This window comes from Kitasatospora sp. NPDC001540 (genome assembly GCF_042894345.1).
GTDB classification, from domain to species: domain Bacteria; phylum Actinomycetota; class Actinomycetes; order Streptomycetales; family Streptomycetaceae; genus Kitasatospora; species Kitasatospora phosalacinea_C.
Window position 1 is genome coordinate 1 of record NZ_JBIAVO010000032.1, and the last position, 91,525, is coordinate 91,525.

Consider the following 91,525-nt stretch of genomic DNA (forward strand, 5'->3'; position numbering starts at 1 on the left):
TGGCACCACCCCCGATCCGGCAGCCGCCCCGGAACTGCAGCCGACCCCACGATCGAGCGATGCCGAACCATTAAAAACAGGACTTAACGCCCTCTTACGGCCGATTCCGCCGATGCGGGGGCTGCGCCGTCCGCGGCGCCGTCTCATCGCGGTCGACCCCGGTGCGTCATCGGCGCAGGACGAGGTAGCGGGCGCTGAGCCAGAGGCTGACGAATCCGATGACGTTGCCCACCGCCATCAGCTTCGCCAGGTCTCGGGCGTCCACGGGCCCGGGTATGAGGAAGGCGACGGCCAGCATCACCGCGAAGTACACGAGGTTCAGCAGGAAGGCCACTCCCGCGCGGCCGATCTGTTCCAGGTAGCTGAGCAGCGCGAGGGAGCCACCGAAGAGCACGAGGGTGGGACCGACCCAGGTGAAGTACCCGGCTGCGACGGAAGCCGCGGCCCGGTCCGTGGTCAGGGCCTCGGTGACCGGCTCGCGCAGGAGGAAAGCCGCCGCACCGAGCAGGAGGTACGGGGGTAGCGAGAGCCGCAGGGCGATGATCAAACCGGTGTGGTTGAGGGCTCGCCGACTCTCGCCCGGTTGGAGGGTGACAGCGATCGCGGCGCCGGAGCCGACGGCCACCGCGACGACCGTCAGCAGGCCGACGACCATCTGTCCGAGGGAGAATCCCGCGATCTCGGTAGGGCCGGACCCGTGCAGTACCCGCAAGTAGCCGAAGGTCACTGTGGACAGCAACAGGAAGGTGCCCGCCACCGGCGCTCCGAGGCTCAGGAGTTCGCGTGCCGCCGCCCGGTCACCGGCCAGCGCGGGCCGGGCGACCTGCTTCCTCCTGAGGACGATCGCAGCAACTGCACCGGCGATCGCGGTGGCGGGCAGTCCTCCGATCGGCACCGCCAGCACACCGAGCCGTGTGACTGCGTGGAGCACGATCGTTCCGGCGATGGACAGCGCGGTGAACAGCACTCCGAGCCAGGCGGCCGGACCGGTGTGGCCCAAGCCGCGCAGAACTCCCGTACAGAGGTAGGGGAACAGCCCGAGCGCGCTGGTCAGAGCGAGAGCCACGATGAAGACCAGCACCGTCCGCCGGGCACCGGGGGCGACCCCGAGCGCGGTCAGGATCGGGCCGGAAGCCGCCAGCGCGACCACCGCTTGCAGGACCAGCAACCCCGCTCCGATGGCGAAGAAGGTCGGTACGGACCTGAGTGCGTCCCGGCTCCGACCACTGCGGGCGGCGATCCCGGCGGAGACCTGAGTGGCCACCACCAGTCCCTCTGTCACTGCCAGCACGAGATAGCCGACGGGTGCGTACACCGAGCGGACGTAGAGCGCCTCCGGACCGAGCCGACCCAGAAATGCCACCGTCCACGCTTGCAGCACCAATCCGGCCACCAGCCCGAGCAGAATGGAGGCGGCGAACCGCCCGGCCGAAATTTCCAGCGAGGCGAGCGCGGGCTCCCGCCGCTCTGCTGCCGCCAAAGATTCCCCCGCCATGGTTCCCCCTCCTGTTGCCCCGATGGCCGCCCGCCGACCACCGGAGATATCGAGGCGGCCGACCGTAGCGGGAAATTTTCAAGATTTCAACAAATGAAATTTCCCCCCCTTGTCGAGATTTGATCCACAATCTTGGCGACCACCGGGCGATGGGAGCAGCCGCTCAGCCGCCCGCCGGGCAGTGCCCCTCGGCCTGCCCCGCCCCGTCCACCACCAACACCCCAACCGCGGCGAACTCCCTTTCAGGGCACCACTCGTTGGGGGCATCCACCGGCGTGTCCCGGTGTCGCTCCCCGATCGGGTGCGTTGTGCTGGACGGCGTCCCACGCCCCTGCGCGGTCACCCGACCGGTCCCGCCCGTTCAACGGAGGTATCCATGTCCACCACTGCTGTCTTCACTGTCGAGGGAATGAGCTGCGGCCACTGCGAGCGGACCGTCACCGCCGGATTGACCGCACTGAGCGGAGTCACCCACGTCACCGCCGATGCGAAGGCCGGTCGGGTGACCGTCGAATCCACCGAGCCCCTGCAGGACGACCAGATCCGCTCGGCCGTCACCGACGCCGGTTTCGCACTGGTCGGCCGGGCCTGAGCCATTGACGGGCCACCAGTTGTCGGAACCAGTGCTGCGGCCACCGACTGCGGGAACTCACCGATCCCCCTCCTCCTTCGCACCACGGCCCGCCCCTTCCCTCCCACGTCCCCTCTCCGCACTCTTCATCGCCGCCACGCGATTCGATTAATCGCCCCTGGATCAAAAATCCAAGCATTCGCTCTATCGGGCGATTTTGCGTAACCCGCGCCCGGGTGGTCTCCGCGCTTCAGCCGACCGCCCGGGCGCAGGCCTGCCACGGCAGCTCCTCACGTGTTCGCGAAGCCTTTGCCCGGAGCGGAACTTCAGGGACCGCGAGGCCTCGAACACCTGCCGACGCGCGAACAAGACAGCTGACGGCACCCTGTCCGCCCGGCCGGAGAACCACTTTCCCAAATAATAATTTGCAGGCGATCCGGTGGCCCTCCTACTCTTTGGCCATCGACGGCGGCCGACGGGTCCCGTTGCGGTCCCGCCGGGTGCTCCCGGCAGGTTTCCGAGGTCTCGTAGTGCCTTGTTCCGAGAGGAGTTCCGCGGTGGTTCCGATAATCCACAGCCGTTCCGTGGCGCTCCCGATCACCGGTCTTTGTTGCAGGTCCCTTCCCGCGCAGTAGCTGCGGCGGACCGCCACGATCGGGTTCGGCGCCTCCCGCTCCCTTTCCCGGAGGCACTGTGATCTTCCGTCCGATCGTCCTGCAGGAACTCAACTCCGTGCTGGCCCAGGTTCAGCCAGACCCGTCCACCGCGGTCTCGGCAGACACGGTCCGCGCCCGCCTGGCCGACGGCGAGTACCGCCCCGGCTGGATCTGGGTGGCGGAACCCGGCCCTGGCCAGGCACCTCTGGCCGTCGCCATCTGGTGGGGCAGCCCCGCCGACGCCCATCCGAGCCATCTGGACGCCCTGTTCGCCCGGTCCGATCCGCTGTGGGCCCTCAGCGGCCCCCGTCGGAGAGCGTCTTCGTCGTCCCGGCCGCTCACCGATCCGCGCTGTGCAGTCGCGGCCGCACTGCTCACGGCCGCACACCAGGTGTTCGCCGCCAACGGGCTGGTACCGGCGCCCGATTACCACCTCTTCCTGCCGTCCGACTGGCGTGACCGCCCGGAGGTCGCCGCTTCGGTCGCCTGGCGCCGCAGGGCGGCCGAAGCCGCCGGCCTGCGGCTCACCGCCGAACGGCTCCGCTTCGAGCGCACGACGGACCGGCCCGTTCCCACCCTGTCGGACCGGCTGTCCTTCGCTCCGGAACCGGATGACGAAGTCTTCGTCGACCTCTTCCGCCGTTCCCTGCCGAAGAGCCTGGATGTGATGTCCATTCGCGAAGCACTGCTCGTCGGCGCGGAGACTCACGCCCGGAGCGAGGTCGCGTTCCACCACTGGGAGATGCGCGGCCGACGCTCCTGGTGGCGGATAGCGCGAACCGCAGCGGGGCAGGTGGTCGGTTTCGCCATCCCCTCGCACAACTCCGTCGTTCCGGTGGTCGGGTACCTCGGGGTCCTGCCCGAGTTCCGGGGCCGGGGTTTCGCAGCGGAGATCCTCGCCGAGAGCACTCGGATCCTGGCCGCCGAGACCCGAGCCGGTGTGATCCGGGCCGAAACCGATCTCTCGAACCATCCAGCGGTCGCCGCCCTCGAGCTGGTCGGCTACCGCGACGGCACCCGCCGGTTGGTCTTCTCCGCCACCTGACCCGTCCCCTCGAGAGGAGAACCTCCCATCAGGTACGACTTCCAGCACAGCACCCAACCTGCCGCCCGAACCGCCTCAGCCCACCGAGAAGGCTCCACTCGGAGGCGGTGGCGAGTCCTGGGCCGTCGCATCCGTGATCGGTTCCGCCGCCCGCTCCGGCGTTTCCGTCAGCCTGGCGGGGAACGGATCGGAGGCGAGCAGTCGGGTCAGCTCACCGGTGGGGAGTGGCACGTCGGACCCGATCAGCAGCACGTTCCCGTAACGCCGTCCCCGCAGCACCGCGGGCTCGGCCACCAGGCAGACGTGGGCGAACACGGCGGCGACCGTGGCGGTCTGGGCCTTGGCGAAGGCGAGCGGCGGGCCGTCCGCCAGGTTCGCCGCGTAGCAACCCCCGGGACGGAGCACGGCGGCTGCCAGCCGCACGAACTCGACGCTGGTGAGGTGCGCCGGTGTCCGCGAGCCCCGGAACACGTCAGCCACCACCACGTCAACACTGGCGGGCGCCACGGCTGCGAGCGCGGCGCGGGCGTCCCCCACCGTCACGTCGATGCCGGACGGCCAGGGGAGGTGCTCGGCGACGAACTCGGTCAGCGGGCCGTCCAGTTCGACCACCTGCTGCTGCGAGCCCGGCCGGGTCTCCGCCAGGTAGCGGGGCAGGGTGAGCCCACCGCCGCCCAGGTGCAAAACCTCCAACGGCTCGCCGGGGTCCGCGACCACGTCCAGCAGGTGCGCGATCCGTTGCACGTACTCGAACTCGAGGTGCGTCGGGTCCTGAAGGTCGACGTACGACTGCGGAGTCCCGTCGAGGGTGAGCAGCCAGCCGCCGTCGAGGTCGATGTCGGGCATCAACTTGGCGGTTCCCAGCGCCACCCGGCGCTCCACCGGTCGCGGTTCCGCCCCGTCGGCAGCGATGCCGCTCATCGGGCCGGCCTCCGCGGGGTGACGGGGCGAAGAACGATCGACGAAGGGGCAGCCATGCGGGCAGCTTAGGCCCCACCAGGGCAGTCTTCCCAAACGGAGGCGACTACCGACCGGTATGGTCGCTGGGTGTACCGCCCGGGGTGGGCCCGGGCGGCGCGGCGGAACGGGAAATGGGTGTGGCTGGCGTGGAATTCCGTGAAGACATCCTCGGCGCCCCGTACGAGGCGGCGGAGCTTCCGCTGCTCCCGGACGAGGAGGGGGAGGTCAGCGCGACCCTGGTCCGCCGGCTGGTCGAAGGGTCCCGTCAGGCCGTGCTGTACCTGCACGGCTACAACGACTACTTCTTCCAGACCCATCTGGCGGACCACTTCACGGCCGCGGGTTTCTCCTTCTACGCGTTGGACCTCCGCAAGTACGGCAGGTCGCTCCGTCCGCACCACTCCCCCAACTTCGTCAAGGACCTCGTCGCGTACGACGAGGAGTTGGACGAGGCGGTCCGCGTCATCCGGGAGCTCGACGGCCACACCCGGCTCCTGGTGAACGGACACTCGACGGGCGGGCTGGTGGCTGCCCTGTGGGCCGCCCGTCGGGCCGGACACGGGGTGGTGGACGGCCTGTTCCTCAACAGTCCCTTCCTCTCGATGCCCGCGGCCCTGGCTGTGCGGACCCTCGGCGCTCCCGCTCTCGACGCCATCGGGCGGGCCGCACCCACGCGAAGGCTGCCCGCACCGCTCAACCCGCACTACGTCCACAGTCTCCACCGGAGCCATCGCGGCAGTTGGGAGTTCGACCTGGCTCTGAAACCGGCCGAGGGTTTCCCGTTGTTCGCGGGATGGCTGGCGGCGATCCAGCGCGGTCACCGGCAGGTGCGCCGCGGGCTCCCGATCGACTGCCCGGTCCTGCTGATGGCTTCGACCGCCTCCACCGTCACCAACCGGTGGGACCCGGCCCTGACGCGCACCGACGCGGTGCTGCGCGCCGACGACATCGCCGCGCTCGCGCCGCGCCTGGGGCGCCATGTCACCACCGTCCGGATCGAGGGCGGCTTGCACGACCTGGTGCTGTCGGCCGACCCGGTTCGGGCCGAGGTGTTCGCCGAGCTGGATCGCTGGACGGCTGCGTACTTCCCCGCTCCCTGACCCCGTCCGAAGGCCCCGGCGCGGGCGGAGGGAACGAAGCCCGGCACTCCGGGCCCGCGATTGCTCAGGACTCGAGCCGGTGGCGCTTTCGACGGCTGCCCGGCAGGTCGGGGCTCCCCTCAGTGCCCCGGAGAACGGACACCACGCCGAGCCCGGCAGCGCTGACGGGCACGGCGAGCAGGGCACCGATGATTCCGGCGATCCCTGCCCCGGCCACCACCGCGATCATGATGGTGGCCGGGTGGAGCTCGACGGTCCGACTCTGGATGAGGGGTTGCAGGATGTTCCCCTCGATCGCCTGCACCGCCAACACCACTCCGAGGGCCCACAAGGCAGTACCCAATCCGCCGTTCGCGAGGGCCACCAGGACGGCCACCGTTCCCGAGAGAAAGGCACCGACGAAAGGGATGTAAGCACCCATGAAGACGAGCGCGCCGAGCCCGGCCGCACCGGGGACGCCCAGGACCAGCAGCCCGATGGAGATGAACGTGGCATCGATCAGTGCGATCAGGGTGGTGCCCCGCATGAAGCCCGCCATCGCGGTGAACGCCTGCTGACCGCACGCGATCACCGTCTCGGAGTGCCGACCGGGGATCAGCTCGCGCATCGCGTCGCCGAAGCGGTGCCCGTCCCGGAGGAAGAAGAAGACCAGCGCAAGGGAGAGCACCCCTCCGGTCAGCAGTTGGGTGACCAGTCCCAGGCCGGACAGGACGCCGTTGGCGAGCGAGTCCACCAGGGTGCTCCCGGAGCCGGAACTCTCCTTCAGCGCGTACTGGATCTTGTCTCCGACCGGGCCCAGCCAGGAGGCGATGCGGTCGCCCGCCTGCTGGAGTCCTGAAGCGATCTGCGGTGCGCTGTTCACCAGGGAATTGACCAGCAGCGCGATCCCGCCGGTGACCGCCAGCACCAGGATCGCGCAGGTCAGCCCGGCTGCAGCACCTCGTTTGACACCACGGCGCACCAGCCAGGGCATCACCGGGTAGAGCAGGGCCGTGGCCAGCAGCGCGATCACCATCGGGATCGTCGCGGCCCGCAGTTCCACCACCACGAAGACGGCGAACGCGGCCACGGTGATGAAGAGGATCACCGCGGCCGACCAGGCCGCGGCCGACCGGACCGACACCGGGAGCAGTTGGGACGGCCGCCGGTCGTCCAGGTCCGCGCCGGTCGCGCTCGTCACGGCAACAGCTCCTGACGCAGCACCGCCTCCCGAGGAGGGATCCCCACTTGATGTTCCCTGCAGCCCTGCTCCGGTTCCTTCTCCGGCTCCGCCCCTCGAAGGTGTGGCCGGGACCGGACGGTCGCCCCGGTCCTGCGGATCCGGGGAGTCCTCTGCCGTCACCGCCACCTCCGCAGCCGACACACCGTCATGATCGACTCATTCCAACAGATGACGGCCCGGCCGACGGGGAAAGGCGGCAGGCGTGGCGTGGCGCCCGGGTCGACCGTCCCGCCCCCGGCGGGTCAGGCCCGGTGCCGGTCGATCGTCCGGCGCAGCAGTGCGATGCGGTTGGAGGTCAACGAGTCCACCCCGAGGTCGAGCATCCGCCGCATGGTACGGCGCAGGTCCACGGTCCAGGTCGCCAGGCCCATCCCGGCGTCGTGGGCGGAGGCCACCAGTCGTTCGTCGACCAGGCCGAAGGGCGGGTTGAGGTAGCTGGGGCGCAGTTCGGCGAGCAACCGCTGCTTGGGCAGTTGGAGGCGGTTCCAGGTCAGGGAGATCTCCGCCTCGGGAGCCAGTTCGCGCACCGCGAGCATGGCGGCGACCGATCCGCAGAAGGCGACCCGGTCCACCGCCCCGAGGTCGCTGACGACCTGCCAGGTAGCGGCGGCGGGACGGGCCTCGTCCAGGTCGATCATCAGTTGCGCGCCGTCCGTGGCGGCAACGGCCTGCAGGGCCTCGGCAAGGGTGGGGATCCGGAGTCCGGGGGTGGCCACTTCCGCCAACTGGTCGAGCGTCACACGGTCGATCCGGCGCTGGTCGTTCCACAGGCGCTCGAGGGTGTGGTCGTGCAGCAGCACGGGCACCCCGTCCCGGGTGAGCTGGACGTCGACCTCGACGGCGTCGGCTCCTGCGGCGAGAGCCGCGCTGACCGCCGGAAGGGTGTTCTCGCGGTGCAGGTACGGGTCACCACGGTGGGCAACGGCGCGCACGCGGCTCTTCAACGGGATCGTCCTCTCGCACGGTCGGGATACTCACAGCACCGGCCGCCTCACCACCGCTCGGCCGCAGACCTCCGCATCCTAAGCGGCGTCAGTTCGCCTCCCGCTCCCGGCTGCCGGTGCCGTCCGAGCGGCCGGGCAGCGGAGCCGGTCCGGGACGGTCCGGGACCGGAGAGAGGGCGAGGAGGGTACGGTCGGGCCCGGCCTCAGCGCCGCTCGATCACGACGTTGGTCGACTTGATCACTGCGGTGGCGGGCGCTCCGGGGACGAGGCCGAGTTCTTCCGCCGAGTCACGGCTGATCAGGGAGACCACTCGGAACGGACCGGCCTGGATCTCCACCTGCGCAGCGACGTCCCCCAGGACGACTGCGGTCACGATCCCGGGGAACCTGTTCCGGGCCGACGAGCGCCCCTCCACCTCGCCGTTCTCCGGACGGGCCAGCTCCCGGGCGAACGCCGCGAGTTCCGCCCCGGCGATGATCCGGTGGCCGTGCTCGTCCCGCGTCGCCGGCAGTCGGCCCGCGTCCACCCACCGCCGCATGGTGTCGGCGCTCACCCCGAGCATCGAGGCAGCCTCGCCGATGCGGTACGGGTGGACGGGCCGGTCGGACATGACCATCGATGCGGCTCCCGGGCGATTCAAGAACGAACTGGCGGACCCCGCCATCCTGCCGTACCGGCACCCGTCCCCGTGCACGCCCCACCACCACCCACCCGGCGGCCGTCCGCTCGGGAACCCCGGGCGCGGGGAACCGACCGCCACTGCGCCGGGACGCACCGCTCGACGACGGAACGGACGCGGCACGGTGGCCTGGCGCCGGAGGGCGGGGCGGCGGTTCGGCCCGGCTGTCGGGGCGTCGACGGCGGCACTCGGCACGGTGCGCCGCAGGCCGTACTGTCAGTCCCCGCCGAACAGTTCCCGCCGCGCGGCGTCCCCAGCGGTCAGAACCGCGCCGGCCAGAACGGCGCCGCCGCCCGCGGTACCAGCCCGCACTTCGGTGGCGAGCGGGGAGATCCGGGAGAGGTGCCGCTCGACCCGGTCCGCCAGTTCCGGTCCTCCGGCCTGCCCGATCTCCCCGCCCAGCACCACGCAGCCCGGGTCGAGCACCACGCAGATCGCGGAGGCTCCGACGGCGATGCGTTGCGCCAGTTCGTCCAGGAAGTCGTCGGCGCCGGTCTCGACGGCCCGGCGGACCACGGCCGCGGCCGCGGGTTCCTGCTCCTCGGCCGCACCGGCGTCCCCGTCCGTGGTCTCGGACCCGGCTGCGAGCCCGTGGCGGGCAGCGAGTTCGCAGATCGCGGCGCTCGACACCATGGAGTGGAAGCCCCCGTCGCACTTCTTGGAGTCGGGGAGTCCGACGGTCCCCGGCACCGGCAGGAAGCCGATCTCGCCGGTGCCGCCGGAGGCGCCGCGACGCAGGCGTCCGTCGAGCACCACGGAGGCGCCCACGCCGTGCCCGAGCCAGATCAGCGCGAAGTCCCGCCGCCCCCGGGCCGCCCCGATGCGGTGCTCGGCGATCCCGGCCAGGTTCACCTCGTTCTCCAGGATCACCTCCGTTCCGGGGCGCGACCGCAGGGCAGCGAGCAGCTTGGCGTGCCACTCGGGCAGCTTGCCGGAGTTGTTGAGCGTGCCCGTCACCGGGTCGACCAGACCGGGCGCGCCGACGGCCACGGTGTGCAGCTCCTTCGCCCCGACCTCGGCCGCGGTGGCGAGCAGCGCCTCGACGGTCTGCTCCACCAGCAGGTCGCCGTCCACCGCCCCGGCCCCGGTCCCGGCCCCCGCCTCGGTGCTCGTCTCGACGCCCGCTTCGGTCCCCGTCCCCACGCCCGTCCCCACGCCCGTTCCGGCGCCCGTCCCCGTACCGGGGGCGAGGGCGGCGATGGTGGCCGTGCCGAGGGTCCGGCCGGTCAGGTCCGCGACCACCAGGCTGACGCCGGTGGCCCTGATGTCGATCCCGGCGAGGTGGGCGCGGTCGGCGACCAGTCCGTACAGGCGGGCGTTGGGGCCGCGGCGCAGTGCGGCGCTCTCGCCCGCGTGGGCGACCAGGCCGCTGCGCTGGAGCCGCTCCAGCAGGTCGGCGACGGTGGGCCGGGACAGTCCGGTCAGTGTGCGCAGGTCGGACGCGGTGAGCGGGCCCCGTTCGAGCAGCAGGTCGAGGGCAAGCCGGTCGTTGATGGCCCGGGCGGTGCTCGGCGTGGCGGTGCGCGCGGTCGTCATGGGCCTGCATCCTTCCAGAGGTTTCTAACAGGCAGGGTCCCTGATAGTTTATTGCCATCCGACCGACCCAAGGGGGAGCCCGGCATGGGCGAGACTCTCAAGGACGTCCAGCGCGCGAGGATGAGCGTGGCGCTGGTCTTCGCCGTCCACGGCGCCGTCACCGGCACCTTCGTCAGCCGCATCCCGTGGATCAAGGAGCACCTGGATCTGAGCCCGGGCCAACTCGGTCTCGCCCTGGTGTTCCCTGCCATCGGTGCGTCGGTGGCGATGCCGCTGGCCGGCCGGATCGTGCACCGCCTGGGCGCCCGGTCGGCGTTGCAGGGCCTGCTGACGCTGTGGTGCCTGTCGCTGGCGTTGCCCGCGCTCTCCCCCCACCTGGTGGTGTTCTGCCTGGCACTGTTCCTCTACGGCGCCACGGCGGGCATGTCGGACGTCGCGATGAACGCGCAGGGCGTCGAGGTGGAGGAGCGGCTCGGCCGGTCGATCATGTCCGGTCTGCACGGCATGTGGAGCGCCGGCGGTCTGGTGGCCTCCGCCTTCGGCGTCCTGGCGGCCCATCAGCACGTGGACGCCCGCGTCCAGTACGCGGTGACCGCCGCGATCCTGGTGGCGCTCGCCCAGGTGGTCTCCCGCGGGGTGCTGGACGTCCGGCCGACCGCCGGTGAGGAGGCCCCGCCGCGGTTCGCCCTGCCGCCGAAGGAAGCGCTGGTCATCGGTCTGGTCGGGTTCTGCGCAGTGTTCGCCGAGGGCGCCTCGATGGACTGGAGCGGCGTCTACCTCCACGACATCACCGGCGCCTCCTCCTCCGTCGCCGCCGCCTGCTTCACCGCCTTCGCCGCGACCATGGCCGCGGCCCGCCTGGCCGGTGACGCGGTCGTCCGCCGGCTCGGCCCGGTGCGCGCCGTCCGGCTGAGCGGCGTGGTCGCCACCGCCGGCGGCCTGCTGGTGGTGTCCGCGAGCAGCCCGTACGTGGCCATCCCGGGCTTCGCCCTGATCGGCATCGGCATCGCCGTGGTCGTTCCGCTCGCGTTCGCCGCCGCGGGTCGGGCGGGCAGCAACCCGAGCCAGTCCATCGCCGGTGTCGCCACCATCACCTACACCTCCGGGCTGGTGGCCCCGGCCGTGGTCGGTGGCATCGCCCAGGCCAGTTCGCTGACCGTCTCCTTCCTCGCGGTCACCCTGCTGGCCGCCGCCCTGATCCCCTCCGCCACGGCGATGCGGCACCGCAGGTCGGTCGACGTCCCCGTGGCGGCCTCCTCCGGCTCCCTGGAGGCAACCCACTGACGGACGGCCGGACAATGGGCGGACGGACGTCCGTCGAGGGGCGCGGGAGGTCAATTCCCGCGCCCCTCGACATGTCCCGCATCTCGGTGCGTCCCGACGCCCCGCCCCACCGCCCCACCGGCTCCCCGCCCCGGCCCCGCCGCACCCGCGTCCACCCACCGCGCCGTCGCCCCGTGTACCGCACCGCCCCGAGGCGTCAGCAGCACAGCGCTCCGGGACGGAAGCGCCGACCCCGGTGGTCTGCGCTTCCGTCCCGCCGTGCGATGCTCCTGGGCATGGCTTCCGTCCCGCGCAACCCGATCGGCGCCCACGTTCCCGTCGCCGGGAAAGGACTGGTGGGTACGGGGCTGGCCTACGCCGAGAAGGTCGGGGCGGAGGCGGTGCAGGTGTTCGTCGCCAATCCGCGCGGGTGGGCCACTCCGGCCGGGAACCCCGCGCACGACCTGGCCTTCCGGACGGCCTGCGCCGAGCGCGGCGTCCCGGCGTACGTGCACGCGCCGTACCTGATCAACTTCGGCTCGGACTCGGCCGCGACCCGGGAGCGCTCCGCCGAGTCGCTGACGCACTCGCTGCACCGCTCGGCCGCGATCGGCGCCCTGGGGACGGTCGTGCACACCGGGTCCGCGCTCTGCGGCACCCGCGCGGAGGCGCTCGCCCAGGTCCGCGAGCAGGTGCTGCCGATCCTGGACGGCCTCGACCGGTACGGCGCCGACGCCCCGTGGCTGCTGCTGGAGCCGACCGCGGGCCAGGGCAGTTCGCTCTGCTCCCGGATGGACGACCTCGCCGCCTACCTGGAGGCCCTCGACCACCACCCGCTGGTCGGCGTCTGCCTGGACACCTGCCACGCCTTCGCCGCCGGGCACGACCTGGCCGCACCGGGCGGGGTCGAGGAACTCTTCGACGCCCTGCACCGGGCGGTCGGCCCCGGCCGACTGCGGCTGATCCACGCCAACGACTCGCAGGACGTCGCGGGTGCCCGCAAGGACCGCCACGAGAACATCGGCGCGGGCCACATCGGCGCAGCCGCGTTCGAGGCGCTGCTCGCGCACCCGGCCACCGAGGGCGTCCCGCTGATCATCGAGACCCCGGACGGCCGCCACGACCCCGACCGGGTCGAGGGCGCCCGCCAATCCGCCGACATCGCCCTGCTCAAGCGGCTGCGCCGCCCCGCCTCCTGAACCGCCCTCCCGCAGCCGCCCCGCGCCGGTTAAGCTCCCCGGGTGTCTGCCCCACAGCCGATAGGCGCGTCCACCTCCGCCTCCGACGCCTCCGACGCCACTGACGCCACCGACCCCGCCGTGGAGCCGATCCCGATCCCGCCCTTGCACCGCCCGCACCGCCGGGCGCTGCTGCGCCTCGGCGCGCTGCTCGTGCTGCTCGCCGCAGCCGCGGCCTCGCTACTGCTGTGGGACCCGTCCGCCGTCCTGTCGGCCGCCTCGGGCCCGTGGCGGATACCGGTCGCGCTCTCGGTGTACGCCTTCGGTTCGGTGGCCTTCCTGCCCCGTCCGGCGCTGAACGCGGGCATGGGGGTGCTCTTCGGTTCGCTGTGGGGCGTGCCGCTGGCGGTCGCCGGATCGGCGGTCGGCGCGGCGGCGGCGTTCGCGCTCGGGCGCTGGCTGGGGCGCGAGGCGCTGCGGCCGCTGGTGCGCGGCAAGGTGCTGACGGAGATCGACCGGCGGCTGTCCGAGCAGGGCTTCCGCAGCGTGCTGCTGGTGCGGCTGTTCCCGGGCGCGCCGTTCCAGGCCGGCAACCTGGCGTGCGCGTTCTCGGGCGTGCGGTTCTGGCCGTACCTGGCGGGCACCGTCCTCGGCGTGGTGCCGACCACCACCGCGTACGTGGTCGCGGGGGCGAGCGCGAGTTCGCCCACCTCACCGGCCTTCCTGGTCTCCGCCGCGGTGATCGCCGCGATGTGCGTGTTCAGCGCCGTCTCGCTGTGGCGCGCCCGTCCGCGCCGCTCCGGCTGACGCTCCGCCGCAGCGGCCCGGCCGTACCGACCGGGTCGGGACGGCGGGTCCCCCGTCGGCCGGTGCCCCACGCAGGTGGGAGCGACGAGCCGACGCGGGTGGAGCGCGGCCTAGCGTTCCACGGCGGGCGACCACTCGCCGAGCGACCACAGCACCGCCGTGTTGGCGACCATCACGGCACCGAGTCCGAGCGCCCACTCGGGGTGTCCGCCGAGCGCCAGCAGGGCGACCGAGCCGCCCCAGATCAGCAGTTGCACCCCGTACCAGAGCGCCGACGAGTTCCGGACCGGCCGTCGGGGGGCCGCGTAGCGTCCCCAGAGCACGACCGCGAGCGCGACCAGCGCCAGGGCGATCAGCGCCCGCAGCACGACCGGGCCGTCCGGCCACGCCCCGTACCCACCGACCGCCAGGGCCACCAGCGAGGCCAGTTCCAGCAGCAGCCGCAGCATCAACTGGGTCCCCGTCATCACCTTGCGCACGCCCGCCCCTGCCCGTTCCCCCGCCGCACCATCCGATGATCCGCCCTTCCTACCACGCCGACGGTCGCACCCGAACCCCCTGCGCCCGCCCGGCCACCGGGCGAACCGCCGGACCGGCGGGCCGGAAAAGGGCTCGCCCGCCACGACCGGCCTGCCCCACCATGTCCGCATGACGAACACGCGTCCGGCCACCGTCCGCACCAGCCCGCCCTTCGCCGCCGACGAGGCGACCATGCTCGGCGCCTGGCTGGACTTCCACCGCGCCACGCTCGCCCTCAAGTGCGAGGGCCTGAGCGCCGAGCAACTCCGGGAGCGGGCCTGTCCGCCGTCCTCGCTCTCCCTGCTCGGGCTGGTGCGGCACATGGCGGAGGTGGAGCGCCACTGGTTCCGCCAGGTGCTGTCCGGTCAGGTCCTGGACCCGTCCGGCCGCTACTGGACGGAGGAGTTCCCGGACGGCGACTTCGACCTGGTGGACGGGGCCGACCCGGTCGCCGACACGGCGGCCTGGCAGGAGGAGGTGGCGTTCGCCCGCTCCGTCGTCCAGGGCGTGTCGCTGGACACGGTCAGCGCGGGCCGCTGGCACGACAGCGAGGTGACGCTCCGTTGGATCCTGGTGCACATGATCGAGGAGTACGCCCGCCACAACGGCCACGCCGACCTGCTCCGGGAGCGGATCGACGGCTCCACCGGCGAGTGACCCCGGCGCCCCTCTAAACCGGGCGCCCCTCGGACGCGGACGCGCCCGACCGTAGACACCGGGCCCGCAGGCGCCCGCCCCCGGGTGCGCGCCCCGCGGCGGAGACCCGCCACCCCGGAGCGAAGCCGTTACATGATTGTTGACAGTGAGTCAACTAGCGTCCGGGTAGCACCGATAGGGTCGTCGCACGCAACCGTTCGCGGTGCGGTCACGTCATTGCGGGTATGCGGACAACCACGGTTGTCCTCCCGCGCCACAACCCGTGCGGTGGGTACAAGCGGGCACATCTGCGGTGATCAGTGCGATACTCGGACAGTTCCAACAAGTGGATGACGTGTCAAAACGACCCGTCGTCCCCCGGGGGACGAGTACGGAACGAGACAGGGAGGCGCGGCTAATGGGAGCACTTCGCGACGAGCACCACAACGGGTGGCTGATGCCTTCCGGCAGCTACCCGGCCGCGATGTACGAGGAACCCTGGGAGGGCGAGGAGACACTGCCGAGCGTCCAGACCGGCCCCTCCAAGATCGTCTCGCTCCGTCCGACCGGCTTCGAGGCCGCCCGCACCGTCGGCGAGCACATCCGCGCCTCCGTCCCGGTGGTCATGGACCTCACGGAGATGGACGACGCCGAGGCCAAGCGGATGGTCGACTTCGCCTCCGGCCTGATCTTCGGCACCCGCGGCGGCATCGAGCGGATCGCCCGCCGGGTCTTCCTGCTCACCCCGGCCGACGTCGAGGTGACGGTCATCGACCGTCCGCTCGACGACTCGGGCTTCTACAACCAGAGCTGACGCCCCGCCCACCGGGACCACCCCCGCCCACCCCCGCACGCCCACGGACCCCGCGCCCCGCGCGGGGTCCTTCGGCATGCCCGGAGCCAACCGGTGCGCCACCCGGCGACGCCCGCCCCACCCACCCCACCAGCTGAGACGCTCAGCGAAATTTTGAGACATCCATGTCTCATTTGCGCTATCCTCATCTCATGGCAACCGACCGCGACTCCGTCCTGGAGGCGGCCGTGGGCATCCTGTCCCGGCGCCCCACGGCCCATCTCGACGAGATCGCCCGCGCCGCCGGCATCAGCCGCGCCACGCTGCACCGGATCTTCCCGGGCCGCGAGGCGCTGATCCTGGAGGTGGGCGCCCTCGGCCTGCGCCGCTTCTCCGCCGCGCTCGACACAGCGCGGGTGGAGGAGGGCAACGCCGAGGCCGCACTGCGCCGTCTGGTGGACGCGGTGGTGCCGGATGCCGCGCTGTGCGCCTTCCTCGCCGGGGAGAACCAGCTGTACGACCACGAGGAGATCAACGACCTCTGGGAGCTCCAGGACGCCCGGGTCCGCGCGCTGTTCCTGCGCGGGCAGCAGGAGGGGGTGTTCCGGATCGAGCTCTCGGCCGCCTGGCTGAGCGAGGCGTTCTTCGACCTGGTGGCCGGCATCGGCTGGGCCGTGCAGGAGGGCCGACTCGCACCCCGCGAAAGCGCGTTCTCGCTCGCCGAGCTGTTCCTCGGCGGTGCTCTACGGAGAGCTGATACCCCATGAGTTCCACCCCCGTCGCCGTCCGGTCCGTTCACCGCTGGGCCGGTCTCGGCGTCCTCGTGCTCGCCGTCACCCTGGTGGCGGTGGACGCGACGGTGCTCTCCCTCGCCATCCCCTCGATCACCGAGACCCTCCGTCCGTCCGGCGCCCAGTTGCTCTGGATCGGCGACGTCTACTCCTTCGTGCTGGCCGGCCTGCTGGTGTCGATGGGCGCGCTCAGCGACCGGCTGGGCCGCAAGCGGGTGCTGCTGGCGGGCTCGACCGCGTTCGGCGCTGCCTCGCTGCTGGCGGCGTACGCGCCGGGCCCGGGGTGGCTGGTGGTGGCCCGGGCGCTGCTGGGCGTGGCGGGCGCGACGATCATGCCGTCCACGCTGTCGCTGATCCGCACGCTGTTCCCGGACGCGAAGGAGCGGGCCACCGCGATCGGCGTCTGGGGCGCGGGCGCGGCGGCCGGTGCGGCGCTGGGCCCGCTGGTGGGCGGCGTGCTGCTGGAGCACTTCTGGTGGGGGTCGGTGTTCCTGCTGAACCTGCCGGTGATGGTGCTGCTGCTGGTGCTCGGGGCCTGGCTGCTGCCGGAGTCCCGCGATCCGCGCCCGGGCCGGTGGGACGTGCTGAGCGTGCTGCTGTCGATGGCCGGCGTGATCGGCCTGGTGTACGGCGTCAAGGAGTTCGCCGTGCACGGCCCGGAGCGGTGGACGACCCCGCTGGTGTTCGCGCTGGGCGCGGCCGCGCTGGCGGTGTTCGTGCGGCGCCAGTTGCGCCTGGAGACGCCGCTGCTGGACGTCCGGCTGTTCCGGGACGCGCGCTTCACCGCGGCGGTGCTGTCCTCGCTGATCTGCCTGATCGGCCTGTCCGGCGTGATCTTCTTCATGTCGCAGTACCTGCAGCTGGTCCGCGGCTACTCCCCGCTGCACGCGGGCTTCGCCGAGATGCCGGCCTTCGTCGGCTCGGTGGCGGGCGGTCTGCTGACGGCCCGGCTGGTGCGGCGCGCGGGGGCCCGCCGGGTGCTGACGGCGGGCCTGTTCGTGATGGGCCTGGGCATCGGCGTGCTGGGTTTCGTCCGGGTGGACAGCGCCTACCTGTTGCTCGGCTCGTCCTTCCTGGCGCTGGGCACCGCCGAGGGCGTGGTGTACACGCTCTCCTCGGACCTGGTACTGGGTGCCGCCCCGGCCGCCAAGGCGGGTGCCGCCTCGGCGGTGTCGGAGACGGCGTACGAGTTGGGCGCGGCGCTGGGCATCGCGCTGGTCGGCTCGGTCGTGACGGCCCTGTACGCGGGGTCGCTGTCCGTCCCGGCGGGCGTCGACCCGGCGCTCGCCGAACAGGCGGCCCAGTCGCTGGGCGGCGCCCGGGAGTCCGCGGCCGCCCTCCCGGCGGGCCCGGCCGGGGAGTTGCTCGCCGGTGCGAACGACGCCTTCGTGCACGGCGTCACGGTCGCGGCCTGGGGCTCGGCGGCCCTGCTGCTGGCGGCCGCCGCCCTGGCCCACCGCCTGCTGCGCCACCGACCCGCCCCCACCGATGCCAACGCCACCAGCACCGAGGCACCGGTCAAGGAGCCCGCCCACCACTGATGATCCCCCGCCAGGTACGCCACCAGCCGGTCGGTGTCCTGCCGCGCCCGCGCCCCCGGCGACCACCGCAGCGGTGCACCCCTGCCGTACGGATCACGCCGTACGGATCCTGCCGTCCGCCCCGCCGGTCCGATGAACCGTCCCGCTCCCCCAATGGCGCAGCGCCGCTGGCCCCGGGTGGCGCGGCGCTCCGACGATGGGGGCGTACGACGGAGGCGGACGTCCGGTGCCGCATGTCCGGGGGCGGGCCGTGGGCCCGCCGGAACGACCGCGGCGTGCACGGGCCCGGCGCGGTTCTGAGCGAAAGGGTGCATCGCGATGCGAGACGCGGAGCGGAACGGTTCGGGCCGGGGGCTGGTCCGGCAGGGTCCGGTGGGGCCGCCGCGGCGCCCGGAGCGGCGCCCGGTGCGGCGCGGCCTGCGGGTGTCGCTGGCGGTGGCCGGTGCGGTCGCCGGGATCGCGGTGGTCGCGGCCTGCGGCGGCAGTTCGGGCGAGAACGCGGTGCAGGCGGCGCTGTCCACCTTCACGGTGGGCCCGCCGGAGACGGCGAGCTTCTCCGGCGAGCCGCCGTCCGCCTTCGCGTCCGCGCACGAGTCGGCGCTGGCCTCGGTGTCGGCCGCGCAGGCGTCCGCCTCGGAGCGCGCCGCCTCCTTCGAGGCCTCGGTGAACGCCCAGCTGGGGGCCGCCCGGGCGAAGGCCGCGGAGGTGCTGGCGAACGTCCCGGACTCGGGCAACGCCTCGTCGGACGTGACGCTGACCGGGGTGCCGAACGCGACCGCGGGCGACCTGAACGCGGCGATCGTCACGATCACCAACAGCACGCTGGACACCCGCTCCTACGCGATCCAGGTCGACTTCACCGACCACAGCGGCAAGAGCGTGGACAGCCAGGCGGTCGGCGTGGAGAACCTGGCGGCGGGCGCGACCGCCAACCCGGTGGTGTTCAGCAAGGTGCGGGACCAGAACCTGATTCCGGTGGTGGTGCGGGCCTACCGCTACTGACCCGCCCCGCGCCGAGGCGCCCGCCCGCTCAGCAGGTACCGAGCGTGCGGGCGCCTCCGTGTCGCGGTCCTTCCGCCGCGGGGCGGGCGTTCAGTTGACGGACCGGAGGATGACGTCCTCGTAGTCCCAGGCCGGGTCCTCCGCGTCCTGCGGCCACTCCCCCGCGGCCACCGCTCCCTCCGCCACGCCGACGGCGTCAGCGGCGTCGGCTGCGTCGACGGCGTCAACGGCGTCAACGGCGGCGGGCTCGGCGAACACGTCCGCGAGGTCGGTGCGGCCGGTGCCGGTGAGGCGCAGGTCGGTCGTCCGGAGTTCGGTCTGCTCGGCGATTCGTCCACTCTGCATGTCCATGGGTCCATAGTGGTTCGGCTCGCGGGCGGCGGCCCGGTACCCGGCCGCACAGCCCCCCGATCGGGTGTACGGGTGGTACCTGCCTCCCCGTTCCGGCGGGTCGCCACCCGGTCGGCGGTGCGGACAACCCGTGCGCGCGACCCGGCTGGCCGGGACCGGGGCGCGACCTTAGCTTCGAGGCGGCGGGCGTGCCGCATGCCGTCCGCGACCGCGACTTCCGGAAGCCGGCTGCTCTTCGATGACTGTTCTCCTCGCTCCGACGCGCCCGCTGGTCCGGGCCGCCGTCGCCCTGCTGTCCTGCACCGTCTCGGTGCCCCTCGCGCTGACCGCCGCCCCGGCGGCCGCCGCCCCCACCGGTCCGACCGTCTACCGGGTCGCGCCGGGCGCTTCCGTGCAGGCCGCCCTGGACGCGGCCGCCCCGGGCGACGTGGTGGAGCTCGCCGCGGGCCGCTACCCGGGCAGCGTGACGCTCGCCACCGACGGCGTGACCCTGCGCGGCCAGGGCGCCGGCACCGTCCTGGTGCCCGACCCGGCCGACCGGAGCGCCTGCGCGCGGGCCGGCAACGGCGTGTGCGTGACCGGCAGTTCGGACGACCAGGGGGTGCCGGTGCGGACGCTGTCGGGGGCGGTGGTGGAGTCGCTGACGGTGGCGGGCTTCCCCCGCAACGGGATCGGCGCGGCCGTCACCGACCGGCTGACGGTGCGTCGGGTCGCCGTGCACGACAACGGCATGCAGGGCATCAGCGTCGAGATGTCGACCCGTACGGTGCTGACCGACAACGAGGCCCGGGACAACGGCCAGGCGGGGATCTTCGTCGCCAACTGGTACGACCGCAAGGGCGGCGCGCTGGAGACCCGGGGCACCGAGGTGTCCGAGAACCGGCTGTCCGGCAACCGGATCGGGCTGCAGCTGCGCCGGGTCCGCGGCCTGACGGTGGAGGCCAACCTGGCGTACGGGAACTGCGGCGGCGTGTTCGTGGTCGGTGACGACGGGGTGCCGCGGGCCGGGGCGCTGACCGTACGGGACAACGTGGTGCGGGCGAACAACCGGTACTGCCCGCCGATCCCGCGGCTGGACTCCGTCCAGGGCACCGGCATCCTGCTGACCGGCACCGAGGACGTCACCGTCTCCGGCAACCAGGTCAGCGACCACTCCGGGACGTCGCCGATGTCCGGCGGCGTCGTGCTGTACCCGAGCGTGGTCGGCGCGCCCAACGCGCGGGCCACCGTCACCGGCAACGCGCTGCGCGACAACCTGCCCGCCGACCTCGCCGACCGGGACCCGCGCGGCACCGGCAACGCGTTCACCGGCAACGCCTGCCGCACCTCCGAGCCGACCGGCCCGTGCTGACGCCCCGTTCCCCCGGGCACTCCTGACCGACCTCCGACCGACCTCCGACGAAAGGGCACGCCCATGACCTCCGCCCCGACCAGCACCGCCCTCCGACCCGACCCGACCGCCCCCGCCGACCCGACCGCCCCCGCCGTCCCGCCCGCGATGCTGCTGCGCGAGCTGGTGTTCGGCGCCGCCTGCGCGGGCGCCGTCCGCGCCGCCGCCAGCCTGGGGCTGCCGGACGCGCTGCGGGACGAGCCCGCCACGGCCGAGCAGTTGGCCGAGCGGCTGGACGTGGAGCCGGGGCCGCTGCGGCGCCTGCTGCGCGCGCTGGCCTGCTACGAGGTGTTCGCCGAGGAGCCGGACGGCCGCTACCGGCACACCCCGCTGTCGCGCCTGCTGCGCAGCGACGAGCCGGGCAGCCTGCGCGACATCGCGCTGTGGTGCACCGAGCCGTGGACGTGGCAGTCCTGGTCCCGGCTGGACGACGCGGTGCGCACCGGGCGCAGCGTGTTCGGCGACGCCTTCGGCAAGGAGTTCTTCCAGTACCTGCACGACGACGCGCCGGAGTCCGCGGCCCTGTTCAACCGGGCGATGACCCAGTCCAGCCGCCAGTCGGCGCAGGACCTGGCGGACTTCCTGGACCTGTCGGGCGTCGCCTCGGTGGCCGACATCGGCGGCGGCCAGGGCCAGGTGGTGGCCGAGCTGCTGGAGCGCCACCCGGAGCTGCACGGCACCCTGCTGGACCTGCCGAAGGTGGTGGAGCACGCGGACCCGCGGCTGCTGCCGGGCGGTTCGCTGGCCGACCGCGCCCGGCTGGTGCCGGGTGACTGCCGCACCGCGGTGCCGGTGCAGGCGGACCTGTACCTGGTGAAGAACATCCTGGAGTGGGACGACGACTCCACCCGCCGGACGCTGCGCAACCTGCGCCAGGTGGCGCGTCCGGGTGCCCGGGTGGTGATCGTGGAGAACCTGGTGGACGACTCCCCCTCGATGCGGTTCACCACCGCGATGGACCTGCTGCTGCTGTTGAACGTGGGCGGCGCCAAGCACACCCAGGGCAGCCTGACCGCGCTGATCGCGGAGTCCGGCCTGCGGCTGGACGCGGTCGCCCCGGTCAACCCGTACCTGCACGCCTTCTCCTGCACGGTGCCGTAACCGCGACGGGACGCGACGCGAAGGGGCCGCCCGGAGGCTGGGACCTCCGGGTTCCGTCGCGTCCCGTTACGGCGAGGCCGACGGGGGTGCGGAACGGCCGAGGACCGGGGTGCTGCAGCATGCGCAGCACACCCGGTCCGTCGGTTCGTTCAGCGGTCCCAGCGGTAGAACTCGTGCGCCATGGCGTCCTTGGGACTGCGCCAGGTCGCCGGGTCGTAGGCGTCGACGTAGACGGCGAGGCGTTCGCTGACGTCGCGGAACTCGGGGTGCTGGGCGTACCGGGCGACTTCCGGTCCGGCGGGGCGCTCGGACTCGATGAGGTGCAGGTAGACGTCGCCGAACTGGAACAGGCTGCGGCCGGTGACGCCGATCAGGCCGGGCAGGGCGCCGCGGTCGGAGTCGGCGAAGACGCCGGCGATGTGGTCGGCGGTGCCGGGCTTCATCCGGGCGACGATCAGGGCGCGGTGCACGTCGTTCACCGGGCCGCTCCGGCGCGGTGCTCGACCTTGGCGCGGATCAGCTCCATCTGGACCTTGGAGTTCTGGTTGATCCGGTCGGTCATGCCCTGGTCGTCGACGGGGGCGGTGGGCTTCATCGCGAAGTCCTGGATCCAGCGCATGCTGGTGCCCTGCGGGTGCTCCTCGTACTCCCAGCGGATCTCCATGAACTCGAACGGCCCGGGCTCGACCCGGCGGGCCCGGACGGTGAGCTTGTCGCGGTCGGCCTCGCGCTCGGAGACCCAGCTCCAGACCTGGCCGTTCTCGTCGGGGTGCATGGTGAGCCGGAAGCGGACCAGCTGGTCCTGCCGGTCGAGGATCTCGACGGAGGCGTACTCGCTGAACAGCTGGGGCCAGTTCTCGAGGTCGTTGGTGACGTCCCAGACCAGGTCGACGGGCGCGTTGATGACGATCGTGTTGTCGGTGTGTCCGGGCATCTCAGGCACCAGCCTTCACGGAGGAGTTGACGGTCTGCAGGAACTCGGCGACGGGGCGGCCGAGCAGGTCGGAGGAGTCGATGGAGACGCCGTAGCGGTTCTCCACGTCGGCGAGGACGCCGAGGACGCCGAGCGAGTCGACGCCGAGGTCGAGGAACACGCAGCCGGGGTCGGCGAGTTGGTCGACGGTGACCGCGACGCCGGCCCGGGTCTTGATCAGGGTGGCGAGTTCCTCGTAGGTGATCTCGGAGGGCATGTCGTGCTCCTTCAGGGGTTGGGGCGGCGCAGCACCAGGGCGGAGTTGGAGCCCATCAGGCCGCGGCTGAGCACCAGGGCGGTGCGCAGTTCGGCGGCGCGCGGGTGGCCGGTGACCAGGTCGAGGTCGTACGGGCAGTCCGTGGTGTGCGGGGTGGGCGGGACGAGGCCGTGTTCGAGGGCGAGCACGGCGGCGGCGACGTCCAGGGCGGGGGCGCCGCAGTGGGCGCGGCCGAGTCCGGCCTTGGGGGCGGTGACGGGGACGCGTCCGGCGTGCTCGCCGAGGGCGTCGGCGAGGGCGAGGGCCTCGGCCCGGTCGGCCTCGGGCACGCCGAGGGCGTCGGCGAGGACCACGTCGACGTCGTCGGGGGCGCAGCGCGCCTCGGCGAGGGCGCCGCGGATCGCGTGGGCGAGCCCCTCGCGGCTCTCGGCCCAGCGGGCGGCGCCGGTGAAGGTCGCGCCGTGCCCGGCGATCTCGGCCCGGGGGCGGGCGCCGCGCCGGCGGGCGGTGTGCTCGTCCTCGACGACGAACATCGCGCCGCCCTCGGCGGGCACGAACCCGGCCGCGTCGCTGCCGAACGGGCGGTAGGCGCGTTCGGGGTCCTCGGCGGTGGAGAGCCCGGGGTAGCCGAGCTGGCAGACCATCGAGTACGGGGCGACGGGGGCTTCGGCGGCTCCGGCCAGGACGGCGTCGGTGCCGCGGGCGACGGCCCGGGCGGCGTGGGCGAGCGCGTCGAGGCCGCCGGCCTCGTCGGAGGCGACCACGCCGCAGGGGCCCTTGAAGCCGCCGCGGATGGAGATCTGGCCGGTGGAGGCGGCGTAGAACCAGGCGATCGACTGGTAGGGGCCGACGTGGTGCGGCCCCTCGGCCCACAGGTGCTGCAGTTCGCGCTGGCCGAACTCGCCGCCGCCCGAGCCGGCCGCGGTGACCACGGCGACGCCGTACGGGTCGTCGGGGTGGTCGGCCAGGTCGGCGTCGGCCATGGCGAGTTCGGCGGCGGCCATCGCGAAGTGGGTGAACCGGTCGGTCTGGACGAGGTAGCGGGGTTCGACGTACTGCTCGGCGTCGAAGCCGCGCACCAGGCCGGCGGTCCGGAGCGGGAGGTGCTCGCAGCCCTCCCGGTCGATCGGCCCCAGGGCCGAGCGTCCCTCGCTCAGGGCCTTCCAGTAGTCGTCGGCGCCGACGGCGGTGGGCGCGACCACGCCGATGCCGGTGATCACGGCGCAGCGTCGGTTCATGCGGCTGCCTCCACCTTGCTCAGCACCACGGCGGACTGGAAGCCGCCGAACCCGCTGCCGACCGACAGCACGTGGCGCAGCGACAGTTCGCGGGCGGTGCGGGGGACGTAGTCGAGGTCGCACTCGGGGTCGCGTTCGGTGTAGTTGGCGGTGGGCGGGACGACGCCGTGGTGCAGGGCGAGGGTGCAGGCGACGAGTTCGATGGCGCCGATCGCGCCGAGCGAGTGCCCGACCATCGACTTGATGGAGCTCATCGGGGTGCGCCGGGCGTGCTCGCCGAGGGAGAGCTTGACGGCGGCGGTCTCGTGCCGGTCGTTCTGCTTGGTGCCGGAGCCGTGCGCGTTGACGTAGTCGACCGCGTCGCCGGGGAGTCCGGCGTGGGCCAGGGCCCGGTCGATGGCCCGGGACATCTCCAGGCCCTCCTGGGTGAGGCCGGTCATGTGGTACGCGTTGCCGAAGGTGGCGAAGCCGCCGAGTTCGGCGTAGATCCGGGCGCCGCGCCGCTTGGCGTGCTCCCACTCCTCCAGCACCAGGACGGCGCCGCCCTCGCCCAGGACGAAGCCGTCGCGGCCCGCGTCGAAGGGGCGGGAGGCGTGTTCGGGGTCCTCGTTGCGGGCCGAGGTGGCCTTGATGGCGTCGAAGCAGGCGACGGTGATCGGGGAGATCGGCGAGTCGCAGGCTCCGGCGACGATCACGTCGGCGCGGCCCTCCTCGATGGCGAGGGCGGCGTAGCCGACGGCGTCCAGGCCGGAGGTGCAGCCGGTGGAGACGGTCTGCACCGGGCCGTGGGCGCCGATCCGCTCGGCGACGGCGGAGGCCAGGGTGGAGGGGGAGAACGCCCGTTCCAGGTGCGGCTGGGCGGGCCGGTGGTCGACGTCCCAGTGTTCGCCGCGGCCGCTGACCAGCACGTAGTCGCGCTCCAGCCGGGTGGTGCCGCCGACGGCGGTGCCGAGCGAGACGCCGACCCGCCAGGGGTCCTCGCGCTCCGGGTCGAGCCCGGCGTCGGCGACCGCCTCGTCGGTGGCGACCAGCGCGAACTGCACGTACCGGTCGTTGCGGTCCACCTGTTCGGGGGTGAGGCCGTGCACGGCGGGGTCGAAGTCGCACTCGGCGGCGATCCGGGAGCGGAAGCCCTCCGGGTCGAACAGGGTGATGCCGCGGGTGGCGGTGCGGCCCTCGGTGAGCAGTGACCAGAACCGGGGGACGCCGATGCCGCCGGGGGCGACCACGCCGATCCCGGTCACCGCGACCCGGCGCGTCACGAGGCCGCCCCGGCCGGTTCCGGCGGTCCGGCTTCCGCGGTCTCCTCGGTGTCGACGTGGCCGAGTTCGGGCCGCGGGGCGAGCGGTCCGAGGTGGAAGACCATCCGGGCCTCGGTGCTGCCGACGTTGCGGAAGCGGTGCCGCATCCCGATCGGGATCATCAGTCCCTCGTCGGGCCGCAGGCGCTGCGGCACGCCGTCCAGGTCGACCTCCAGCTCGCCGGAGATCACGAACACGAACTCCTCGGAGTACGGGTGGTAGTGCTCGCCGATCCGGTCGCCCGGTTCGACGATCGCCACTCCCATGAATCCGCTGGTCGCGCCGACCGCCGGCGGGGTGAGCATGGCCCGCAGGTCTCCGCCGCGCTTGCGGTTGGGGGGCGCGTCGTCGACGTGGACGATGCGTGGCATCTCGGTGGTCACGGTGGTCTTCCTCTCGTGGCGGGGTGTGCTGGGGGGGGTTGGGGTGGTCAGTCCTCGGCCGAGCTGCGGTCGGTGACGGAGGTCATCGCGCACTCGGCGAGCAGGCGGCGCAGGCCCTCGTGGGTGCGCTCGGCGGGTTCGGTGAGCTTGCCGAGGACGGCGGCGGCGCGCGGTCCGGCCAGGCCGAGGGCGGTGGCGGGGTCGTCGGCGGGGTCGCCGAGCAGGTCGACCAGCCGGACCACCAGGTCCTCGCGCCGGTGGACGGTGGCGCGCACCAGCGGGCCGCCGGGGTCGGCGGCGGCGTGCTCGTCCTCCTCGGACAGCAGCTCGGCGAGGGCGCCGCCGGCGCCGGGGCGGACGGGGTAGAGGTAGGCGTGCCGCTGCACCGGGCCGGACTTCAGGGCGGCGTGGTGGTGGACGGCGGGCAGCGCGGCGCGCTGGAAGAAGTCGCGGGCGGACAGCGGGTCGTCCAGGTCGCGGTCCTCCTCCAGGTACGGGTTGATCGCCTCCTCGACGGCCCGCACCTCGGGCTGCCGGGCGACGTGCCGCAGCGCGGCGGTCAGGTCGCCGGCCACCTCGACGCAGCGCACGATCCGGTTGCCGCGCATGAACAGCGAGGTGCGCAGCAGGCGGGTGGTGTCGTCGACCCGGGCCTGCGGGGAGCGGTAGTCGGCCAGCAGTTCGGCCGCCCCGGCCTCGGTGCCGGGCTTCACGGTGAAGCTGAGCGCGTGCCGCACCACCCCGTCCGGGCCGGGGCGGGGGGTGCCGGGGACGGCGGGGTGGTGCTCGCCGGGACGCAGCGGCGGGGCGGTGGTGTCGGTGGCGGTGGTGCCGCGGGTCTCGCGCAGCACGGTGTAGCGCAACGAGCGGTTGTCGCGGACGCAGCCGTGCATCGGCTTGACCATCTCGCGGTGGGCGGGGCTGTCGACCCAGGCCAGGAACGGCTCCGCGCTCTCCCACTCGCTGGTGATCAGCCAGCGGGACGGGTCGTCGATGGACTGGCAGAGCTGGTCGCTGACGTGTCCGGGGACGGACGAGACCTGGTAGCGGAGCAGCTCGTAGGCGTCCAGGAAGCGGTCCTGGGCGCCTTCGTAGACCTCCAGCATCAGGATGACGCGGAGCCGGCCCGGGGTGGGCCGGTCCGTGCCGGTGGTGGTCTCCTCGGTGGCGGAGAGCAGGGTCATGGTGGTGGGTTCCTGTCGTCGGTTCGCGGTTCGTCTGCGGAGAGACCCTCGCCGGTGGCGGACCCCGGCCGGTGCCGGCCGGTGCGCCCGGCGGACGGGCGATGGTTCGCCCTCGATCGTCAGACGCCGACGGGGGCCGCGCGAGACTTCGGGGCCATCCGGGCGAAGCACCCTGAGTGCCCGTCAGCGACGGGGGATGGATGTCCGGTCTGGCGCGCCCCGCGCCCTGCACGGATGGAGCAGAGTCGATGAACACACAGATGGCGGACCGGGTTCCGGTCCTGATCACGGGCGGATCGCTGGTGGGGCTCTCGGCCTCGCTCTTCCTCGGTCGGCTCGGCGTGCCGCACCTGCTGGTGGAGCGGCACGCCGAGACCTCCCGGCACCCGCGCGGCCGCGGCAACAACCTCCGCACCATGGAGCTGTTCCGGGTCGCCGGGGTGGAGGAGGACATCCGGACGGCCGCTTCGGTGCTGGCCGACAACCACGGCATCCTGCAGGCCGAGACGCTCTCCGGCGGCGAGCAGGAGTGGCTGTTCCGGGAGATCGACCCGGGTGGCGGGCTGGCCAGGTTCAGCCCGTCCGGGTGGTGCCTGTGCAGCCAGAACGACCTCGAACCGGTACTGCTGCGGCACGCCGCCCGGCGGGGGGACATCCGGTTCAACACCGAGCTGGTCTCCTTCGAGCAGGACGCCGACGGGGTGACGGCGCTGCTGCGCGACCGGGCCACCGGCGAGGAGCGCACCGTCCGGGCCGACTACCTGCTCGCCGCGGACGGGCCGCGCAGCCCCGTCCGCGAGCGGCTGGGCATCGGGCAGTCCGGGCGCGGCGACCTGTTCCACAACGTCTCCGTCACCTTCCGCGCCAAGCGGCTCGCCGAGGTGGTCGGCGACCGGCTGTTCATCGCCTGCTACCTGACCGACCCGGCCGGGGCGGGCGCGCTGCTGCCCGTCGACAACCGCGAGGAGTGGGTCTTCCACCTGCCCTGGCACCCCGAGCGCGGCGAACGGGTCGAGGACTTCACCGACGCCCGCTGCACGGCGCACATCCGGGCCGCGGCCGGCGTCCCCGACCTCGACGTGGAGATCACCGGCCGCGCCCCCTGGCACGCCGCCGAACGGGTCGCCGACCGGTACGGCGCCGAACGGGTCTTCCTGTGCGGCGACTCCGCCCACGAGATGCCGCCCACCGGGGCGTTCGGCTCCAACACCGGCATCCAGGACGCGCACAACCTGGCCTGGAAGCTCGCCGCGGTGCTGGCGGGCTGGGGCGGACCGCGCCTGCTGGAGTCGTACGGGGCGGAGCGGCGGCCGGTGGCCGTGCAGACCGCGGCCCGGGCCGCGGCGCGCTCGGTGGAGCACCAGCACCCCGGCTTCGACGCCGCGCCGGTCGGCGGGCCGCGCACCAACGTGCTCGCGGTCGCGCTCGGCTACCGCTACACCGAGGGCGCGCTGGTCGGCGCGGACGCCACCGCCGGGGTCGTGCCGGAGCGCTTCGCCGCGACCGGCGAGGTCGGCACCCGGGCCCCGCACCTGTGGCTGCGCGACCGCGACGGGCGGCGGCTGTCCACCCTGGACCTGTTCGAGCGCGAGCCGGTGCTGCTGGCGCCCGCGCAGGGCGGCGGGCGGTGGCCGGAGGCGGCCCGGGCGGTGACCGGGGAGACGGGCGTGCCGATCAGGTGCCTGCTGGTCGGCGAGGGCGGCGACCTCGTCCCCGAGCCCGTCGCCGACGCCCCCGCGGCCGGACCCCGCCCCGCCGGGCCCAGCGGCTGGCCCGCGGTCTACGGGGTGCGCGAGGGCGGCGCGGTGCTGGTCCGTCCGGACGGGTTCGTGGGCTGGCGCGCGAGCAGCCCGGTCGGGGATCCGGTGGCGGCGCTGCGGGTCGCGGTGCGAGGGGTTGCGGGGCTGTAGGGCGGGCGTCCGGGGCCCGGGGGACGGCGGGGCCGGGGCTGCTGACGGTGCGTGCCGTTGCTTCGGGTTCTGTTCAGGCGGCCCGAAGCAGCACGGACACATCGATGGGCTCCGGCCGGCAGCAGCTCGGACCCGCCGTTCCCCGGGCCCCTGACGGGGCCCTCGTGCGGGGGCCCTCGTGCGGGGGACCTCGTGCGGGGGACCTCGTGCGGGGGACCTCGTGCGGGGGCCTTCTCGGCTGCTTGGCGGCGCTCAGTGGCGGGTGGCGGCCAGGAGGGCGAGCAGGACGAAGGCGAGGACGACGGCGAGGCTGAGCTGGAAGGCGGCGGGGTAGTCGGCGGGGGTGTGCAGGTGGGAGAAGAAGGTGGCTCCGACGGTGGCGATGCCCGCGGCGGAGCCGATCCGCTGGGCGGTCTGCAGGACGCCCCCGGCGGAGCCCGCCCGGGTGACGGGGACCTCGTTGAGGGTGAGGGCCTGGTTCGGGGAGACCACCAGGCCGCTGCCGAGGCCCGCCAGCAGGAGCGGGAGGGCGGTGGCCCAGCCGACCTCGGGGCCGTCGAAGAGGTGGACGGCGAGGGCGGCGAGGGCGAGGCCGACGGCGACGGTGGTGAGGCCGGTGGCGATCAGCTGGCGGCCGTGGCGGGTGACCAGGCGTCCGCCGACGGTGGAGGCGACCGCGGAGGCCAGGGCGAAGGGGGTGATGGCCAGTCCCGCCTGGAGGGCGCTGTAGTGGCGGCCGGACTGCAGGTAGAGGGTGAAGACGAAGAAGACCGCGGTGAAGCCCGCGAAGTAGAGCAGCGAGACCAGCGCGCCGCCGGTGAAGGAGCGGGTGCGGAACAGTTCGGGGTGGACGAGCGGCTCGCGCCGCCGGGCGTAGTGGTGCTCCCACCGCGCGAAGGCGACCAGGACGAGCGCGGAGCCGGCCAGCAGCAGCCACTTGCGGACGTCGTGCCACTGGGCCTGGACCAGCGGGAGCAGCAGCAGGACGGTGCCGAGGCCGAGCAGCAGCACGCCGACCGGGTCGAAGTCGCGGCGGGCGCAGGTGTCGGGGGTGGGCGCGGGCAGCAGGCGGCGGGCGAAGGGCAGGGCGACCAGGCCGATCGGCAGGTTGACGTAGAAGACCCAGCGCCAGCCCTCGGCGGTGCCGAACGCGGCGATCAGCAGGCCGCCGAGCAGCGGGCCGACGGCGGTGGAGAAGCCGATGGTGGTGCCGAGCAGGCCGAAGGCGCGGGCGCGTTCCTCGCCGCGGAACAGCTGCTGGATGAAGCCGGAGACCTGCGGGACGAGCAGTCCGCCGGACATGCCCTGCAGCAGCCGGGCGACGACCAGCCAGGCCTCGTTCTGGGCGGCGCCGGCCAGTGCGCTGGTGGCGGTGAACAGGGCGAGGCCGGTGAGGAAGACCGGACGGCGGCCGACCGCGTCGCCGAGCCGCCCGGCCGGGACCAGGACGAGTCCGAAGGCCAGCGAGTAGCCGGAGAGCACCCACTGGAGCCCGGCTTCGGACATCCGCAGCCCGCTGCGCACCGACGGCAGGGCGACGTTGACGATGGAGACGTCGAGCAGGGTCATGAACCCGGCCACCAGGCACACCGCGAGGGCCCGCCAGCGGCGCACCTCCCGGGCCGGGGCGTCGACTGTCGTGGGCTGGCTGGCCATGGCGGGGTCCCCTTCCGTCGGGCGTCCAGTCTCGGAGGCGTCGGCGGCGGCGGGCGGGCGGCGCGCCGGGGGCGGGGGCCGGTCGGCTGACGCGGGGTCAGGGGGCGGGCGGCAGGTCGAGGGGGATCCGGCGGGCGTCGGCGGCGGCGGGCGGGGTGGCGCCGAGGTCGGTGAGGGTGGTGACCACCACGGAGTCGGTGCCGGTGAGCCAGTTGCTGGTCTTGGACTGGACGGTGACGGTCTGGGTCTGCGGGGTGCCGTCGCAGACCACCAGGGCCGGGAAGGTGCGGGTGGAGCCGAAGGCGGTGGTGGCGGGGTCCTCGGGGTCGGGCTGCTCGACCGAGGTGTTCAGCGAGCGGGGCTGGCCGGTGGGCGCGCAGGTGTAGGCGAGGGCGACCCGGACCCGGCTGGGGACCTTCGGGTCGAGGACGGCCCCGGTGATCGTGACGGCCGTCGGTGGCCCCTGCGGCGCGGAGGACGCCTCGGGCGAGGAGGACGCCTCGGGCGAGGGGGACGCGGCGGGCGAAGGGGACGGGCTCTCCGGCGGCTGGCCGGTGCCGGTCGGCGCGGGGGCGGTGCTGGGCGACGGGGCGGGGGACGGGTCGGCGGCGGGCGCCGGGGCCGGGGTGGTGAGGGCGGCCGCTCCGGCGGCGAGGGCGAGCAGGCCGACGGCGGCGAGGGGACGGAGGTGCACGGCGGGCCTTTCGGTCGACGGCGTGGTTGCTCCGACTCTCCGGCAGCGCGGCGCGCCGGGCGAGCGGTCGCGCCCGGGCGGGTGTCAGCCCGCGCGGTACGGGAGTTCGATCTCCGCCCAGACCACCTTGCCGTGCTTGGTGGGGCGGCTCCCCCAGCGGTGCGCGAGCTCGCTGATCAGGTGGATGCCGCGGCCGCCCTCGTCCTCCTCGGCGGAGCTGCGCAGCCGGGGCGGCTGGCCGCCCGCGTCGGAGACCTCCAGGGTGAGGGTGCGGTCGCGGAAGATCCGCAGGCGGCGGGGGGCGTCGGCGTGCAGCAGGGCGTTGGTGACGAGTTCGCTGACCACCAGTTCGGCGTAGTCGGTGAGGGCGGACAGGCCCCAGGCGTCCAGGGTGGCGCGGGTGAAGCGGCGGGCGCGGGCGGGCAGCGGGCCCTCGACGGGCAGCAGCAGGGTGGCGATCCGGTCGGCGGGGACGGGCAGGACGCGGGCCATGATCATGGCGATGTCGTCCTCGGTGCCGTCGGTGACCAGGGCGGAGAGCGCGGCGTCGCAGCTCTCCTCCAGGGTGCGGCCGGGGGTGGCGAGGGTGCGGGCGAGCAGGTCGATGCCCTCGTCGAGGTCGCGGCCGCGGCGTTCGACCAGGCCGTCGGTGTAGAGCGCGAAGGTCGCGCCGGGCGGCAGGGTGAACTCGATCGACTCGAAGGCGCCGCCGCCGATCCCGAGCGGGACCCCGGGCGGCAGGTCGACGACGTGCGCGGTGCCGTCGGGGTCGACCCGGACGGGCGGCAGGTGGCCGGCCGAGCAGATCACCACACTGCGGTCGACGGGGTCGTACACGGCGCACACGCAGGTCGCGAACTGGCCCTCGCCGATCGCGGAGGCGGTCTCGTCGAGGCGGCCGAGGACCTGTTCGGGCGGCAGGTCGAGGGTGGCCAGGGTGCGGGCGACGGTGCGCAGTTGGCCCATCGTGGCGGCGGCCCGGATGCCGTGCCCCATCACGTCGCCGACCACCAGGGCGACGCGCCCGCAGGACAGCGGGACGACGTCGAACCAGTCGCCGCCGACCTCGCTGACCACGCTGGAGGGCAGGTAGCGGTGGGCGATCTCCAGGCCCAGGGTGCGGTGGATCTCCTGCGGCAGCAGGCTGCGCTGCAGGGTGAGGGCGGTCTCGCGCTCGCGGCGGTAGAGCCGGGCGTTGTCGATGGCCAGGGCGGTGCGGGCGACGAGTTCCTCGGCGAGCGAGACGTCGGCGGCGCCGAACGGCTCAGGGTTGCGGGTGCGGACGAACTCGGCGCCGCCGAGCACCATGCCGCGGGCGATCAGCGGCACCAGCAGGTAGGAGTGGATGCCGGCGGCGATGCCGGGGGCGACCCGGGAGGGGTCGGGGACCAGGCCGCGCAGCACCTCCTCGTCCACGTGCGGCTTGAGCAGCGGGCGGCCGCTGCGCAGGCACTGGGCGTAGACCCGGTGCGGTCCGTACTCGGTGGTGCCGCCGACGGCGTCGGCGGCACCGGTCAGGCCGGAGCCGTAGGCCTCGCCGACCGCGACGGCCCGGACCTGGATGGGGCGGTCGGGCTGGATCGGGGCGGGCTCCTCGCCGCGCAGCACGGGCTCCAGCAGGTCGACGGTGGCGAAGTCGGCGAACTTCGGGACGATCGCCTCGACCATCTCCTCGGCGGTGCGCTTGAGGTCGAGGGTGGTGCCGATCCGGGCGCCGGCCGAGGCGAGCAGGGTCAGCCGCTCCTGGGCGCGGGAGGCGCGGGCCTCGGCCTGGAAGCGCTCGGTGACGTCGATGATGGAGGAGGAGACGCCGAGCACCTTGCCGGTGGAGTCCTCCAGCCGGAAGTAGGACGCCGACCAGGCCCGGTCGCGGCGCGGGTCGCCGGGGACGCGGCCGTGCGAGCGGGCGTCGACCACGGGCTTGCCGGTGGCGATCACCTGCCGCATCACGTTCTCGATCTCGTGGGCGTTGATGCCGGGCAGCACGGCGGAGATCCGGCGGCCGAGGTGCTCCTCGGCGCTGAGGCCGTTGATCCGGGCGAGCGCCTCGTTCAGCCGGACGAAGCGCAGCTCGGTGTCGTAGACGGCCAGGCCGATCGGGGACTGGTCGAAGAAGCCGTCCAGGATCGCCAGGTCGGACTCGACCTCGTGCAGGGCCTCGGTGTCGGAGGCGGTGGCCAGCAGCAGGGTGCGGCCGTCGGGCCCGGCGATCGGGTAGGTGTGGAACTCCAGCTCGACGGTGGAGCCGTCGCGGCGGCGGACGGGGTGGGTGCCGGTCCAGCCGCGTCCGGCGACCAGGCGGTCGAAGAGCTTCTCGGCGGCGGCCCGGTCCTGTTCGGGCAGCAGCAGTTGGACGGGGTGGGCGCCGACGGCCTGCTCGGCGCTCCAGCCGGTGAGCGCCTCGGCCTCCTGGCTCCAGTGCAGCACCCGGCCGTCCTCCTGGACCAGGGCCGTGGCCAGCGGGACCAGGCGGTGCCCGGCCAGGCGCGCGGAAGCGGCGCCCGCCGCGTCGCGGCCGGGCCTGTGTTCGAACCCGTGCGTGCTCAGTTGGCCACCTGCCCGGTACCTTCCCGGTTCCGCCGGTCGTTCCGGCTTCCACCAGACTGCACGGCCCGCCGGGCGCTGGCGACTGGTGGTCGTGCGGGCCGTCGGACCGGAGATGCGAGTCTGCTCGATTCGGACCGGTTCGGGCAAGGGTGCGACCCCCAACTGCCGGTCACGAACCGTTCCGGCACGGTGTCACCCGGCGAGCGCGGCGTCCAGCAGCCGGGACCACTGGCGGACGACACCGGCCCGGCGCGGGCCGTCGTCGGTGAGCAGGTTGGCCAGGCCCAGGCCGCGGGCCAGGTCGAGGGTGGCCTGGACGGTCTCCCGGACGCCGGTGGCGGACTCGTCCGCGCCCAGGCACTCGACGGCGGCCCGGTGCGCCTCCCGGCCGACGTGGTTCTCCAGGCTGACGATGCGTTCGCGCAGCGGCTGCTCGGTGGCGGCGGCCACCCACAGGTGCAGCGCGGCGCGGAACAGCGGGCCGGTGTAGAGGCGGACGATCATCTCCACCACGGCCTCGGTGCGGGCCGGGCCGGGCGGCGGCAGCTGCTCGGCCCGCGCCAGCACGGCGGCCAGGCGCTCGGCGGCGACGTGCTCGACGGCGGCGGTGAACAGGTCCTCGCGGGTGCGGAAGTGGTGCTGGGCGGCGCCTCGGGTGACGCCCGCCCGCTCGGCGACCACCAGCACCGTGGAACCGTTCCAGCCGAGCTCGGCCAGGCACTCCACCGCCGCTTCCAGCAGTCGCCGGCGGGTGGCCCGGCTGCGGTCCTGCCGGGGCGTGCGGGCGGCGGGGAGGCTGGTCGTCATCGGCGGCTCCTGCTCGGCGCGTTCGGGCCGGGGCGGCGGGTGGGCCCCGGTGCCACCGATCCTATGCACCGCCGTCCGGCCGCCGTCCCCGCTCCGCTGCCCGGGCCCGCAGCTCGCGGCGCAGGATCTTGCCGGCGGCGGACTTCGGCACCACCTCCAGGAACTCCACCTCGCGGACCTTCTTGTACGGGGCGACCCGGCGGGCCACGTACTCGACCACCTCCTGCTCGGCCAGCTCGCAGCCGAACGCGGGCACCACGTACGCCTTGGGGTGCTCGGCGCCGTGGGCGTCGGGGACGCCGACCACGGCGGCGTCGACGATGCCCGGGTGGGTGAGCAGCAGGGCCTCCAGCTCGGCCGGGGCGACCTGGTGGCCCTTGTACTTGATCAGCTCCTTCACCCGGTCGACCACGAACAGCCAGCCCTCGGCGTCGACCCGGCCGACGTCGCCGGTGTGCAGCCAGCCCTCCGGGTCGACGGTGGCCGCGGTGTCGGGCTCCTTGCCGAGGTAGCCCGCCATCAGCTGCGGGCCGCGCAGCAGCAGCTCGCCGTCCTCGCCGGGGCCGAGGTCGCGGTGCGGGGCGTCCAGCGAGCGGATCCGCAGTTCGGTGCCGGGGACGAGGCGGCCGACGGTGCCGACCGGCGGGTGGGGGTCGCCGGGCGGGACGACGTGGGTGACCGGGGAGAGCTCGGTCATGCCGTAGCCCTGCAGCAGGTGCGGCAGGCCCAGGCGGCGGGCCGCGGCGGCGGCCAGCTCGGCGTCCAGCGGGGCGGCGGCGGAGAGCACGTAGCGCACGGAGGACAGGTCGAAGCGGTCGACCAGCGGGTGCTTGGCCAGCGCCAGCACGATCGGCGGGGCCACGTACACCGCCTCGATCCGGTGGCGCTGGATCGCGGACAGGAACTGCTCCAGGTCGAAGCGGGGCAGCACCACCACGGTGGAGCGGGCCCGCAGCGGGCGGTTGAGCAGGGCGGTCAGGCCGTAGATGTGGAAGAACGGCAGCGCGGCCAGGACGCGCTCGCCCGGGGCCGGGCCGAGCAGGGCGTCGACCTGGACCAGGTTGGTGGACACCGAGCGGTGGGTGAGCATCACGCCCTTGGGCAGGCCGGTCGTCCCGCTGGAGTACGGCAGCACGGCCAGGTCGGCGGCCGGGTCGATCCGCGGCTCCGGCTCGGGGGCGGCGGTGGCGGCGAGGTCGGCGAGCGAGCGGTGGCCCGCGGCCCCGTCGCAGACGAAGATCTCGGCGACCGGGTGCTCGGCGGCCGCCTGCCGGGCGACGGGCAGCAGCTCGGCGGTGGTGACGATCCAGCGGGCGTCGCTGTCGCGCAACTGGCCCGCCAGCTCGGACGGGGTGGCGAGCGAGCTCACCGGGGTGACGGTCGCCCCCGTGCGGGTCGTGCCGTAGAACGCCAGCGGGTAGGCGATCGAGTTGGGGCTGAACAGCGCCACCACGTCGCCCCGGCCCACCCCCGCCTCGGCCAGCCCCGCGGCGAGGCGACGGCTGCCCGCGTCCAGCTCCCGGTAGCTGACGCTCCGGCCGGTCAGCCCGTCGACCAGCGCCGGGCGGTCGGCGTGCTCGCCGGTGGCGCAGCCGCCGAGGACGGCCTCGTGGACCGGCAGGTCGAGCGGGTCGACGGGCGGGTAGTCGCTGTGGAACACCATGCGGGCCTCCGGGCGGCTCGGCGGGCGCGGCCGCGGGGTGTGCGGGCGCGGGTGCAAGCGTGCCGGGGGCCCGGGGCCGCCACCAGGGCGCGCGACGGGCTTACGGGCGTACGGGCGGGCGGGGGGCGTGACGGGCCTGTGCGGGTGCGGGTGCGGGCGGGGTCGGCGGGGCGTGACGGGCCTATGCGGGGGCGGACGGGCGCTCCTGGCGGGAGAGCAGGTCGAGCAGGCGGGCGTGGGTCTCCGGGTCGGCCGCGGCGATCAGGCCGCCCACCCCGCTGTGCAGCGGCGCGCCGCGCAGGTCGGTGACGGTGCAGCCCGCGGCCTCGCAGAGCGCGATGCCCGCCGCGAAGTGGACGCTGTCCGCCAGGTGCCCGTCCGTCACGTACCCGGCGCGGCGTCCCGCCGCGACCCAGGCGACCGCGAGGGTGGTGGAGACCACCCGGGGGCGGAAGTCCCGTTCGAAGTCGGGGTCGGTGAGCAGCCGCGCGACCCGCAGCGCCGGGGCGTTCGGGTAGGGCGGGTCCAGGTTGAGGTCGACCAGCCGGGAGTCGGCGGACGGGACGAGCGGGGTGTCGCGGCCGTCGCGGCGCAGGTGCGCGGTGGTGCCGTCGGTCCAGAAGGTCTCTCCGGTGTACGGGTCGGCGGTGGCGGCGGCGGTCGTCCGGCCGTGCTCGCGCAGGGCGACGTTGACGGCCACCAGGTGGGTGCCCACCGCGAAGTTGAGCGTCCCGCACAGGGGGTCGACCAGCCACTGGCGGGGGGCGGCGCGGTCTCCGGCGTGGCCGCTCTCCTCCCCCGTGAACGCGTCACCGGGACGGGCCTGGCGTAGTAGACCGAGGACGACCTGCTCCGCGGCGAGGTCGGCGGCGGTCGCGAAGTCGCCGCCGCCCTTGTCCTTGCGGGCGACGCGCTGCCAGGGGGTGCTCCGGACCACCTGCGCCCCCAGCTCGGCGGCCCGGCGGGCGAGGTCGGCGTCGTTCACGGGGATCACCTTTCGGCAGGCGGGGGGTGAGATCAGGGGCCCGGGGAACGGCGGGCTCGGGACTGCTGGCGGTGCATTGCCGGTGCGTGCCGTTGCTTCGGGTTCTGTTCAGGCGGCCCGAAGCAGCACGGGCACATCGATGGGCTCCGGCCGGCAGCAGCTCGGACTCGCCGTTCCCCGAGCCCCTGGCGGGGCTCTCGTGGCGGGGCTCTCGGGACGGGGCTCTTATGCCTCCGGGTCCCAGGCGTAGAGCTGGTGGAAGGGCTCGGGGTCGCCCTCGACGGGGAGGGCTTCGATGGGGGTGCGGCCGTAGAGGACGGCGAGGATCTCGGCGGCGGTGCCGCGGATGGTGGCGTCGGGGGGCGTGGTGGTGGGGGTGCGGGTGGCGTGGGCGCCGGACGGGGAGAGGGCGAGGTGCCAGGTGGGGCCGTCGGTGGCCCGGAAGGCGAGGGTCGCGGGGGCGTGGGGCCAGGCGACGGTGGTGGAGCAGCAGGTGTGGAGGAACTCGTCGACGCTCTCGCGGGCGACCTCGGCGGGGACGGCGGCGGGGGTGCCCGCGGCGAGCTGGGCGTCGTAGGTGTGGACGGCGGTCTCGTTGAGGCGGCGGCGGGCCGCGGCCAGGGCGTTCTGCGGGGACTGCGCCGGCCCCCACCACGTCCAGCAGGGGGCTTCGGGGCCGGCCTCGCGGAGGGCGTCCAGGAGTTGGTCGGTGGAGGCGGTGAACCAGGCGGTCAGGGCCTCCCGCTCGGTGGGGGCGGGCTCGGTGGGGCGGGGCGGGGGTGTCTCGGAGGCTCCGGCGGTGACGATCGCCGCCCAGAAGCGCTGGCCCTGGCCGAGGTGCTGGGCCAGCTCGTGCAGCGTCCACTCGGGGCAGGTCGGGACCTTGGCGTCGAGGGCGGGGGCGGCGGCGAGGGCTTCGCGGAAGGCCGCGGAGCGGTCGTCGAGCAGGCTCAGCAGGGCGGGGAAGTCATGATCGCTGGACACGGTTGACTGTCTATCATCAACTTCCGGGCGGGTGGAAGCGGTTATCCGGCGCGGGCGGGCGGATCGCGGTCAGTAGGAGCGGGGCAGGCCCAGGGTGTGCTGGGCGACGTAGTTGAGGATCATCTCCCGGCTGACGGGGGCGACCCGGCCGACCCGGGTGGCGGTGATCAGCGCGGCGAGGCCGTACTCCTGGGTGAGGCCGTTGCCGCCGAGGGTCTGGACGGCCTGGTCGACGGCGCGGCAGGAGGCCTCGCCCGCCGCGTACTTGGCCATGTTCGCGGCCTCGCCCGCGGCCCGGTCGTGGCCCGCGTCGTACAGCTGGGCGGCCTTGCGGGTCATCAGGCGGGCCAGTTCGACCTCGATGGCGCACTGGGCGAGGGGGTGGGCGATGCCCTGGTGGGCGCCGATGGGGCGGTCCCAGACGGTGCGGGTGCGGGCGTAGGAGACGGCGGTGGCGAGGGCGTGGCGGGCGATGCCGAGGGTGAAGGCGGCGGTCATGATGCGTTCGGGGTTGAGGCCCGCGAAGAGTGGCAGCAGGCCGGAGTCCTGGTCGCCGACCAGGGCGTCGGCGGGGAGCCGGGCCTCGTCCAGGAAGACCTGGAACTGCTTCTCGGGGGCGGTCAGTTCCATCGGGATGGGCCGGTACTCGAAGCCGGGGGTGTCGCGCGGGACGACGAACAGGGCGGGTCGGAGGCGGCCGGTGCGGCCCCCTTCCGGGTCGACGGTCTCGGTGCGGGCGACGAAGAGGACGGCGTCGGCCTGGTCGATGCCGGAGACGAAGACCTTGCGGCCGGTGAGCAGCCAGTCCGTGCCGTCGCGGCGGGCGGTGGTGGAGATGCGGTGGGAGTTGGAGCCCGCGTCGGGTTCGGTGATGCCGAAGGCCATCACGGCGGTGCCGTCGGCGAGGGCGGGCAGCCAGCGCTGCTTCTGCGCCTCGGTGCCGAAGCGGGCGATGACGGTGCCGCAGATCGCCGGGGAGACGATCAGCATCAGCAGGGGGCAGCCTGCCGCGCCCAACTCTTCGAGGACGAGCGCGAGTTCGGTGATGCCCGCGCCTCCGCCGCCGTACTCGGCGGGGAGGTTGACGCCGAGGTAGCCCGCTTTGGCGGCCTCGGACCAGAGTTCGCGCACCGGCTCACCGGCGCGGGCCTTGCGCTGGAAGTAGTCGCGGCCGTAGCGGGCGGCGAGGGCCGCGACGGCGGCGCGCAGGTCGTGCTGTTCCTGGGTGTCGGTCAGCGGTGCGGGCACGGCGGGTCCTCCCGGGGACGGGTTCACGCGGGGTCGGTGGGCTCGGTGCTGGGGCGGACGACGGCGAGGACGGCTCCGGCCTCCACCTGGTGGCCGAGGGTGGCGGGCAGGTCGGTGAGGATGCCGTCGGCGGGGGCGGTGATGCGGTGCTCCATCTTCATCGCCTCGATCCGCAGCAGCACCTGCCCGGCGGCGACCCGGTCGCCGGGCCGGGCGTCGATCCGGACGACGGTGCCGGGCATCGGGGCGAGCAGGGTGCCGGGGGCGAGCGGGGCGGTGGGGGCGGGGTGGCGGTCGACGGCGGTGAGGGCGTGGTGCTCGGTGGGGGTGTCGACGAAGACCCGGTCGCCGTACCGGGCGATCCGGTAGCGGCGGCGCAGCGGGCCGACCGCCAGCTCGACGGAGTCGGGGGCGCTGTGCAGGAGTTGGACGTCGGGGTGGTCGTCGGCGCGCAGTCCGTCGCGAGTGAGGCGGTAGCGGACGTCGAGTTCGGTGCCGTCCGCGGTGCGGTAGCGCTTGGTCTGCGGCTGGGAGGGGAGGTTGCGCCAGCCGGAGGGGAGGTGGCGCAGCGGGCCGCGGCGGTCGGCGGCGTCGGCGAGGGCGGCGGCCAGGGCGGCGAGCGGGGTGGATGCGCCGTCAGGGGCGGTGAGTTCGGCGTGGTGGTCGGCGAGCAGGGCGGTGTGGACGCGGCCGGCCAGGAAGTCGGGGTGGCGCAGGGCGCGGACCAGCAGGTCGCGGTTGGTGGCGGGGCCGTGCAGGCGGGCGCGGGCGAGGGCGTCGGCGAGGCGGCGAGCGGCGGCGGCGCGGGTGGGGGCCCAGGCGACGGCCTTGGCGAGCAGCGGGTCGTAGTGGGCGGTGATCCGGTCGCCCGAGCCGGCTCCGGCGTCCAGGCGCAGTCCGGTGGGGGTCGGGAGGGTGGCGAACTCGACGTCGGCGCCGGGGAGTTCGAGCAGGTGGAGGTCTCCGGTGGCGGGCTGCCAGCCGCGGGCCGGGTCCTCGGCGTAGAGCCTGGCCTCGATCGCGCAGCCGCGGGTGGGGGGCGGGTCGGCGGGGAGCTTCTCGCCTTCGGCGACGGCGAGTTGGAGGGCGACCAGGTCGAGTCCGGTGACGCACTCGGTGACGGGGTGCTCGACCTGGAGGCGGGTGTTCATCTCCAGGAAGGCGAGGCGTCCGTCGGGGGCGAGCAGGAACTCGGCGGTGCCCGCGCCCTGGTAGCCGACGGCGCGGGCGGCGGCGGTGGCGGCGGCGTGCAGGCGCTCCCGCAGGTCGGGGGCGAGGCCGGGGGCGGGGGCCTCCTCGATCACCTTCTGGTGGCGGCGCTGGAGCGAGCAGTCGCGGTCGCCGACGGCCCAGACGGTGCCGTGGGCGTCGGCGAGCAGCTGCACCTCGAGGTGGCGGCCGGTGGGCAGGTACGGTTCGCAGAACACCTCGTCGTCGCCGAACGCGGCGGCGGCCTCGGCGCGGGCTGCGGCCAGCGCGTCCGGGAGTTCGGCGAGGGTGCGGACCACCCGCATGCCGCGTCCGCCGCCGCCCGCCGCGGCCTTGACCAGCAGCGGCAGGTCGGTGGCGGCGGGTTCGGGCCCGATGGTGAGGACGGGGACGCCCGCGGCGGCCATCAGCCGCTTGGCGGCGGTCTTGGAGCCCATCGCGGCGATGGCGGCGGGTGGCGGGCCGATCCAGCGCAGCCCGGCGTCGAGCACGGCCTGCGCGAACTCGGCACTCTCGGACAGGAATCCGTACCCGGGGTGGACGGCGTCGGCCCCGGCGTCGAGGGCGGCGCGGACCAGCAGGTCGGCGCGCAGGTAGGTGTCGGCGGGGGCGGCGCCGGGCAGCCGGACGGCGGTGTCGGCCTCCCGGACGTGCCGGGCGTCGGCGTCCGGATCGGCGTACACGGCGACGGTGGCGATGCCGAGGGTGCGGCAGGTGCGCAGGATCCGGCGGGCGATCTCGCCCCGGTTGGCCACCAGCAGTGAGCTGATCACTCGTCAGTTCCCTTCCTGGGTAAGGCTGTTGGTGGTCACATCCGGAAGACGCCGTAGCCGCGGGCACCTTCGACCGGGCCGCTGTGGATCGCGGACAGGCACAGGCCGAGGACGGTGCGGGTGTCGCGCGGGTCGATCACCCCGTCGTCGTGCAGGCGGCCGGAGAGGAACACCGGCAGCGACTCGGCCTCGATCTGCTGCTCGACGGCGGCGCGGATCGCGGCGTCGGCCTCCTCGTCGTACGGCTGCCCCTTGGCGGCGGCGGACTGGCGGGCCACCAGCGAGAGCACGCCCGCGAGTTGCTGCGGGCCCATCACGGCGGACTTGGCGCTGGGCCAGGCGAACAGGAAGCGCGGGTCGTAGGCGCGGCCGCACATGCCGTAGTGCCCCGCCCCGTACGAGGCGCCCATCAGGACGGACAGGTGCGGGACGGTGCTGTTCGCCACCGCGTTGATCATCATCGCGCCGTGCTTGATGATGCCGCCCTGCTCGTACTCCCGGCCGACCATGTAGCCGGTGGTGTTGTGCAGGAAGAGCAATGGGCGGTCGCGCTGGTTGGCGAGCTGGATGAACTGGGCCGCCTTCTGCGACTCCTGGCTGAACAGCACGCCCCGGGCGTTGGCCAGGACGCCGACCGGGTGGCCGTGCAGGGTGGCCCAGCCGGTGGCCAGGGCGGTGCCGTAGCGGGGCTTGAACTCGTCGAAGTCGGAGCCGTCGACGATCCGGGCGATCACCTCGCGCGGGTCGAACGGCGTCCTGAGGTCGCCGGGGACGATGCCGAGCAGCTCCTCCTCCGGGTACTTCGGCGGCCGGTACGAACTGCTGGGCGCCGGGCCGGACTTGCGCCAGTGCAGGCGGTGGACGACCCGGCGGGCCAGCCGCAGCGCGTCGGGTTCGTCGAGGGCGAGGTGGTCGGCGAGGCCGGAGGTGCGGGCGTGCATCTCGGCGCCGCCGAGCGACTCGTCGTCGGACTCCTCGCCGGTGGCCACCTTGACCAGCGGCGGGCCGCCGAGGAACACCTTGGCCCGCTCCTTCACCATGATCACGTGGTCGGACAGGCCCGGCACGTACGCGCCGCCCGCCGTGGAGTTGCCGAACACCACGGCCACGGTGGGGATCCCGGCCGCCGACAGCCTGGTCAGGTCGCGGAACAGGGCGCCGCCCGGGACGAACACCTCCTTCTGACTGGGCAGGTCGGCGCCGCCGGACTCGACCAGGTTGATCAGCGGGAGCCGGTTGCGCAGGGCGATCTCGTTGGCCCGCAGGGCCTTGCGCAGCGTCCACGGGTTCGACGAACCACCGCGCACGGTGGGGTCGTTGGCGGTGATCACGCACTCGGTGCCCGCCACCGCGCCGATGCCGGTGACCAGCCCCGCGCCGACCTGGTAGGGGCTGCCCCAGGCGGCGAGCGGCGAGAGTTCGAGGAACGGCGCGTCCGGGTCGAGCAGCAGCTCGATCCGTTCGCGGGCCGCCAGTTTGCCCCGGCCGTGGTGCCGTTCCAGGTACGTGGGGCCGCCGCCGGCCAGCGCCTTGGCGTGCTCGGCGTCCAGTTCGGCGAGTTTGGTCAGCATGGCGGCGCGGTGGGCCGCGTACTCGGCCCCGGCCGGGTCGAGCCGGGTGGGCAGGACGGTCACTGCGGGGCCTCCGGGGCGTGCGGCGGCGGGGGTGGGGTGGGCGACGGCGGGGGCGGGGAGGGCGGGAGGAGGGTTTCCGGGATGTCGAGGTGGCGGGAGCGCAGCCACTCCCCCAGTGCCTTGGCCTGCGGGTCGAACCGGTGCTGGGCGGCAACGCCTTCGCCGAGCAGGCCGTGGAGGGTGAAGTTGACCGCCCGGAGGTTCGGCAGCAGATGCCGTTCGATGGTCAACTCGCTCGCCTCCGGCAGGAGTTCGCGGAGCTTGGCGGTGGTGAGGGTGTGCACCAGCCAGGGCCAGCCGGCCGCGCTGCGGGCCCAGACGCCGAGGTTGGCGTCGCCGCCCTTGTCGCCGCTGCGGGCCCCGGCGACCAGGCCGAGCGGGGCGCGGCGGGTCGGTCCGGGAGTGGGCGGCGGGGGCAACGGCGGCGCGGGGAGCGGGGGTTGGCGAGTGGTGACGGTCGGCGCCGGGGGGACGGGGATGCGGGTGCCGTCGGGCAGGTGGGCGGCGTGGTCGACCGCTCGGCGGTCCAACTCCCTTGTCTCGAACACGCCGTAGGGGCTGGGCCGGGCGGGTGGGGCGGCGAGGTGGAAGCCCGGGTAGCCGGACAGGCCGAGTTCGACGGCGGCGGAGGTGAGGGCGCGTCCGACCCGGTGCTCGTCCGGGTCGCGGGCGGTGAGCCGGAGCAGGGTGCTGGCGCGCTCCTCGGTGTCGGCGTCCGGGTGGTGGGTGCGGGTCTCGGTCCAGCGCAGTTCGGCGGGGGGCGCGGTGATCGGGTCCACGGGTGGACCCGCGGGCGGGGCGGTGGGTGGGTCCGCGGGCGGGGCGGCGGTCAGGGCGCGGGTCAACTGGCGTCGCACCAGAGCGGATTTGGCCTCGGTGTCCAGTCCGGTGAGGACGAACACCAGCTCGTTGCGGTAGCCGCCGAGCCGGTTCAGCCCGACCCTGAGGGTGGCGGGCGGGGCCTCGCCGCGCACCCCGTCGATCCGGACCCGGTCGCGGCCCTGCGCGGTGAGCGTCACGGTGTCCAGCCGGGCCGTGACGTCCGGCCCGAGGTAGCGCGGTCCGCCCGTCTCGTACAGGAGTTGGGCGGTGACGGTCTCCACCGTCACCGCGCCGCCGGTGCCGGGGTGCTTGGTGATCACGCTGCTGCCGTCGGCGTGCAGTTCGGCGATCGGGAAGCCCGGGTGGTCGACGTCGTGCTCGGTGAAGAAGGCGTAGTTCCCACCGGTGGCCTGCGCCCCGCACTCCAGGACGTGACCGGCCACCACCGCCCCGGCCAGGGCGTCCAGGTCTTCGGGGGTCCAGCCGTGGTGCGCGATGCCGGGACCGACCACCAGGGCCGCGTCCGTCACCCGGCCGGTCACCACCACGTCCGCCCCGGCGCGCAGGCACTCGGCGATGCCGAAGGCCCCCAGGTAGGCGTTCGCGGCCAGCAGCGGACGCCGCCGGTCCTCCCCCGTCCAGCCCAACTCCTCGGCCTTGGGGAGGAGTTCGTCACCCGTGACGTAACCGATCCGGGGCTGCAGGCCCTGGCGCCCGGCGAGTTCCCCGAGCAGCGCGGCCAACCGTCCGGGGTTCAGGCCGCCCGCGTTCACCACGATCCGCACCCCGCGGTCGAGCGCCTCGGCGAGACACTCCTCGGCCTGCCCCAGGAACGTCCGCGCGTACCCCAGTGACGGGTCGCGCAGCCGGTCCCGGGCCAGGATCAGCATGGTCAGCTCGGCCAGGTAGTCGCCGGTCAGCACGTCCAACGGCCCACCCGCCAGCATCTCGCGGAACGCCCCGAACCTGTCCCCGTAGAACCCCGAGGCATTGCCGATCCGCAGCACGGTTCTCCTCCCCAACTCCGCTGCGCCCGAACGCCGTTCGAGGCTGCGGCCGGGCCGGTGGGTGTCCGGTCGCGACCGAGCGTGGCAGTAAGCCGGGGACAAATCAAGCACGCGTGCTTGTTTTCAGTCGGGAGGAAGGCGGAGGGAGGGCCGGCTCCTCCGCGCCGGGCAGCCGCCGCCGGGGAGCGCGCCACGGGGTCGATCATCCGTGCTCGGGAACGCCGCACCCCGGGCCACCGGCGGCGGAGCGACGGCGGCTCCGTCCGGACGGCGGCCCGGACCCGCTCAGCTCTTGCGCTCGCCCAGGACGCAGAACTCGTTGCCCTCCGGGTCGAGGAGGGTCACCCAGTGCTGCTCGTCCTGCACGGGGGCGGCGCGCCGGGCGCCGAGGGAGAGCAGCCGGGCGACCTCGGCCTGCTGGTCGTCGGGGCGGAAGTCCGGGTGGAGCCGGTTCTTCACCGTCTTGCCCTCGGGGACGGCCACGAAGAGCAGCCCCGGCAGCCGGTCCGGCTCGGGGCGGATCTCGACGATCTCCTCGTCCTCGTCGACCACCACCCAGCCGAGGGCCTCCGCCCACCAGTGCCCGAGGGCGATGGGGTCGGCGGAGTCGACCATGATCTGTTCCCATTCAAGTGCCATGGGTGTGAGCATAAACGAGGCCGACCGGCCCCCTGAGCTGGGGTGACTTCCGTCGACCACCGGTCGGACGCCGCCGCTCCAGGCGTCCCGGACCTCCCGGGGGAGGCGATCGGAGCCTTCGCGGCGGGCCTGAGTACGGCGGGGTGGATGGCCGAACGGGGTACGGCCCATGACCGTTCGGGTGTCGGCTCGTTGGGCCCGTCGTGGGGAAGAGACCGCCGTGGTTGGTGTCGGACGAACTGTGGGGCCGGATCGAGCCGTTACTGCCGGTGCGGCGGCAGGGCCTCGGCCGCCCGTCCGCGAACGACCGCGGCTGCCTGCAGGGGATCCTGTTCGTGCTGCACACCGGGATCCAGTGGGAGTGGCTGCCGCAGGAGCTGGGCTACGGCTCGGGCATGACGTGCTGGCGTCGGCTGCGGGACTGGCAGGAGGCCGGGATCTGGGACCGGCTGCAGCGGGTGCTGCTGGACGAACTCCACCGCGCGGGCGAGTTGGACTGGTCGCGGACCGCGGTCGACGACTCGCGCCAGCGGACCCGCCGGGGCGGTGGGTGACGCTCCCCCGCGGGCGGGCTCACGGGGGCGGGCTCACGGGGGTGGCACGTGGCCCGGAGGGAGGCCGCCGGGTTCGGGGGGCCAGCGGCACCCGTCCGGCAGGTTCTGGGTGGCCTCGATGTGGTGCTCCCGGGCAGGGTCCAGCCGGAGGCCCGGCACCAGGGCCTCGATCTCCGGCAGGACCTCGGGCGGGACGGGGTAGACGTCGAACATCCAGACGTCGTCGCCCCGGTCGAAGTGCTCGCGGATCCGGAGGACGACCTCCCGGCCCAGGGCCGCGACCACCACCCGGTCGCGCTCGCCGGACCAGACCACCAACTCCCAGGCGACGTTCGCCCCGTCGTGGAACGGGTAGGGCTGCTGGCCCACGGTCGGTCCTCCTCGCGGTTGATCGGCCCCAGCCTATCCTCGCACGCGCTGCGCACCGCCCCCGAACGGGCCGCCAACGTCGGCGACGTGCTCTCCAGCGACGTCACCGCGGCCACCGCCGCCGGGCTCACCGGCATCTGGCTGGACCGCGGCACCGACTTCGTCACCGGCGAGCCGACCACGGGCACCGGAGCCGAAGCGGGCACGGCGGTGCTGCGGATCGAGGACTCACCGCGCTCGCCGAACTCGTCGCCCCGGAACGGCCGCCGGCCCTGGGTGGGTGTCGGCCCGGTGGCGAGGCGTCGGTGCTGTGGGGTAGGGGGGCTCACGGGGCCGGGTAGGGTCGGGGCGTGGGCGAGTTGACGTTGTTGCGCGCTGAGCATGCGGAGGCCGTGTTGGCCTTCGAGGTCGCCAACCGGGCCTACTTCGCGGCTTCGGTTCCCGACCGTGGGGACGCGTTCTTCGCCCGGTACGCGGAGCGGCACCGGGCGCTGCTGGCCGAGCAGGAGGCCGGTGACTGTGCGTTCCACCTGTTGCTCGCCGAGGACGGGTCGGTGCTCGGCCGGTTCAACCTGGTCGACATCGGGGACGGTGGGGCGGTGCTCGGCTACCGGGTCGCGCAGCGCGTCGCCGGGCGCGGGGTGGCGACCGCGGCCGTGCGGGAGGTGTGTCGTCTGGCCGCGGTGCGGTACGGGCTGGGCCACCTGCGGGCGGCGGCCGCGGAGGAGAACGTCGCCTCCCGGCGGGTCCTGCTCAAGGCCGGTTTCGTTCCCGTCGGCCCCGCCGGTCCGGATGAGCTCTCCGGTCGGCGGGGCACCTGGTACCGGTGCGAGTTGGACACGGTGACGGGTCGTGGTGAGCGCTGACCGCCCGGGGTGCCGGGTGGTCGGGCGGACGGTTCAGAACAGGTCGAGCAGGTCCGTCAGGGAGGTGACGGCGGGCAGGTCGGTGGCGGGGGCGTCGCCCCGGCGGATGTGGCGGGCCGCGTAGCCGAGGTCGAGGGCGGCGGCGACCAGCTCCGGGTCGTCGTCGACGAACAGGCACTGGGCCGGGGGGAGGCCCAGCGCGGTACTGGCGTGCCGGTACATCCGCGGGTCGGGCTTGTTGCAGCCGAGGACCGCGGAGATCGCGTACGCCTCGAAGAAACCGTCGAGGCCCAGGCCCGCGTGGAGGTCGGGCAGGTTGGGCCAGGCGTCCGAGACCACGGCCATCCGGACACCGCGCCGGGCGAGTTCGGTGAGGGTGTCCACCACCTCGGGGTAGGTCTCCAGGAGCGTGGCGGGCGGGACTTCGCGGCGCAGGTCGGCGAGGAGTTCCGGGGTCGGCTCCACGTCGAGGGCGCGGAGCAGCAGCCGGTGGTAGTCGTCGGTCGCGGGGGTGGTCGAGGAGCCGTCGAGGAAGCGGTCGCCCGTGGCGATGGCGGTCGCGAGGCGTTCCGGCGGGATCGCGGGGTGGTGGGCGAGGACGGTCTCCTCGAAGTCCGCCCGCGGGTTCCAGCGGCCGCCGATCGGTCGCATCAGCACGCCGCCGGAGTCGAGGAGGACGGCGCGGAGGTCTTCCCGGGCCCGGGGTGCGGGTCGTGTCGTCATCCGACCGAGTCTGGCTGTCGGACGCCGCGCGGTCGACCCCCCGGGGCGCCTCGTCGCGGGCCGGAGCGGGACTGTCGGTCGGGGCCGGTAGCGTCCCCGCATGCCTGCTGAGCGTCCGTCCCCGAAGCCCGCCGGGTCCACCGAGCCCGCCGGACGTACCGGGTCGGTCGGGTCGGTGGAGTCCGTCGCCGCCGGGCGGCTGACGGTGGTCGAGCGGCTGTGCGCGCTGCCGTTCCCCGCCGAGGTGGGGCGGTACTGGGCGCCGGAGGGGTGGGGCGGGCCGGGGTTCCACCTGCTGGTGCTCCAGGAGACCCGGGACTTCTGGGACGGGCGGGGCCCCGAGGTGACGGGGCCCGCGGAGCAGGAGGTCGAGGACGCCGAACAGGCGCTGGCGGCGCTGCTGACGGCCCGTTGGGGGCCGCCGGAGAGCGTCGGCCTCCGGAAGTACGCGGACACCACCGACCCGGACCCGCTGCCCGAACCGCTCGACTTCCTGGGGATGCTGAGCGGCGGCGTCCGGCTGTGGCGACTGCCGGGAACGGTGCGCTGGGTGGGGCTGTCGATCGGGCAGGGCGATCCTGAGCTCCCGATCCAGTTGCTGCTCGCCGTCGGCGAGGTGTCGGCGCTCCCCCGCAACTGCGGGGAGGGCCCGGCCCCGGCCTGAGCACCCGGCCCCGGTCTGAACACCGGACCGGTCGTCAATCGCCGCACGCGGTGCGGGCGTTGTGGCCCGGACGGTGCGGCACGGGCGGTGCGGCGGTGGGCGGTCGGCGGCCACCCCGGTGGCCGGGTTGTCGGTGAGGTGCGGCATGCTCCACGCATGCTTCACGCGATGACCGAGCGCGGACTCTCGATGCGCGACCCCGGGCCGGCCGCCCTGAGCCGCTTGGTGGCGAACATGCAGCGCGGCGATTCCCGTCTGATCCTGGAGCGGTTCGGCGCGGACGAACCGGAGGGCGACTGGTACGTGCAGGTGCGCCTGCAGGAGAACGGCGTCTACGAGTTGGAGTACCGCGACGGCGTCCCCACCGAGCAGTACCGGACGCTGACGGTCTCCCTCGCCAGGGTGGTGGAAGCGCTGGTCGGCTGGGCGGACGGGCGGACGGCGTGGCGGTCGGAGTTCGACTGGACCTGCGTCGGCCACCGGCACTCGGAGGAGGGGGCCGGTACGGGCGGCTGAGTCCGGCGGGATCCTCAGAGCATCCAGAGGCCGAAGCCCGCGACCAGGATGCCGGAGGCGATCAGCAACGGGCCGAGCAGGTGGTCGCGGGGCCGGTCGGTGCCGGGGCGGATCCGGATCGTGGAGGCCAGGCCGAGGCCGGAGAGCAGCACGCCCATCGGGGTCAGGACCACCCACAGGGCGGGTGCGGCGAGGTGGCCGGAGATCATCGGGCCGTCGGCCGACCGGCGGGTCGGGGGCGCGCGCCGGGTGCTGACGGAACGTGGGGTACAGCCATGATGCGGGTCCTCCTGCTGGGTTCCGCACGACGCTACCGGGGGTCGCAACAAGACTCCGCCACGGATTGGCAAAGCCTTCCCCGCGCCCGTCCGACCGGTCCTGAACCAGGCCGTCCGCGGGTCCGCCGGATTCACCCGGGCGGCCCACCAGCACGAACGCGGGGACAGGTCGGTTCACAGCGAACGTCCAGGGAGTTCCCGGGCTTCGCTCAGCACCCTCCGACGGAGCTCCCGAGGGCCCGGCGGGGGCCGCGCGAAGGCCCGGGGCGGTGGGCCCCGGTACGGCAGGGGCCCCGGCCCCGGCACCACCTTGCCGGGCCGGGGCCGGGGCCCACGGGGCGGGACGCCGTCCGCCGTCAGACGGCCGGGACGGTCGGTTCGGCCGGTGCGGCCGGTGCAGTCGGTTCGGCCGGTGCGGTCGGTTCGGCCGGTGCGGTCGACCCGACGACGGTGGCGGCGACGGCGACGGGGACGGGAGCGGCCGTCCCGCCCTGCGCGGCGTCGCCCTTCGCGGCCCGGGCCGCCGCGCGGCGGGCGACGAAGCGGTTGACCAGGGTGACCATCGCCCAGGCGTAGGCCCAGCCGACCAGGATGTCGATGATGAAGTGCTCGGCGCCGTAGACCAGGGTGAAGGCCATCGCCAGGGGGTACGCGGCGAGCAGGACGCGCAGCGCGCGGCCGGCCCTGGGCCAGAACACCAGGGCGATCATCATCGGGTAGGCGGCGTGCAGCGAGGGCATCGCGGCGACGTCGTTGGCGAACTTGCTGCCGTTCTCGAAGATGGTGCCGGCCCGGTGGAGGCCGCTGTTGTCGAGGACGGTGGCGACGATCCGGTTGACGGCCGGCAGGTGGTGCTCCAGCGCGGCCAGCCACGGCGGGTCGGCGGGGTAGAGCACGTAGGTGACGAAGCCGATCGCGGTGATCGCCAGGTAGCAGCCGAGGAAGTGCCGGAACCGGGCGCGGTTGCGCTTCCACAGCACGGCGAGGATCACGAACACCGCGAAGAAGTGCGACATGTAGACGGCGACGGCGGCGTAGTCGTACCACTGCGGCTGCCCGGGGTGGTACAGCCAGCCCTGCAGGCGGACGGTCCAGGTCTCGCCGAAGCCGAGCACCTCGTCGAAGGCGATCTGCGGCGCGTAGTGCGGGCGCCAGGGCGTGTGCGCGCCGTAGCCGCGGAGCAGGGAGTACACCCAGACCACGGCCATCACCGGGATCCAGTCCCGCAGCACGTGCAGCCAGCCCTTGCGGCCCCCGCTGTGCACGGACGCCGCGACCAGGGCGGAGATCAGCCAGAGGAAGACCACGTCGTTGGCGTAGGGCAGGCCGTAGACCGAGAGGTACCACCAGAACGCGATGGCGAACACCGGCCAGGCCAGGTGTCGGGGTCTGAGGGAGGACAGCAGGTGGAGCGCCAGGGAGCGTGACCGGGCTGCCAGGTGGGACGAGTCGATCATGCGTCACGAAGCTAGCAAGTGCGGCTTGGAGAATCCTCGTGCCGCGCGCCGGGGTTCCCAGCGAGTTCCCAGGTGACACCCGGACGGGTCGCGGCGGCGGCCGACCGGTCTAATGCTCGACATTAATAATGCTGAGCATTAATGTGGAGACATGGCGAGGAAGTCAACGGGTGCACGGAGCACCCAGGCGGGCGAAGGGACCACCGGCGGGTCCACCCGGGAATTGCTGATCCGTTCCGCCGAGCGCCTGTTCGCGGCGCAGGGCGTGTACGGGGCGCAACTGCGCGAGGTGGTGCGGCGGGCCGGTCAGGCGAACCCGTCCGCGGTGCAGTACCACTTCGGCTCGCGCGAGGGGTTGCTGGACGCGGTGATGGCCGAGCGCCAGCAGCGCACCGAGCGGGCGCTGGCCGAGCGGTTGCCGCAGCCCGAGGGGCATTCACTGGGCGAGCTGCTGCGGGCGCTGATCGACGCCGAGGGCACCGAACTGCGCACCGAGCGCGGCCGGGACTGCCTGCGGATCTCCACCCAGGTCAGCCACCGCAGCGGCATCCGGGAGCGGCGTCCGCACGCCGGGCTCGCGGGCACCCTCTACTGGCGGCTGATCACGGAGCTGGAGGCGCCGCTGGTGCCGCTGGCGCCCGAACCCGTCCGGCTGGAGCGGATCGACCTGGCGCTGACCCTGATCGGGGCGGCGCTCGCCGAACGCGCCCGGCAGCTCGCCGAGGGCGAGCACACCCTGAGCGACGACCGGGCGTACCTCGCCGACCTGGTCTCCGTCTGCGCCGGCCTGCTGACCGCGCCGGTGCCCTGAACGTCCGGGCCCCGTCCGGGGACCGGTGGCGCCGCGGTGCGCCGAACCGCACCGCGGCGCGGTGAAGAGAACAACGAAGCAGCGACGAAGCGAGGAGCGCGGGCCCACGAGGCGTGCGCGTGCGAGGAGCGAGGAGCGAGTCATGAGCGAGCTGACCGGCAGGACCGTCATCATCACCGGCGGGGCCCGGGGCCTGGGCGCGGAGACCGCGCGGCAGGCGGTCGCGGCGGGGGCGAACGTGCTGATCACCGACGTCCTGGACGAGGACGGCGCGGCGACGGCCGCGGAGCTGGGCGAGCGGGCCCGCTACCGCCACCACGACGTCGGCTCGGAGCAGGACTGGGCGGACGTGGTGGCGTACGCGCAGGCCGAGTTCGGGGCGGTGCACGGGCTGGTGAACAACGCGGGCATCTCGACCGGCAGCTTCCTGGTCGACGAGTCGGTGGAGCACTTCCGGAAGGTGCTGGACGTCAACCTGACCGGCGTGTTCATCGGCATGAAGACGGTCGTCCCGGCGCTGCGGGCGGCGGGCGGCGGTTCGGTGGTGAACATCTCCTCGGCGGCCGGGCTGATGGGCCTGGCGCTGACCGCCGGGTACGGCGCGTCCAAGTGGGGCGTGCGCGGCCTGACCAAGATCGGTGCGGTCGAGCTGGGAACGGACCGGATCCGGGTGAACTCCGTCCACCCGGGCATGACCTACACGCCGATGACGGCGTCCACCGGGATCCGGCCCGGTGAGGGCAACTACCCCAACACCCCGATGGGCCGGGTCGGCGAGGCGCACGAGGTCGCCGCGGCCACCGTCTTCCTGCTGTCCGACGCGGCCTCGTACGTCACGGGCGCCGAGCTCGCGGTGGACGGCGGCTGGACCACCGGCCCGACCGTCCGCTACGTGATGGGGCAGTAGGGCCGCCGGGTCAGTCCAGGAGGGCGGACTCCCGGAGCGGGATCCGGGCGTAGCGGGTGTCGGTGGCCCGCTCGATCCAGCCGTCGAAGTTCTCCGTGCCGATCTCGCTGAGGTGGGCGTCGTGGATCGGGAAGGCGCGCTCGGGGCGGACGGCGCGCACCATCTCGATCGCCTGCCGCAGGCTCTGCCAGGGGCCGCCCGCGGGCAGCAGCAGGGCGCGCACCTCCTCGCCGGGCCCGGTCGGGACGTGCAGCGAGTCGCCGGGGTGGTAGACGCCCTCGACCAGGTACCCGAGGTTCGCGCAGTCCGGGTACCCGTCGACGGTCTCGGCGTGCCGCCCGCCGACCGCGCGCACCGCGAAGCCGCCCGCGGTGAACGCCTCCCCCGTCCGGACGGCGACGGGGGCGGTGCCGGTGAGGTCGGGGTGCGCGGCGAGTTCGGCCGCGAGCTCGGGGTGGGTGTACACCTCCAGCCGCGGGTCGGCGGCGCGGGCGGCGGCCAGCAGTCCCTCGTCGACGTGGTCGGCGTGCCCGTGGGTGTAGAGCACCGCGCGGACGCCCTCGAAGGCCTCGGGTTCCGTCCAGCAGCCCGGGTCGATCAGGAGGGAGCGGTCGCCGTCGGTCGAGTCGATCCGGACGCAGGCGTGGGCGTACTTCGTCAGGCGCATCCGGTCAACGTAGCGCCGGGCCGAGGTGGCGCGCCTTCCCTTTTCCGGCAGGGGAGCTGGCACCGGGTCAGGAGCTGGCACCGGGTCAGGGGCTCAGCAGGGGTGCGAGGGCGGCGCGCAGGCGGGCCAGCCAGGCGTCGGCGGTGCCGGTGGCGGCGGGGTGCTCGGCGCGCAGGGCGGCCCAGTCGGCGGGCGGGGCGGTGAGGTCGGCGGGGCGGAGGGTGCCGGGGTGGCCCGGTTCGCGGGCCAGGACGCGGCGCAGCAGGGCGGGGTCGAGGGTGCGGGCGCAGAGTTCGGCGAGCAGGACGGCGTCGTACAGGTCCTTGGCGCGGGCGCGTTCGCCGTCGGCGCGCAGCCAGAGCAGTTTCCAGGCGAGCGAGAGTTCCCGGCTCGCGGTCAGCACGGTGGTCGTGCCGGTTCCGCCGGCCCCGGCGCGCGGGACGGCCGTGCGGACGGGCGGTTGGGGCAGCCGTTCGTCGCGGGCGAAGTCGACCGTGACCTCGCCGCTCCCGGCGCCCTCCGCCGTCCAGCGCAGGGCGACCCGGACGCCGGGCTCCTGGTGGTCGGGCTCCTCGCGGTCGGGGTCGTACGCGGTTCCGTCCGACCAGTAGGACCAGTTGCCGCTCTCCCGGACGGACTCCGGGTCGAGCCGGATGCCCGGGGCGACCTGCGGGTGGCGTTCGACCAGGTCGCGGAGCACCTGGTGCGGCCCGTCCTCCTCGGGTTCGGCCGCGGGGAGCCAGTGCAGGCCCTCGGGCGGGAGGCGGACGCGCAGGCCGCGGGTGTCGAACTCCTCGAAGCGCCACATCTCGTACGCCCCGGCGCCGTCCGCCGCCTCGGGCCAGTGCTGGACGGGCGCCAGGTCCGGCAGGTACGGGTAGGGGTCGCGCGGGTCGACCGGGACGAGCGTGGACGGCGGCAGGACCCAGTCGAGGTCGGCGGGTTCGCGCGCGGCCGCGCCGACCCACGCGGGCATCACCATGCTGCCGCGCAGCACCAGCGACTCGCCCCAGGGCGAGCCGGCGATCAGCGCGAGCAGGTGGTCGAGCACGGCGCGCCGGGCGGGGCGTCGCTGCGGGGGGTGGCCGTTCAGCGCGGCTCCCGGGTCTGCGGAGGGGACGGGGCGGGGATGACGGTAGCGGACGGATCTGACGGTCCAGCGGCATCGGCTAGGCCGCCGGGCCGCCCGCGGCGCCCCGAATCCCGTCAGGCGACGCCGAGTTGGCTCCTGGCGGCCTGCACCGTCTGGGCCAGCAGCACCGCGATCGTCATCGGCCCGACGCCGCCCGGCACCGGGGTGAGCAGCCCGGCGCGCTCGCGGGCCGAGGGGTGGTGGACGTCCCCGACGCCACCGGGGTGGTAGCCCGCGTCGATGACGACCGCGCCGGGCTTGAGGTGCTCGCCGCGGATGAGTTCGGGCCTGCCGACGGCCGCGACCAGGACGTCGGCCTCGCGGAGGAGCGCGGGGAGGTCGGCGGTCCGGGAGTGGCAGTAGGTGACGGTGGCGTCGCGGCCGAGCAGCAGCATGCCCGCCGGCCTGCCGAGGATCGCGCTGCGGCCGACCACGACCGCGTGCTTGCCCCGCAGGTCGACCCGGTACTCGTCGAGCAGGCGCATGATGCCGCCGGGGGTGCAGGAGGTGAAGCCGGGGAGGCCGAAGGACATCGCCGCGAAGGAGTGCGTGGTGACGCCGTCGACGTCCTTGGCCGGGGCGATCGCCTCGAAGGCGGCGCGTTCGTCGACGTGCGGGCCAGCCGGGTGCTGGAGCAGGATGCCGTGGACGGTCGGGTCGGCGGACAGCTCGGCGACGGTGTCGACGAGTCGGGCCGTTCCCGTGGCGGCGGGGAGGGCGGTGTGCCGGGAGCGGATGCCGGCCTTCTCGCAGCGGGCGCGCTTCATCCGGACGTAGGTGGCGGAGGCCGGGTCGTCGCCGACCAGGACGGTGGCGAGGCAGGGGGTGGTGCCGGTGCGGCGCCGGAGGTCGGCGGCCGCGGCGGCGGCCTCGTCGGTGAGGCGGCGGGCGAGGGCGGCGCCGTCCATCGGGCGGGCCTGGCCGGGGGTCGGTACCATCGGGCAACTCCCTTGATCAAGCGGTGAGTTCGCCCAGGCGCGCGGCATCGACGGGGGCGGCCGTTCCCCGGTGGTGCTCCACCTGTGCGCCAGTCACGGCCCCTGTCGGCACTGTACCGGACGGCCCTCGGCAGGGCCCCGGATTCCCTCGCCGCCCGCCCTCCCGGAGGGCGAACGGAAATCAGAGGGAGCGCGTGGATCCCCCCTTGACCCGATGTCGGGAAAAGAGGGGAACCGACCCGTCGGCAAAGGGCGGGAAGACCGCAAACAGGGTGGAATCGGGCACGCACGCTGCGTAACGCGATGATTGCGCAAAGATTCGGTATACGGATGTGATCTATTCGGTGAAGTTCGAGCAAAACCGCGTGAGAACATGTCCTCCGCGCACACACCGAAACACTCGTGCGTCACCGGAACAGGAGGGCGCACGAGCATGGCGCAGACCGACGAGACGTCGACCGCGGCCGCGGACACCCCGGCGCGGCCGCGGCGGCGGCGCTGGGCGCGGCGGATCCTGCTGATCGGCGGCGGCGGGGTGCTGGTGCTGGCGCTGGCCGCGGGCGGTTGGGGGTACTGGGCCTACCGGCACCTGGAGGGCAACCTGGGGACGGTCGACATCGACCGGGCGCTCGGGACGGACCGGCCGGCCCCGCTGCCGGACGGGGCGCAGGACATCCTGGTGCTGGGCTCGGACTCGCGCGACGGCGAGAACGGGAGCCTGGCGGGCGGGGACACCGGGGGCACGGCCCGCTCGGACACCACGATGGTGGTGCACATCCCGCAGGGGCGGGCGGCGGCGACGGTGGTGAGCATCCCGCGCGACACCATGGTGAGCCGTCCGGCCTGCACCACCCTCGAGGGGCGGCAACTGCCCGCCGCGAACCGGGTGATGTTCAACTCGATCTACACCAGCGGCGGTCCGGCCTGCGTGGTGAGGACCGTGGAGTCGATGACCGGGCTGCGGATGAACCACTACGTGGAGATCGACTTCTCCGGCTTCGAGCGCCTGGTGGACGCGATGGGCGGGGTCGAGGTCACCATGGACAAGCCGATCACCGACCCGTACTCGGGACTGCAACTGCCCGCCGGCACCAGCACCCTGGACGGGAAGCGGGCGCTGGCGTTCGTGCGGACCAGGCACGGCATCGGCGACGGCAGCGACCTGGGGCGGATCGGGCTGCAGCAGAAGTTCCTGCTGGCGGTGCTCAGCCAGCTGCAGCGGGAGGGGACGCTCTCCAACCCGACCAAGGCGTACGGGGTGGCGGACGCCGCGACCAAGGCGCTCACCACGGACCAGGACCTCGGCTCGCTGACCTCGCTGCTGACCTTCGCGCAGAGCCTGAAGGGCCTGCAGCCGGAGCGGATGAGGACGGTGATGCTGCCGGTGGTCGAGGACCGGATCGACCACAACCGGGTGGTCGCCGACGAGGCGAAGGCCGCCGCGCTGTGGCAGTCGCTGCGCGACAACCGCCCCGTCCCCGGCGCCTCCCCCAGTCCTTCCCACACCACCGCCCCGAGCGCCGGCGCGCACGCCTCCGCAAGTGCCGCCGCGCACAACTGACAGGGACCGCACCGTGGTTGCCCACCGTCCCCGACTGAGTGTCGTCGTTCCGTTCCAGAACGTCGAGGCGTACCTGGCGGAGTGCCTGGAGTCGATAGCCCGGCAGTCGTTCGGCGACTTCGAGGCGATCCTGGTCGACGACGGCTCGACCGACTCCTCCACCGACATCGCCCGGGCGATGTGCGCCCGCGACCCGCGCTTCCGGCTGATCCGGCAGGAGGCGCACGGGCCGGGGCACGCCCGGAACACCGGGCTGCGGGCGATGCACCCGGAGGGCGAGTTCCTGGTCTTCGCGGACGGCGACGACGTGGTGCCCGAGCACGCGTACGAGACGCTGCTGCGCACCCTGGAGCAGTCCGGGTCGGACTTCGTCTCGGGCAACGTGCAGATGATGAACTCCACCACCACCTGGCAGTCACCGCTGCACAAGGGCCCGATGCAGGCGGAGCGGCGCGGCACCCACATCACCCGGTTCGACAAGCTGATCTACGACCGGACGGTGTGGAACAAGCTGTTCCGCCGCAGCTTCTGGGACTACTACTTCATCGAGTTCCCCGAGGGCGTCCTGTACGAGGACTCCTGGGTCAACATGTTCGCCCACTTCCGGGCCGCCAAGGTCGACGTGATCACCGACGTGGTCTACTACTGGCGCCGCCGCGACGGGGCCGCCGCCCCCTCCATCACCCAGCGCCACCACGAGCTGGACAACCTGCGCGACCGGGTCGCCGCCGTCCGCTCGGTGAGCCGCTTCCTGGCCGGGTACCGCTCGCAGCGCTTCGCCGAGTCCAAGCGCAAGTACGACCTGGCCTGCCTGACCTCCGACCTGATGCTGCACCTGAAGGTGCTGCCGGACGCGGACGAGGAGTACCGGCACGCCTTCCTGGAGTGGACCAACGAGTTCCTGGACGAGGCCGACCCCGGCCTGATCGACGAACTGCCCGCCGAGGCCCGGGTGAAGTGGCTGCTGGTGCGCGGCCGCAAGCTGCCCGAGCTGATGGAGGTGCTGGAGTTCGAGCGGCGCGGCGGCCCGCTGCCCGTCCAGCGGCGGCTGCGCCGCTACCTGAAGTACCCGCACCTGGGCGACCGCAGCCTCGGCATCGACCGCCGGGCGTACCGGCTGGACAAGGAGCTGTCGCTGCACGGCTCGGTCGGCGGGGTGCGCTGGGACGGCGAGCGGCTGGTGATCGACGGGCACGCGTACATCCGCTTCCTGAACGTCCACAAGCGGCACATGTCCGTGAAGGGCCTCGCGCTGCGCAACAAGAAGCAGAACCGGCTGCTGCTGGCCCCGGCCCGGACGGTGTACGCGCCGCAGGCCACCGAGCACTCCGGGCAGAACCGGTACTGCTACGACTGGGCGGGTTTCAGCACCTCCTTCGACACCAACCGGCTCAAGCTCAAGGACAAGTGGGCCGAGGGGACGTGGGACGTGGCGGCGGGCGTGCTCAGCCGCGGCCTGTTCCGCTACCGCGGCCTGGACCGGGGCGCCGTCGGCAGCGCCGCCAACCCGCCCTACCGGTACGTGGACAAGAACACCCGGGTGCTGCCGCTGTTCGTGCAGAACCGGCTCAAGCTGCGGGTCGAGATCGTCCGCTGCCGGATCACCGGGCACCGGGTCGAGGGCGAGCACCTGGTGCTGCGCGGCGTGCACCTGGCCCCGACCCTGCCGACCGGCGGGCAGCTGCGGCTGGTCAGCCTCGGCGGGGCCGGGCGGGTGCAGGTGCCGGTCCGCTTCACCCCCGGCGGCGAGGGCTGGTGCGGCTTCACCGCGCGCGTCCCGCTGCGCTCGCTCGTCCCCACGCCGTCGGACGCGGACGGGGCGCGCCCGGTCTCCTGGAAGCGCGGCGGCAACGGCTGGAAGACCACCTTCCACGTCGCCGGGCGGGCCATGACCATGTACCCGGTGATGGCCGAGGACACCCCCGACGGCCACCACCGCCTCCCGGCCGCCCTGCAGGGCCCCGAGGGCGACCGCGAACTGGTCGTGCACCGCAACGGCGCCGGGTACCTGGTGCTGTTCGAACGCGCCGCGCTGCCGCTGGCCACCCGCTACGAGTGGCTGGCCGACGGCTCGCTGGAGGTCGTCGGCCGGTACGCCGCCCTCGACCGGATGCCGCCGGAGCAGCTCCGCACCGCCCACCTGGTGCTGCGCTCGCGCGCCCAGGGCGCCGAGCGGGCCGTGCCGCTGGAGTGGCGCGGCGAGCACTTCCGGGCCCGCTTCGACCCGGCGGGGCTGCGCACCCTGGCCGGCACCGTCCCGCTCGCGGCCGGCCGCTGGGACCTCTTCCTGCGCCGCCAGGACCCGTCCCGCACCGCGCCCGACGAGCTGCTGCCCGACCTGATGCTGAAGATCGAGCAGGGCGCCATCCCCGGCCTGCCGCTGACCCGGGAGGCCGACCAGCGCCGCTACGAGCTGCAGGCCGAGGCGTACGACCGGCTCTCGCTGCAGGTCCACTCGGCGATGCCCGACCACGCCCGCGGCCCCTACCGGCAGAAGCTGCTGCGCACCAAGGCGTACCCCGCCGCCCGCCAGCAGCCCGTCCGGCCCGCCGTGCTGTTCGACGCCTTCAAGGGCACCCAGTACTCCGACAGCCCGCGCGCCGTCCACGAGGAACTGGTGCGCCGCGGGGTGCCGTTGGAGCACCTGTGGGTGGTCAAGGACGACCAGGTGGACGTCCCCGCGACCGCCCGCGCGGTGCGCATGTGGTCGCCCGAGTGGTACGAGGCGCTCGCCACCAGCCGGTACGTCGTCGCCAACAACCACCTGCCCGACTGGTTCCGCAAGCGGCCCGGCCAGGTCGTCGTGCAGACCTGGCACGGCACCCCGCTGAAGAAGATCGGCCACGACATCGAGGCCGTCCACTTCGCCGACAAGCACTACCTGGAACGCCTCGCCGTCGAGGTGGAGAACTGGGACCTGCTGGTCTCCCCCAACAGCTTCTCCACCCCGATCCTGCGCCGCGCCTTCGGCTTCCCCGGCGAGATCGTCGAGTCCGGCTACCCCCGCAACGACGTGCTGCGCCGCCCGGGCACCGAGCGGCTCGCCGCCGGGATCCGCCGCCGGATCGGCGTCCCCGACGGCAAGCGGGTCGTGCTGTACGCGCCGACCTGGCGCGACGACCAGTACTACGCGCCCGGCCGGTACAAGTTCGACTTCCGGATCGACCTCGACGACGCCCGGGCCCGGCTCGGCGAGGACCACGTGCTGCTGGTCCGCCGCCACCCCAACGTGGTGGACCCGGTGCCGGGCGCCGGCGACGGCTTCGTCTTCGACGTCTCCGACTACCCGGACATGGCCGACCTGTCGCTGATCACCGACGTCATGGTCACCGACTACTCCTCGCTGATGTTCGACTACGTCAACACCGGTCGGCCGATCCTGTTCTTCACCTACGACCTGGAGCACTACCGCGACACCCTGCGCGGCTTCTACTTCGACTTCCAGCGCAGCGCCCCCGGGCCGCTGGTCTTCGACTCCCCGGAGCTGATCTCCTCGATCCGGGACGTGGACCGGATCCGGCAGCGCTACGCGGAGCGCTACCGGCGCTTCCAGCGGGACTTCTGCGACCTGGACGACGGACGGGCCACCGCCCGGCTGGTCGCCCGGATGCTCACCGTGGGCGGAGACTCCGCGCTGGGGACGGGGACGGGGACGGGACCGGTGCCTGCCGCGGCTGCCGGACCGCGGCCGGGCGGGCCCGCGCCGGGCGGGACTGCGCCGGGCGGGCCCGCGCCGGACGGGCCGACGGCCGGGACACCGAGGAGCGGCGTCCCGAGGAGCGGGGTCCCGGTGCCGGGCGACACCTTCGAGGGCGTCCCCTGGCCGCTGCCCGCGCACCTGACCACCCCCGCCGACCCCACCGCCGACCGACTGCGGGAGCGCGTCGGCGACCACCGAGAAACGGAGCACGCCCGTGCCTGAACAGGCCCGCCCGAACCGCCCGACCGTCGAGGGCACCGACAGCAGCGGACCCGTCCCGGTCGACTTCCGGTTCAGCCCGACCCGCAACGGCACCCGCCACCTGGTGGTGGTGTTCGCCAACTTCTCCGCCCCGGACGACTACGGCTTCTCCAACGGCGTGCTGGACCAGGTGCGCGCCAACGTGCTGTGGATCCGCGACCGGTTCAACGGCGGCAACGCCTACTACCTGTGCCAGGACATGGACTTCGCCACCGAGCGCGCGGTGGCCGCCGTCATCGCCCGCTTCGTGCACGCCCTCGACCTGACCCACGACCAGGTCACCGTGTTCGGCGGCTCCAAGGGCGGCAGCGCCGCGCTGTGGTTCGGGCTGCGGCACGGCTACGGCAACGTGCTGGCGCTCATCCCGGCGTTCCGGATCGGCACCTCTCTGGTCCAACGCCGACCGGCCGCGGCCGAGCTGATGATGGGCGGGGCCGAGCCCGAGAAGGTGGCCGCGCTCGACGCCCTGCTGCCCGAGCTGGTCGCCACCACCCCGCACCGGAACACCCGCGTCTACCTGCTCACCTCGCCGCAGGACGAGCTCTACCCGGAGCAGGTCGAACCGTTCCTGCCGCTGTTCGCCGACTACCCGGACTTCCACCTGCTGGTCAACGACTCGCCGCTGATCACCGGCCACACCACCGTCACCGCCCGTACCCTGCCCGTCGTGCTGGGCCTGCTCAACCTGCTGGTCGCGGGCATCGTCCCGCGCCTGGGCCTGGCCCGCACCGGCGGCGAGCAGCCCGACCGGGACACCTCCGCGCTGGACGCGCTGCTGGCCGCCACCGAGCGCTTCCCCCGCCCGCAGGTGACCTTCCCCGACCCGGCGGTCCCCGTCCCGGCCGACACCGTCGCGGTGGGCGGCCGGGCGCCGGGCGCGGAGCGGGTCAGCATCTGGCTGAACGGCAAGTACATGGGCTCGGCGCCGGCCGCCGAGGACGGCAGCTGGGTGCGGCGCTTCACCCGGCCGTGGGAGCCGGGCGAGTACACCCTCAAGCTGTTCGGCGTGGCCGCGGACGGCGAGCAGAGCCCGCGCACCCTGCACACCTTCAGGGTCGTCGAGCCCGCCCCGGGGCTGCCCACGCCACTGGTCGCCGAGCCCGCGGACCTCGCCCTGGTGCCCGGGCCGACCGTCCGGCTGGCCGGTTCCGCGCCGGGTGCTGAGCGGGTCGAACTCGTCATCGGGGAGCACTCGTTGGGCACCGCCCCGGTCACCGTGGACGGCAGCTGGAGCTGGCAGCCCGCCTGGGAGTGGCGCGGTGGCGAACACACCGTGGACGTGGTCGCCCAACTGTCCGGGGTACGCCCCTCGGCACCGGCCCGGGTCACCTTCACGGTGGCCGGCGCGCTGGCCCGCGACCCGCAGCTGCAGGCCAGGTACGGCTACTGAGGCGGTACCGCTCGGTGCCGCGGGGTCGCCGGGTACCGCGGGCGCCGCGGGCGCCGCGGGCGCCGCGGGCTCACAGCGAGCCGGGGACGGTGAGCAGCAGCGCGCGGTGGTCGGAGGCGCCGGTGTCCACGGTCCGGCAGCCCTCCCGGGGCAGCGCGGTGAACAGGTAGTCGAGCTTCTCGCCGTTGTCGTGGGTGGGCGCGGGGTGGCCCGGGCTGCCGGGGGTGCGCTGCTCGCACTCCTGGACGCGGTCGTAGTAGGCGGTCGGCCAGATCCACGAGTCGCGGTTGCCGGGCCCGGGCGGCCGGGTGTTGAGGTCGCCGCCGAGCACCGCGCCGTCCCCGGCCGCCGCCAGCAGCGCGGCCAGCTGGTCGTCGCGCAGTTCGGCCGCGCGGTCGCTCCGGTCGGTGGGCGGCAGCGACAGGTGGGCGACGCAGGTCCGCGGGCCTTGCCCGGGGGTGGCGCACAGCGCGCCGCGTTGCAGTCCGGGGGCGCGCTGCGGGGCGGCGACCGGGGTGGTGCCGGTCAGCGGGGCGGCGGCCAGGATGCCGTACCCGGCGCGGCCGCGGCCGTTGCCGCAGTCGACGGGGGTGCGGGTTCCGGCGGCGTCGAGCTGCTCGTACGGCTGGAAGGCGAGGTGCCAGTCGGCGCCGAGACGCTGCCGGGCGGCCTCGACGTCGCCCTCGCACGCCTCCTGCAGCAGCAGGACCCGGGCGCCGTGCTGTCGGGCGAGCGCGGTCAGGGTGTCGGTCTTGTCCTCGCCGCCGCCGAACCGGGTGCAGCCCCAGGATTCGATCCCGCAGGTGTTCCAGGTCGCCACGGTCAGCCGCGGCCCGTCGTCCGGCCGCCCCACCGCGGCGGTCACGCCGTGGCGCACGCCCGGCACCAGGGCCAGCAGCAGCGCCCCGGCGGCGGCGCCCAGCAGGGCCCGGCGGCGACGGGGGACCGGGGAGACAGGCGGCACGGTGTTCCCCGGATCGCTGAACGGTGGGCCGGGCGGGGAGCTGGGCCTCGGCCGGGCGGTGGACGGCGACCAGCATAGCTCCGTCCACGGGGCGCCCGGCCGGGTGCCTCCCGGTTCGGCCGTCAGGCCGTCTCGGCCTCGATGCGGTCGACGATCAGCTCGCACAGTTCGTGGGTGCGCAGGGCGTCGGCGGCGTCGAGGGTCTTGCCGGACCGGAGGGCGTCCAGGAAGTGCAGGACGACCTGCTCGATGCCGCGCTGGCGGGCGACCGGGACCCAGTCGCCGCGGCGGCGGACCGTGGGCTGGCCGCGGTGGTCGACGACCTCGGCGAGGTTGTGGACCTCGCGCTTGGAGTCGGCGCCGGAGACCTCCAGGACCTCCTCGGTGGAGCCGGAGACCCGGTTCATGATGCCGAGGGCGGTGAAGCCGCGCCCGGCCAGGGTCAGGACCAGGTGCTCGACCAGGCCGTCGCGGGTGCGGGAGCGGACGTCGACGTGCTCGATCTCGCCGGGGACGAGGAAGCGCAGGCTGTCGACGACGTGGATGAAGTCGTCGTAGACCAGGGTGCGGGCGCGCTCGGGCAGTCCCTCGCGGTGCTTCTGCAGCACGATCAGGTCGCGCGGGCGCTCGGCGGCGAGCAGGTAGCCGGGGGCGTGGCGGCGGTTGAAGCCGACCAGCAGCGAACGGCCGGTGTGCTCGGCGAGCGCGACCAGGCGGCGGGCGCCGTCGAGGTCGTAGGCGAGCGGCTTGTCCACGTACACGTCGACGCCGCGGGTGAGCAGTTCCTCCACGATCGGGACGTGCTGGTCGGTGGCGGCGTGGACGAACGCGGCGCGGATGCCGGAGTCGATCAGCTCGCCGAGGTCGGTGGTGCGGAACGGGAGGCGGTACGCGTCGCCGATCCGGTCGAGCTTGGCCCGGTCCCTGGTCATCAGCCGCAGGTCGAGGCCGGGTTGGGCGGTGAGGACGGGCAGGTACGCCTTCTGCGCGATGTCGCCCAGCCCGACGACGCCGATCGGGATCGGGGGCGTGCTGCGGTCGGTCCGGTGGTCGCTCATCGGGCACTCCTGCGAGGGTGGTTGGTGGTCGTCCCTGACCACCCGGCAGCATATGCCAGGACGTTCGTTGAGCAGTCCGAACGCCGTTGGATCGGCCGATTCGCGTCGGTGCGGGCGGCGGGCCGTCCGGTGCTCAGGTCTTGCGGAGTTCGGGGGCGGGTGTGCCGGTCAGTTCGCGGCGGACGGCGTCCCAGGCCGCGCGGAGGGCGGCCGCGGCGGAGCGGGCGTCGGGGGCGAGCAGGCGGAGCCAGGCGCCGACCTCGCCGGGGAGGGTGGAGACGCCGTGCAGCGGGCGGGGGTCGTCGAGCGCGGTCAGGGCCCCGTGCAGGAGGTCGGCGATCCGGGCGGCGGGGGCGAGCGGGCTGAGCACGTACAGGGTGGACATCACGTCGTGCCCGGCCAGCACGGCCGGTCCGGTGACGCCGCCGGGGGTAGTCCCGGGCACCAGGCGGACGGTGTCCAGGGCCAGCAACTCGCCGTCGGGGCGGCGCAGTTCCAGGTCGGAGGCGAACACCCGGTAGGCGTGCCGCTCGCCGCGGGCGAGGCGGCCGGCCAGCACGGTCTCGCCGGCCAGCACGGTGGCGGACGGGTCGACGGTGAGGACGATGCGCTGGTAGAGGCGGGAGCCTGCGAACGGGATGACCGGTTCGGGCAGGTACTCGACGTAGGCGCGCGGGCCGGCGGTCAGGTGGACCAGCTGCGTCGCGTAGTCGCGCTCCATCCGGTGGATCTTGGTGGCGGCCTGGGTGGTGAGGTGCACGGCGGTGTCGGCGCCGCAGTGCAGGTCGGTGCGGAGCCGGTCGGCCTGCAGGACGCCGCCGCCGGTGGACATCAGGAAGGTGACGGCGAGGTCCGGGCGGGACGGGTCGTAGTACAGCGGGCGGGTGATCTGCAGAGGCGACTTCTGGTAGTGGCCGGTCAGTTCGGTGCGGCCGCCGACCCGTTCGAAGGTGAGCTCCAGCAGGCCGACCTTGCCGGGCCGCCCGGCCGGGAGGGTGTCGGGCGTCCCCGCGTGGCACCGGACCTCGGGCGGGACGCGGGCCGGTTCGTAGTGCGCCGGGTCGAGCCGGGCCGGGGCGGGGGGCGTGGGCGGGGCGGGGGGCGTGGGCGGGGCGGGGGGCGTGGGCGGGGCAGGGGTCACGGAGGGGGCCGGGCTCACGGGCGCACCAGCGCCTCGCGGCGCTCGCCGAGGAAGGCGGCGAGCTCCGGGATGCCGGTGCCCTCCAGCGAGTTGGTGAGGACGACCGGCCTGCCCTCGCGGACCCGGTGGGCGTCGCCCTCCATCACCGCGAGGTCGGTGCGCACGTACCGGGCGATATCGATCTTGTTGATGACCAGCAGGTCGGACTCGGTGATGCCGGGGCCGCGCTTGCGGGGCATCTTCTCGCCCTCGGCGGTGTCCAGCACGAACACGAACACGTCGGCCAGCAGCGGGCTGAAGGTCAGGGTGAGGTTGTCGCCGCCGGACTCGTACAGCAGGGTGTCGATCTCCGGGAAGCGCTCCAGGAGTTCGGCCCCGGCGGCCAGGTTCATGGTGGGGTCGTCGCGGACGGCGGTGTGCGGGCAGGCGCCGGTCTCCACGCCGACCACCCGTTCCGGGTCCAGGACCCCGGCCAGGGCGCGGCGCACGTGCTGGGCGTCCTCCTGGGTGTAGATGTCGTTGGTGATCACGGCGGGGTGGTGGCCGCGGGCGATCAGCTCCGGCACCAGCGCCTCGATCAGCGCGGTCTTGCCGGAGCCCACCGGTCCGCCGATGCCGACGCGGAACACGTTCTCGGTCAACTCTCCTCCTCCGTAAGGGGTTTCAGCTCATGAACAGCCGGGCCTCGGCCCGTTCGTGCCGCCCGGACATCGCGTCGGCGACCGGCACGCAGCCGCCGAGGTCCGCCAACTCCCGGACCAGGGCGGCGGCCACCGTCTCCCGGACGACCGGGGCGGCGCCCCGCAGGACGACCTGGGCCCGACGGTGGTCGGTCAGCCGCAGCCGCAGGGCCGCGCCGACGAAGCTGCTGCAGAACGCGAACAGGTCGCTGGTGACGGCCTGTTCGACGGGCACGCCGGCCGCCGCGTGGGCGACCCCGGCGGCCACCGCCTGGCAGCCGGGGGCGCGCTTGGCCGCGACCAGGGCGGCGTACCGCTCCAGCGCCTCGCCGCCGATCGACTCCCGTGCGATGTCCAGGAGTTGGCGCCCGGTACGGGTGGCGGCCAGCCGCAGTTCGCGGTTCAGCCGGGTGGCGTGCAGCCGCCGGTCGGTCTCGGCCAGCAGCTCCCACTCCCCCGCGTCGGCGGCCCGGTGGGCCAGCACCAGGGCGGTGGCGTCGGACGGGCCGACGCCGTGCCGCAGCAGGTCGGCGAGCAGCGCGGGCAGCGTGTCGGGGGTGACGGCCTTCGCCTGGGCGTAGCCCTCCAGGCCGTGCGAGAGGGTGTAGAAGCCGCTGGGGAAGGCGGAGTCGGTGAGCTGGAGGCAGACCAGCAGCGCGTCCAGCCCGTCCGTACTGGCGCCGGAGCCGGGGGCGGCGTCGGTTCCGGCGCCGGGAGAGCCGCTCACGTGAGGTAGAAGAGGTGGTTGAGCGGCAGTTCGCGGGCCGGTTCGATGGTGGCCACCTCGCCGTCCAGGGTGACCCGGTAGGTCTCCGGGTCGACCTCGATCCTGGGCAGCGCGTCGTTGCGCACCATGTGCTGCTTGCCGACCGAGCGGCAGCGGCGCACCGGCAGCACGGTGCTGCGCAGGCCGAGTTCGGCCGGGACGCCGAGGTCGACGGCGGCCTGCGACATGAACGACACCCGGGTGGCCTGCCGGGCCCGCCCGTACTGGCCGAACATCGGCCGGTAGTAGACGGGTTGGGTGGTGGGCAGCGAGGCGTTCGGGTCGCCCATCAGCGCCCAGCCGATCATGCCGCCCTTGATCACCATCTTGGGCTTGGCGGCGAAGGAGCGGATCGGCCAGAGCACGATGTCGGCGAGCTTGCCGGGCTCCAGCGAGCCGATGTGGTCGGCGGTGCCGGAGGCGATCGCCGGGTTGACGGTGAGCTTGGCGAGGTAGCGCAGCACCCGGAAGTTGTCGTTGCGCTCGCTGTCGCCCGCGAGCTTGCCGCGCTGCTCCTTGCAGTGGTGCGCGGTCTGGAAGGCCCGGGTGAAGGACTCGCCGATCCGGCCCATCGCCTGCGAGTCGGAGGAGAGGATCGAGATCACGCCCTCGTCGTGCAGGACCGTCTCGGCGGCGATGGTCTCGGCCCGGACCCGGGAGTCGGCGAAGGACACGTCCTCGGGGACGCTGTGGCTGAGGTGGTGGCAGACCATCACCATGTCGAGCAGTTCGTCGACCGAGTTGACGGTGTAGGGCAGCGTCGGGTTGGTGGAGGAGGGCAGCACGTTGGGCTCGCCCGCGATCCGCATGATGTCGGGGGCGTGGCCGCCGCCCGCGCCCTCGGTGTGGAAGGTGTGGATGGTGCGGCCGTCGATCGCGGACAGGGTGTCCTCGAAGTAGCCGGACTCGTTGAGGGTGTCGGTGTGGATCGCCACCTGCACGTCGTACTCGTCGGCGACGGACAGCGCGCTGTCGACGGCCGCCGGGGTGCTGCCCCAGTCCTCGTGCACCTTGAGGCCGCAGACGCCCGCCTCGACCTGTTCGCGCAGCGCGCCGGGCAGCGCCCCGTTGCCCTTGCCGAGCAGGCCGACGTTGACCGGCAGGTCCTCGACGGCCTGGTACATCCGGTGGATGTTCCACGGGCCGGGGGTGCAGGTGGTGCCGTTGGTGCCGTCGGAGGGGCCGGTGCCGCCGCCGATCAGGGTGGTGATGCCGTTGCTCAGCGCCTCCTGCACCTGCTGCGGGGCGATGAAGTGGATGTGGGTGTCGATGCCGCCCGCGGTGGCGATCAGGTGCTCGCCGGAGATCACCTCGGTGCCGGGGCCGATCACCAGCCGCGGGTGGACGCCGCTCTGGGTGTGCGGGTTGCCCGCCTTGCCGACGGCGACGATGAGGCCGTCCTTGACGCCGATGTCGCCCTTGACCACGCCGAGCACCGCGTCCATCACCACCACGTTGGTGATCACCAGGTCGAGCGCGCCCTGCAGGGAGGTCGCCGCCGGGTCCTGCGCCATGCCGTCGCGGATCGCCTTGCCGCCGCCGTACACGGCCTCGTCGCCGTAGTGGCCCTGGTTGTGGTCCTTCTCGATCTCGACCACCAGGTTGGTGTCGGCGAGGTGGAAGCGGTCCCCGACGGTCGGGCCGAACAGGTCGGTGTACTGCTTGCGGGAGAGCAGGGCCATCAGCGCTCGCCTTCCTGGTGCCGGGGGTCGGGGGTGGTGGAGCCGTGGAAGCCCCGCTCGGCGGCGCGCCGCAGCGCCCGCTCGCGGGTGGCGGGGGCCGTGACGCCGCCGTCCGTCAGGTTCGCGAAGCCGACCAGGCGGCGGTGGCCGCCGAACTCGGTCAGCACGACCTCCCTGGTGTCGCCCGGCTCGAACCGGACGGCGGTGCCGGACGGGATGTCCAGGTGGGTGCCGAAGGTCGCGGCGCGGTCGAAGTCGAGGGCCCGGTTGGCCTCGAAGAAGTGGTAGTGCGAGCCGACCTGGATCGCCCGGTCGCCCGTGTTGCTGACCGTGACGGTGACCTTGGCGCGGCCGGCGTTGATCTCCACCGGGTCGTCGCCGTACAGGTACGCGGCGCCACCGGACATGGCGGCCTTCCTCTCTGCCGGGTGCGGGGGGTGCGGGAGTCGGTGCGGGGGTGCGGGAGTCGGTGCGGGGGGGTCAGTGCGCGTGCGCGTGGACGTGCGTCGGGCCGTGCGCGTGGCCGTGGCCGTGGCCGTGCTCGGCGTCCAGGCCCGCGGCGATGCCGTCCTCGCCGTGGCCGAGCAGGTGCAGGGCCGCCGCCGTCCGGGCCGCGACCACCCCGGCGACGGCGGACGGGCGCAGCAGCGGGCCGCCGTCGCGGACGCCGGGCACGGGGGTGCGCAGCGCGGGCCCGAACGAGGCCGGTACGGCCGTGACCGTGCGCGCGCCGAGCAGGCGGCAGCGGGCCGCGCCTTCGGCCGGGCCCGGGTCGCCGCCGTCGAACGCGACCTCCACCCAGCGGTGGCGGCCGAACTGCCGGGCCAGCCGGGCGATCCGGAACAGTTCGGCGTCCTCGAACGGGTCGGCCGCCGGGGCGGTGACCAGGACCGCGCCGTCCGGGACGTCCGGGGCGGCCCCGGCGGCGGCGCGCAGCCAGCCGGTCAGGTGCTCGGCGGCGCCGAACGGCGCGGTCAGCGCGAGCCGCCCGCGGCCCTCCCCGGCGGCGAGCCAGCGCAGCGCCCGGGCGGTGTCGGCGACCAGCCGCCGGTCCCGGCCCAGGGTCATCGGCACGACGCACACCGGGCGTCCGTCGGCCGCGGCCAGGGCCGAGCGGACGGCCTCGGCGAGCGGGCGCCCCGCCGGGGCGACGGCGTGCACCGCGGCGCCCGCGGTCGGGGCGGCGGGACGGTCGGCGGCGGTCCGAGGGGCGACGGTCCGGTCGCGGGCGGTCCGGTCGGCGGCGGCCAGGGGCGCGAAGTCCCGTCCGCCGTCGCTCTCGTGGCCCGCGGCCAGGACCACGAGGGCGTCCTGGTGGTGCGTCACGGTTCAGGCACCGACCGGGTCGTGGCAGGAGACGAGCTTCGTCCCGTCCAGGAAGGCCGCCTCGACCTGGAGCAGCGGGAGCATCTCCCGCACGCCCGGCATGACCTCCTCGCCGCGGACCGCCCGCTTGCCGATCTCGGTGCACTCGGCGACGGTGCGGCCGTCCCGGGCGGCCTCCATGATCGCCTCGCTGATCAGCGCGCAGGCCTCGCTGTAGTTGAGCTTGACGCCGCGGTCGCGGCGTCTGCGGGCCAGGTCGGCGACGACGTAGACGTACAGCTTGTCGATCTCGCGCGGGGAGAGGTTCACGGGAGCCACTCGTCCTTTCCGGGCATCCGGTCGAAACGCCGGGCGGCGGTCGCGACGTTCCCCGGGCAGCGCACCGGCGTGCGGTGCGGCCTGACGGGGAGTCGGCTCCGGCGATTGCTCCGGAACCGTACTCCGGTGATCGACGAATTCCATCAGCAACGGAAAGTCACCCTAGCGCAACGGACGGCGACCGTCGGCCCATTGAGCTGCAACAATCTGTTGAACCCCGAGCTCGGGGCCGCCGCCCGGAGGGCAATCCTTTGCCAAGTTTTACCGGCGCGTAACGCGGGCCCGGCCCGCGGGCCCGGAGGCGCCGAGGATCCGGCGGAAGTCCGCCACCGCCTCCTCGAACCGGCCCGCGTAGCCGCCCTGGGCCAGGCGCAGCACGAAGGCCACCGCGTCGTCCGGGTCCGGGTCGGCGTACGGCTGCCCGTTGTAGTCGAGGAACAGCAGCATCGACTCGAAGCCGGTGCGCTTGTTGCGGTCCGTCATGGGGTGGTTGCGCATGACGGACTCGCCGAGCGCGACCGCCTTGGCCCACACGCCCGGGTAGGCGTCCGCCCCGAACGCCGAGGCCCGTGGTCGGCCGAGCGCGGAGCGCAGCAGCGCGCGGTCGCGCACCACCGCGACCTCGCCCAGCAGGTAGGCGACGTCCTCCTCGTCCAGGTAGTCCGGGCCGTCCCCGTGCTCCGACTGCTCCCGCTGCTCCCACGGCTCGCCGACGCGCCCGCTCACAGCTCGGCCAGCCTCTCCAGCGTCTCCGCGTTCGCCGCCCTGATCCGCGCGACCAGCCCGGCCCGCCGCCGGGCCCGCTGCCCGGCCGGGCACTCGACGGCGGCCTGCCGCTCCTCTTCCCGCCCCTGCTCCTGCTGCTGCTCCACTCCGGCGCCCCCTCCCGGCCGTTTCGGTTCGTGGGCGGAACCTAGCAGGTGGGATCAGGTGAGGTCGACCGAATTATGCGGCGCGGCAAGCCCCTTGACGTCCCGTCAGCACTGACCGCCGGAAAACCCGTGGAGCCGGGCGGCGCGGTCCTGCCACGATCGCGCGATGGGAATGCTCGATGCAGTGGCGGCCCGGGTGGCCGCCGGGGCCGCGGTGGAGTTCCGCCCGACGGGCTCCTCGATGGTGCCGCTGATCCGCAGCCGCCAGCTGGTCTCGGTCGTGCCGGTCGATCCGGAGCGGCTGGCCGTGGGCGACATCGTGCTGGCCCGGGTCTCCGGCACGGTCTACCTGCACCTGGTCTCGGCGCTGGACCCGGCCCGGCGGCGGGTGCAGATCAGCAACAACCGGGGCCGCGTCAACGGCTGGACGGGCCACGACCGGGTGTTCGGCATCTGCACGGCGGTGGACGGCGCGCCCCGGCCCGGAGCGGCCGCGAAGGCGCGCTGAGGGCGCTGGGGCACTGAGGGCGCTGAGGGCGCGGTCAGCGGTCAGCGGTCAGCGGTCAGCGGTCAGGCCGGGTGGTCGAGGTGGGCCGCCGTGCGGGCGAGGGTGGCCAGGACGGGGCTGATCAGCGGGTGGAGTTCGGCGCCCGCGCGGGTGGCGGCGAAGACCCGGCGGGTGGCGAGGGGGCTGTCGACGGGGCGGACGGCGATGGCGGTGCGCTCGGTGTCGCGGAGCGCGGAGCGCGGCACGAGGGCGACGCCCGCCCCGGCGGAGGCGAGGGCGGTGACGGCGCGGAAGTCGTCGGAGGAGTGGACGAGGCGGGGCTGGAAGCCCGCGTGCTCGCAGGCGAGCAGGACGACGTCGTGGCAGGGGTTGCCGGGGTAGGGGCCGATCCAGGGTTCGGCGGCGAGGTCGGCGACGGCGACGGGGCCGGGCCGGTCCGCCAGCCGGTGGTGCAGCGGGAGGACGGCGTCGAAGGGTTCGGCGTACAGCGGCAGGCGGGTGAGGCGGCGGTCGTCGGGGCGCGGGGCGCCGCGGTACTCGACGGCGACGGCGATGTCGGCGCGGCCGTCGAGGAGCATCGGCAGGCTGGCGTCGCCCTCCGCGTCCAGGACGCGGACCCGCAGGTCGGGGGCGGTGTCGGCGAGGGCGGCGACGGCGGGGGCCAGGACGAGGGCGATGCCGGTGGCGAAGGAGGCGACGGTGACCTCCCCGGCCGCGCCGGAGGCGTAGGCGGCGAGGTCGGCCTCGGCGCGTTCGAGCTGGGCGAGGACGGCGTCGGCGTGGGTGAGCAGGATCTCCCCGGCGGCGGTGAGGCGGACGCCGCGGCCGTCGCGGACCAGCAGGGTGTGGCCGGTCTCCTGTTCGAGGGCGGCGAGCTGCTGGGAGACCGCGGAGGGGGTGAGGTAGAGCGCGGCCGCCGCGGCGGTCACCGTCCGGTGGTCGGCCACGGCCCGGAGGGTCCGCAGCCGTCGTGCGTCGATCACGGGGTCAATTCTGCCAGCGCGGCGGGACCGGTCGGGACGCCGGGTGGCCGGGGCGCTCGCGGACCGCTCGGTGGAAGTGGACGGCGCGGGGAGCCGGGTGCGGCTCCCCGCGCCGGGCGGGCCGCCCGTGCAGGGGGGTCGGGGCGGCTCGCGGGGATGGCGCGGTTGAGGGTGCCCGCACCTGGTCGGTGGGCCGGGCGTCAGGCGTCCAGGGCGGCGCGGGCGTCGACGAAGGCGGCGACGGCGCGTTCGACGTCCTCGGTGCTGTGCGCGGCGGAGAGCTGGACCCGGATCCGGGCGGCGCCGTGCGGCACCACCGGGTAGGAGAAGCCGATCACGTAGACGCCGCGCTCCAGCAGCAGTTCGGCCAGCCGCCCGGCCTTCGCGGCGTCGCCGACCATGACGGGGGCGATGGCGTGCTCGCCGGGCAGGATCTCGAACCCGGCCTCGGTCATCCGCGTCCGGAACAGCTCGGTGTTGGCGCGCAGCCGCTCGCGCAGGTCGTCGCTGGTCTCCAGCAGGTCGAGCACGGTGAGCGAGGCGGCGGCGATCACCGGGGCGAGCGAGTTGGAGAACAGGTAGGGGCGGGAGCGCTGGCGCAGCAGGGCGACGATCTCGCGGCGGGCGGCGACGTAGCCGCCGGAGGCCCCGCCGAGGGCCTTGCCGAGGGTGCCGGTGATGATGTCGACGCGGTCCATGACGCCGTGCAGTTCGGGGGTGCCGCGGCCGGTGGGGCCGACGAAGCCGACGGCGTGCGAGTCGTCGACCATGACCATGGCGTCGTAGCGGTCGGCGAGGTCGCAGATCTCGCGCAGCGGGGCGATGTAGCCGTCCATGGAGAACACGCCGTCGGTGACGATCAGGCGGCGGCGGGCGTCCTGGGTGTCCTGGAGCTGCTTCTCCAGGTCGGCGAGGTCGCGGTTGGCGTAGCGGTGGCGGCGGGCCTTGGAGAGGCGGATGCCGTCGATGATGGAGGCGTGGTTGAGGGCGTCGGAGATGACGGCGTCGCGCTCGTCGAGCAGGGTCTCGAAGACGCCGCCGTTGGCGTCGAAGCAGGAGGAGTACAGGATGGTGTCCTCCTGGCCGAGGAACTCGGACAGGCGCCGCTCCAGCTCCTTGTGGACGTCCTGGGTGCCGCAGATGAAGCGGACGGAGGCCATGCCGTAGCCCCAGCGGTCCAGGGCGTCCTTGGCGGCGGCGACCACGGCGGGGTGGTCGGCGAGGCCGAGGTAGTTGTTGGCGCAGAAGTTGAGCACCTGGCCGCCGTTGCCGGAGGTGACGGTGATCTCGGCGGACTGCGGGGTGCCGATGACGCGTTCCGGCTTGAACAGGCCGGCTTCGCGGATCTCGGCGAGGGTGGCGGCGAGGTCGTCGCGGACGTTCTCGAACACGGGGGTGTCGCTCCTAACGAGTGGTCGGCGGGCTGGTCGGGAAAGCGCTTACAGCGTCGTCCAGTCGAGGATGACCTTGCCGCAGTTGCCGCCGGCGGCCTCGTCGAAGGCGGCCTCGAAGTCCCGGGCGGCGTGCCGGCCGGTGATCACCGGGGTGAGGTCGAGTCCGCCCTCCAGCAGCACGGACATCGCGTACCAGGTCTCGAACATCTCGCGGCCGTAGATGCCCTTGATGGTGAGCATCGAGGTGACCACGTGGGCCCAGTCGACCGGGAAGTCCTCGGCGGGCAGGCCGAGCATCGCGATCTTCCCGCCGTGCGTCATGTTGGCGATCATCGACTGCATGGCCTCGGGGCGGCCGGACATCTCCAGGCCGACGTCGAAGCCCTCGCGCAGGCCGAGCTGGTGCTGGCCGTCGGCGATGGTGTGCTGCGAGACGTCGAGGGCGAGGGTGACGCCGAGCTCGCGGGCGAGGTCGAGGCGGTACGGGGAGACGTCGGTGATCATGACGTTGCGGGCCCCGGCGTGCTTGGCGACGGCGGCGGCCATGATGCCGATCGGTCCGGCGCCGGTGACCAGGACGTCCTCGCCGACCAGCGGGAAGGACAGCGCGGTGTGCACGGCGTTGCCGAACGGGTCGAAGATCGCGGCGACGTCGAGGTCGACGGGGACGCGGTGCACCCAGACGTTGGAGGCGGGCAGCGCGACGTACTCGGCGAAGGCGCCGTCGCGGTTGACGCCCAGGCCGATGGTGTTGCGGCACAGGTGGCGGCGCCCGGCCAGGCAGTTGCGGCACTTGCCGCAGACCAGGTGGCCCTCGCCGCTGACCAGGTCGCCGACGCCGACGTCGGTGACGGCGGCGCCGACCGCGGCGACCTCGCCGACGAACTCGTGGCCGATGGTCATCGGGGTCTTGACGGTCTGCTGGGCCCAGCCGTCCCACGCGCGGATGTGCAGGTCGGTGCCGCAGATGCCGGTGCGCAGGACCTTGATCAGGACGTCGCCGGGGCCGATCTCCGGCTCCGGGACGTCGGTCATCCAGAGTCCGGGTTCGGCGTTCAGCTTGACGAGTGCCTTCACGGCGAGCGCTCCTGACGCGGGGTTCGGGCGGGCCTGCCGGTGGGCGGGTCCGGGGGCGGGCCCTGCGGGGTGGCAGGGCCGGTGGGGCGGCCCGGCGTGCGGCGGTCACCGACCGGGCAGGGTGAAATCTGCCTGGTCACGGTGGGTGCGGTCCATCGAGGAATTCTTAACGGGTGCCACAGCTGGGCTGAACGATCGTGCCCGAGCTGGGCCCGGGCTCCGGTTCCGGCGTGCCGCAAGACACCCGGACGGAGCAGCGTTCCGGGCGTCCGGGGAGGGAGTGCGCGGGGTCGTGACGGAGAGTCAGCGCGCCGTCCGCGCTTTGACCTAGCCTTGACATAACCAATTGGTCCAGTCCATTTTGTTGTGCGCGCTCCCTACGCACCTCCGCCCCCATCCCCCACTGGAGGTACCCGTGCACGCCCCCAACCGCCGCGCCACCGCGGTCGGCGCCGCCGCGCTGCTGCTGGCGACGGCCGCCGTCGCGGCCGTTCCCAGCAGCGCGAGCGCCGCGAACGTCCTCACCAACCCCGGTTTCGAGACCGGCACCCTGAGCGGCTGGACCTGCTCCGGCGGCCTCGGCTCGGTCGTCTCGACCCCCGTCCACGGCGGCACCAAGGCGCTGGCCGGTGCGGCCAGCGCCTCGGACAACGCCAAGTGCACCCAGACCGTCGCGGTGCAGCCCAACACCACGTACTCGCTGTCGGGTTGGGTGCGCGGCAACTACGTGTACCTCGGCGTCACCGGCGGCACCTCGACCTGGACGCCCGCCGCGTCCGACTGGAAGCAGCTGACGGTCAGCTTCACCACCGGCGCCTCGCAGACCAGCGCCGAGGTGTACCTGAACGGCTGGTTCGGCCAGGGCACGTACTACGCGGACGACGTCAGCCTGGACGGCCCCGGCGGCGGCACGCCGGACACCCAGGCGCCGACCGCGCCGAGCGGCCTGACCGCCACCGCGACCGCCGCCACCCAGGTCTCGCTGTCCTGGGGCGCCTCGAGCGACAACGTCGGCGTCACCGGCTACGACGTCTACCGCAACGGGACGCTGGTCAGCACCGTCACCGGCACCACGGCGACCGTCACCGGCCTGACCGCCTCCACCTCGTACACCTTCACCGTCAAGGCGCACGACGCGGCGGGCAACGCCTCCGCCGCCTCCAACTCCCTCGCGGTGACCACGCCCGCGGGCGGCGACCAGCAGGCGCCGACCGCGCCGAGCGGCCTGACCGCCACCGCCACGGCCGCCACCCAGGTCTCGCTCTCCTGGGGCGCCTCGAGCGACAACGTCGGCGTCACCGCGTACGACGTGTACCGCAACGGGACGCTGGCCACCAGCGTCACCGGCACCACGGCGACCGTCACCGGCCTGACCGCCTCCACCTCGTACACCTTCACCGTCAAGGCCCGCGACGCGGCGGGCAACACCTCCGCCGCCTCCAACTCCCTCGCGGTGACCACGCCGCCGACCAGCACGCCGAGCGGCTTCAAGCAGGCCGCGCCGTACCTGTACAACGGCTGGGGCAACCCGCCGGCCGCGACCACCGTGATGAACGCGACCGGCATCAAGTGGTTCACCCTGGCGTTCGTGCTGGCGCAGAACGGCTGCAACCCGACCTGGGACAGCCAGCGGCCGCTGCTGAACGGCGTCGACCAGCAGACCATCAACGCGGTGCGCGCCGCGGGCGGCGACGTCGTCCCGTCCTTCGGCGGCTGGTCGGGCAACAAGCTCGGCCCGAACTGCGCCGACGCGACCGCGCTGGCCGGTGCGTACCAGAAGGTGATCGACGCCTACGGCCTGAAGGCGATCGACATCGACATCGAGAACACCGACGAGTTCGAGAACTACACCGTCCAGGACCGCATCCTGAACGCGCTGAAGATCGTCAAGCAGAAGAACCCGGGCATCCGGACGATCGTCACCTTCGGCACCGCCACCAGCGGCCCGACCGCCCCCGGCAACCGCCTGATCGAGCAGTCCAAGGCGCTGGGCGCGGACATCGACGTCTTCACCATCATGCCGTTCGACTTCGGCAACGCGTCGACCGACATGTACGCCGCCACCGTCAGCGCGGCCAACGGCCTGAAGAACAAGCTCAAGTCGGTCTACGGCTGGGACGACGCCACCGCCTACTCCCACCTGGGCATCTCCGGCATGAACGGTCTCAGCGACAACAACGAGACCACCACGATCGCCAACTGGACCGCGATCCGCGACTGGGCCAACACCAACCACATCGCCCGCCTGGCGTTCTGGTCGGTCAACCGCGACCGCGGCTGCGCGGGCGGCGGCCTGCAGGAGACCTGCTCCGGCATCGCCCAGTCCGACTGGCAGTTCACCTCCATCACGGCCGGCTTCACCGGCTGACGCACCGCTCCCCCTCGACGGCCCCGCTCTCACCCCACGGGCAGCGGGGCCGTCCCCTTGCCCGCGGGCCGGCGGGCCGCGCCCCCGGCTCAGGACAGCAGCGCGCCCAGGTCGTAGGAGACCGGCTCCTCCAGTTGCGCGTACGTGCAGCTCTCCGGGGTGCGGTCGGGGCGCCAGCGCTTGAACTGGGTGGTGTGCCGGAACCGGGTGCCCTCGAGGTGGTCGTAGCCCACCTCGGCGACCCGCTCGGGCCGCAACGGCACCCAGGACAGGTCCTTGCGCCCGGTCCAGCGGCTGACCGCGCCGGGCAGCCGGTCGGCCGCCTGGGCCTGCGCCTCCTCCCAGTGCGCCCACGGGTGGTCGCCGAGCCGGGCCGGGTCCAGGCGCAACGGGGCGAGTTCGGCGGCGAGTTCGGCCCGGCGGGCCATCGGGAAGGAGGCGCTGACGCCGACGTGCTGCAGGCGGCCGTCGGCGTCGTACAGGCCGAGCAGCAGCGAGCCGACCACCGGCCCCGACTTGTGCTCGCGGTAGCCCGCCACCACGCAGTCGGCGGTGCGGACGTGCTTGATCTTGAAGAGGGTGCGTTCGCCGGGCCGGTACGGGGCGTCGAGCGGTTTGGCGACCACCCCGTCCAGTCCGGCGCCCTCGAAGCGGGAGAACCAGTCGCGGGCGGTGTCCAGGTCGGTGGTGGCGGGGGCGAGGTGGACGGGCGGGGCGGCACCGGCCAGCAACCGGGCGAGTTCGGCGCGGCGTTCGACCAGCGGGCGGGCGGTCAGGTCGTCGTCGTCCAGGGCGAGCAGGTCGAAGGCGACCAGGGTGGCCGGGGTGCGTTCGGCCAGGGTGCGGACCCGAGAGGCGGCGGGGTGGATGCGCTCCAGCAGCTCCTCGAAGTGCAGCCGTCCGTCGTGCGCGACCACGATCTCGGCGTCGACCACGCAGCGTTCGGGCAGCCGGGCCAGGACGGCCTCGACCACCTCGGGGAAGTACCTGGTCAGCGGTTTGCCGGTGCGGGAGCCGAGTTCGACCTCCTCGCCGTCGCGGAACACGATCGCCCGGAAGCCGTCCCACTTGGCCTCGTACTGCATGCCGGGCGGGATCGCGGCGACGGCCTTGGCCAGCATCGGGGGCACCGGGGGCATCACGGGGAGCTGCATGCCTCCGATGGTGGCCCGCCGGGACGGACGGGGGCGGCGTGTCGGGCCGCCCCGGCGTGTCGAAGGGGTCGCGCCCGGACGCGGCGCGCCTAGCGTGGGGGCATGGCTGGAGCAGCGGTGGAACTGGAGGTCGGCGGCCGGACGGTGCGGCTGTCGAACCCGGACAAGGTCTACTACCCGGAGCCCGGGTACACGAAGCGGGACGTCGCCGAGTACTACCTGGCCCTCGCGCCGGGGGTGCTGCGCGGGCTGCGCGAGCGGCCGACCACGCTGCAGCGCTTCCCGGACGGCGTGGACGGCGAGTTCTTCTACCAGAAGCGGGCGCCGAAGAACGTCCCGGACTGGCTGCCGACCGCGCGGATCGCCTTCCCCTCCGGGCGCACCGCGGACGAGGTCTGCCCGACCGAGGAGGCGGCCGTGCTGTGGGCGGCGAACCTGGGCTGCCTGACCTTCCACCCCTGGCCGGTGCGCCGCGCGGACACCGAGCACCCGGACGAGCTGCGCATCGACCTCGACCCGCAGCCCGGCACCGACTTCTCCGACGCCGTCCGCGCCGCGCTGCGACTGCGGCCGCTGCTGGAGGAGTTCGGGCTGACCGGCTGGCCGAAGACCTCCGGCGGCCGGGGCCTGCACGTGTACGTGCCGATCGAGCCGCGCTGGACGTTCACCGAGTGCCGGCACGCCGTGATCGCGCTCGGCCGCGAGCTGGAGCACCGCTCCGGCGGCGAGGTCACCACCGCCTGGTGGAAGGAGGAGCGCGGCGCGCGGATCTTCGTCGACTACAACCAGATGGCCCGCGACCGCACCATCGCCTCCCCCTACTCGCTGCGCGCCCGCCCGCAGGCCACCGCCTCCGCCCCGCTGCGCTGGGAGGAGCTGGAGCGGGTCTCCCCCGCCGACTTCACGCTGCGCACGCTGCCCGAGCGGTTCGCCGAACTCGGGGACGTGCACGCCGAGTTCGGGGCGCACCCGGCCTCGCTGGAGCGGGTGCTGGAGCTGTACGCGCACCAGGGCGCGGGCGACCTGCCCTACCCGCCGGACTTCCCGAAGATGCCGGGCGAGCCGTCCCGGGTGCAGCCGAGCCGGGCCCGGAAGCCGGACTGACGGCCGTGGCGCCGGGGACGGCCGCGGTACCCGGAAAAGGCGTGGAGCCCGGGCCGGGTCGTCCGTAGCATGCGCGGGTCGGCCCGGGCTCCACGTCCAGGGGCCCGTACCCGTGGGGGAGTTCGGAATGCCTGCTCAGCGTCTCCGGTTGCCGCGTTCGGCGCCGTCCGCGGTCGGGGTGTCGGCCCGGGCGGTGGGTGCGCTGCTGGACCGGCTGGAGGAGTTGCCGATCGAGTGCCACTCGCTGCTCGTGGTGCGCCGCGGGCGGGTCGTCGCGGAGGGCTGGTGGGCGCCGTACTCGGCCGAACGCCCGCACCTGCTCTACTCGTTGACGAAGTCGTTCACCTCGGTGGCGGTGGGGCTGGCGGTCGCCGACGGCCTGCTGGCGCCGGAGGACCGGGTGGTCGACCTGCTGCCGGAGCACGTCCCGGCCGACGCCCCGGAACAGGCCCGCCGGATCACCGTCCACCACCTGCTGACGATGACCGCCGGGCACGCCGTGGACAGCCTGGAGGAGGCCTGGCGGCGGGAGCCCGACGACCTGGTGCGGGGCTTCCTCGGCCTGCCGTTCGACGCCCCCGAGGGGACGCGGCACGTCTACGACAACTCGACCACCTTCCTGCTGGCCCGGATCGTGGAGCGGGTCACCGGCCGGGGCCTGCCGGAGTTCCTCGACGAGCGCCTGTTCGAACCGATGGGCATCGATCACGCCGAGTGGGACCGGGTGCGCGGCGGCGCCGCGTTCGGCTTCCACGGACTGCACCTGACCACCGAGGCGCTGGCCGCGTTCGGCGAGCTGCTGCTGCGCGGCGGCCGCTGGGGCGAGCAGCAGCTCGTCCCGCGCGAGTGGGTCGAGCTCGCGACGCGGCGGCACGTCGCCTCGGTGTCGTTCCTCCCGGGCGCGGACGACCCGGACTTCTCCTGCGGCTACGGCTACCAGTTCTGGCTGTCCCGGCACGGCTACCACGCGAACGGCGCCTACGGGCAGCAGTGCGTGGTGGTGCCCGCGCACGACCTGGTGGTGGCGGTGACCGCGGAGGGCGCGTCCCAGGCGGTGTTCGACGCCCTGTGGGAGTGCCTGCTGCCCGGCCTGGAACCGCTCCCGGACGGATCCGAGGACGGCACCGAGGACGACGCCGTGCTGGCCGAACGGCTGCGGCGGCTGTCGCTGCCGCTGCCCGCGGGCACGGCCGGGCCGGGGCGGGCGGTCCGCGCGGAGCTGGACGCCTCCGCCGAGGGGTCGGCGCTGCCGCACGGGACGGTGGTGGCCGTCGAACCGGTCGACGGCGGCTGGCGGGTCCGGCTCGGACCGCTCCCCGGCACCGGGGCCGTCCTCGACCTGGAGGTGGGCCACGGCAGTTGGCGGGAGAGCGCCCCGCTCGGCCGCCCGGTCGTCGCCGCCGGGGCCTGGCAGGACGGCCGCTTCCTCGCCGACCTCCGGGTGATCACCACCCCGCACCGCGTCCGCCTGACCGTCGACCCGGCGACGGGCACGGCGGCCGGCACGGCGACGGCGCTGTGGAGCACCCCGCCGCTGACCGGCCCCCGGCTGGAACTGCACCTGCGCTCGCCGCTGCTGACCCGCCCGGACGTCGCGTAGCGCGGGCCGCCCGGTGAACGGAGCGCCTGCCCGTCAGGCCGCCGCGGCCGGAGGGCGGGTGGCGGCCGCGGCGGTGGCGGCGACGGCCAGGGGGTCGCGGGCGGGGCGGCCGAGGAGGTCGGTGAGGTCGGCGGTGGTGTCGGCGAGGAAGCCGTGCCGGATGCCGGTGGCGATCGAGGCCATCATGGGCGGCTGGAACGGGAGGAGCCCGGGGGTCCCGCCGAGGCGGCGGCGGTACTCGTCCAGGCCGATGACGCGGTGCGGGACGCCGAGCCGGTCGGCGACCCGGCCCGCCGTGACGGGCGGGCCGACCAGGTCGAGGATCCGGTCGCGGTACGGGGCCGGGTCGGCCGCGACGGCCGCCGCGGCGTCGGCGAGGTCCGCCCGGGCGACCGCGGCCAGGGCGCCGTCGCCGAACGGGGACTCCAGGCCGTCGCCGGTCCAGGTCAGCAGGGCGCCGAAGAGTTCGGCGTACAGGCCGTTGCGCAGGATCGTCCAGGGCAGCGGGCCGGTGCGCAGCAGGCGTTCGGTGGCGCGGTGGGCGGCGGCGAAGGCGAGGTGGTCCCCGGCCGTGGTGAGGCTGGTGTAGACGACGTGGCCGACGCCGTCGCGGGCGGCCGCGTCCAGGACGGCCGCGTGCCGGGCGATCACCCGGTCGTCCTCGGCGTAGCCCGCGGAGACCAGCACCAGGGTGGTGACCCCGGTCAGGTCGAGGCTCGCGGGGTCGTCGAAGTCGAGGCGGCGGGTCCCCTCCCCCGGGGTGCGGCTGCCCCCCGTCGCCGTGGCGCCGCGGGCCCGCAGGGCGGCCAGGGTCGCCGCGCCGAGGTTCCCGTTCGCTCCCGTCACCAGGATCATTCCGGTCACAGCCTTCCGTCGTGGTTCTCTTCGGTAACTAGGCTGATCCTGGTTCGCCCGACCACCCGTCACAAGGAGGCAGTTCGGTGTCACCCACGCACACGGCGGTAACCACCCCCGCGGAGCTCGACCCCTGCGGGCGCCACGACCACCCCGACTGCGGCATCCGGGACGTGCTGGACCGGATCGGCGACAAGTGGTCGGTGCTGGTGGTCGTCGAGCTCGCGGGCGGGCCGCGCCGGTTCCGCGAGCTGCAGCGCGCCGTCGAGGGCATCTCGCAGCGGATGCTGACGCTGACCGTCCGCCGGCTCGAACGCGACGGCCTGGTGCGGCGCACCGTGTACCCGACCGTCCCGGCCCGGGTCGACTACCGGCTGACCGACACGGGGGCCGGGCTGACCCACCTGGTGAAGGCGCTGGCCGACTGGTCGCTGGCGCACCGCGGGGCCATCGCCGAGGCCAGGGCGGCGTACGACCTGGAGCACCCGGGCCACGACGTCCGCTGACGGACGGGAGGCCCCCCGCGGCACCGACCGGTGTGCGGGGGGCGGTGGTGCGGCTCCTCAGCTGCGCAGGAACTCGCGGTTGAGGCGGGCGATGCCGCTGAGCGGGATGCCCTTGGGGCAGGCGGTGGCGCACTCGCCGGTGTTGGTGCAGCCGCCGAAGCCCTCCTCGTCCATGGTCTCCACCATGTTCCGCACCCGGGAGGCGCGTTCGGGGGCGCCCTGCGGGAGGACGTTGAGGTGGACGACCTTGGCGGCGGTGAAGAGCATCGCGGATCCGTTGGGGCAGGCGGCGACGCAGGCTCCGCAGCCGATGCACTCGGCGTGCTCGAAGGCGAGGTCGGCGGCCTCCTTGGGGACGGGGGTGGCGTGCGCCTCGGGGGCGGAGCCGGTGGGGGCGGTGACGTAGCCGCCGGAGCCGATGATCCGGTCGAGGGCGGAGCGGTCCACCACCAGGTCGCGGACGACCGGGAAGGCTCCGGCCCGCCAGGGTTCGACGTCGATGGTGTCGCCGTCGCGGAAGTGCCGCATGTGGAGCTGGCAGGTGGTGGTGCGCTCGGGGCCGTGGGCCTGGCCGTTGATGACCATACCGCAGGCGCCGCAGATGCCTTCGCGGCAGTCGTGGTCGAAGGCAACCGGGCGCTCGCCGCGCAGGATCAGCTCCTCGTTGAGGGTGTCGAGCATCTCCAGGAAGGACATGTCCGCGCTGATCCCGGAGACCCGGTACTCGGTCATCTCGCCCGGGGTGTCCGGGCCTTGCTGGCGCCAGATGCGCAGGGTGAGGTTCACGCGTAGCTCCGCTGGGTGGGGTGGACGTGCTCGAAGACGAGCTCTTCCTTGTGCAGGACGGGGGCGGTGCCGGTGCCGGTGAACTCCCAGGCGGCGGCGTAGCCGAACTCCTCGTCGCGGCGGGCGGCCTCGCCGTCGGGGGTGGCGGACTCGGTGCGGAAGTGGCCGCCGCAGGACTCGGCGCGGTGCAGCGCGTCCAGGCACATGAGTTCGGCGAGTTCGAAGTAGTCGACCAGCCGGTTGGCCTTCTCCAGCGCCTGGTTGAGCTCCTCGCCGGTGCCGGGCACCTTGATCCGGCGCCAGAACTCCTCGCGGATCCGTGGGATGCGGGCCAGCGCGCGGCGCAGCCCGGCCTCGTCGCGGGCCATTCCGCACTCCTCCCACAGGAGTTCGCCGAGTTCGCGGTGGAAGGAGTCGGGGGTGCGGTCGCCGTCGACGGCCAGGATCAGGTTCAGCCGGTCGGCGGACTCGGCCTCCACGGCGGCGAGTTCGGGGTGGTCGGCGGGGACGGCGTCCAGCTTGGTGCGGCCCAGGTAGTCGTTGAGGGTGGGCGGCAGCACGAAGTAGCCGTCGGCGAGGCCCTGCATCAGGGCGCTGGCGCCGAGCCGGTTGGCGCCGTGGTCGGAGAAGTTGGCCTCGCCGATCGCGAACAGGCCCGGGATCGTGGTCTGCAGGTCGTAGTCGACCCACAGGCCGCCCATCGTGTAGTGGATCGCCGGGTAGATCCGCATCGGGACGGTGTACGGGTCCTCGGCGGTGATCCGCTCGTACATCTCGAACAGGTTGCCGTACTTGGCCTCGACGGCGTCCCGGCCGAGCCGGGCGATGGCGTCGGCGAAGTCCAGGTAGACGCCCTGGCCGCCGGGGCCGACGCCGCGACCCTCGTCGCAGACCACCTTGGCGGCCCGGGAGGCGATGTCGCGGGGCACCAGGTTGCCGAACGCCGGGTAGATCCGCTCCAGGTAGTAGTCGCGCTCGTCCTCGGGGATCCGCGCGGGCGGGCGGGTGTCGCCCTTGGCCTTGGGGACCCAGATCCGGCCGTCGTTGCGCAGCGACTCGCTCATCAGGGTCAGCTTGGACTGGTGGTCGCCGGAGCGCGGGATGCAGGTCGGGTGGATCTGGGTGAAGCACGGTTGGCGAACAGGGCGCCGCGCCGGTGGGCCCGCCAGATCGCGGTGGCGTTGGAGTTCTTGGCGTTGGTGGAGAGGTAGAAGACGTTGCCGTAGCCGCCGGTGGCGAGCACTACGGCGTCCGCGGTGTGGGAGCGGATCTCGCCGGTGACCAGGTCGCGGGCGACGATGCCGCGGGCCCGGCCGTCGACCACCAGCAGGTCGAGCATCTCGGTGCGCGGGTGCATCTCGACGTTCCCGGCGGCGATCTGCCGCGACAGCGCCTGGTAGGCGCCCAGCAGCAGTTGCTGGCCGGTCTGGCCGCGGGCGTAGAAGGTGCGGGAGACCTGGACGCCGCCGAAGGAGCGGGTGTCGAGCAGGCCGCCGTACTCGCGGGCGAACGGGACGCCCTGGGCCACGCACTGGTCGATGATCTCCACCGAGACCTCGGCCAGGCGGTGCACGTTGGACTCGCGGGCCCGGAAGTCGCCGCCCTTGACGGTGTCGTAGAACAGCCGGCGCACCGAGTCGCCGTCGTTGCGGTAGTTCTTGGCCGCGTTGATGCCGCCCTGCGCGGCGATCGAGTGGGCCCGCCGCGGGGAGTCCTGGAAGCAGAACTGGACGACGTGGTAGCCCTGTTCGGCCAGCGTCGCGCCCGCCGCGCCGCCCGCCAGGCCGGTGCCGACCACGATCACGGTGTGCTTGCGGCGGTTGGCCGGGTTGACCAGCTTGGCCTCGAACCGCCGCCGCTCCCACCGCTGTTCGATCGGCCCGGCCGGGGCGGCGGTGTCGACGACCGGTTCGCCGAGGGTGTAGTCGAGGTAGCTCATTGCCGTGCTCCCGGTGGGGTGTTGGGGGTTCATCGGACCAGGCCGGCCATCACGGCGACCGGCACCGACAGGAACCCGGCGGTCAGCAGCAGCGCCAGCGCGTTCGCCGCGAGCTTCAACGCCCGGTCGCGGCGCGGGTTGTTGACGCCCAGGGTCTGCGCGGCGCTCCAGAACCCGTGCCGCACGTGCAGGCCCAGCGCCAGCATCGCCAGGCAGTAGATCGCGCCCGAGTACCAGGTCGAGAAGGAGGCCACGACGTTCTGGTACGGGTGGCCCTCCTCGGCGGCCGGGTTCACCGTGAGGGTGGTCAGGTCGAGGATGTGCCACACCACGAACAGGCCGAGGATCACCCCGCCCCAGCGCATCGTCCGGGTCGCGTACGTGGCCCGCTGCCGCCGGTGCGCGTACTGCACCGGGCGGGCCCTCAGGTCGCGGCGGGAGAGCTGGTAGGCGGCGGTGCCGTGGGCGAGCACGGCCGCGAGCAGGACCAGCCGGGCCAGCCAGAGGAACCAGCCGTGGTGCAGGAAGGGCTCGCCGATGGTGCGCAGCCAGTGCGCGTAGCCGTTGATGTCGTCCGGGCCGAAGAACACCTTGAGGTTGCCCAGCATGTGGGCGACCAGGTAGGCCAGCATCACCAGGCCGCTGACCGCCATCACCGCCTTCTTGCCGACGGAGCTGCGCCACAGCGACGCCAGGGAGGACGGGTGCCGGCCGGTGGCAGGGGTCCGGGTCGTCCGGTTCGTCCGGGTAGCAGAAGCCATGACCATGACCGTAGGCCGGGCGCGTCGGGGGTGTCCAAGACATGGAAACGCTGGTCACGATAGGCCCCGCCTATGATGGCTGGTGTGCAGTTGCAGCAGCTCGCCTACTTCGTCGCGGTCGCCGACGCCCGGCACTTCACCCGGGCCGCCGAGCTCAGCCACGTCTCGCAGCCCTCGCTCTCCCAGCAGATCCGCTCCCTGGAACGGGAGTTGGGCGCCGAGCTGTTCCACCGCTCGCGCTCCGGGACGACCCTGACCGACGCGGGCGAGGCGCTGCTGCCGCTGGCCCGCCGGATCCTGGCCGACGCCGACAGCGCCCGGCGGGCCGTCGCCGAGACGGTGCAGCTGCGCCGCGGCCGGGTCCGCTTCGGCGCGCCGCCCTCGCTGTGCGCCAGCCTGGTCCCGCAGGTGCTGCGCGCGTACCGGGCCCGGCACCCCGGCGTGGACCTGCGGCTGACCGAGGGCGGCTCGCGCGACCTGGTCCGCGACCTGGAGGCCGGGGAGCTGGACCTCGCCCTGGTGATCACCCCCGGCTCCGCCGCGCCCGCCCCGCTGGCCGTCACCCCGCTGCTGCACGAGGAGCTGGTGCTGGTCTCCGCCGCGCCGCTCCCCCGCCGCCGGGCCCGGATCGCCGACCTGCGCGGCCGCGACCTGGTGATGTTCCGCGAGGGCTACGACGTCCGCGAGACCACCCTGGCCGCCTGCCGGGCGGCCGGGTTCGAGCCCTCGTACGCCGTCGAGGGCGGTGAGATGGACGCCGTGCTGGCCGCCGTCCGGGCCGGGCTGGGCCCCGCGGTCGTCCCCGGCATGGTCGCCGCCAGCGCCGCCCTGCCCAGCACCCCCTTCGCGCCGCCCGGCCTCGGCCGCACCATCGCCCTCGCCCACGGCCGCGACCTGCCGCTCACCCGCGCCGCGGACGCCTTCCGCGGCGCGCTGCTCGCCTACCTGCGCGAGGCCGGGCGCACCGACTCGCTGCCCCCGGGCAGCAGGCTGCTCCCCGCCCCGTGAGGCGGTAGGGGCCGCGCGTAGGGTGGGTGCACGGAACATCGGTACGCATCGGTACGACGAGAGGTGGTCCGGGTGACCGGGAGCGTGGTGGCGGTCAGCAGCAACGGGGAGTACTCCTTCACGAAGCCGAACCGGGAGGGGATCCGGCTGCTGGAAGGCCTCGGGGTCGAGGGGGACGTGCACGCCGGGGTGACGGTGAAGCACCGCTCCCGGGTCGCGCAGGACCCGACGCAGCCGAACCTGCGGCAGGTGCACCTGATGCACGCCGAGCTGTTCGAGGAGCTGGCGCAGGCCGGATTCACCGTCGCGCCCGGGCAGTTGGGCGAGAACGTCACCACCCGCGGAGTGGACCTGCTGGGGCTGCCGGTCGGGACGCTGCTGCACCTCGGGGACGAGGCGGTGGTCGAGGTGACCGGGCTGCGCAACCCGTGCGCGCAGATCGACGGCTTCCGGCCCGGACTGCTCAAGCAGGTGGTGGGGCGGGACGACAGCGGGGCGGTGGTCCGCAGGGCCGGGATCATGGGCGTGGTCCGCTCCGGCGGCGAGATCCGCCCCGGGGACGGCATCACCGTCACGCTGCCGCCCGAGCCGCACCGCCCGCTCGAACGGGTGTGACCGCGGGTGCGCCCCGGGTGTGACCGCTGATGTGACTGCGGGTTGACGCGCCCGGCGGTGCGGTCGTCCGACAAATTCGCTGTCCGACCGCCGGGGTGCCGTGGTAGACCACCGGGGTGCACACCACTGTGGAGTTCCCCGAGGTCCTGCGGCTGATCGAGGAGCGCTCGACCGCGTTCCGGGCCGCGATCGCCTCCGCCCCCGACCTCGACGTCCGGGTGCCGAGCTGCCCCGACTGGACGCTGCGCGAGCTGGCGCAGCACCTCGGCGACGGCCGCCGCCGGCAGGCCGCGGTCGTCGCGGCGGGCCCGGGCGCCGAGCCCCCGGCGCGGACGGACCCGAAGGGCGCCCCGACCGCGCCCCGCGACCGCGCGGAGCTGGACGCCTGGCTCGCCGGGTCGACCGCCCTGATGCTGGACGCGCTGCGCGAGGCCGGGCCGGACCGCGGCTGCTGGACGTGGTGGGGCCGCTCGCAGGCGCCGGAGACCAGCGGGGCGGTGGCCCGGCACCAGGTGCAGGAGCTCGCCGTCCACACCTACGACGTCCAGCTCGCCCTGGGGGCCGCGCAGCCGCTGCCGACGGACATCGCGGTCGAGGGCGTCGACGCGTTCCTGACCACCGTCTCGGCGACGACCGTCCCCTGGCCGTTCGAGCCCGCGACCATCGACCTGCACGCGGCCGAGGGCGGCTCCTGGCGGCTGACCCTCGACGCCCGCGGCGTCCGCTGCGACGGCCTCGCCGCCGACGCGCAGCCGGGCGACCTGGTGGTGCGCGGCCCGGCGAGCGACCTGGTGCTCTACTTCTACGCGCGCCTGCCGTTCGACCGCCTGGAGATCACCGGCGACACCGCGCCGATGGACCGGCTCGCGGAGTGGGACCCGAACGAGTAGGGCGGGCGCGCGCCGCCGTCAGTCCCGCTGACGGGCCAGTTCGGCCCGGCCGCGGACGCCGTACTGGCGGTAGAGGCGGGTGAGGTTGGCCTCGACGGCCTTGACCGAGAGGTGCAGGCGGGCGGCGATCTCGCGGTTGGTGGCGCCGGAGCGGATCAGGGCGAGGATCTGCTGCTGCATGGGGGTGGGCTCGGCTTCGAGGGCGTCGAGGGCCGCGAGCGCGGCGGCGGCGTGCTGCTGCCAGGGGAGGCAGCCCGCGGCGGCGTAGCGGCTGTGGGCCTCCTGGAGGGCGGTGCGGGCGGCGGCGCGGCGGCGGGCGCGGCGTTCGAGGGTGCCGAGGGCGAGGTGGGCGCGGGCCAGTTCGAGCGGGTAGGGGTGGCTGTCGGGGAGGAGGGCGCGCAGGGTGTCGGCGGCGCGGCGGGGGTCGGTGGTGGCGGTGAGGTGGGCCTCGGCGCGGTGCAGGCCGAGGGTGAGGACGTCGCGGCCGAGGCGGGTGGCGCGCTCGCGGGCGTCGGCGAGGGTGGCGGCGGCCTCGTCGGGGCGGCCGGAGAGGGCGAGCGCCTCGGCCAGGTCGGCGTCCACCAGGAAGAACGCGGGGTCGGTGAACTCCATGCGGCGCAGCAGGAGTTGGCACTGGCCCAGGTGTTCGGCGGCGGCCGGGTGGTTGCCCCGCAGGAGTTCGGCGCGGCCGCGCAGGCCGTGGGCGTAGGCGAGCCATTCGCGGTCGTGGTCGTCCTCGGCGGCGCGGATCGCGGAGTCGAGGAGCTGGGCGGCGCGCTCGGCGGTGCCGCCGTTGAGTTCGGCGGCGCCGCCCAGGACGCGGGCCGGGCCGGGGCTGGGTTCGATGCGTTCGCGCAGGTCGTGGGCGGCGCGTCCGGCGGCGTACGCCTCGGTGCAGCGGCCGGCGCGTTCGTAGACGGAGGCGGAGATGTAGAGGACGTTGGCGAGGTCCTCGGTGCGGCCGGAGGCCTCGACCTCGGCGCGCAGGGTCTCGACCTCGGCGACGGCGCGGGGCAGGTCGCCGCTGCGCAGGGCGGCGACGGCGAGTCCTTCGCGGCAGAACACGGCGGCGGCGGTGGGGGGCCGTCCGGCGGCGAGGCGGCAGCCGCGTTCGAGTTGGGCGAGGCCGCGGGCGGGGTCGGTGAGCAGGGTCAACGGGGCGCGCTGGGCGAGGAGTTCGACGAGCAGGTCGGGGTCGTCGGCCTGGTCGGCGTGCTTCTCGGCGATGGCGAGTTCGGCGAGCCCTTCGGCCCGGTCGCCGCGGTGCAGGGCGCGGACGGCGCGTTCCTGGTGGACGGCGGCGGTGAGGCCGGGGTGGCCGCCGGTGTCCTCGGCGGCGGCGGTGAGCAGGGGTTCGGCGCCGGGGTGGTCGGGGCCGAGCAGGCGGGCGAGCAGCAGCCGGGCGTGGACCCGGACGTCGGCGGCGGGGGCGTCGGCGAGGCGTTCGCCGCAGGCGCGGGCGAGGTCGGGCAGGCCCGCGGCGGCGGCGTTGCGGGCGGCGGCGAGCAGGCGGCGTCCGGCGGCGTCCGGGTCGGGGGTGTGGTCGGCGGCGAGGCGGAGCAGTTCGGCGGCGGTGCCGGGGGCGCCGCGGGTGAGGGCGGTGTCGGCGGCGCGGCCGAGCCGGGAGGCGAGGCGGGGGTCGGGGGCGTCGGCGGCGAGGGCCTGGTGGCGGACCTGTTCGACGGGGTCGGCGGTGAGTTCGGCGAGCAGCCGGTGGGCGGCGCGCAGGGCGGCGGGGGTGGCGTCGGCGAGGACGACTTCGGCGACCAGGGGGTGGCTGAACTGCGGTGCGCCGCTCGGGGTCTGCTGGACGATGCCGTGGCGGCGGGCGGCGGCGAGCGGTTCGGTGACGGTGGCGGGCAGCGCGGTGCCGGGCCGGGCGGCGGCCAGGACGGTGAGCGACTGCCGTGCGGCGTCCGGGAGTTCGCCGAGCCGGGCGGAGACCAGGGCGCGCAGCCGGTGCGGGACGTCGAGTGGCCGGTCGGGGTCGGCGGCGAGCGCGCTCTCGCTGCCCCCGGTGGCCAGGGAGCGGCCCAACTCCAGGACGTAGTACGGGTTTCCGCCGCTGACGGTGTGCACGCGGGTGAGGGTGAGGCCGCTCAGCCGCAGGTCGAGGCGTTCGCGCAGCAGCGCGCCGGTGCCGCGTTCGCTGAGCGGGCCGACGGCGATCTCGCGGGCGGCGGGCGGGCAGAGGGCGCCCATCTCGGGTGCGGCGTCGGCGTGTTCGGTGCGTTCGGTGACGGCGAAGCGGACGTGGCGGTCGGTCAGGCGGCGGGCGGCGAAGGCGATGACCTGGCGGCTGGCCTCGTCGAGCCACTGGGTGTCGTCGAGCAGGACGAGCACCGGGCCGCGCTGGGCGAGTCGGCGCAGCGCTTCGAGGACGGCGACCCGGACGGCCAACGGGTCGGTGGGGGCGCCGGGTTGGGGTGCGCGGTGGAGCAGGGCGCACTCCAGGGCGTGGCGCAGGTGGTCGGGCAGGTCCTCGGCGAGGCCGGGGAGGGCCTCGCCGAGGAGGTCGATCAGGGCGAGGTGCGGCAGGTCCGCCTCGGCGGCGGTGGGGCTGCTGCGCAGGACGGCCCAGCCTGCCGGTCCGGCGTCCCGGGCGAGTGCGTCGAGCAGCGCGGTCTTGCCGATGCCGGCCGGTCCGTGCAGCAGCACGCCGCCGGTGGCGGCGAGGGCGGCGCGGATCTCGGCGAGCAGGTGGGCGCGGTCGACGAGTGGGGGCTCGGTCGCTCCCGCCGGGGTGGCGGCGGCTGCGGCCGGGCCGGGGAGGATGCCGGTCATGGCGGTCAGTGTGCCGCCTCGGAACCGGCTGCGGGGGGGGGGGGGGGGGGCACCCCCCCCCCCCCCCCCCCCGGGGAATAACCCAAAAATACCCGCAGTGCGGGGGCGGGGGGGGGGCCCGGCGCCCCGGGGGGGCG

General features: G+C 74.3%; 83 protein-coding genes, 2 pseudogenes and 1 riboswitch. Of the genes and pseudogenes, 31 read left to right on the top strand and 54 right to left on the bottom strand.

What is annotated here, in order from left to right; translation table 11 throughout:
- Positions 1-166 precede the first annotated feature (166 nt).
- Entirely contained in the window at positions 167-1,495 is a 1,329-nt protein-coding gene (locus ACFY00_RS29210; RefSeq protein WP_388034711.1) for an MATE family efflux transporter, read from the bottom strand.
- A gap of 376 nt (positions 1,496-1,871) precedes the next feature.
- On the opposite strand from ACFY00_RS29210, the gene ACFY00_RS29215 reads away from it, so the two are divergent.
- Positions 1,872-2,087 (top strand): heavy-metal-associated domain-containing protein, encoded by a 216-nt coding sequence (locus tag ACFY00_RS29215; RefSeq protein ID WP_388034714.1) that lies wholly within the window; start codon positions 1,872-1,874, stop codon positions 2,085-2,087.
- A 672-nt stretch (positions 2,088-2,759) separates the two neighbouring features.
- Complete coding sequence (locus tag ACFY00_RS29220; protein ID WP_388034717.1) at positions 2,760-3,767, top strand: GNAT family N-acetyltransferase; 1,008 nt, start codon at positions 2,760-2,762, stop codon at positions 3,765-3,767.
- Between the two features lie 75 nt (positions 3,768-3,842).
- On the opposite strand, the gene ACFY00_RS29225 is transcribed toward ACFY00_RS29220, so the two are convergent.
- Complete coding sequence (locus ACFY00_RS29225; RefSeq protein WP_388034719.1) at positions 3,843-4,688, bottom strand: spermidine synthase; 846 nt, start codon at positions 4,686-4,688, stop codon at positions 3,843-3,845.
- Positions 4,689-4,873: 185 nt separating this feature from the next.
- Here ACFY00_RS29225 and ACFY00_RS29230 point away from each other — a divergent pair, with 185 nt between their 5' ends.
- Positions 4,874-5,827 (top strand): alpha/beta hydrolase, encoded by a 954-nt coding sequence (locus ACFY00_RS29230; RefSeq protein WP_388034721.1) that lies wholly within the window; start codon positions 4,874-4,876, stop codon positions 5,825-5,827.
- A 64-nt stretch (positions 5,828-5,891) separates the two neighbouring features.
- On the opposite strand, the gene ACFY00_RS29235 is transcribed toward ACFY00_RS29230, so the two are convergent.
- The 4 genes from ACFY00_RS29235 to ACFY00_RS29250 form a co-directional block, all read right to left on the bottom strand.
- Positions 5,892-7,007 (bottom strand): AI-2E family transporter, encoded by a 1,116-nt coding sequence (locus ACFY00_RS29235; protein ID WP_388034724.1) that lies wholly within the window; start codon positions 7,005-7,007, stop codon positions 5,892-5,894.
- Positions 7,008-7,291: 284 nt separating this feature from the next.
- The gene (locus ACFY00_RS29240) at positions 7,292-7,993 is read right to left on the bottom strand and encodes a glycerophosphodiester phosphodiesterase (RefSeq protein ID WP_388034726.1); all 702 of its coding nucleotides are present in this window, start codon (positions 7,991-7,993) and stop codon (positions 7,292-7,294) included.
- Between the two features lie 203 nt (positions 7,994-8,196).
- The gene (locus ACFY00_RS29245; protein ID WP_388034729.1) at positions 8,197-8,610 is read right to left on the bottom strand and encodes a molybdopterin-binding protein; all 414 of its coding nucleotides are present in this window, start codon (positions 8,608-8,610) and stop codon (positions 8,197-8,199) included.
- A gap of 279 nt (positions 8,611-8,889) precedes the next feature.
- Positions 8,890-10,209 carry an ROK family transcriptional regulator gene (locus ACFY00_RS29250; protein WP_388034731.1) on the bottom strand — a complete coding sequence of 440 codons (1,320 nt, stop codon included), beginning with the start codon at positions 10,207-10,209 and terminating at the stop codon, positions 8,890-8,892.
- Between the two features lie 84 nt (positions 10,210-10,293).
- On the opposite strand from ACFY00_RS29250, the gene ACFY00_RS29255 reads away from it, so the two are divergent.
- The 3 genes from ACFY00_RS29255 (at position 10,294) to ACFY00_RS29265 (ending at position 13,457) form a co-directional block, all read left to right on the top strand.
- Complete coding sequence (locus ACFY00_RS29255; RefSeq protein ID WP_388034734.1) at positions 10,294-11,493, top strand: MFS transporter; 1,200 nt, start codon at positions 10,294-10,296, stop codon at positions 11,491-11,493.
- 275 nt (positions 11,494-11,768) lie between these two features.
- Positions 11,769-12,671, top strand: a complete 903-nt coding sequence (locus ACFY00_RS29260) for a deoxyribonuclease IV (RefSeq protein WP_388034737.1) — start codon at positions 11,769-11,771, stop codon at positions 12,669-12,671.
- Positions 12,672-12,713: 42 nt separating this feature from the next.
- Entirely contained in the window at positions 12,714-13,457 is a 744-nt protein-coding gene (locus ACFY00_RS29265) for a TVP38/TMEM64 family protein (protein ID WP_388034739.1), read from the top strand.
- Positions 13,458-13,567: 110 nt separating this feature from the next.
- Here the strand turns inward: ACFY00_RS29265 and ACFY00_RS29270 are convergent, their stop codons facing one another.
- Positions 13,568-13,936: a YrdB family protein gene (locus ACFY00_RS29270; RefSeq protein WP_388034742.1), complete on the bottom strand. Its 369-nt coding sequence runs from the start codon at positions 13,934-13,936 to the stop codon at positions 13,568-13,570.
- Between the two features lie 169 nt (positions 13,937-14,105).
- On the opposite strand from ACFY00_RS29270, the gene ACFY00_RS29275 reads away from it, so the two are divergent.
- The 5 genes from ACFY00_RS29275 to ACFY00_RS29295 all read left to right on the top strand — a co-directional run bounded on the left by ACFY00_RS29275 (position 14,106) and on the right by ACFY00_RS29295 (position 18,739).
- On the top strand, positions 14,106-14,633 hold the full coding sequence (locus ACFY00_RS29275) for a DinB family protein (protein ID WP_388034744.1): 528 nt from the start codon (positions 14,106-14,108) through the stop codon (positions 14,631-14,633).
- 397 nt (positions 14,634-15,030) lie between these two features.
- Positions 15,031-15,426, top strand: a complete 396-nt coding sequence (locus ACFY00_RS29280; RefSeq protein ID WP_388034747.1) for a cell division protein SepF — start codon at positions 15,031-15,033, stop codon at positions 15,424-15,426.
- Between the two features lie 191 nt (positions 15,427-15,617).
- Positions 15,618-16,172, top strand: coding sequence for a TetR/AcrR family transcriptional regulator (locus ACFY00_RS29285; RefSeq protein WP_388034749.1), 555 nt, complete (start codon positions 15,618-15,620; stop codon positions 16,170-16,172).
- Positions 16,169-17,737, top strand: a complete 1,569-nt coding sequence (locus tag ACFY00_RS29290; protein WP_388034751.1) for an MFS transporter — start codon at positions 16,169-16,171, stop codon at positions 17,735-17,737. Before ACFY00_RS29285 ends, ACFY00_RS29290 begins: the two co-directional genes overlap by 4 nt.
- A gap of 318 nt (positions 17,738-18,055) precedes the next feature.
- Entirely contained in the window at positions 18,056-18,739 is a 684-nt protein-coding gene (locus tag ACFY00_RS29295; protein ID WP_388034754.1) for a hypothetical protein, read from the top strand.
- A gap of 90 nt (positions 18,740-18,829) precedes the next feature.
- On the opposite strand, the gene ACFY00_RS29300 is transcribed toward ACFY00_RS29295, so the two are convergent.
- Positions 18,830-19,090 carry a hypothetical protein gene (locus ACFY00_RS29300; protein WP_388034755.1) on the bottom strand — a complete coding sequence of 87 codons (261 nt, stop codon included), beginning with the start codon at positions 19,088-19,090 and terminating at the stop codon, positions 18,830-18,832.
- Between the two features lie 238 nt (positions 19,091-19,328).
- Here ACFY00_RS29300 and ACFY00_RS29305 point away from each other — a divergent pair, with 238 nt between their 5' ends.
- Positions 19,329-20,441: a nitrous oxide reductase family maturation protein NosD gene (locus tag ACFY00_RS29305; RefSeq protein ID WP_388034758.1), complete on the top strand. Its 1,113-nt coding sequence runs from the start codon at positions 19,329-19,331 to the stop codon at positions 20,439-20,441.
- 63 nt (positions 20,442-20,504) lie between these two features.
- Positions 20,505-21,581, top strand: a complete 1,077-nt coding sequence (locus ACFY00_RS29310; protein WP_388034761.1) for a methyltransferase — start codon at positions 20,505-20,507, stop codon at positions 21,579-21,581.
- 149 nt (positions 21,582-21,730) lie between these two features.
- On the opposite strand, the gene ACFY00_RS29315 is transcribed toward ACFY00_RS29310, so the two are convergent.
- The 7 genes from ACFY00_RS29315 to ACFY00_RS29345 are packed head-to-tail and all read right to left on the bottom strand — an operon-like array spanning position 21,731 to position 26,877.
- Complete coding sequence (locus ACFY00_RS29315) at positions 21,731-22,051, bottom strand: TcmI family type II polyketide cyclase (RefSeq protein ID WP_388034905.1); 321 nt, start codon at positions 22,049-22,051, stop codon at positions 21,731-21,733.
- A 5-nt stretch (positions 22,052-22,056) separates the two neighbouring features.
- Positions 22,057-22,515 (bottom strand): SRPBCC family protein, encoded by a 459-nt coding sequence (locus ACFY00_RS29320; protein ID WP_388034764.1) that lies wholly within the window; start codon positions 22,513-22,515, stop codon positions 22,057-22,059.
- 1 nt (position 22,516) lies between these two features.
- Entirely contained in the window at positions 22,517-22,771 is a 255-nt protein-coding gene (locus tag ACFY00_RS29325; RefSeq protein ID WP_388034767.1) for an acyl carrier protein, read from the bottom strand.
- An 11-nt stretch (positions 22,772-22,782) separates the two neighbouring features.
- Positions 22,783-24,009 (bottom strand): beta-ketoacyl synthase N-terminal-like domain-containing protein, encoded by a 1,227-nt coding sequence (locus ACFY00_RS29330; RefSeq protein WP_388034769.1) that lies wholly within the window; start codon positions 24,007-24,009, stop codon positions 22,783-22,785.
- Complete coding sequence (locus ACFY00_RS29335; protein ID WP_388034771.1) at positions 24,006-25,271, bottom strand: beta-ketoacyl-[acyl-carrier-protein] synthase family protein; 1,266 nt, start codon at positions 25,269-25,271, stop codon at positions 24,006-24,008. The genes ACFY00_RS29330 and ACFY00_RS29335 overlap by 4 nt, the downstream gene beginning before the upstream one ends.
- Entirely contained in the window at positions 25,268-25,693 is a 426-nt protein-coding gene (locus ACFY00_RS29340) for a cupin domain-containing protein (RefSeq protein ID WP_388034774.1), read from the bottom strand. Before ACFY00_RS29340 ends, ACFY00_RS29335 begins: the two co-directional genes overlap by 4 nt.
- Before the next feature lie 47 nt (positions 25,694-25,740).
- On the bottom strand, positions 25,741-26,877 hold the full coding sequence (locus ACFY00_RS29345) for a SchA/CurD-like domain-containing protein (RefSeq protein WP_388034776.1): 1,137 nt from the start codon (positions 26,875-26,877) through the stop codon (positions 25,741-25,743).
- 248 nt (positions 26,878-27,125) lie between these two features.
- Here ACFY00_RS29345 and ACFY00_RS29350 point away from each other — a divergent pair, with 248 nt between their 5' ends.
- Complete coding sequence (locus tag ACFY00_RS29350) at positions 27,126-28,787, top strand: FAD-dependent oxidoreductase (protein ID WP_388034779.1); 1,662 nt, start codon at positions 27,126-27,128, stop codon at positions 28,785-28,787.
- A gap of 252 nt (positions 28,788-29,039) precedes the next feature.
- Here the strand turns inward: ACFY00_RS29350 and ACFY00_RS29355 are convergent, their stop codons facing one another.
- The 12 genes from ACFY00_RS29355 to ACFY00_RS29410 form a co-directional block, all read right to left on the bottom strand.
- Positions 29,040-30,443 carry an MFS transporter gene (locus ACFY00_RS29355; protein WP_388034781.1) on the bottom strand — a complete coding sequence of 468 codons (1,404 nt, stop codon included), beginning with the start codon at positions 30,441-30,443 and terminating at the stop codon, positions 29,040-29,042.
- A gap of 97 nt (positions 30,444-30,540) precedes the next feature.
- Complete coding sequence (locus ACFY00_RS29360) at positions 30,541-31,137, bottom strand: hypothetical protein (protein WP_388034784.1); 597 nt, start codon at positions 31,135-31,137, stop codon at positions 30,541-30,543.
- Between the two features lie 84 nt (positions 31,138-31,221).
- On the bottom strand, positions 31,222-33,564 hold the full coding sequence (locus tag ACFY00_RS29365; protein ID WP_388034787.1) for a SpoIIE family protein phosphatase: 2,343 nt from the start codon (positions 33,562-33,564) through the stop codon (positions 31,222-31,224).
- Positions 33,565-33,876: 312 nt separating this feature from the next.
- A complete protein-coding gene (locus ACFY00_RS29370) occupies positions 33,877-34,491 on the bottom strand; it encodes a TetR/AcrR family transcriptional regulator (protein WP_388034790.1) in 615 nt (204 codons plus the stop codon).
- A 61-nt stretch (positions 34,492-34,552) separates the two neighbouring features.
- A complete protein-coding gene (locus ACFY00_RS29375; protein ID WP_388034793.1) occupies positions 34,553-36,154 on the bottom strand; it encodes an AMP-binding protein in 1,602 nt (533 codons plus the stop codon).
- A gap of 181 nt (positions 36,155-36,335) precedes the next feature.
- Positions 36,336-37,139, bottom strand: coding sequence for an inositol monophosphatase family protein (locus tag ACFY00_RS29380; protein ID WP_388034795.1), 804 nt, complete (start codon positions 37,137-37,139; stop codon positions 36,336-36,338).
- Between the two features lie 225 nt (positions 37,140-37,364).
- Positions 37,365-38,123 (bottom strand): maleylpyruvate isomerase family mycothiol-dependent enzyme, encoded by a 759-nt coding sequence (locus ACFY00_RS29385; RefSeq protein WP_388034798.1) that lies wholly within the window; start codon positions 38,121-38,123, stop codon positions 37,365-37,367.
- Positions 38,124-38,192: 69 nt separating this feature from the next.
- Positions 38,193-39,371: an acyl-CoA dehydrogenase family protein gene (locus ACFY00_RS29390; protein ID WP_388034800.1), complete on the bottom strand. Its 1,179-nt coding sequence runs from the start codon at positions 39,369-39,371 to the stop codon at positions 38,193-38,195.
- Positions 39,372-39,394: 23 nt separating this feature from the next.
- The gene (locus ACFY00_RS29395) at positions 39,395-41,353 is read right to left on the bottom strand and encodes an acetyl/propionyl/methylcrotonyl-CoA carboxylase subunit alpha (protein WP_388034803.1); all 1,959 of its coding nucleotides are present in this window, start codon (positions 41,351-41,353) and stop codon (positions 39,395-39,397) included.
- A gap of 35 nt (positions 41,354-41,388) precedes the next feature.
- Complete coding sequence (locus tag ACFY00_RS29400) at positions 41,389-42,987, bottom strand: acyl-CoA carboxylase subunit beta (protein ID WP_388034806.1); 1,599 nt, start codon at positions 42,985-42,987, stop codon at positions 41,389-41,391.
- The gene (locus ACFY00_RS29405; protein WP_388034907.1) at positions 42,984-44,756 is read right to left on the bottom strand and encodes an acyclic terpene utilization AtuA family protein; all 1,773 of its coding nucleotides are present in this window, start codon (positions 44,754-44,756) and stop codon (positions 42,984-42,986) included. Before ACFY00_RS29405 ends, ACFY00_RS29400 begins: the two co-directional genes overlap by 4 nt.
- Positions 44,757-45,101: 345 nt before the next feature.
- A complete protein-coding gene (locus ACFY00_RS29410) occupies positions 45,102-45,455 on the bottom strand; it encodes a VOC family protein (RefSeq protein ID WP_388034809.1) in 354 nt (117 codons plus the stop codon).
- Between the two features lie 203 nt (positions 45,456-45,658).
- On the opposite strand from ACFY00_RS29410, the pseudogene ACFY00_RS29415 reads away from it, so the two are divergent.
- A pseudogene (locus ACFY00_RS29415) lies at positions 45,659-46,000 on the top strand (transposase); the annotation flags it as partial.
- Positions 46,001-46,042: 42 nt separating this feature from the next.
- Here the strand turns inward: ACFY00_RS29415 and ACFY00_RS29420 are convergent.
- Positions 46,043-46,378 carry a hypothetical protein gene (locus tag ACFY00_RS29420; RefSeq protein ID WP_388034811.1) on the bottom strand — a complete coding sequence of 112 codons (336 nt, stop codon included), beginning with the start codon at positions 46,376-46,378 and terminating at the stop codon, positions 46,043-46,045.
- A gap of 350 nt (positions 46,379-46,728) precedes the next feature.
- On the opposite strand from ACFY00_RS29420, the gene ACFY00_RS29425 reads away from it, so the two are divergent.
- Positions 46,729-47,244 carry a GNAT family N-acetyltransferase gene (locus ACFY00_RS29425; protein WP_388034814.1) on the top strand — a complete coding sequence of 172 codons (516 nt, stop codon included), beginning with the start codon at positions 46,729-46,731 and terminating at the stop codon, positions 47,242-47,244.
- Positions 47,245-47,277: 33 nt separating this feature from the next.
- Here the strand turns inward: ACFY00_RS29425 and ACFY00_RS29430 are convergent, their stop codons facing one another.
- The gene (locus tag ACFY00_RS29430) at positions 47,278-47,967 is read right to left on the bottom strand and encodes an HAD family hydrolase (protein WP_388034815.1); all 690 of its coding nucleotides are present in this window, start codon (positions 47,965-47,967) and stop codon (positions 47,278-47,280) included.
- A gap of 100 nt (positions 47,968-48,067) precedes the next feature.
- On the opposite strand from ACFY00_RS29430, the gene ACFY00_RS29435 reads away from it, so the two are divergent.
- Together ACFY00_RS29435 and ACFY00_RS29440 are read left to right on the top strand one after the other, a co-directional pair.
- A complete protein-coding gene (locus ACFY00_RS29435) occupies positions 48,068-48,631 on the top strand; it encodes a hypothetical protein (RefSeq protein WP_388034818.1) in 564 nt (187 codons plus the stop codon).
- A 168-nt stretch (positions 48,632-48,799) separates the two neighbouring features.
- The gene (locus tag ACFY00_RS29440; RefSeq protein ID WP_388034821.1) at positions 48,800-49,147 is read left to right on the top strand and encodes a hypothetical protein; all 348 of its coding nucleotides are present in this window, start codon (positions 48,800-48,802) and stop codon (positions 49,145-49,147) included.
- A gap of 14 nt (positions 49,148-49,161) precedes the next feature.
- Here the strand turns inward: ACFY00_RS29440 and ACFY00_RS29445 are convergent, their stop codons facing one another.
- Positions 49,162-49,356, bottom strand: coding sequence for a hypothetical protein (locus ACFY00_RS29445; RefSeq protein WP_388034823.1), 195 nt, complete (start codon positions 49,354-49,356; stop codon positions 49,162-49,164).
- A 425-nt stretch (positions 49,357-49,781) separates the two neighbouring features.
- Positions 49,782-50,882 (bottom strand): phosphatase PAP2 family protein, encoded by a 1,101-nt coding sequence (locus tag ACFY00_RS29450; RefSeq protein ID WP_388034825.1) that lies wholly within the window; start codon positions 50,880-50,882, stop codon positions 49,782-49,784.
- 151 nt (positions 50,883-51,033) lie between these two features.
- Between ACFY00_RS29450 and ACFY00_RS29455 the strand changes: the two genes are divergently transcribed.
- Both ACFY00_RS29455 and ACFY00_RS29460 read left to right on the top strand, forming a co-directional pair.
- Positions 51,034-51,693: a TetR/AcrR family transcriptional regulator gene (locus ACFY00_RS29455; RefSeq protein ID WP_388034828.1), complete on the top strand. Its 660-nt coding sequence runs from the start codon at positions 51,034-51,036 to the stop codon at positions 51,691-51,693.
- Positions 51,694-51,835: 142 nt separating this feature from the next.
- A complete protein-coding gene (locus ACFY00_RS29460; RefSeq protein ID WP_388034831.1) occupies positions 51,836-52,600 on the top strand; it encodes a glucose 1-dehydrogenase in 765 nt (254 codons plus the stop codon).
- 10 nt (positions 52,601-52,610) lie between these two features.
- On the opposite strand, the gene ACFY00_RS29465 is transcribed toward ACFY00_RS29460, so the two are convergent.
- The 3 genes from ACFY00_RS29465 to ACFY00_RS29475 form a co-directional block, all read right to left on the bottom strand.
- The gene (locus ACFY00_RS29465) at positions 52,611-53,267 is read right to left on the bottom strand and encodes an MBL fold metallo-hydrolase (RefSeq protein ID WP_388034833.1); all 657 of its coding nucleotides are present in this window, start codon (positions 53,265-53,267) and stop codon (positions 52,611-52,613) included.
- A gap of 85 nt (positions 53,268-53,352) precedes the next feature.
- Positions 53,353-54,318 (bottom strand): nucleotidyl transferase AbiEii/AbiGii toxin family protein, encoded by a 966-nt coding sequence (locus ACFY00_RS29470; protein ID WP_388034836.1) that lies wholly within the window; start codon positions 54,316-54,318, stop codon positions 53,353-53,355.
- 155 nt (positions 54,319-54,473) lie between these two features.
- Positions 54,474-55,337, bottom strand: a complete 864-nt coding sequence (locus ACFY00_RS29475) for a bifunctional 5,10-methylenetetrahydrofolate dehydrogenase/5,10-methenyltetrahydrofolate cyclohydrolase (RefSeq protein ID WP_388034838.1) — start codon at positions 55,335-55,337, stop codon at positions 54,474-54,476.
- Between the two features lie 24 nt (positions 55,338-55,361).
- Positions 55,362-55,444, bottom strand: a riboswitch (ZMP/ZTP riboswitch).
- Positions 55,445-55,770: 326 nt separating this feature from the next.
- On the opposite strand from ACFY00_RS29475, the gene ACFY00_RS29480 reads away from it, so the two are divergent.
- The 3 genes from ACFY00_RS29480 to ACFY00_RS29490 are packed head-to-tail and all read left to right on the top strand — an operon-like array spanning position 55,771 to position 62,249.
- A complete protein-coding gene (locus tag ACFY00_RS29480; RefSeq protein ID WP_388034841.1) occupies positions 55,771-56,898 on the top strand; it encodes an LCP family protein in 1,128 nt (375 codons plus the stop codon).
- Between the two features lie 13 nt (positions 56,899-56,911).
- The gene (locus ACFY00_RS29485; protein WP_388034843.1) at positions 56,912-60,820 is read left to right on the top strand and encodes a CDP-glycerol glycerophosphotransferase family protein; all 3,909 of its coding nucleotides are present in this window, start codon (positions 56,912-56,914) and stop codon (positions 60,818-60,820) included.
- Positions 60,813-62,249 carry a hypothetical protein gene (locus ACFY00_RS29490; protein ID WP_388034846.1) on the top strand — a complete coding sequence of 479 codons (1,437 nt, stop codon included), beginning with the start codon at positions 60,813-60,815 and terminating at the stop codon, positions 62,247-62,249. The genes ACFY00_RS29485 and ACFY00_RS29490 overlap by 8 nt, the downstream gene beginning before the upstream one ends.
- Before the next feature lie 70 nt (positions 62,250-62,319).
- Here the strand turns inward: ACFY00_RS29490 and ACFY00_RS29495 are convergent, their stop codons facing one another.
- The 11 genes from ACFY00_RS29495 to ACFY00_RS29545 form a co-directional block, all read right to left on the bottom strand.
- Positions 62,320-63,213: an endonuclease/exonuclease/phosphatase family protein gene (locus ACFY00_RS29495; protein WP_388034848.1), complete on the bottom strand. Its 894-nt coding sequence runs from the start codon at positions 63,211-63,213 to the stop codon at positions 62,320-62,322.
- A 122-nt stretch (positions 63,214-63,335) separates the two neighbouring features.
- Positions 63,336-64,235 (bottom strand): Gfo/Idh/MocA family protein, encoded by a 900-nt coding sequence (locus ACFY00_RS29500; protein ID WP_388034909.1) that lies wholly within the window; start codon positions 64,233-64,235, stop codon positions 63,336-63,338.
- A gap of 169 nt (positions 64,236-64,404) precedes the next feature.
- Positions 64,405-65,412: an urease accessory protein UreD gene (locus ACFY00_RS29505; RefSeq protein WP_388034851.1), complete on the bottom strand. Its 1,008-nt coding sequence runs from the start codon at positions 65,410-65,412 to the stop codon at positions 64,405-64,407.
- 14 nt (positions 65,413-65,426) lie between these two features.
- Positions 65,427-66,053, bottom strand: coding sequence for an urease accessory protein UreG (gene ureG, locus ACFY00_RS29510; protein WP_388034854.1), 627 nt, complete (start codon positions 66,051-66,053; stop codon positions 65,427-65,429).
- Between the two features lie 22 nt (positions 66,054-66,075).
- The gene (locus tag ACFY00_RS29515; RefSeq protein WP_388034856.1) at positions 66,076-66,819 is read right to left on the bottom strand and encodes an urease accessory protein UreF; all 744 of its coding nucleotides are present in this window, start codon (positions 66,817-66,819) and stop codon (positions 66,076-66,078) included.
- Positions 66,816-68,540, bottom strand: a complete 1,725-nt coding sequence (gene ureC / locus ACFY00_RS29520; RefSeq protein ID WP_388034859.1) for an urease subunit alpha — start codon at positions 68,538-68,540, stop codon at positions 66,816-66,818. The genes ACFY00_RS29515 and ureC overlap by 4 nt, the downstream gene beginning before the upstream one ends.
- Positions 68,540-68,947 (bottom strand): urease subunit beta, encoded by a 408-nt coding sequence (locus ACFY00_RS29525; protein WP_388034862.1) that lies wholly within the window; start codon positions 68,945-68,947, stop codon positions 68,540-68,542. Before ACFY00_RS29525 ends, ureC begins: the two co-directional genes overlap by 1 nt.
- A gap of 73 nt (positions 68,948-69,020) precedes the next feature.
- Positions 69,021-69,866, bottom strand: coding sequence for a sirohydrochlorin chelatase (locus tag ACFY00_RS29530; RefSeq protein WP_388034865.1), 846 nt, complete (start codon positions 69,864-69,866; stop codon positions 69,021-69,023).
- A 3-nt stretch (positions 69,867-69,869) separates the two neighbouring features.
- Positions 69,870-70,175, bottom strand: a complete 306-nt coding sequence (locus ACFY00_RS29535; RefSeq protein ID WP_388034866.1) for an urease subunit gamma — start codon at positions 70,173-70,175, stop codon at positions 69,870-69,872.
- 270 nt (positions 70,176-70,445) lie between these two features.
- On the bottom strand, positions 70,446-70,910 hold the full coding sequence (locus tag ACFY00_RS29540) for a type II toxin-antitoxin system death-on-curing family toxin (RefSeq protein ID WP_388034869.1): 465 nt from the start codon (positions 70,908-70,910) through the stop codon (positions 70,446-70,448).
- Positions 70,907-71,056, bottom strand: a complete 150-nt coding sequence (locus ACFY00_RS29545) for a hypothetical protein (RefSeq protein ID WP_388034871.1) — start codon at positions 71,054-71,056, stop codon at positions 70,907-70,909. The genes ACFY00_RS29540 and ACFY00_RS29545 overlap by 4 nt, the downstream gene beginning before the upstream one ends.
- A gap of 166 nt (positions 71,057-71,222) precedes the next feature.
- Between ACFY00_RS29545 and ACFY00_RS29550 the strand changes: the two genes are divergently transcribed.
- Positions 71,223-71,564 carry a S26 family signal peptidase gene (locus tag ACFY00_RS29550; protein ID WP_388034873.1) on the top strand — a complete coding sequence of 114 codons (342 nt, stop codon included), beginning with the start codon at positions 71,223-71,225 and terminating at the stop codon, positions 71,562-71,564.
- Between the two features lie 62 nt (positions 71,565-71,626).
- On the opposite strand, the gene ACFY00_RS29555 is transcribed toward ACFY00_RS29550, so the two are convergent.
- From ACFY00_RS29555 to tdh, 3 genes are all read right to left on the bottom strand, one after another.
- Positions 71,627-72,547 (bottom strand): LysR family transcriptional regulator, encoded by a 921-nt coding sequence (locus tag ACFY00_RS29555; RefSeq protein WP_388034875.1) that lies wholly within the window; start codon positions 72,545-72,547, stop codon positions 71,627-71,629.
- Positions 72,548-72,747: 200 nt separating this feature from the next.
- Positions 72,748-73,938, bottom strand: a complete 1,191-nt coding sequence (locus ACFY00_RS29560; protein WP_388034878.1) for a glycine C-acetyltransferase — start codon at positions 73,936-73,938, stop codon at positions 72,748-72,750.
- A 48-nt stretch (positions 73,939-73,986) separates the two neighbouring features.
- Positions 73,987-75,018: an L-threonine 3-dehydrogenase gene (tdh, locus tag ACFY00_RS29565; RefSeq protein WP_388034881.1), complete on the bottom strand. Its 1,032-nt coding sequence runs from the start codon at positions 75,016-75,018 to the stop codon at positions 73,987-73,989.
- Between the two features lie 415 nt (positions 75,019-75,433).
- On the opposite strand from tdh, the gene ACFY00_RS29570 reads away from it, so the two are divergent.
- Positions 75,434-77,386 carry a fibronectin type III domain-containing protein gene (locus ACFY00_RS29570; RefSeq protein ID WP_388034883.1) on the top strand — a complete coding sequence of 651 codons (1,953 nt, stop codon included), beginning with the start codon at positions 75,434-75,436 and terminating at the stop codon, positions 77,384-77,386.
- An 89-nt stretch (positions 77,387-77,475) separates the two neighbouring features.
- Here ACFY00_RS29570 and ACFY00_RS29575 read toward each other — a convergent pair whose 3' ends face one another.
- Positions 77,476-78,540 (bottom strand): ATP-dependent DNA ligase, encoded by a 1,065-nt coding sequence (locus tag ACFY00_RS29575; protein ID WP_388034885.1) that lies wholly within the window; start codon positions 78,538-78,540, stop codon positions 77,476-77,478.
- 102 nt (positions 78,541-78,642) lie between these two features.
- Here ACFY00_RS29575 and ligD point away from each other — a divergent pair, with 102 nt between their 5' ends.
- Positions 78,643-79,644 carry a non-homologous end-joining DNA ligase gene (gene ligD / locus ACFY00_RS29580; protein ID WP_388034887.1) on the top strand — a complete coding sequence of 334 codons (1,002 nt, stop codon included), beginning with the start codon at positions 78,643-78,645 and terminating at the stop codon, positions 79,642-79,644.
- Between the two features lie 127 nt (positions 79,645-79,771).
- Positions 79,772-81,244: a serine hydrolase domain-containing protein gene (locus tag ACFY00_RS29585; RefSeq protein WP_388034890.1), complete on the top strand. Its 1,473-nt coding sequence runs from the start codon at positions 79,772-79,774 to the stop codon at positions 81,242-81,244.
- Positions 81,245-81,277: 33 nt separating this feature from the next.
- Here ACFY00_RS29585 and ACFY00_RS29590 read toward each other — a convergent pair whose 3' ends face one another.
- Complete coding sequence (locus tag ACFY00_RS29590; RefSeq protein ID WP_388034912.1) at positions 81,278-82,099, bottom strand: NAD(P)H-binding protein; 822 nt, start codon at positions 82,097-82,099, stop codon at positions 81,278-81,280.
- Between the two features lie 86 nt (positions 82,100-82,185).
- On the opposite strand from ACFY00_RS29590, the gene ACFY00_RS29595 reads away from it, so the two are divergent.
- Positions 82,186-82,605 carry a helix-turn-helix domain-containing protein gene (locus tag ACFY00_RS29595; protein WP_285735644.1) on the top strand — a complete coding sequence of 140 codons (420 nt, stop codon included), beginning with the start codon at positions 82,186-82,188 and terminating at the stop codon, positions 82,603-82,605.
- 57 nt (positions 82,606-82,662) lie between these two features.
- Here ACFY00_RS29595 and ACFY00_RS29600 read toward each other — a convergent pair whose 3' ends face one another.
- From ACFY00_RS29600 to ACFY00_RS29610, 3 genes and pseudogenes are all read right to left on the bottom strand, one after another.
- Positions 82,663-83,391 (bottom strand): succinate dehydrogenase/fumarate reductase iron-sulfur subunit, encoded by a 729-nt coding sequence (locus tag ACFY00_RS29600; protein WP_388034892.1) that lies wholly within the window; start codon positions 83,389-83,391, stop codon positions 82,663-82,665.
- Positions 83,388-85,330 (bottom strand): annotated as a pseudogene (locus tag ACFY00_RS29605) (fumarate reductase/succinate dehydrogenase flavoprotein subunit). Before ACFY00_RS29605 ends, ACFY00_RS29600 begins: the two are co-directional and overlap by 4 nt.
- Positions 85,331-85,359: 29 nt before the next feature.
- Positions 85,360-86,091 carry a succinate dehydrogenase cytochrome b subunit gene (locus ACFY00_RS29610; protein ID WP_388034895.1) on the bottom strand — a complete coding sequence of 244 codons (732 nt, stop codon included), beginning with the start codon at positions 86,089-86,091 and terminating at the stop codon, positions 85,360-85,362.
- An 84-nt stretch (positions 86,092-86,175) separates the two neighbouring features.
- Here ACFY00_RS29610 and ACFY00_RS29615 point away from each other — a divergent pair, with 84 nt between their 5' ends.
- The 3 genes from ACFY00_RS29615 (at position 86,176) to ACFY00_RS29625 (ending at position 88,604) form a co-directional block, all read left to right on the top strand.
- On the top strand, positions 86,176-87,099 hold the full coding sequence (locus ACFY00_RS29615) for a LysR family transcriptional regulator (protein WP_388034898.1): 924 nt from the start codon (positions 86,176-86,178) through the stop codon (positions 87,097-87,099).
- Between the two features lie 84 nt (positions 87,100-87,183).
- Positions 87,184-87,714 (top strand): MOSC domain-containing protein, encoded by a 531-nt coding sequence (locus tag ACFY00_RS29620; protein WP_388034915.1) that lies wholly within the window; start codon positions 87,184-87,186, stop codon positions 87,712-87,714.
- Between the two features lie 116 nt (positions 87,715-87,830).
- Entirely contained in the window at positions 87,831-88,604 is a 774-nt protein-coding gene (locus tag ACFY00_RS29625; RefSeq protein ID WP_388034901.1) for a maleylpyruvate isomerase family mycothiol-dependent enzyme, read from the top strand.
- Positions 88,605-88,622: 18 nt separating this feature from the next.
- Here the strand turns inward: ACFY00_RS29625 and ACFY00_RS29630 are convergent, their stop codons facing one another.
- Entirely contained in the window at positions 88,623-91,388 is a 2,766-nt protein-coding gene (locus ACFY00_RS29630; protein WP_388034903.1) for an ATP-binding protein, read from the bottom strand.
- Positions 91,389-91,525: the final 137 nt, after the last annotated feature.

What these genes read in the sequence shown, in the direction of transcription:
- ACFY00_RS29210 (WP_388034711.1), bottom strand. Translation starts at nt 1,495, where the DNA reads ATGGCGGGGGAATCTTTGGCGGCAGCAGAGCGGCGGGAGCCCGCGCTC.
- ACFY00_RS29215 (WP_388034714.1), top strand. Translation starts at nt 1,872, where the DNA reads ATGTCCACCACTGCTGTCTTCACTGTCGAGGGAATGAGCTGCGGCCAC.
- ACFY00_RS29225 (WP_388034719.1), bottom strand. Translation starts at nt 4,688, where the DNA reads ATGAGCGGCATCGCTGCCGACGGGGCGGAACCGCGACCGGTGGAGCGC.
- ACFY00_RS29245 (WP_388034729.1), bottom strand. Translation starts at nt 8,610, where the DNA reads ATGGTCATGTCCGACCGGCCCGTCCACCCGTACCGCATCGGCGAGGCT.
- ACFY00_RS29250 (WP_388034731.1), bottom strand. Translation starts at nt 10,209, where the DNA reads ATGACGACCGCGCGCACCGCCACGCCGAGCACCGCCCGGGCCATCAAC.
- ACFY00_RS29255 (WP_388034734.1), top strand. Translation starts at nt 10,294, where the DNA reads ATGGGCGAGACTCTCAAGGACGTCCAGCGCGCGAGGATGAGCGTGGCG.
- ACFY00_RS29260 (WP_388034737.1), top strand. Translation starts at nt 11,769, where the DNA reads ATGGCTTCCGTCCCGCGCAACCCGATCGGCGCCCACGTTCCCGTCGCC.
- ACFY00_RS29275 (WP_388034744.1), top strand. Translation starts at nt 14,106, where the DNA reads ATGACGAACACGCGTCCGGCCACCGTCCGCACCAGCCCGCCCTTCGCC.
- ACFY00_RS29280 (WP_388034747.1), top strand. Translation starts at nt 15,031, where the DNA reads ATGGGAGCACTTCGCGACGAGCACCACAACGGGTGGCTGATGCCTTCC.
- ACFY00_RS29285 (WP_388034749.1), top strand. Translation starts at nt 15,618, where the DNA reads ATGGCAACCGACCGCGACTCCGTCCTGGAGGCGGCCGTGGGCATCCTG.
- ACFY00_RS29290 (WP_388034751.1), top strand. Translation starts at nt 16,169, where the DNA reads ATGAGTTCCACCCCCGTCGCCGTCCGGTCCGTTCACCGCTGGGCCGGT.
- ACFY00_RS29295 (WP_388034754.1), top strand. Translation starts at nt 18,056, where the DNA reads ATGCGAGACGCGGAGCGGAACGGTTCGGGCCGGGGGCTGGTCCGGCAG.
- ACFY00_RS29300 (WP_388034755.1), bottom strand. Translation starts at nt 19,090, where the DNA reads ATGGACATGCAGAGTGGACGAATCGCCGAGCAGACCGAACTCCGGACG.
- ACFY00_RS29305 (WP_388034758.1), top strand. Translation starts at nt 19,329, where the DNA reads ATGACTGTTCTCCTCGCTCCGACGCGCCCGCTGGTCCGGGCCGCCGTC.
- ACFY00_RS29310 (WP_388034761.1), top strand. Translation starts at nt 20,505, where the DNA reads ATGACCTCCGCCCCGACCAGCACCGCCCTCCGACCCGACCCGACCGCC.
- ACFY00_RS29320 (WP_388034764.1), bottom strand. Translation starts at nt 22,515, where the DNA reads ATGCCCGGACACACCGACAACACGATCGTCATCAACGCGCCCGTCGAC.
- ACFY00_RS29325 (WP_388034767.1), bottom strand. Translation starts at nt 22,771, where the DNA reads ATGCCCTCCGAGATCACCTACGAGGAACTCGCCACCCTGATCAAGACC.
- ACFY00_RS29330 (WP_388034769.1), bottom strand. Translation starts at nt 24,009, where the DNA reads ATGAACCGACGCTGCGCCGTGATCACCGGCATCGGCGTGGTCGCGCCC.
- ACFY00_RS29345 (WP_388034776.1), bottom strand. Translation starts at nt 26,877, where the DNA reads ATGACCCTGCTCTCCGCCACCGAGGAGACCACCACCGGCACGGACCGG.
- ACFY00_RS29350 (WP_388034779.1), top strand. Translation starts at nt 27,126, where the DNA reads ATGAACACACAGATGGCGGACCGGGTTCCGGTCCTGATCACGGGCGGA.
- ACFY00_RS29355 (WP_388034781.1), bottom strand. Translation starts at nt 30,443, where the DNA reads ATGGCCAGCCAGCCCACGACAGTCGACGCCCCGGCCCGGGAGGTGCGC.
- ACFY00_RS29370 (WP_388034790.1), bottom strand. Translation starts at nt 34,491, where the DNA reads ATGACGACCAGCCTCCCCGCCGCCCGCACGCCCCGGCAGGACCGCAGC.
- ACFY00_RS29375 (WP_388034793.1), bottom strand. Translation starts at nt 36,154, where the DNA reads ATGGTGTTCCACAGCGACTACCCGCCCGTCGACCCGCTCGACCTGCCG.
- ACFY00_RS29405 (WP_388034907.1), bottom strand. Translation starts at nt 44,756, where the DNA reads ATGCTGGCGGGTGGGCCGTTGGACGTGCTGACCGGCGACTACCTGGCC.
- ACFY00_RS29410 (WP_388034809.1), bottom strand. Translation starts at nt 45,455, where the DNA reads ATGGCACTTGAATGGGAACAGATCATGGTCGACTCCGCCGACCCCATC.
- ACFY00_RS29430 (WP_388034815.1), bottom strand. Translation starts at nt 47,967, where the DNA reads ATGACGACACGACCCGCACCCCGGGCCCGGGAAGACCTCCGCGCCGTC.
- ACFY00_RS29435 (WP_388034818.1), top strand. Translation starts at nt 48,068, where the DNA reads ATGCCTGCTGAGCGTCCGTCCCCGAAGCCCGCCGGGTCCACCGAGCCC.
- ACFY00_RS29440 (WP_388034821.1), top strand. Translation starts at nt 48,800, where the DNA reads ATGACCGAGCGCGGACTCTCGATGCGCGACCCCGGGCCGGCCGCCCTG.
- ACFY00_RS29445 (WP_388034823.1), bottom strand. Translation starts at nt 49,356, where the DNA reads ATGATCTCCGGCCACCTCGCCGCACCCGCCCTGTGGGTGGTCCTGACC.
- ACFY00_RS29450 (WP_388034825.1), bottom strand. Translation starts at nt 50,882, where the DNA reads ATGATCGACTCGTCCCACCTGGCAGCCCGGTCACGCTCCCTGGCGCTC.
- ACFY00_RS29455 (WP_388034828.1), top strand. Translation starts at nt 51,034, where the DNA reads ATGGCGAGGAAGTCAACGGGTGCACGGAGCACCCAGGCGGGCGAAGGG.
- ACFY00_RS29460 (WP_388034831.1), top strand. Translation starts at nt 51,836, where the DNA reads ATGAGCGAGCTGACCGGCAGGACCGTCATCATCACCGGCGGGGCCCGG.
- ACFY00_RS29465 (WP_388034833.1), bottom strand. Translation starts at nt 53,267, where the DNA reads ATGCGCCTGACGAAGTACGCCCACGCCTGCGTCCGGATCGACTCGACC.
- ACFY00_RS29475 (WP_388034838.1), bottom strand. Translation starts at nt 55,337, where the DNA reads ATGGTACCGACCCCCGGCCAGGCCCGCCCGATGGACGGCGCCGCCCTC.
- ACFY00_RS29480 (WP_388034841.1), top strand. Translation starts at nt 55,771, where the DNA reads ATGGCGCAGACCGACGAGACGTCGACCGCGGCCGCGGACACCCCGGCG.
- ureC (WP_388034859.1), bottom strand. Translation starts at nt 68,540, where the DNA reads ATGGCCCTGCTCTCCCGCAAGCAGTACACCGACCTGTTCGGCCCGACC.
- ACFY00_RS29525 (WP_388034862.1), bottom strand. Translation starts at nt 68,947, where the DNA reads ATGTCCGGTGGCGCCGCGTACCTGTACGGCGACGACCCGGTGGAGATC.
- ACFY00_RS29550 (WP_388034873.1), top strand. Translation starts at nt 71,223, where the DNA reads ATGGGAATGCTCGATGCAGTGGCGGCCCGGGTGGCCGCCGGGGCCGCG.
- ACFY00_RS29575 (WP_388034885.1), bottom strand. Translation starts at nt 78,540, where the DNA reads ATGCAGCTCCCCGTGATGCCCCCGGTGCCCCCGATGCTGGCCAAGGCC.
- ligD (WP_388034887.1), top strand. Translation starts at nt 78,643, where the DNA reads ATGGCTGGAGCAGCGGTGGAACTGGAGGTCGGCGGCCGGACGGTGCGG.
- ACFY00_RS29585 (WP_388034890.1), top strand. Translation starts at nt 79,772, where the DNA reads ATGCCTGCTCAGCGTCTCCGGTTGCCGCGTTCGGCGCCGTCCGCGGTC.
- ACFY00_RS29590 (WP_388034912.1), bottom strand. Translation starts at nt 82,099, where the DNA reads ATGATCCTGGTGACGGGAGCGAACGGGAACCTCGGCGCGGCGACCCTG.
- ACFY00_RS29610 (WP_388034895.1), bottom strand. Translation starts at nt 86,091, where the DNA reads ATGGCTTCTGCTACCCGGACGAACCGGACGACCCGGACCCCTGCCACC.
- ACFY00_RS29630 (WP_388034903.1), bottom strand. Translation starts at nt 91,388, where the DNA reads ATGACCGGCATCCTCCCCGGCCCGGCCGCAGCCGCCGCCACCCCGGCG.